Annotated in this window: 105 protein-coding genes, 2 tRNA genes and 2 pseudogenes (1 of these 109 only partly in view); 53 read left to right on the top strand and 56 right to left on the bottom strand. The window is 63.6% G+C overall.

Annotation, left to right across the window (positions count from 1 at the left end):
• The 11 genes and pseudogenes from ubiE to PST29_RS32620 form a co-directional block, all read left to right on the top strand.
• On the top strand, positions 1-64 hold the 3' end of the coding sequence (gene ubiE / locus PST29_RS02120; protein ID WP_011058802.1) for a bifunctional demethylmenaquinone methyltransferase/2-methoxy-6-polyprenyl-1,4-benzoquinol methylase UbiE. It extends 707 nt beyond the left edge of the window; the window shows 64 of its 771 coding nt (coding positions 708-771); the start codon falls outside the window, past its left edge; its stop codon occupies positions 62-64.
• Complete coding sequence (locus PST29_RS02115) at positions 64-687, top strand: ubiquinone biosynthesis accessory factor UbiJ (protein WP_060842245.1); 624 nt, start codon at positions 64-66, stop codon at positions 685-687. The genes ubiE and PST29_RS02115 overlap by 1 nt, the downstream gene beginning before the upstream one ends.
• Positions 684-2,288 (top strand): ubiquinone biosynthesis regulatory protein kinase UbiB, encoded by a 1,605-nt coding sequence (ubiB, locus tag PST29_RS02110; RefSeq protein WP_060837144.1) that lies wholly within the window; start codon positions 684-686, stop codon positions 2,286-2,288. The genes PST29_RS02115 and ubiB overlap by 4 nt, the downstream gene beginning before the upstream one ends.
• A gap of 80 nt (positions 2,289-2,368) precedes the next feature.
• Positions 2,369-2,761: a phosphoribosyl-AMP cyclohydrolase gene (gene hisI, locus PST29_RS02105; protein ID WP_060837143.1), complete on the top strand. Its 393-nt coding sequence runs from the start codon at positions 2,369-2,371 to the stop codon at positions 2,759-2,761.
• A 1-nt stretch (position 2,762) separates the two neighbouring features.
• Positions 2,763-3,095 carry a phosphoribosyl-ATP diphosphatase gene (locus PST29_RS02100; RefSeq protein WP_060837142.1) on the top strand — a complete coding sequence of 111 codons (333 nt, stop codon included), beginning with the start codon at positions 2,763-2,765 and terminating at the stop codon, positions 3,093-3,095.
• Positions 3,096-3,120: 25 nt separating this feature from the next.
• The gene (locus tag PST29_RS02095; protein WP_011058797.1) at positions 3,121-3,402 is read left to right on the top strand and encodes a twin-arginine translocase TatA/TatE family subunit; all 282 of its coding nucleotides are present in this window, start codon (positions 3,121-3,123) and stop codon (positions 3,400-3,402) included.
• 10 nt (positions 3,403-3,412) lie between these two features.
• Positions 3,413-3,865, top strand: a complete 453-nt coding sequence (tatB, locus tag PST29_RS02090; RefSeq protein ID WP_060842244.1) for a Sec-independent protein translocase protein TatB — start codon at positions 3,413-3,415, stop codon at positions 3,863-3,865.
• Positions 3,862-4,656 carry a twin-arginine translocase subunit TatC gene (gene tatC, locus PST29_RS02085; protein ID WP_060837140.1) on the top strand — a complete coding sequence of 265 codons (795 nt, stop codon included), beginning with the start codon at positions 3,862-3,864 and terminating at the stop codon, positions 4,654-4,656. The genes tatB and tatC overlap by 4 nt, the downstream gene beginning before the upstream one ends.
• Positions 4,653-5,360: a 16S rRNA (uracil(1498)-N(3))-methyltransferase gene (locus PST29_RS02080; RefSeq protein WP_060837139.1), complete on the top strand. Its 708-nt coding sequence runs from the start codon at positions 4,653-4,655 to the stop codon at positions 5,358-5,360. The genes tatC and PST29_RS02080 overlap by 4 nt, the downstream gene beginning before the upstream one ends.
• Before the next feature lie 123 nt (positions 5,361-5,483).
• Positions 5,484-6,494 (top strand): annotated as a pseudogene (locus PST29_RS32625) (methyl-accepting chemotaxis protein); the annotation flags it as partial.
• 33 nt (positions 6,495-6,527) lie between these two features.
• Positions 6,528-7,400: a methyl-accepting chemotaxis protein gene (locus tag PST29_RS32620; RefSeq protein ID WP_371920256.1), complete on the top strand. Its 873-nt coding sequence runs from the start codon at positions 6,528-6,530 to the stop codon at positions 7,398-7,400.
• A gap of 63 nt (positions 7,401-7,463) precedes the next feature.
• Here the strand turns inward: PST29_RS32620 and PST29_RS02070 are convergent, their stop codons facing one another.
• The 19 genes from PST29_RS02070 to hutC all read right to left on the bottom strand — a co-directional run bounded on the left by PST29_RS02070 (position 7,464) and on the right by hutC (position 31,275).
• On the bottom strand, positions 7,464-8,198 hold the full coding sequence (locus PST29_RS02070) for an amino acid ABC transporter ATP-binding protein (RefSeq protein WP_060842242.1): 735 nt from the start codon (positions 8,196-8,198) through the stop codon (positions 7,464-7,466).
• Positions 8,191-9,153, bottom strand: a complete 963-nt coding sequence (locus tag PST29_RS02065; protein WP_060837136.1) for an amino acid ABC transporter permease — start codon at positions 9,151-9,153, stop codon at positions 8,191-8,193. The genes PST29_RS02070 and PST29_RS02065 overlap by 8 nt, the downstream gene beginning before the upstream one ends.
• A gap of 145 nt (positions 9,154-9,298) precedes the next feature.
• Positions 9,299-10,096 (bottom strand): transporter substrate-binding domain-containing protein, encoded by a 798-nt coding sequence (locus tag PST29_RS02060; RefSeq protein WP_060837135.1) that lies wholly within the window; start codon positions 10,094-10,096, stop codon positions 9,299-9,301.
• Positions 10,097-10,320: 224 nt separating this feature from the next.
• A complete protein-coding gene (gene mdoH, locus PST29_RS02055) occupies positions 10,321-12,891 on the bottom strand; it encodes a glucans biosynthesis glucosyltransferase MdoH (RefSeq protein ID WP_060837134.1) in 2,571 nt (856 codons plus the stop codon).
• The gene (locus PST29_RS02050) at positions 12,884-14,707 is read right to left on the bottom strand and encodes a glucan biosynthesis protein G (protein WP_060841865.1); all 1,824 of its coding nucleotides are present in this window, start codon (positions 14,705-14,707) and stop codon (positions 12,884-12,886) included. The genes mdoH and PST29_RS02050 overlap by 8 nt, the downstream gene beginning before the upstream one ends.
• Positions 14,708-14,983: 276 nt before the next feature.
• Complete coding sequence (gene dtd, locus PST29_RS02045) at positions 14,984-15,421, bottom strand: D-aminoacyl-tRNA deacylase (RefSeq protein WP_060837133.1); 438 nt, start codon at positions 15,419-15,421, stop codon at positions 14,984-14,986.
• The gene (gene pip, locus PST29_RS02040; RefSeq protein WP_060837132.1) at positions 15,418-16,389 is read right to left on the bottom strand and encodes a prolyl aminopeptidase; all 972 of its coding nucleotides are present in this window, start codon (positions 16,387-16,389) and stop codon (positions 15,418-15,420) included. The genes dtd and pip overlap by 4 nt, the downstream gene beginning before the upstream one ends.
• A gap of 215 nt (positions 16,390-16,604) precedes the next feature.
• A complete protein-coding gene (gene hutG / locus PST29_RS02035) occupies positions 16,605-17,405 on the bottom strand; it encodes an N-formylglutamate deformylase (protein ID WP_060842241.1) in 801 nt (266 codons plus the stop codon).
• 10 nt (positions 17,406-17,415) lie between these two features.
• Positions 17,416-18,621 (bottom strand): imidazolonepropionase, encoded by a 1,206-nt coding sequence (gene hutI, locus PST29_RS02030; RefSeq protein ID WP_060842240.1) that lies wholly within the window; start codon positions 18,619-18,621, stop codon positions 17,416-17,418.
• Positions 18,622-18,633: 12 nt separating this feature from the next.
• Entirely contained in the window at positions 18,634-20,046 is a 1,413-nt protein-coding gene (locus PST29_RS02025; protein WP_060842239.1) for an amino acid permease, read from the bottom strand.
• 156 nt (positions 20,047-20,202) lie between these two features.
• Positions 20,203-21,741 (bottom strand): histidine ammonia-lyase, encoded by a 1,539-nt coding sequence (hutH, locus tag PST29_RS02020; protein WP_102862768.1) that lies wholly within the window; start codon positions 21,739-21,741, stop codon positions 20,203-20,205.
• Positions 21,742-21,857: 116 nt separating this feature from the next.
• Complete coding sequence (locus PST29_RS02015; RefSeq protein WP_060842238.1) at positions 21,858-23,381, bottom strand: HAL/PAL/TAL family ammonia-lyase; 1,524 nt, start codon at positions 23,379-23,381, stop codon at positions 21,858-21,860.
• A gap of 69 nt (positions 23,382-23,450) precedes the next feature.
• Positions 23,451-24,281, bottom strand: coding sequence for a quaternary amine ABC transporter ATP-binding protein (locus tag PST29_RS02010; RefSeq protein WP_060842237.1), 831 nt, complete (start codon positions 24,279-24,281; stop codon positions 23,451-23,453).
• Complete coding sequence (locus PST29_RS02005; RefSeq protein ID WP_016968647.1) at positions 24,278-25,129, bottom strand: ABC transporter permease; 852 nt, start codon at positions 25,127-25,129, stop codon at positions 24,278-24,280. The genes PST29_RS02010 and PST29_RS02005 overlap by 4 nt, the downstream gene beginning before the upstream one ends.
• A 72-nt stretch (positions 25,130-25,201) precedes the next feature.
• The gene (locus PST29_RS02000) at positions 25,202-26,167 is read right to left on the bottom strand and encodes an ABC transporter substrate-binding protein (RefSeq protein ID WP_060837127.1); all 966 of its coding nucleotides are present in this window, start codon (positions 26,165-26,167) and stop codon (positions 25,202-25,204) included.
• Positions 26,168-26,242: 75 nt separating this feature from the next.
• Positions 26,243-27,712 (bottom strand): purine-cytosine permease family protein, encoded by a 1,470-nt coding sequence (locus tag PST29_RS01995; RefSeq protein WP_060842236.1) that lies wholly within the window; start codon positions 27,710-27,712, stop codon positions 26,243-26,245.
• 144 nt (positions 27,713-27,856) lie between these two features.
• Entirely contained in the window at positions 27,857-29,539 is a 1,683-nt protein-coding gene (gene hutU / locus PST29_RS01990; RefSeq protein ID WP_047301154.1) for a urocanate hydratase, read from the bottom strand.
• Between the two features lie 417 nt (positions 29,540-29,956).
• Complete coding sequence (locus tag PST29_RS01985) at positions 29,957-30,529, bottom strand: HutD/Ves family protein (RefSeq protein WP_060842235.1); 573 nt, start codon at positions 30,527-30,529, stop codon at positions 29,957-29,959.
• The gene (hutC, locus tag PST29_RS01980) at positions 30,526-31,275 is read right to left on the bottom strand and encodes a histidine utilization repressor (protein ID WP_016968643.1); all 750 of its coding nucleotides are present in this window, start codon (positions 31,273-31,275) and stop codon (positions 30,526-30,528) included. Before hutC ends, PST29_RS01985 begins: the two co-directional genes overlap by 4 nt.
• A 107-nt stretch (positions 31,276-31,382) precedes the next feature.
• On the opposite strand from hutC, the gene PST29_RS01975 reads away from it, so the two are divergent.
• Positions 31,383-32,747 carry a formimidoylglutamate deiminase gene (locus PST29_RS01975; RefSeq protein WP_060842234.1) on the top strand — a complete coding sequence of 455 codons (1,365 nt, stop codon included), beginning with the start codon at positions 31,383-31,385 and terminating at the stop codon, positions 32,745-32,747.
• Positions 32,748-32,824: 77 nt separating this feature from the next.
• On the opposite strand, the gene PST29_RS01970 is transcribed toward PST29_RS01975, so the two are convergent.
• Positions 32,825-33,394 (bottom strand): lipocalin family protein, encoded by a 570-nt coding sequence (locus tag PST29_RS01970; protein ID WP_060837123.1) that lies wholly within the window; start codon positions 33,392-33,394, stop codon positions 32,825-32,827.
• 33 nt (positions 33,395-33,427) lie between these two features.
• Positions 33,428-33,682: a hypothetical protein gene (locus PST29_RS01965; RefSeq protein WP_011058771.1), complete on the bottom strand. Its 255-nt coding sequence runs from the start codon at positions 33,680-33,682 to the stop codon at positions 33,428-33,430.
• 282 nt (positions 33,683-33,964) lie between these two features.
• On the opposite strand from PST29_RS01965, the pseudogene PST29_RS32615 reads away from it, so the two are divergent.
• Positions 33,965-34,999, top strand: a pseudogene (locus PST29_RS32615) (HAMP domain-containing protein); the annotation flags it as partial.
• 93 nt (positions 35,000-35,092) lie between these two features.
• Complete coding sequence (locus PST29_RS32610) at positions 35,093-35,857, top strand: methyl-accepting chemotaxis protein (RefSeq protein WP_371826192.1); 765 nt, start codon at positions 35,093-35,095, stop codon at positions 35,855-35,857.
• Positions 35,858-35,926: 69 nt separating this feature from the next.
• Here PST29_RS32610 and PST29_RS01955 read toward each other — a convergent pair whose 3' ends face one another.
• The 5 genes from PST29_RS01955 to PST29_RS01935 all read right to left on the bottom strand — a co-directional run bounded on the left by PST29_RS01955 (position 35,927) and on the right by PST29_RS01935 (position 45,399).
• A complete protein-coding gene (locus tag PST29_RS01955; RefSeq protein WP_060842232.1) occupies positions 35,927-36,529 on the bottom strand; it encodes a DUF924 family protein in 603 nt (200 codons plus the stop codon).
• 3 nt (positions 36,530-36,532) lie between these two features.
• A complete protein-coding gene (locus tag PST29_RS01950) occupies positions 36,533-37,543 on the bottom strand; it encodes a class 1 fructose-bisphosphatase (protein ID WP_060837119.1) in 1,011 nt (336 codons plus the stop codon).
• Between the two features lie 161 nt (positions 37,544-37,704).
• Positions 37,705-39,084 carry a DUF3999 domain-containing protein gene (locus PST29_RS01945; protein ID WP_060842231.1) on the bottom strand — a complete coding sequence of 460 codons (1,380 nt, stop codon included), beginning with the start codon at positions 39,082-39,084 and terminating at the stop codon, positions 37,705-37,707.
• Complete coding sequence (locus tag PST29_RS01940) at positions 39,081-42,710, bottom strand: DUF2339 domain-containing protein (protein WP_060842230.1); 3,630 nt, start codon at positions 42,708-42,710, stop codon at positions 39,081-39,083. Before PST29_RS01940 ends, PST29_RS01945 begins: the two co-directional genes overlap by 4 nt.
• Positions 42,711-42,948: 238 nt before the next feature.
• A complete protein-coding gene (locus tag PST29_RS01935; protein WP_060837116.1) occupies positions 42,949-45,399 on the bottom strand; it encodes a glycogen/starch/alpha-glucan phosphorylase in 2,451 nt (816 codons plus the stop codon).
• Between the two features lie 266 nt (positions 45,400-45,665).
• Here PST29_RS01935 and PST29_RS01930 point away from each other — a divergent pair, with 266 nt between their 5' ends.
• Complete coding sequence (locus tag PST29_RS01930; RefSeq protein WP_173655882.1) at positions 45,666-46,109, top strand: YkgJ family cysteine cluster protein; 444 nt, start codon at positions 45,666-45,668, stop codon at positions 46,107-46,109.
• Between the two features lie 257 nt (positions 46,110-46,366).
• Here the strand turns inward: PST29_RS01930 and typA are convergent, their stop codons facing one another.
• Together typA and thiI are read right to left on the bottom strand one after the other, a co-directional pair.
• Complete coding sequence (gene typA / locus PST29_RS01925) at positions 46,367-48,187, bottom strand: translational GTPase TypA (protein WP_060837115.1); 1,821 nt, start codon at positions 48,185-48,187, stop codon at positions 46,367-46,369.
• 139 nt (positions 48,188-48,326) lie between these two features.
• The gene (gene thiI / locus PST29_RS01920; protein WP_060837114.1) at positions 48,327-49,781 is read right to left on the bottom strand and encodes a tRNA uracil 4-sulfurtransferase ThiI; all 1,455 of its coding nucleotides are present in this window, start codon (positions 49,779-49,781) and stop codon (positions 48,327-48,329) included.
• A gap of 332 nt (positions 49,782-50,113) precedes the next feature.
• On the opposite strand from thiI, the gene glnA reads away from it, so the two are divergent.
• The 3 genes from glnA to PST29_RS01905 all read left to right on the top strand — a co-directional run bounded on the left by glnA (position 50,114) and on the right by PST29_RS01905 (position 52,637).
• Positions 50,114-51,520: a glutamate--ammonia ligase gene (gene glnA / locus PST29_RS01915; protein WP_016965623.1), complete on the top strand. Its 1,407-nt coding sequence runs from the start codon at positions 50,114-50,116 to the stop codon at positions 51,518-51,520.
• Between the two features lie 136 nt (positions 51,521-51,656).
• Positions 51,657-52,211 (top strand): chorismate mutase, encoded by a 555-nt coding sequence (locus PST29_RS01910; protein WP_060842229.1) that lies wholly within the window; start codon positions 51,657-51,659, stop codon positions 52,209-52,211.
• Between the two features lie 75 nt (positions 52,212-52,286).
• Positions 52,287-52,637 carry a hypothetical protein gene (locus tag PST29_RS01905; RefSeq protein WP_231978996.1) on the top strand — a complete coding sequence of 117 codons (351 nt, stop codon included), beginning with the start codon at positions 52,287-52,289 and terminating at the stop codon, positions 52,635-52,637.
• 19 nt (positions 52,638-52,656) lie between these two features.
• On the opposite strand, the gene PST29_RS01900 is transcribed toward PST29_RS01905, so the two are convergent.
• Positions 52,657-53,751 (bottom strand): bifunctional transcriptional activator/DNA repair enzyme AdaA, encoded by a 1,095-nt coding sequence (locus PST29_RS01900; protein ID WP_060842228.1) that lies wholly within the window; start codon positions 53,749-53,751, stop codon positions 52,657-52,659.
• 363 nt (positions 53,752-54,114) lie between these two features.
• Between PST29_RS01900 and glnL the strand changes: the two genes are divergently transcribed.
• Together glnL and ntrC are read left to right on the top strand one after the other, a co-directional pair.
• The gene (glnL, locus tag PST29_RS01895; RefSeq protein ID WP_060837111.1) at positions 54,115-55,200 is read left to right on the top strand and encodes a nitrogen regulation protein NR(II); all 1,086 of its coding nucleotides are present in this window, start codon (positions 54,115-54,117) and stop codon (positions 55,198-55,200) included.
• Positions 55,197-56,633 (top strand): nitrogen regulation protein NR(I), encoded by a 1,437-nt coding sequence (ntrC, locus tag PST29_RS01890; RefSeq protein ID WP_060842227.1) that lies wholly within the window; start codon positions 55,197-55,199, stop codon positions 56,631-56,633. The genes glnL and ntrC overlap by 4 nt, the downstream gene beginning before the upstream one ends.
• A 695-nt stretch (positions 56,634-57,328) precedes the next feature.
• Here ntrC and PST29_RS01885 read toward each other — a convergent pair.
• Positions 57,329-57,769, bottom strand: coding sequence for a hypothetical protein (locus PST29_RS01885; protein ID WP_060842226.1), 441 nt, complete (start codon positions 57,767-57,769; stop codon positions 57,329-57,331).
• Between PST29_RS01885 and trmL the strand changes: the two genes are divergently transcribed.
• Positions 57,768-58,223 (top strand): tRNA (uridine(34)/cytosine(34)/5-carboxymethylaminomethyluridine(34)-2'-O)-methyltransferase TrmL, encoded by a 456-nt coding sequence (gene trmL / locus PST29_RS01880; RefSeq protein ID WP_016963309.1) that lies wholly within the window; start codon positions 57,768-57,770, stop codon positions 58,221-58,223. The two genes, PST29_RS01885 and trmL, sit on opposite strands and share 2 nt — an antisense overlap.
• A 183-nt stretch (positions 58,224-58,406) precedes the next feature.
• Here trmL and secB read toward each other — a convergent pair whose 3' ends face one another.
• The 3 genes from secB to PST29_RS01865 are packed head-to-tail and all read right to left on the bottom strand — an operon-like array spanning position 58,407 to position 59,599.
• Positions 58,407-58,889, bottom strand: a complete 483-nt coding sequence (gene secB / locus PST29_RS01875) for a protein-export chaperone SecB (RefSeq protein WP_016963308.1) — start codon at positions 58,887-58,889, stop codon at positions 58,407-58,409.
• Positions 58,890-58,931: 42 nt separating this feature from the next.
• Positions 58,932-59,186 carry a glutaredoxin 3 gene (gene grxC / locus PST29_RS01870; RefSeq protein WP_060837109.1) on the bottom strand — a complete coding sequence of 85 codons (255 nt, stop codon included), beginning with the start codon at positions 59,184-59,186 and terminating at the stop codon, positions 58,932-58,934.
• Entirely contained in the window at positions 59,186-59,599 is a 414-nt protein-coding gene (locus tag PST29_RS01865) for a rhodanese-like domain-containing protein (protein WP_060837108.1), read from the bottom strand. Before PST29_RS01865 ends, grxC begins: the two co-directional genes overlap by 1 nt.
• A gap of 165 nt (positions 59,600-59,764) precedes the next feature.
• On the opposite strand from PST29_RS01865, the gene gpmI reads away from it, so the two are divergent.
• From gpmI to PST29_RS01840, 5 genes are all read left to right on the top strand, one after another.
• Positions 59,765-61,306, top strand: coding sequence for a 2,3-bisphosphoglycerate-independent phosphoglycerate mutase (gene gpmI / locus PST29_RS01860; protein WP_060842225.1), 1,542 nt, complete (start codon positions 59,765-59,767; stop codon positions 61,304-61,306).
• Positions 61,307-61,489: 183 nt separating this feature from the next.
• A complete protein-coding gene (locus tag PST29_RS01855) occupies positions 61,490-62,395 on the top strand; it encodes a DUF1460 domain-containing protein (RefSeq protein WP_060842224.1) in 906 nt (301 codons plus the stop codon).
• A 162-nt stretch (positions 62,396-62,557) separates the two neighbouring features.
• Entirely contained in the window at positions 62,558-63,844 is a 1,287-nt protein-coding gene (locus PST29_RS01850) for a murein hydrolase activator EnvC family protein (RefSeq protein ID WP_060837105.1), read from the top strand.
• A 31-nt stretch (positions 63,845-63,875) separates the two neighbouring features.
• Positions 63,876-65,186, top strand: coding sequence for a S41 family peptidase (locus PST29_RS01845; RefSeq protein ID WP_060842223.1), 1,311 nt, complete (start codon positions 63,876-63,878; stop codon positions 65,184-65,186).
• Positions 65,187-65,302: 116 nt separating this feature from the next.
• Positions 65,303-66,109 carry a divergent polysaccharide deacetylase family protein gene (locus PST29_RS01840; protein WP_060837104.1) on the top strand — a complete coding sequence of 269 codons (807 nt, stop codon included), beginning with the start codon at positions 65,303-65,305 and terminating at the stop codon, positions 66,107-66,109.
• Between the two features lie 78 nt (positions 66,110-66,187).
• Here PST29_RS01840 and PST29_RS01835 read toward each other — a convergent pair whose 3' ends face one another.
• The 7 genes from PST29_RS01835 to PST29_RS01805 form a co-directional block, all read right to left on the bottom strand.
• Positions 66,188-66,943 (bottom strand): substrate-binding periplasmic protein, encoded by a 756-nt coding sequence (locus PST29_RS01835; protein ID WP_060842222.1) that lies wholly within the window; start codon positions 66,941-66,943, stop codon positions 66,188-66,190.
• A gap of 63 nt (positions 66,944-67,006) precedes the next feature.
• Positions 67,007-67,777, bottom strand: coding sequence for an imidazole glycerol phosphate synthase subunit HisF (gene hisF / locus PST29_RS01830; protein ID WP_015633827.1), 771 nt, complete (start codon positions 67,775-67,777; stop codon positions 67,007-67,009).
• A gap of 92 nt (positions 67,778-67,869) precedes the next feature.
• On the bottom strand, positions 67,870-68,619 hold the full coding sequence (gene hisA, locus PST29_RS01825; protein WP_060842221.1) for a 1-(5-phosphoribosyl)-5-[(5-phosphoribosylamino)methylideneamino]imidazole-4-carboxamide isomerase: 750 nt from the start codon (positions 68,617-68,619) through the stop codon (positions 67,870-67,872).
• Positions 68,620-68,710: 91 nt separating this feature from the next.
• Positions 68,711-68,974, bottom strand: a complete 264-nt coding sequence (locus tag PST29_RS01820; RefSeq protein ID WP_060837100.1) for a DUF2164 domain-containing protein — start codon at positions 68,972-68,974, stop codon at positions 68,711-68,713.
• Complete coding sequence (gene hisH / locus PST29_RS01815) at positions 68,975-69,613, bottom strand: imidazole glycerol phosphate synthase subunit HisH (RefSeq protein ID WP_060842220.1); 639 nt, start codon at positions 69,611-69,613, stop codon at positions 68,975-68,977.
• Entirely contained in the window at positions 69,613-70,206 is a 594-nt protein-coding gene (hisB, locus tag PST29_RS01810; protein WP_060842219.1) for an imidazoleglycerol-phosphate dehydratase HisB, read from the bottom strand. The genes hisH and hisB overlap by 1 nt, the downstream gene beginning before the upstream one ends.
• 236 nt (positions 70,207-70,442) lie before the next feature.
• Positions 70,443-72,104 carry an OFA family MFS transporter gene (locus PST29_RS01805; protein ID WP_060842218.1) on the bottom strand — a complete coding sequence of 554 codons (1,662 nt, stop codon included), beginning with the start codon at positions 72,102-72,104 and terminating at the stop codon, positions 70,443-70,445.
• Positions 72,105-72,446: 342 nt separating this feature from the next.
• On the opposite strand from PST29_RS01805, the gene PST29_RS01800 reads away from it, so the two are divergent.
• The 5 genes from PST29_RS01800 (at position 72,447) to PST29_RS01780 (ending at position 77,662) form a co-directional block, all read left to right on the top strand.
• Positions 72,447-74,672: an AsmA family protein gene (locus PST29_RS01800; protein ID WP_060842217.1), complete on the top strand. Its 2,226-nt coding sequence runs from the start codon at positions 72,447-72,449 to the stop codon at positions 74,670-74,672.
• Positions 74,669-75,736: an A/G-specific adenine glycosylase gene (gene mutY, locus PST29_RS01795; protein WP_047301098.1), complete on the top strand. Its 1,068-nt coding sequence runs from the start codon at positions 74,669-74,671 to the stop codon at positions 75,734-75,736. Before PST29_RS01800 ends, mutY begins: the two co-directional genes overlap by 4 nt.
• A complete protein-coding gene (locus PST29_RS01790) occupies positions 75,733-76,005 on the top strand; it encodes an oxidative damage protection protein (RefSeq protein ID WP_047301095.1) in 273 nt (90 codons plus the stop codon). The genes mutY and PST29_RS01790 overlap by 4 nt, the downstream gene beginning before the upstream one ends.
• A gap of 105 nt (positions 76,006-76,110) precedes the next feature.
• Positions 76,111-76,186, top strand: a tRNA-Phe gene (locus PST29_RS01785).
• A 321-nt stretch (positions 76,187-76,507) separates the two neighbouring features.
• Entirely contained in the window at positions 76,508-77,662 is a 1,155-nt protein-coding gene (locus tag PST29_RS01780) for a Fic family protein (RefSeq protein WP_060842216.1), read from the top strand.
• Between the two features lie 73 nt (positions 77,663-77,735).
• On the opposite strand, the gene PST29_RS01775 is transcribed toward PST29_RS01780, so the two are convergent.
• The 6 genes from PST29_RS01775 to PST29_RS01750 all read right to left on the bottom strand — a co-directional run bounded on the left by PST29_RS01775 (position 77,736) and on the right by PST29_RS01750 (position 81,359).
• Positions 77,736-78,014: a hypothetical protein gene (locus PST29_RS01775; protein ID WP_060842215.1), complete on the bottom strand. Its 279-nt coding sequence runs from the start codon at positions 78,012-78,014 to the stop codon at positions 77,736-77,738.
• Between the two features lie 295 nt (positions 78,015-78,309).
• Positions 78,310-79,350: a DMT family transporter gene (locus PST29_RS01770; RefSeq protein ID WP_060845059.1), complete on the bottom strand. Its 1,041-nt coding sequence runs from the start codon at positions 79,348-79,350 to the stop codon at positions 78,310-78,312.
• A 224-nt stretch (positions 79,351-79,574) separates the two neighbouring features.
• Positions 79,575-79,880 (bottom strand): addiction module antidote protein, encoded by a 306-nt coding sequence (locus PST29_RS01765; RefSeq protein ID WP_060842214.1) that lies wholly within the window; start codon positions 79,878-79,880, stop codon positions 79,575-79,577.
• A 9-nt stretch (positions 79,881-79,889) separates the two neighbouring features.
• Entirely contained in the window at positions 79,890-80,180 is a 291-nt protein-coding gene (locus PST29_RS01760; RefSeq protein WP_060842213.1) for a type II toxin-antitoxin system RelE/ParE family toxin, read from the bottom strand.
• 172 nt (positions 80,181-80,352) lie between these two features.
• The gene (locus PST29_RS01755) at positions 80,353-80,934 is read right to left on the bottom strand and encodes a hypothetical protein (protein WP_060842212.1); all 582 of its coding nucleotides are present in this window, start codon (positions 80,932-80,934) and stop codon (positions 80,353-80,355) included.
• A 104-nt stretch (positions 80,935-81,038) separates the two neighbouring features.
• Entirely contained in the window at positions 81,039-81,359 is a 321-nt protein-coding gene (locus tag PST29_RS01750; RefSeq protein ID WP_047301081.1) for an isochorismate lyase, read from the bottom strand.
• A 122-nt stretch (positions 81,360-81,481) separates the two neighbouring features.
• On the opposite strand from PST29_RS01750, the gene PST29_RS01745 reads away from it, so the two are divergent.
• The 3 genes from PST29_RS01745 (at position 81,482) to PST29_RS01735 (ending at position 83,364) form a co-directional block, all read left to right on the top strand.
• Positions 81,482-81,811 (top strand): hypothetical protein, encoded by a 330-nt coding sequence (locus PST29_RS01745; RefSeq protein WP_060837090.1) that lies wholly within the window; start codon positions 81,482-81,484, stop codon positions 81,809-81,811.
• 48 nt (positions 81,812-81,859) lie between these two features.
• Complete coding sequence (locus PST29_RS01740; protein ID WP_060842211.1) at positions 81,860-82,828, top strand: alpha/beta hydrolase family protein; 969 nt, start codon at positions 81,860-81,862, stop codon at positions 82,826-82,828.
• Between the two features lie 125 nt (positions 82,829-82,953).
• Positions 82,954-83,364: a hypothetical protein gene (locus tag PST29_RS01735; RefSeq protein ID WP_060837088.1), complete on the top strand. Its 411-nt coding sequence runs from the start codon at positions 82,954-82,956 to the stop codon at positions 83,362-83,364.
• A gap of 81 nt (positions 83,365-83,445) precedes the next feature.
• Here PST29_RS01735 and PST29_RS01730 read toward each other — a convergent pair whose 3' ends face one another.
• Together PST29_RS01730 and gabP are read right to left on the bottom strand one after the other, a co-directional pair.
• Positions 83,446-83,766, bottom strand: coding sequence for a hypothetical protein (locus PST29_RS01730; protein ID WP_060837087.1), 321 nt, complete (start codon positions 83,764-83,766; stop codon positions 83,446-83,448).
• A 386-nt stretch (positions 83,767-84,152) separates the two neighbouring features.
• Positions 84,153-85,544, bottom strand: coding sequence for a GABA permease (gene gabP, locus PST29_RS01725; RefSeq protein WP_060842210.1), 1,392 nt, complete (start codon positions 85,542-85,544; stop codon positions 84,153-84,155).
• Between the two features lie 565 nt (positions 85,545-86,109).
• On the opposite strand from gabP, the gene PST29_RS01720 reads away from it, so the two are divergent.
• From PST29_RS01720 to PST29_RS01695, 6 genes are all read left to right on the top strand, one after another.
• Positions 86,110-86,883 (top strand): ABC transporter ATP-binding protein, encoded by a 774-nt coding sequence (locus PST29_RS01720; protein WP_016964770.1) that lies wholly within the window; start codon positions 86,110-86,112, stop codon positions 86,881-86,883.
• A 13-nt stretch (positions 86,884-86,896) separates the two neighbouring features.
• Complete coding sequence (locus PST29_RS01715; protein ID WP_011058718.1) at positions 86,897-87,649, top strand: ABC transporter substrate-binding protein; 753 nt, start codon at positions 86,897-86,899, stop codon at positions 87,647-87,649.
• Positions 87,650-87,714: 65 nt separating this feature from the next.
• Positions 87,715-88,407: an ABC transporter permease gene (locus tag PST29_RS01710; protein WP_060837085.1), complete on the top strand. Its 693-nt coding sequence runs from the start codon at positions 87,715-87,717 to the stop codon at positions 88,405-88,407.
• Positions 88,407-89,096: an ABC transporter permease gene (locus PST29_RS01705; protein WP_060837084.1), complete on the top strand. Its 690-nt coding sequence runs from the start codon at positions 88,407-88,409 to the stop codon at positions 89,094-89,096. The genes PST29_RS01710 and PST29_RS01705 overlap by 1 nt, the downstream gene beginning before the upstream one ends.
• A gap of 49 nt (positions 89,097-89,145) precedes the next feature.
• The gene (locus PST29_RS01700; protein WP_060842209.1) at positions 89,146-90,357 is read left to right on the top strand and encodes a methyltransferase; all 1,212 of its coding nucleotides are present in this window, start codon (positions 89,146-89,148) and stop codon (positions 90,355-90,357) included.
• Positions 90,358-90,651: 294 nt separating this feature from the next.
• Positions 90,652-92,283 carry a BBE domain-containing protein gene (locus PST29_RS01695; RefSeq protein WP_060842208.1) on the top strand — a complete coding sequence of 544 codons (1,632 nt, stop codon included), beginning with the start codon at positions 90,652-90,654 and terminating at the stop codon, positions 92,281-92,283.
• Positions 92,284-92,664: 381 nt separating this feature from the next.
• Here the strand turns inward: PST29_RS01695 and PST29_RS01690 are convergent, their stop codons facing one another.
• Positions 92,665-94,248, bottom strand: a complete 1,584-nt coding sequence (locus PST29_RS01690) for a peptidase M20 (RefSeq protein ID WP_060842207.1) — start codon at positions 94,246-94,248, stop codon at positions 92,665-92,667.
• A gap of 293 nt (positions 94,249-94,541) precedes the next feature.
• Between PST29_RS01690 and PST29_RS01685 the strand changes: the two genes are divergently transcribed.
• The 9 genes from PST29_RS01685 to PST29_RS01645 all read left to right on the top strand — a co-directional run bounded on the left by PST29_RS01685 (position 94,542) and on the right by PST29_RS01645 (position 105,247).
• The gene (locus PST29_RS01685; RefSeq protein ID WP_060842206.1) at positions 94,542-95,459 is read left to right on the top strand and encodes a LysR substrate-binding domain-containing protein; all 918 of its coding nucleotides are present in this window, start codon (positions 94,542-94,544) and stop codon (positions 95,457-95,459) included.
• A gap of 149 nt (positions 95,460-95,608) precedes the next feature.
• The gene (locus PST29_RS01680) at positions 95,609-96,700 is read left to right on the top strand and encodes an ABC transporter ATP-binding protein (RefSeq protein WP_060842205.1); all 1,092 of its coding nucleotides are present in this window, start codon (positions 95,609-95,611) and stop codon (positions 96,698-96,700) included.
• Between the two features lie 92 nt (positions 96,701-96,792).
• Complete coding sequence (locus PST29_RS01675) at positions 96,793-97,905, top strand: ABC transporter substrate-binding protein (protein WP_060842204.1); 1,113 nt, start codon at positions 96,793-96,795, stop codon at positions 97,903-97,905.
• Positions 97,906-97,915: 10 nt separating this feature from the next.
• Positions 97,916-98,752 (top strand): ABC transporter permease, encoded by an 837-nt coding sequence (locus PST29_RS01670; protein WP_060842203.1) that lies wholly within the window; start codon positions 97,916-97,918, stop codon positions 98,750-98,752.
• 7 nt (positions 98,753-98,759) lie between these two features.
• Entirely contained in the window at positions 98,760-99,575 is an 816-nt protein-coding gene (locus PST29_RS01665; protein ID WP_060842202.1) for an ABC transporter permease, read from the top strand.
• Positions 99,576-100,099: 524 nt separating this feature from the next.
• A complete protein-coding gene (locus tag PST29_RS01660; protein WP_060842201.1) occupies positions 100,100-100,576 on the top strand; it encodes a formate dehydrogenase subunit gamma in 477 nt (158 codons plus the stop codon).
• A complete protein-coding gene (locus PST29_RS01655) occupies positions 100,576-102,135 on the top strand; it encodes a formate dehydrogenase beta subunit (RefSeq protein WP_060842200.1) in 1,560 nt (519 codons plus the stop codon). The genes PST29_RS01660 and PST29_RS01655 overlap by 1 nt, the downstream gene beginning before the upstream one ends.
• Positions 102,132-105,029, top strand: coding sequence for a formate dehydrogenase subunit alpha (gene fdhF, locus PST29_RS01650; RefSeq protein ID WP_060842199.1), 2,898 nt, complete (start codon positions 102,132-102,134; stop codon positions 105,027-105,029). Before PST29_RS01655 ends, fdhF begins: the two co-directional genes overlap by 4 nt.
• Positions 105,026-105,247 carry a formate dehydrogenase subunit delta gene (locus PST29_RS01645; protein ID WP_060842198.1) on the top strand — a complete coding sequence of 74 codons (222 nt, stop codon included), beginning with the start codon at positions 105,026-105,028 and terminating at the stop codon, positions 105,245-105,247. Before fdhF ends, PST29_RS01645 begins: the two co-directional genes overlap by 4 nt.
• 49 nt (positions 105,248-105,296) lie before the next feature.
• On the opposite strand, the gene PST29_RS01640 is transcribed toward PST29_RS01645, so the two are convergent.
• Positions 105,297-105,941, bottom strand: coding sequence for a hypothetical protein (locus PST29_RS01640; protein WP_060837072.1), 645 nt, complete (start codon positions 105,939-105,941; stop codon positions 105,297-105,299).
• Positions 105,942-106,173: 232 nt separating this feature from the next.
• On the opposite strand from PST29_RS01640, the gene PST29_RS01635 reads away from it, so the two are divergent.
• Positions 106,174-106,249: transfer RNA gene (locus tag PST29_RS01635), tRNA-Thr, on the top strand.
• Between the two features lie 336 nt (positions 106,250-106,585).
• Here the strand turns inward: PST29_RS01635 and PST29_RS01630 are convergent.
• Together PST29_RS01630 and PST29_RS01625 are read right to left on the bottom strand one after the other, a co-directional pair.
• Positions 106,586-106,870 (bottom strand): type II toxin-antitoxin system RelE family toxin, encoded by a 285-nt coding sequence (locus tag PST29_RS01630; RefSeq protein ID WP_047301036.1) that lies wholly within the window; start codon positions 106,868-106,870, stop codon positions 106,586-106,588.
• A gap of 10 nt (positions 106,871-106,880) precedes the next feature.
• Positions 106,881-107,114, bottom strand: coding sequence for a type II toxin-antitoxin system Phd/YefM family antitoxin (locus tag PST29_RS01625; RefSeq protein WP_221178206.1), 234 nt, complete (start codon positions 107,112-107,114; stop codon positions 106,881-106,883).
• Between the two features lie 275 nt (positions 107,115-107,389).
• Between PST29_RS01625 and PST29_RS01620 the strand changes: the two genes are divergently transcribed.
• Positions 107,390-107,776, top strand: a complete 387-nt coding sequence (locus tag PST29_RS01620) for a c-type cytochrome (protein ID WP_060842197.1) — start codon at positions 107,390-107,392, stop codon at positions 107,774-107,776.
• Positions 107,777-107,807: 31 nt separating this feature from the next.
• Positions 107,808-108,938, top strand: coding sequence for a lysozyme inhibitor LprI family protein (locus PST29_RS01615; RefSeq protein ID WP_060842196.1), 1,131 nt, complete (start codon positions 107,808-107,810; stop codon positions 108,936-108,938).
• A 170-nt stretch (positions 108,939-109,108) separates the two neighbouring features.
• Here PST29_RS01615 and PST29_RS01610 read toward each other — a convergent pair whose 3' ends face one another.
• From PST29_RS01610 to PST29_RS01600, 3 genes are all read right to left on the bottom strand, one after another.
• Positions 109,109-110,398, bottom strand: coding sequence for an OprD family porin (locus PST29_RS01610; RefSeq protein WP_060837068.1), 1,290 nt, complete (start codon positions 110,396-110,398; stop codon positions 109,109-109,111).
• A 239-nt stretch (positions 110,399-110,637) separates the two neighbouring features.
• Positions 110,638-111,027, bottom strand: coding sequence for a nuclear transport factor 2 family protein (locus tag PST29_RS01605; protein ID WP_060842195.1), 390 nt, complete (start codon positions 111,025-111,027; stop codon positions 110,638-110,640).
• Positions 111,028-111,054: 27 nt separating this feature from the next.
• Positions 111,055-111,750 (bottom strand): DsbA family protein, encoded by a 696-nt coding sequence (locus PST29_RS01600; protein WP_060837067.1) that lies wholly within the window; start codon positions 111,748-111,750, stop codon positions 111,055-111,057.
• A gap of 262 nt (positions 111,751-112,012) precedes the next feature.
• On the opposite strand from PST29_RS01600, the gene PST29_RS01595 reads away from it, so the two are divergent.
• Entirely contained in the window at positions 112,013-114,112 is a 2,100-nt protein-coding gene (locus PST29_RS01595) for a TonB-dependent receptor (RefSeq protein WP_060842194.1), read from the top strand.
• Between the two features lie 61 nt (positions 114,113-114,173).
• Here the strand turns inward: PST29_RS01595 and PST29_RS01590 are convergent, their stop codons facing one another.
• Positions 114,174-114,374: a hypothetical protein gene (locus PST29_RS01590; protein WP_016963613.1), complete on the bottom strand. Its 201-nt coding sequence runs from the start codon at positions 114,372-114,374 to the stop codon at positions 114,174-114,176.
• Between the last annotated feature and the right edge of the window lie 218 nt (positions 114,375-114,592).

The raw sequence follows: 114,592 nt of genomic DNA, 5'->3' as shown, positions 1-114,592 counted from the left end.
CCGCGTGACCTATCACAACATGACCGCAGGCATCGTCGCCCTGCACCGCGGCATCAAGCCCTGATGTTGCTCAGCGGCCTGCTCGCCAGCGTCGAGACCGGCATCAACCGGGTGCTGCGTCTGGACAGCACGGCCCTGCCGCGCCTGCAGCACCTCAATGGCAAGGTGATCGCCGTCGACTGCCGCAGCCCGGCATTGCAGCTGTTCATCCTGCCCAGCGATGAAGGCCTGATACTGGCCAGCCAGTGGGCCGCCGACCCTGACTGCATCCTCCGCGCGCCGGCATCGAGCCTGATACGCCTGGCCCTGAGCAAGGACAAGACCGCTGTTCTGCACGCGCCGGACGTGGAGCTGGAAGGCGACAGCGGCGTGCTGCTGGACCTGGCAGCCATCCTCCAGGATCTGGAGCTGGACTGGGAATACGAACTGTCGCGCTGGCTGGGGCCGGTGGCCACCCAGCTGTTCAGTGGCCATGTGCGCAGCCGTGCACGCTGGTATCAACAGGGCTTTGCCAGCCTGAATCAGAACCTTGCCGAATTCCTTGCCGAAGAGTCGCGGACCCTGGTGGGTCAGCGCGAAGCCGAAGCGCGCTTTCGCGAGCTGGATCAGGCCAAACTCGACCTGGAACGTCTCGAGGCGCGCTTCGAGCGCCTTTCCCGCTCCCTTGACCCAAGCGATAACGCATGAAGCTGCTTGCCGTCCGCCGTCTGTTGCGCATCCAGCGCGTCGTGATCCGCTACCGCCTCGATGACCTGCTGTTCGCCCTGCCCCTGCCCTGGTTTCTCCTGGCCCTGCGCTTTGCCCTGCCCTGGCGCTGGTTCCCGCGCAAACCGCTGGACCTGAGCCGCGGAGCCCGCCTGCGCCTGGCGCTGCAGGACCTGGGCCCGATCTTCATCAAGTTCGGGCAGATCCTCTCCACCCGCCGCGACCTGCTGCCGGAAGACATCGCCGACGAGCTGATGCTGCTGCAGGATCGGGTGCCGCCCTTCGACTCGCAAAAGTCCGTGGCCCTGATCGAGGAGCAACTGGGCAAGAAGATCAGCGACGTGTTCAGCCGCTTCGACATCGAACCCCTGGCCTCGGCCTCGGTGGCCCAGGTTCACGCCGCCAAGCTCAAGACCGGTGAAGAAGTGGTGGTCAAGGTGATCCGCCCCGGGCTCAAGCCGATCATCGCCCAGGACCTGGCATGGCTGTTCATCCTCGCCCGCGCCGCGGAAAAGCTCTCCGCCGACGCGCGCCTGCTGCATCCGGTGGACGTGGTCAGCGACTACGAGAAAACCATCTACGACGAGCTTGACCTGCTGCGCGAGGCGGCCAACGCCAGCCAGCTCAAGCGCAACTTCGAAGGCTCGCCGCTGCTGTATGTGCCCCAGGTCTACTGGGACTGGTGCCGGCCTAAAGTGCTGGTGATGGAGCGCATCTACGGCATTCAGGTGACCGACCTGGCGACCCTGGCCGACCAGCGTACCGACATGAAGATGCTTGCCGAGCGCGGCGTGGAGATCTTTTTCACCCAGGTGTTCCGCGACAGTTTCTTCCACGCCGACATGCACCCGGGCAACATCTTCGTCAGCACCGTGCAGCCCTGGAGCCCGCAGTACATCGCCATCGACTGCGGCATCGTCGGCAGCCTGACCCCGGAAGACCAGGACTACCTGGCACGCAACCTGTTCGCCTTCTTCAAGCGCGACTACCGTCGCGTGGCCCAGTTGCACATCGACTCCGGCTGGGTCCCGGCAGAAACCAAGCTCAACGAATTCGAGGCGGCGATCCGCACCGTGTGCGAGCCGATCTTCGAAAAGCCGCTGAAGGATATTTCCTTCGGTCAGGTGCTGATGCGCCTGTTCCAGACCGCCCGGCGCTTCAACATGGAAGTGCAGCCACAACTGGTGCTGCTGCAGAAGACCCTGCTCAATATCGAAGGCCTGGGCCGCCAGCTGTACCCGGACCTGGACCTGTGGAACACCGCGCAACCCTTCCTCGAACGCTGGATGCGCGAGCGGGTCAGCCCCAAGGCCGTGCTCGGCAATATCCACAGCCAGATCGAGCAATTGCCGCACCTGGCCAACATGACCCGCGACCTGCTGGAACGCATGTCGCAGCCCCACGCCGCCGATCCGCCGGCCCCCTGGCACCGACGCAAGGACGACTGGTTCCTGCGCTTGCTGGGCACTGCCCATCTGGGCGGCGGCGCCGTTCTGGCCGCCGGCGGCCCGCTGCAGGAACTGGGGCACTGGCCGGCCGGCGTGATGATCGCAGTGGGTCTGTATCTGATCGTGCGCCGATAGCCAGTGGCGCGACCTGCTGGCAAACTGTCGCAATCGCCGAGGCGCCACCAGCGGGTTGCGCCCGGTTGTCGGAGTCGAACATGAAAGATTGGCTGGACCAGATCAAATGGGACGCGGACGGCTTGGTGCCGGCCATCGCCCAGGACCACAAGACCGGGCGCGTGCTGATGATGGCCTGGATGAACCGCGAGGCCCTGAGCCTGACCGCCGCCGAGCATCGCGCCATCTATTGGTCACGTTCCCGTGGCAAGCTATGGCGCAAGGGCGAAGAGTCCGGGCACGTGCAGAAACTGCATGAAATGCGCCTGGACTGCGACGCCGACGTGATCATCCTGATGGTCGAGCAGATCGGCGACATCGCCTGTCACACCGGCCGCCACAGCTGTTTCTACCGCGTCTACGAAGACGGCGAGTGGAAAACCGTCGAACCGGTCCTCAAGGACCCGCACGCGATTTATTCTGCAGGACACTGACATGAGCGATACCCTCACCCGTCTGGCCCAGGTGCTGGAAGAGCGTAAAGACGCCGCAGCCGACAGCTCCTACGTCGCCAGCCTGTATCACAAGGGCCTGAACAAGATCCTGGAAAAGGTCGGCGAAGAGTCGGTGGAAACCATCATCGCCGCCAAGGACGCCGCCATCAGCGGCGACTGCAGCGACCTGATCTACGAAACCGCGGACCTGTGGTTCCACACCATGGTCATGCTGGCGCAGCTGGGGCAGCATCCCCAGGCCGTGCTCGATGAGCTGGACCGCCGCTTCGGTCTGTCCGGACACGCCGAGAAAGCCTCGCGCCCGTCCGCCTGAACAACTTTCTAAGAGGAAACGCAGCATGGGCATTTTTGACTGGAAACACTGGATCGTCATCCTGGTGGTCGTGGTACTGGTATTCGGCACCAAGAAACTCAAGAACCTGGGCACTGACGTCGGCGAGTCGATCAAGGGCTTCCGCAAGGCCATGAACGACGACGAAAAACCGGCCGAGCCAGTGGTTCCTCCAGCGGCCCAACCGGTGCCACCGGTTCAGCCCCAGCAAAGCGCACCGCTGAACCAGCCGCACACCATCGACGTGCAGGCCCAGAAAGTCGAAGAGCCGACCCGCAAAGACTCGTGAGCACTGACTAATGTTTGGTATCAGCTTCTCTGAACTGCTGCTGGTGGGCCTGGTGGCCCTGCTGGTGCTCGGCCCCGAGCGCCTGCCCGGCGCTGCGCGCACCGCCGGCCTGTGGGTCGGGCGTCTCAAGCGCAGCTTCAACGCGATAAAACAGGAAGTTGAACGTGAAATCGGGGCCGATGAAATTCGTCGGCAACTGCACAACGAGCACATTCTGTCCCTGGAACAGGAGGCGCGGAAGATCCTCGCCCCGACCCAGCAGCAACCGACTCCGGTGGAACCGGTGGCCGAGCAGACGATCCACGCGCCAGGCACCGCGCCGCAGGCCGAAGCCTCGCCAGCCAGCGAGGTGCCCGCCCCCGCGACACCGACATCGGCACCGACCGCAGAGCCAGCGGCCCCGGTGGTAACACCCGCCACCACGACCACCCACGACTCCACCTTGCCGCCGCGAGCACCATGAGCGATATCCCAGAGAACGACCAACACATGCCGCTGGTGTCGCACCTCACCGAGCTGCGTACCCGCCTGCTGCGCTGCGTAGCGGCGATCTTCATCATCTTCGCCGGGTTGTTCGCCTTCACCCAGCAGATCTACACCATCGTCTCCACGCCACTGCGCCAGTACCTGCCGGTCGGCGCGACGATGATCGCCACCGACGTCGCCTCGCCGTTCCTGACGCCGCTGAAGCTGACCATGATGGTCTCGCTGTTCCTGGCCATTCCGGTGATCCTGCACCAGATCTGGGGCTTTATCGCACCCGGTCTGTACAAGCACGAGAAACGCATTGCCGTGCCCTTGCTGGTGTCGAGCATCCTGCTGTTCTACGTCGGCATGGCCTTCGCCTACTTCCTGGTGTTCCCGCTGATCTTCAAGTTCTTCGCTGCCGCCACCCCGGCCGGCGTGGAAATGATGACCGACATCACCAGCTACCTCGATTTCGTCATGACCCTGTTCTTCGCCTTCGGCGTGGCCTTCGAGATCCCGGTGGCCGTGGTCCTGCTGGTGTGGATCGGCGTGGTCAACGTGGCCTACCTGAAGAAGATCCGGCCTTACGTGATCATCGGCTGCTTCGTGGTGGGCATGATCCTCACGCCGCCGGACATCTTCTCCCAGACCCTGTTGGCCGTGCCCATGTGGCTGCTGTTCGAGATCGGCGTGCTGTTCGGCGGGCTGATCAGCAAGCGCGGCGAGCATCCGGACGACGCCCCGGCCGACGATCACAACGACCAGCCGCCAGCGACCCAAGCGTGAACCTGCTGCTTCTGGAGGAGGCCGACTTCATCGCGGCCGACCGCGTGGTGCTGCGCGATCGACGCCTGACCCACATGCAGGAAGTGCATCGGGTAGCCGTGGGCGACAGCCTGCGCGTGGGGCGCATCGGCGGCTTGATGGGCAGCGCCCGGGTCCTGCGCCTGGAAACAGCCGAAGCCGAACTGCAAATCAGCCTGGAGCAGGCGCCACCGGCCAAGCTGCCACTGACCCTGGTGCTGGCCCTGCCGCGGCCGAAAATGCTGCGCCGGGTGTTTCAGACCGTCGCCACCATGGGTGTGCCGCGGCTGGTGCTGGTCAATAGCTACCGGGTCGAGAAGAGCTTCTGGCAGACCCCGTTCCTTGAACCCGAAGCCATTCGCGAACAACTGATCCTTGGCCTGGAGCAGGCACGCGACAGCGTGCTGCCCGAAGTGCTGATCGAGAAACGCTTCAAGCCCTTCGTCGAGGACCGCTTGCCGACCCTCTGCGCCGGAACCCTGGGACTGGTGGGTCACCCGGGCCAGTACCCGCCCTGCCCACGCGACGTGGATCGACCGGTGACACTGGCCATCGGCCCGGAAGGCGGCTGGATTCCCTACGAGATCGACCTGCTGGGCAAGGCCGGATTGCAACCGGTACAACTGGGCGAACGCATCCTGCGGGTGGAAACCGCCGTCACCGCCCTTCTCGCCCGCCTGTTCTGAGGATGGACCCGGCCACAGCCGGGTCTGTCGCGAGCAATATCAAACCGCCATTACTGCTATAGAATCCAGGGTTCCCGCCGATAGCCTATGGTTAAGCCATATTGCTAATAGGGAGTTCGCAGCATGTACGGTTGGCTAGCCAAAAACCTGGGAAACCTGAGCGTCAGCCTCAAGCTCGGCATCGGCTTCGGCCTGGTACTGCTGCTGACCCTGTTGATCACCGCCACCGGCTGGACGGGCTTGGCGGGGGTCATCGATCGTGGCGATAAGCTGGGTAACATCTCCACCCTCTACGCCATGACCAAGGACCTGCGCATCGCTCGCCTCAACTACGAGATGCTCCATGGCGAACAAGGTCCCGATGCCGTCAACGGCATACTCCAGCAGCTCGACGAAGGCCTGCAGGCTGCCCGCCAACAGTTGCAGCAACCCGAAAGCATCGCGATGCTCGAGCAGCAGCTGGAAGCCGTTGCCGAGTATCACCGGGCCTTCAACGACATGACCCGCGCCACCGCCGCCCGCGAAGCCGCCCGCTCACAGCTCGGCGCCAGCGCGGACAACGCCGCGGCCCGGGTAGCCGAAGTCGAGAAATCGCTGCTGCAAGGCGACAGCGTGGCCCAGTTCAACAACGTCATCGAGCTTTCCAGGCTGATCCAGCAGGCACGCTTCCAGGTTCGCGGCTACACCTACAGCGCCAAGCCCGAGGCCAAGCAGCCGGCCCTGGACGCCATCGACAACGCCCTGAACAACCTCACCGGCCTGCCCTCGCGCCTGCCGGAACAGCACATCGCCAACCTGCAACAGGCCAGCGACTCGCTCAAGACCTACCGCGCCGCGGTCAGTGCCTTCAGCGACTCCGAGGAAGCCAGCGCCGCCGCCCTCAAGCGCATGGCCACCCAGGGCGACCACCTGATGACCCTGAGCAAGCAACTGACCACCGCTCAGACCGCCAAGCGTGACAGCGAGGCCGGCCAGGCCAAGAGCACCCTGCTGATCGCCACGCTACTGGCGCTGGTATTCGGCATGGTCGCTGCCTGGGCCATCACCCGGCAGATCATCCAGCCCTTGCAACAGACCCTCAAGGCCGCCGAGCGCGTGGCTTCCGGCGACCTCAGCCAGGACCTGACAGTCGATCGCCGCGACGAACTGGGCCAGCTGCAACGCGCCATGCAGCGCATGACCCTGGGCCTGCGGGAGCTGATCGGCGGTATCAGCGACGGCGTGACCCAGATCGCCAGCGCCGCCGAACAGCTGTCCGCCGTCACCGAGCAGACCAGCGCCGGGGTCAACAGCCAGAAAGTCGAGACCGACCAAGTGGCCACCGCCATGAATGAAATGGCCGCCACGGTGCAAGAAGTGGCGCGCAACGCCGAAGAGGCGTCGGAGGCCGCAGTAGCCGCCGACCAGCAGGCACGCGAAGGTGATCGGGTGGTCAACGAAGCCATCGCCCAGATCGAGCGCCTGGCCAGCGAGGTGGGCAACTCCACCGAAGCCATGGGCCACCTCAAGCAGGAAAGCGACAAGATCGGCAGCGTGCTGGACGTGATCAAATCCGTGGCCCAGCAGACCAACCTGCTGGCCCTCAACGCCGCCATCGAAGCCGCCCGCGCGGGCGAGGCCGGACGTGGTTTCGCCGTGGTTGCGGACGAGGTGCGCAGCCTGGCCCAACGCACCCAGCAATCCACCGAAGAAATCGCCGAGCTGATCGTCGGCCTGCAAAGCGGCACCCAGCAAGTGGCCAGCACCCTGGACACCAGCCGCAGCCTGAGCGACAGCAGCGTCGAGCTGACCCGCCGAGCCGGCGGTTCCCTGGAGAACATCACCCGCACCGTGTCGGCGATCCAGGCGATGAACCAGCAGATCGCCGCCGCCGCCGAGCAGCAGAGTGCCGTCGCCGAAGAGATCAATCGCAGTGTGTTGAATGTGCGGGATGTGTCCGAACAGACATCATCGGCCAGCGAGGAAACCGCGGCCTCCAGCGCCGAGCTGGCGCGGTTGGGGATTCACTTGCAGAGCCTGGTGGGGCGCTTCCGGGTCTGAGCCGCTTCGCCGGCAAGCCGGCTCCTACAGGGAAAAATAGGAGCCGGCCTGTCGGCACAGGCCTTACAGCACCTGACGCAGGAAAGCCTGGGCCCGCGGGTCTTTCGGCGCCTCGAAGAAGACATCCGGCGCCGCATCTTCCAGCAGCTTGCCGTGATCGAAGAACAGCACCCGATCCGCCACTTCCCGGGCGAAACCCATTTCGTGGGTGACGCAAACCATGGTCATGCCTTCCAGGGCCAGGGTCTTCATCACGTCCAGCACCTCGCCGACCATTTCCGGGTCCAGGGCCGAGGTCGGCTCATCGAACAGCATCACCTTGGGCTCCATCGCCAGGGCCCGGGCAATCGCCACCCGCTGCTGCTGACCGCCGGAAAGCCGTGAAGGAAACTCATGGGCCTTCTGCGCGATACCGACCTTCTCCAGCAGCGCCAGGGCCTTGGCCTCGCGCTCCTGCTTGCCTCGCTTGCGCACCACCTTCTGCGCCAGGCAGAGGTTTTCCAGCACGGTCATGTGGGGAAACAGGTTGAAATGCTGAAACACCATGCCGACTTCCCGGCGATAGGCGTTCACGTCGGTCTTGGGATCGGCCAGTTGCAGGCCGTCGATGCTCACCGAGCCCGAGTCGAACTCTTCCAGGCCGTTGAGGCAGCGCAGGAAGGTCGACTTGCCGGAACCGGAAGGACCGATCACCACCAGCACCTCGCCCTTGGCCACTCGGGTGGTGACGTTATCCACCGCGCGCACCACCTGGCCGCGGGTGTCGAAGACTTTTACCAGATCGCGGACTTCAATCACTTTGCGCGAGCCTCCGCTCAAGCCGGCTGGCCATCTTCGACAGCGGCAGGTTGATCAACAAATACAGGCCCGCCACACAGAACAGGATCTCGAACGGCGAGAACGAGGTGGTGATGACTTCCCGACCGCTCTTGAGCAGCTCGGTGATGGCGATCACCGACACCAGCGAGGTGTCCTTGACCAGACTGATGAACTGCCCGGCCAGGGGCGGCAGCACCCGCTTGAAGGCCTGGGGCAGCACCACATGACGCATCGACTGGCCGGCGCTGAGCCCCAGGGAGCGGGCGGCTTCGTTCTGCCCGCGGGCGATGGACTGCACCCCGGCACGGACGATCTCCGCCACATAGGCCCCGGTGAACAGCGACAGTGCGGCGATCCCGGCGAACTCCCGGGACAGGTTGAGCACCGTGCCGATGAAGAAATAGAAGATGAAGATCTGCACCAGCAGCGGCGTGCCGCGCACCAGTTCGACATAGATCGTCGACAGGTCGCGCAGGGTCGGGTTGTTCGACAGGCGGCACAGGCCGGTGCCCAGGCCGATGATCAACCCCAGCACCCCGGACACCACCGACAGCCACAGGGTGGTCCACAGGCCCCACAACAGCGGCCCCGCGGCCCAGTGCCGGGTTACGCCGATCACGTCGCCCTCACCCACGTCATCGCCGTTGGCCACTTGCAGGCTGCTTTCATCGACGCTCAGATGCTGCTCGGCACCCGAATCACCGCGCAGGGTGACTTGAGCCTTGCCGCCCTGGCGCACAACCTCCGCGACGGTGGAGATCTCCGCCGCCCGCTGGGACTCTTCAGCCTGATAGGCGAAGTACTGGGGGACACGGTTCCAGCGCCACTCGTAGGACATCAACGAGGTGGCGTAGTACAGCGCGCCGGCCAGACCGATCAGCACCAGCACGGTCAGCACGTGCCAGGGCCATTGGGCTTTTTTCTGTTTGTTCACTTTGCAGGTTCCAGCGGGTTGCAGCGGGGAGGTTCGGCAGAGCCTGGGTGGGCATCATCGCGAGCAAGCTCGCTCCTACAAAAACGCTGTACGCCCTGTAGGAACGAGCTTGCTCGCGATCAACCGCAAATCAGTTGCCTGACGCCTATTCCATGTCCTTGAGCCACTCGGTGCTCTTGAACCACTTGTCATGGATGCGATCGTAGGTGCCGTCTTCGTGAATCTGGTGCAGGAAGTTGTTGATGAAGTTGATGCTGTCGTAATCGCCCTTCTTCAGGCCGAAGGCCAGCGGCTCGTAGGTGAACGGCTTGTCGAGGAACACCAGCTTGCCATTGCCCACTTTGTTGACGGCCACCACGTTGTACGGGGCGTCATAGATGAAGGCGTCGGCCTTGCCGTTGACCACGTCCAGCACCGCTTCCTGCTCGTTGTCGTAGCCGTGGTACTTGGCCTTGGCGATCAGCTTCTTGGCAACCATTTCACCGGTGGTGCCCAGCTTGGAGGTGATGCGGTAATCGGCGCTGTTCAGGTCCTTGTAGGACTTGATGGTGCCTTCCAGCTCCTTGCGGATCAGCAGGGTCTGGCCGACCACGATGAAGGGTTCGCTGAAGTTCAGGCGCAGGTTGCGTTCCTGGGTCAGGGTCATGCCGCTGCCGATCATGTCGAACTTGTCGGTCAGCAGGGCCGGGATGATGCCGTCATAGCCGGTGGAAACCATCTCCAGCTTGACCCCCATGGACTTGGCCATGGCCTTGAGCAGATCGACTTCGAAGCCGATGATTTCGCCACGCTTGTTGGTCATTTCGAACGGCATGTAGGTCGGGTCCATGCCGACTTTCAGCGTGCCGCGCTTGACCGCATCATCGATGGCGCCGGCCTGGGCGGTATTGACCGCCAGCAGGGCGGCAGCGCCTGCCAGCAGCAGCGAAAGATACTTCTTCATCTCAAGTCCCCTGAAGCCATTTTATTGTGGTGTCTGCACGCGGCGGGCCCGGAAAGGAAAGTCTTCGACGATCAAGGCGTTATCGATCACGCACAGAAATTTGCGGGTGCGATGCTAACGCACTCGGCCATTTGCACAAGGATTTTTGTTGCTTGCCCAGGGGATGGAGACTATTGGCCGCATACAGCAAAACGCCCTTGAGCAGGAGCTCAAGGGCGTTGGCTTCAGGCGGGTTGCGGCGCCGCGTTCAGCGGCTGCAACGGCAGCAGGGGAGCATGGGGATCGGTATCCACCGACTGGCGCCAGGCGCTCAGCCATTCGCTGTGCCCCTCGCTCCAGACCTGCTCGTGCAGGCGTCCCAGGGCCACCGGATCGCTCAACAGCGCCAGGCGCTCGCTGTTGTTCAAGGCCGCCGGACCGGCTTTCAGGGCATGGCGCACCCGCTCCTGACGCAGCCATTCGATCGGCTCGGCCTGGGTGTGACGGGACGTCGCCAGGGCACAGGCCAGGGCGTTCTGCTGCGGATCGACCACGGCCCGGATAAAGCCGTCGTTGAGCGCGTGCCAGCGGTTCTCGTGGGTGTACTGGTCGGTGGCCAGCAGCGCCTGGGGCGGAGCGTATTCCTCGGGGATCAGGAACAGGCTCTCGTCACGGGACTTCAGGCCCAGGCCGACCCGGCTGGAAATCACCGACACCGGGATCGACAGCATCAGCGAACCGACGATCGGCACCAGCCACCAGAGGAAGCTCGGGTTCAGCCAGATCACCAGCAGTGCCCAGCAGAAGCCCAGCAGGGTCTGCGGACCATGGCGGCGCACCGCTTCGCTCCATGGCGTGGAGTCGTCGTCACGCTGCGGCGAGTTCCAGGTCGCGGCCCAGCCAAGGAACGCGGCCAGAACGAAACGGGTGTGGAAAATCATCCGCACCGGCGCCAGCAGCATGGAGAACAGCATCTCCAGGAGCATCGACAGGGTCACCTTGAACTTGCCGCCGAACTCTTTCGCGCCCTTGGCCCAGATCAGGATGATGCTCAGGAGCTTCGGCAGGAACAGCAGCACGATGGTGGTGGAGAACAGCGCGATGGCCTTGTCCGGGTGCCACTGCGGCCACAGCGGATACAGCTGCCGTGGTTCGAGGAAGTACTGCGGCTCCATCAGGGTGTTGACCGCCAGCAGGGCCGTGGACAGCACCAGGAAGAAGAACCACAGCGGCGCCGACAGGTAGGACATCACCCCGGTGAGGAACACCGCGCGGTGCACCGGGTGCATGCCCTTGACCAGGAACAGGCGGAAGTTCATCAGGTTGCCGTGGCACCAGCGACGGTCACGCTTGAGCTCGTCCAGCAGGTTCGGCGGCAGCTCTTCGTAGCTGCCCGGCAGGTCGTAGGCAATCCACACGCCCCAACCGGCACGGCGCATCAGCGCGGCTTCGACGAAGTCGTGGGACAGGATCGCACCGGCGAAGGCGCCTTTGCCGGGCAACGGCGCCAGGGCGCAGTGCTCGATGAACGGCTGCATGCGGATGATCGCGTTATGGCCCCAGTAGTGGGATTCACCCAACTGCCAGAAGTGCAGGCCGGCGGTGAACAGCGGGCCGTAGACCCGGGTGGCGAACTGCTGCATGCGCGCATACAGCGTGTCCATGCCCGAGGCCCGTGGCGCGGTCTGGATGATCCCCGCGTCCGGCGTGGCTTCCATCAGGCGTACCAGGCTGGTCAGGCATTCGCCGCTCATCACGCTGTCGGCGTCGAGCACCACCATGTATTTGTAGTCGCCGCCCCAGCGACGGCAGAAGTCGTCGAGGTTGCCGCTCTTGCGTTTCACCCGGCGCCGGCGCCGGCGATAGAAGATCTTGCCGAAGCCCTTGGCTTCGCGGCAGACATCCAGCCAGGCCTGCTGCTCGGCGACACAGATATCGCTGTCGTTACTGTCGCTCAAGACGAAGAAGTCGAAGCGGTCCAGGTCACCGGTGGCTGCCACCGACTCGAAGGTCGCCCGCAGGCCGGCAAACACCCGCGGCACGTCTTCGTTGCAGATCGGCATGACCAGGGCGGTGCGCGCATCCTTGGGGATCGGCTCGTTGCCGGCGCTGGCCCCGGAAATGCGGTACTTGTCGTGACCGGTCAAGAGTTCCAGGAAGCCCATCAGGGCGGTCCAGAAACCGGCCGACACCCAGCAGAAGAGAATCCCGAACAGAATCAGGATGCTGGTCTGCAAGGCATAGGGCAGCACTTGCTGGGCGGTCTGCATCAGCGGCTGATGCATGACCTCTTCCAGGTCGACGAACGACCAGCCCTGGTACGGCATGATGCCTTTCATGTACCAGCCGGCGACGATGGTCTGGCCAAGCATCAACAGCAGCAGGATGTAGCGACGGATCGAACCCACGGTGCGCCAGCGGGCAGCCGGCAGCACGCGTTCGTCCTTCTTCGGCGCTGGCGGGTTGCTGCGCCCGGTCAGGCGCCGCCAGCCACGCACCAGGATATTGGTGCGCCACGGCTCCGGTACCACCTTGGTACGGCGGATGGGCGGCGTGGCCTTGAGGCAGACCCGGCCTTCGGCGTCGACACCGAGCATTTCCGCTTCTTCAAGTTCGGCGGCGGTGCTCATGTTCAGGCGCTGGCCCACCGAGGCCTGGGCGGCATCGGTGGGGGCGTCGAAGGTGCTGGACGACAGGCGTTGGTGCAATTCGCTGAAGGACTGGCAGCCCGCGAGTTCCGCGCGCTGCTGGTCCGACATCGGCAGGTGCGCCAGGTACTCGGCAAGAGACTCTGGCTGTAGTTGAGAGTTACTCATCGGCAGGCAACTGATAGCTCCAGGTCTCGGTCAGGACTTGTTCAGTTTTAACCGGTTCCGGTGTGGCAGGGGCCGCTTCGGCAGCAGCAGGCTGCTTGGCGTCTTTGTGGTCCTTGTCCTTGGTGCTCTTGGCATCCTTGACCGGCTTGGCTTCAGCCTGCTTGGCGGCCGCTGCGGCGGCTTCCTTGTCCTTCTTCTCCTGCTGCTTGGCGGCGAGCTTGTCGGCCTTGGCCACAGAAGAGTTGGAGTTCGGCATCGACGCCTTGGCCGGCTCGGGCTGCGCAATGTCACGGACCAGGGCGGCGCGCATCTCGGTGGACTTGCTCGCGTCCTTGATCTTCATCCGCAGGGTCAGGCGCCAGCCCTTGGTTTCCGGGTTGTAGCGCACGCTGTTTTCCACCAGTTCGGCGTTGTCACCGACACTGACCTGGCTGCGAACTTCGGCGTTCTCCGGCAATGCCGCCAGGGACGGGCCCTGGAAGTCCACCAGGTAAGCCACGCTGCCATCGGGTTGACGGATCAGGTTGGACTGCTTGACGTCACCGGTGGAACGCAGGGTCTGCTGCACCCAGGCGCTGTCCGGGGAATGCAGGGCAGCTTCGTCGATGGTCCAGTGCAGGCGGTAGGCGTAGTCCAGCGGCTGGCCTGGCTCCGGCTGTTTTTCCGGGTTCCAGAAGGCCACGATGTTGTCGTTGGTTTCGTCCGCGGTCGGGATCTCTACCAGGTCGACGGTGCCCTTGCCCCAGTCGCCCTTCGGCTCGATCCAGGCGCTCGGACGCTTGTCGTAGCGGTCGTCGAGGTCTTCATAGTGGCTGAAGTCGCGGCCACGCTGCAGCAGGCCGAAACCACGCGGGTTTTCCACCGAGAAGTTGCTCACGGCCAGGTGTTTAGGGTTGTTCAGCGGACGCCAGATCCACTCGCCATTGCCGGCATGGATCGACAGGCCGCTGGAGTCATGCAGCTCGCGACGGTAGTTGAGGACTTTCGACGGCTGGTTGGCGCCGAACAGGTACATGCTGGTCAGCGGGGCCAGGCCCAGCTTGCCGACCTTGTCCCGCAGGAACACCCGGGCCTTGACGTCGACGATGGTGTCGGCGCCCGGACGCAGGGTCAGGCGATAGGCACCGGTGGCCCGTGGCGAGTCCAGCAGGGCGTAGATCACCAGGTGCTTGTCGGTCGGCTTGGGCTGCTGGATCCAGAACTCGCTGAAACGCGGGAACTCTTCGCCGGACGGCAAGGCGGTGTCGATTGCCAGGCCCCGGGCGGACAGGCCATAGGTGTGGCCCTTGCCAACGACGCGGAAGTAGCTGGCGCCGAGCATGGTCATGATTTCGTCTTGCTTGTCAGCCTTGTTGATCGGGTACAGCACGCGGAAACCGGCATAGCCGAGCTTCTCGGTGGCCTTGGGATCGAACTTCACGTCGCCGAAATCGAAACGGTTCGGGTCGTACTTGATCTCGGATACGGTGTTGGCGCTGATCTCGTTGATCTTCACCGGCGTGTCGAAGTGCATGCCCTGGTGATAGAACGACAGCTTGAACGGGGTCTTCTGATCGGCCCATTCGGCTTTTTCGCTGAGGAAGCGGATTTTCTGGTAGTCCGCGAACTTCATCTCACGGAACTCGTTCGGCAGGTTACTGCGCGGGGCCTCGTACTTCTGCCCGGCCAGGTCCTTGGCCTTGGCCGACACATCATCCAGATTGAATGCCATGAGTTGACCGGCACCGAACAGGCAGACCAGCGCAGAGCCCGTCACCAGTGCGTTTCGTAACCGTTTGGCAAACAAGTTTGGTGCATTACAGGGACTAACAATCACGAGCAACCCTCGCCGAAAACAGATCAAAAAACCAACGGCCAGCTATCTATATGCCAGGTTGGCGAGCATTGTTCCGACTCCGATGGGGCTAAATGATTCCCCAAGCGGCCGTGGACAAGTCTCTACTTAAGTCAAAATGGACCAACGAACGCTGATCCCCGTAGCGCGCGATTATCTAGTAGCCCGCGTTACAACGCATCAGGGGTAACAAAGTATTTATCGCGAAAAACAGCTGTTTGCGCCGCAATTCGGTGGAAAAAGCTGTTTCAGGCGTTTTCAGGTCTGTAACAGGAAGGTTACCGGGCCGTCATTGACCAGATGCACCTGCATGTCCGCGCCGAAACGCCCTGATGCCACTTTGCCATGCAACTGTTGCGCCTTCACTACCAGATAGTCAAAAAGCGCCTCGCCAAGGGCCGGCGGCGCAGCCGTGGAGAAGCTCGGGCGCAACCCGCTCTTGGTGTCCGCTGCCAGGGTGAACTGCGACACCAGCAGCAACCCGCCCTGCACATCGCTCAGGGACAGGTTCATCTTGCCTTCAGCATCGCTGAACACCCGATAGTTAAGCAGCTTATGCAGAAGTTTGTCGGCGCTGGCCCGAGTGTCCTCGGGCTCCACCGCCACCAGCACCAGCAACCCCTGGTCCACCGCACCGACGATTTCTCCGGCCACCTCGACCCGCGCGCCGGTTACGCGTTGCAACAGCCCCTTCATGCTTCTTCGGGCGGCAGATCGAGGAGGCGACGTGCCATCTGATCAGTGGCACGCACCAGAGCATCGGTGATGCCCGGTTCGGAAGCGGCGTGACCGGCGTCGCGAATCACCTGCAGCTCGCTGTTGGGCCAGGCCTGATGCAGCTCCCAGGCATTGTCCAGCGGGCAGATCACGTCGTAGCGACCATGGACGATGACCCCGGGCAGATGGGCGATCTTGCCCATGTCGCGGATCAGCTGGTCGGGTTCGAGGAACGCATTGTTGATGAAGTAATGGCATTCGATCCGGGCGATCGACAGCGCTCGCTGCGGCTCGGAGAAACGGTCCACCACCAACGGATTGGGACGCAGGGTCGCGGTGCGCCCTTCCCAGCCCGACCAGGCCTTGGCCGCATGCATCTGGGCGATCTGGTCGGTGCCGGTCAGGCGCTTGTGGAAGGCGCTGACCAGATCGTGACGCTCCTCCAGGGGAATCGGCGCCACATAGTCCTGCCAGTAGTCGGGGAACAGGCGGCTGGCGCCACACTGGTAGTACCACTGGATTTCCTGGGGACGGGCCAGGAAGATCCCGCGCACGATCAGCCCCAGCACCCGATCGGGATGGGTTTGCGCGTAGGCCAGGGCCAGGGTCGAACCCCAGGAGCCGCCAAACAGCACCCATTTGTCGATGCCCAAGTGCTGGCGAATCCGCTCAAGGTCGGCCACCAGGTCCCAGGTGGTGTTGTTTTCCAGGCTGGCGTGAGGGGTGGAGCGCCCGCAACCGCGCTGGTCGAAGGTGACGATACGGTACAGGTTCGGATCGAAGTAGCAGCGGCTGGACGCATCGCAGCCGGCCCCCGGCCCGCCATGAATGAACACCACCGGCAACCCTTCCGGTGAACCGCTTTCGTCGACATACAGCACATGGCGCTCGTCGACGGCCAGATCGTGCCGGGCATAGGGTTTGATCTGCGGGTACAAAGTCTGCATTACGCGCTCCGTGGAGGTCGGGTTCATCCCTGGTGGGACTTCATTTATTCTGCCGTTCGGCATCATAAACCCGAATCACGCAATCAGCATGTCCTTGAAGAAAACAGGGTTGTTCAGGGGATAGCGACGCGTAGCGCAGAGCGTTTCGCCAGCAAGCGCGCTCCGGCAGGAAGGCGGCATCGGCGCCAGGAGCGCGCTTGCTGGCGACAGCCCTGTCAGCGGTAACGCTCCTGGCCCCAGGTCAGCAGCCCCTGCAGCAATGCCTTGAGTACCACCTGGGTCGGCGCCGCCAGATCCTCGCGATAGCGGAACGGCTCGAACTCCTCCATGTAGGCACTCTGTGCCAGCTCCAGTTGCACCGCATGAATATGCGCGGCCGGGTTGCCGTAATGCCGGGTGATGTGCCCGCCCTTGAAGCGGCCGTTGAGCACGTGGGTGTAATCGCCGTGGGCCGCGCAAATGCTCTCCAGACGACCGGCCAGTTGCGGATCGCAACTGGCGCCATTGAAGGTGCCGAGATTGAAGTCCGGCAGCTTGCCCTCGAACAGGTGCGGAATCAGCGAGCGGATGGAATGGGCATCGAACAGCAAGGCATAGCCGAACTCGGCCTTGAGCCGCGCCAGCTCCTCCTGCAGGGTGCGGTGATAGGGCACCCAGACCTGCTGCAGGTACTGCTGCCGTTCCTCACTGGACGGCGCCTGCCCTTCGACGAACAACGGCTCGCCATCGAACAGCGTCGCCGGATACAAACCGGTGGTAGCACCGACGTACAGCGGCTTGTCATCGGAGGGCCGGTTCAAGTCGATGACGAAACGCGAGTACTCGGCGGCCAGGGTGCTGGCCCCCATCTCCTCGGCAAATTCATACAGCCGCGGGATGTGCCAGTCGGTATCCGGCAGGCTCTGCGCCTGGGGCACCAACCCGGCCGCCACTTCCGGGGTCAGGCGCGTACCGGCGTGGGGCATGCTGATCAGCAGCGGCACCCGGCCTTGTTTGAAAGTCAGAACCTTATCCACAAGCCTTCTCCTAGACAGTCACTTCAATGCCGTGTCGCACGACACGTTTTTCCAGGTCGCCGCCCAGCCAGTAGGCCAGGTCGGCGGGACGCTCGATCTGCCAGGCGACGAAGTCCGCCACCTTGCCCGCTTCCAGCGAGCCATGGGTCGTGTCCATGCCCAGGGCCTGGGCCGCGTGCAAGGTCACCCCGGCCAGCGCCTCCTCGGGGGTCATGCGCAAGCAGGTGCAGGCCATGTTCAGCATCAAGCGCAGCGACAGCGCCGGCGAGGTGCCGGGATTGAGGTCGCTGGCCACGGCGATCTTCACCCCATGCTTGCGCAGGGCGGCCAGCGGCGGCAGTTGGGTTTCCCGGAGGAAATAGAACGCCCCCGGCAACAGCACCGCGACGGTTCCCGAGGCCGCCATGGCAATGGCATCGTCCTCGGTCATGAACTCCAGGTGATCGGCGGACAGCGCCCGATAGCGCGCCGCCAGGCTCGATCCGTGCAGGGACGACAGCTGCTCGGCATGCAACTTGACCGGCAGTCCGAGCTTCTGCGCAGCGATGAACACCCGTTCCACCTGCTCAGGGGAGAACGCCAGGTATTCACAGAAGGCATCCACCGCATCCACCAGCCCTTCAGCCGCCAGGGCCGGGAGCATTTCCGCGCAGATGTGCTCGATGTAGTTGTCGCTGCGCTCGGCGTATTCCGGCGGCAGGGCATGGGCCGCCAGGCAGGTGCTGCGCACACTGACCGGCAACTCCTCGCCAAGACGGCGGATCACCCGCAGCATCTTGCGCTCGCTGGCCAGGTCCAGGCCGTAGCCGGACTTGATCTCGACGCTGGTGACGCCATCGCGCAGCAGGCTCAGCAGCCGCTTGCGGGCGCTGCTGAACAACGCCTCTTCGGTGGCCTCGCGGGTCGCCCGCACGGTGCTGGCAATACCGCCACCGGCGGCGGCGATCTGCGCGTAGCTCACGCCCTGCAGGCGCTGTTCGAACTCGCCGCTGCGGTTGCCGCCAAACACGATGTGGGTGTGGCAATCGATCAGCCCCGGGGTGACCCAGGCGCCGCCCAGGTCCTGGACCTGGTAGTCATCGGCGACCGGCGCCTGCTGGCGCCGGCCGATCCACTCGATGTGCGCCCCTGACGTCACGATGGCCGCGTCCTCGATGATCGAGTAAGTGCCCTGGGCCATGCTGGCGACGTTGCAGTGTTGCCAAAGAGTTCTCATCCAAGGCCTCCGTTAATGATCAGTAGGTAAAGAAGAATCGACGCGAATCTGCTGAGCCTGCCCCGCCGCCGGCTTGACCCACAACAGATAGGCCACCACCAGCAGAACGATCCACACCACGCCCACCATCAGCGCCGCTTGGGTTTTCGGGAAATAGCCCAGCACGCCAAAGATGAACAGCATGAAGGCAATCGCCGCCGCCGGCGCCCAAGGCCAGAACGGCACCTTGAACTGCAACCGGGCCACTTGCTCGGCGGTCATGGAGCGCCGCATGGCCACATGGGTCAGCAGAATCATCAGCCACACCCAGACCGTGGCGAAAGTGGCCAGGGAAGCGATCAGCAGGAAGATGTCTTCCGGGATCAGGTAGTTCAGCACCACGCCGCCCAACAGGGTCACCGCCATCACCACCACGGTCATCCACGGCACGCCGGCCTTGGACACCTGGGCAAAGCCCCTGGGCGCCTGCCCTTGCTGGGCCAGGCCGTACATCATGCGCCCGGCACCGAAGATGTCGCTGTTGATGGCCGACACCGCCGCCGAAATCACCACGATATTGAGGATGGTGGCCGCCGAGCTGATACCCAGGCTGTCGAAGATCTGCACGAACGGGCTGCCCTGAGTGCCAATCTGTGGCCAGGGGAAAATCGACATCAGCACGAACAGGGTCAGTACGTAGAACAGCAGGATGCGCAGAGGCACCGCGTTGATCGCCTTGGGAATGACCCGCTGTGGGTCCTTGGCCTCACCGGCGGTGACACCGATGATCTCGATGCCGCCAAAGGCGAACATCACCACCGCAAAGGAGGCGATCACCCCGCCAATGCCGTTGGGCATAAAGCCGCCATGGGCCCAGAGGTTGCTGGCGCCGGTGGCCTGCTCAGTGAGCGCGCTGCCCATGCCGAACAGCATGATGCCGAAGCCGCCGAGGATCATGGCGATAATCGCCCCGACCTTGAGCAGCGACAGCCAGAACTCCATTTCGCCGAAGACCTTGACGCTGCACAGGTTCAACCCGCCGATGAGCAGGACGATGCCCAGCACCCAGATCCAGCGCGCCACCTCGGGAAACCAGAAGCCCATATAGATGCCGAAGGCCGTGACGTCCGCCAGGCAGACGATGAGCATCTCGAAGGCGTAGGTCCAGCCCAGGATGAAGCCCGGCAAGGGCCCCAGGTACTGACTGGCGTACTGCCCGAAGGAGCCCGACACCGGGTTGTGTACCGCCATCTCCCCCAGGGCGCGCATCACCATGAACACGGCAGCGCCACCGATCAGGTAGGCCAGCAGCACCGCCGGGCCGGCCATCTGGATGGCGGAGGCCGAGCCGTAGAACAATCCGGTGCCAATGGCCGACCCCAGGGCCATGAAGCGAATATGGCGAGCCGTCAGCCCCCGACGTAATCCTGTTTCTTGCGATTGCATGTCATCGTCCCTTTTATTGTTATCGGACAAGTGCGCCCCACGCCGGAGCGCGGGGCGACATCAGCGGGCGCTCCGCGCCCGTCTTGCAGGTGAAGCGAACCCTCTCGGGCCACCGCTCTCGGCCGAGCGCGGAGTGATCGGGTGACCCGGCGTGCATTACAGACTCGGCAACAACTGGGCTGGCAACAGCCCATTCAGGCAGCGCGAAGCCAACAACTCGCTGGCCGCGTTGATATCCGGTGCAAAGAAACGGTCCTTCTCGTAGTACGCCACCTTCTCGCGCAGGGTGGCGCGGGCTTTTTCCAGGGTCGGCGAGGTTTTCAGGCCTTCGCGCAGGTCCAGGCCCTGACAGGCCGCCAGCCATTCCACGGCCAGCACACCGCGGGTGTTCTCGGCCATTTCCCACAAGCGCTTGCCGGCGGCCGGCGCCATGGAAACGTGGTCTTCCTGGTTGGCGGAAGTGGGAATGCTGTCCACCGAGTGCGGGTGGGCCAGGGCCTTGTTCTCACTGGCCAGGGCCGCAGCGGTGACCTGGGCAATCATGAAGCCGGAGTTGACCCCGCCATTGGCCACCAGGAACGGCGGCAGCTGGGACATGTGCTTGTCCATCATCAGCGAGATACGGCGCTCGCTCAGGGACGCGATCTCGGCGATGGCCAGGGCCATGTTGTCGGCCGCCATGGCCACGGGTTCGGCGTGGAAGTTGCCACCGGAAATCACATCGCCTTCGGCAGCGAACACCAGTGGGTTATCGGACACCGCGTTGGCTTCGACCACCAGCACCTCGGCAGCCTGGCGGAACTGAGTCAGGCAGGCGCCCATCACTTGCGGCTGGCAACGCAGGGAGTACGGGTCCTGGACCTTGTCGCAGTTCTGGTGCGAGGCGGACACCTCGGTGCTGTCCCCCAGCAAGGCGCGATAGGCCGCAGCGGTGTCAATCTGCCCGCGCTGACCGCGAGCGGCGTGAATCCGTGGGTCGAACGGCGAGCGCGAACCCAGCACCGCTTCCACCGTGAGGCCACCGCACACCAGGGCACCGGCGAACAGGTCTTCACCTTCGAACAGGCCACGCAGGGCGAACGCGGTGGACACCTGGGTGCCGTTGAGCAGCGCCAGGCCTTCCTTGGCGGCCAGGGTCAGCGGCTTGAGACCGGCGACTTCCAGGGCCGCGGTCGCTTCCAGCCACTGGCCCTTGTAGCGCGCCTTGCCCTCGCCCAGCAGCACCAGGGACATATGAGCCAGAGGCGCCAGGTCGCCGGAAGCGCCCACCGAGCCCTTGAGCGGGATATGCGGATAGACCTCGGCATTGATCAGGGCGATCAGGGCATCGATCACCTGACGGCGGATGCCGGAGAAACCGCGGCTCAGGCTGTTGACCTTGAGCACCATGATCAGGCGCACCAGGTCATCGCTGATGGGCTCACCGACGCCGGCGGCATGGGACAGCACCAGGGAGCGCTGGAGGTTTTCCAGGTCGGCGCTGGCGATGCGGGTCGAGGCCAGCAGGCCAAAACCGGTGTTGATCCCGTAGGCGGTGCGGTTCTCGGCGAGGATTTGCTCGACACAAGCGACGCTGGCGTCGATCTGCGCCGAGGCGCTGTCATCCAGGGTCAGGGTCAGCGGCTGCTGATAGATGGCCCGCAGTTGGGCCAGGGTCAGTTGGCCGGGAATCAGGTTAAGCGCAGTCACATTCATGCTCCTTTTGAGAGTTTTGTAATAACTACCAGTCGCTCCGGAAGCTTCCGTTATCCGTCGTCATTCGCGGTTTTGCACGAGTGACGCCTTGGCACGCTGGTGATGGAAAAAACGGTTTATTGCACCTTGGAAAAACGTTTGTGCAGCAGCTCCGGATCCCTGAGCAGAGCCGCTGCGCTGGCAATGTCCGGCGCCAGCCAACGGTCCTGGTCATAAGCCGGGACCCGCTCGCGCAACAGGCACCAGGCGATACCGGTGCCGGTGCCGAAGCGCTGCGCCTTGAGAAATTCGAAAGCCTGGGCCGCCAGCAGGTACTCGATGGCGAGGATCTGGGTGCAGTTCTCCAGTACCTGATGCAGCTTCAGGGCGGCATTGGTGCCCAGGCTCAGGTGGTCTTCCTGCAGGCCCGAGGTCACGTAGTTGTCCAGCACCGCCGGCTGTGCCAGTTGACGGTTCTGGGCACACAGCGAGGCCGCTACGTATTGCACGATCATCATTCCGGAGTTGACCCCGGGCTCGCTCACCAGGAACGCCGGCAAGCCGCTGACATGAGGGTTGATCAAGCGGTCCAGGCGACGTTCGGCAATGGCGCCGATCTCGGCCATGGCGATGGCCAGCAGGTCCGCCGCCAGCGCCACCGATTGCCCGTGGGGGTTGGCCTGGGACACCACGCGGTACTGCTGCGGGGTGCCCAGCAGCAACGGGTTGTCGGTAGCTGCATTGAGTTCGGTTTCCACCTGCCTGGCGGCGTGAGCCAGTTGATCCCGGGCTGCGCCGTGCACCTGGGGAATGGAGCGGATGCTCAAGGCGTCCTGGGTACGGATGCCGCGGCTGGCGGCGATGACTTCACTGCCGTCGAGCAAGGCCCGCAGGTTGCTGCCCACCACCTGCATGCCGGGGTGCGCCTTGAGGGCAATGATCTGGGCATCGAAGGCGTCGATCTGGCCGCGCTGAGCCTCGAAACTCATGGCACCGATCACATCGGCCCACTGCAGCAGGCGGCTGGCGTCGGCCAGGGCCAGGCAACTCAGGCCGGTCATGCACGGCGTGCCGTTGACCAGGCACAAGCCATCCTTGGCCCCCAGTTGCACCGGCTGCAGCCCCTCTTCGGCCAGGGCCTGTTCGGCGCTGACAACACGACCGCGATAGCTGACCTGACCGACGCCCAGCAAGGCGATGCCAATGTGGGCCATATGGGTCAGGTAACCCACCGAGCCCTGGGACGGTACTTGGGGGGTGATGCCGCGATTGAGCAGGGCCAGCAGCGCCTCGACCACCTGGCGGTGGATGCCGGATTTGCCATGGCTGTAGTTGATGATGGCGGCACAAAGGATCGCCCGGGTCTGCTCATCGGCCAAGGCCGGGCCCACGCCGCAGGCATGGCTGAGCAAGGTGTTGCGCGACAGCTGGCTGAGTTGCTCACCGGCCAGCACCACGTTGCACAAGGCGCCAAGCCCCGTGCTGATGCCATAGGCGCGCTCGCCACTGTCCACCACCTGGCGGACGATGGCCTGGGCATTGTCGATACGCGCCCAGGCCTGGGCCGACAGTTCAAGCTGCGCGCCATGACGGGCGACGGCGACTACATCCTGCCAACCCAGGGGGGCGTCGGCGATAACGATTTTTTCAGCCTGGGACATCGGAGACCTCTTCTTGCAAACCTTGGGTTGTCTGCCGCTTTGCCGGACCTTTGGCCGGCCAGCCGGCTCCTAGACGGTGGCGGCACGACGCTGGACGAAACGGTCGACGTACTCGTCCGCCGGCGAATGCAGGATCTCCTTCGGCGTACCCACCTGGATCAGGCGGCCGTCCTTGAGGATCGCGATGCGGTTGCCGATGCGCACGGCCTCGTCCAGATCGTGAGTGATGAAGACGATGGTCTTGTGCAGGGTCTTCTGCAGCTCCAGCAACTGGTCCTGCATCTCGGCGCGAATCAGCGGGTCCAGGGCGCTGAAGGCTTCATCCATGAGGATGATGTCGGTGTCCGCGGCCAGGGCCCGGGCCAGGCCGACCCGCTGGCGCATGCCGCCGGACAGCTGGTGCGGGTACTTCTTCTCATAGCCCTTGAGGCCCACGGTGTTGATCCAGTGCAGGGCCCGTTCGGCGCACAGTGCCTTGCTCTCGCCACGCACCTTGAGGCCATAGGCGACGTTGTCCTGCACATTGCGGTGGGGCAGCAGGCCGAAGCTCTGGAACACCATGCTGATCTTGTGCCGGCGGAATTGGCGCAGGGCCTCCATGTCGTATTGCAGGATGTCTTCGCCGTCCACCAGGATCGCGCCGCTGGTGGGGTCGATCAGACGGTTGAAGTGGCGCACCAGGGTCGACTTGCCGGAACCGGACAGGCCCATGATGACGAAGATCTCACCGGTGCCGATGCTCAGCGACAGGTCATTGACCCCCACCACGCAGCCGGTCTGGGCCAGCACCTGATCCTTGCTCTGGCCCTGGCGGATCATCGCCAAGGCATCAGAGGGGCGGTTGCCGAATATCTTGAAGACGTTCCTGACTTCGATCTTGCTCACGGCAACACTGCTCATTTGCTCACCTCATGACGTGGACGACCGTAGGCCTGGGTAATGCGGTCGATCACCACCGCCAGAATCACGATCGCCAATCCCGCTTCCAGGCCACGCCCGACGTTGAGGGTCTGGATGCCCACCAGCACGTCCTCGCCCAGGCCGCGGGCGCCGATCATCGAGGCGATCACCACCATCGACAGGGCCATCATGGTGGTCTGGTTGATCCCGGCCATGATGCTCGGCAGGGCCAGAGGCAGTTGCACACCGAACAGCTGCTGCCAGCGGTTGGCGCCAAAGGCGTTGATCGCCTCCATCACCTCGCCGTCCACCTGGCGGATCCCCAGGTCGGTGAGACGGATCAGCGGCGGCGCAGCGTAGATCACCGTGGCGAAGATCGCCGGCACCTTGCCCAGGCCGAACAGCATCAGCACCGGGATCAGGTACACGAAGCTGGGCATGGTCTGCATGATGTCCAGCAGCGGCATCAGCACCGAGCGCAAGCGGTTGCTGCGGGCCGAAAGAATCCCCAGGGGGATGCCGATCAACACCGAGATCAGCGTGGCCACCAGCATCAGGGCCAGGGTCTGCATCAGCTTGTCCCACAGGCCGACGGCGCCCACCAGGAACAGCAGGCCGACGATCACCGCCGTGGTCAGCAGCTTGCGGGTCGCATGCCAGGCGATGCCGCCGACAATCGCCAGCATCAGCCACCAGGGCGCCAGGCGCAGCAGGCCCTCCAGGTTGACGATGGCCCACAGCAGGGTGTCGGAGATATGCCGGAACACATCGCCGTAGTTGGTCACCAGGGCGTCGACCCAGCCATTGACCCAGTCGGCGATGGAAAAAGTGAAGCGGTCTGGAAACATAAGAAATTCTCGATCAAAGGAGGTTGTGGTCCGGCTTCCGGCGGTGCTTGCGAACCGCCGGAAAGGCTCGACCTACAAGGCCGCGTCGATTTTCCTGGCCGCGTCTTCGCTGACCCATGGATGCCAGACTTCAGGATGTTCCTTGAGAAAGAGTTTCGCCAGTTTCGGCGACTCGATGCGTTCGCGGGTCATCCGCGCCAGATTCTGATTGAGCAGGTCGATGGGCAGGTTGGCCTTTTCCAGCACCGCCACCAGTTCCGGGGCCTCGTCGTGGAAGGTCCTGGACAGGCCGACCTTGATGCTCACGCTCTTGTCGACGCCGGGTTTCTCCTCCAGCTTGACCAGGTCCACCTGGCCCATCAGCGGCGTCGGCGACCAGTAGTAGAAGAGGATCGGCTCGCCACGCTTGTAGCTCGACAGCACCGCCGCATCCAGGGCCGGGCCGGTGCCCGGACGGAAGTTGGTGTAGCGGCTTTCCAGGCCGTAGCTCTTGAGCATCTCGCTGTTGTCCAGCTCGCAGGTCCAGCCCGCCGGGCAGTTGTAGAAGCGGCCCTTGCCCGGTTCTTCCGGGTCCTTGAACAGGCTGGCGTACTGGCCCAGGTCGGCGATGTTTTTCAGGTTTGGCGCCTTGGCTTCGAGCTTGCGCTTGGCGTCGCCCTCGATCACATAGCGCGGCACGTACCAGCCTTCGACGGCTCCCACCACCGGCGCGCCGACGCCCACCACCTTGCCGGCCTTCTCGGCCTTGTTCCACACCTCGCTGCGGCCCACCCACTCTTCGGCGAAGACCTGGATGTCATTGCTGCCCAGGGCGTTTTCCATGGTGATGGAGTTGCCCGGCAGGCTGTCGGTCTTGCAGTCGTAGCCCTTCTCCAGGACGAACTGCAGGACGTCGGTCAGCAACATGCCGCTTTCCCAGTTCAGGCCGGCGAACTTCACCGGTTTGCCCGACTCGCACCAGCCGGCCGCCTGGGCGCCGGAAGCGGCCAGCAAGCCCATGGACAGCAACGTGGTCAGCAGGGTCTTATGCATTTTCATTGTGTGACGCTCCTAATCATAAGTTGGCTTACGGCAGTTAAGAGGCATCCAGCCCTGTCCACGTCCCGTCAAGACTCACACCGCTGCAGCGCGGCCGGTCCCACTCAGTTCTTGTTCGATCGGCGCACCCTGCTCTTGCGGCAGGATCAGGTGCTCGGGCACCGCGCCATGCCACTTCTTCGCGCACATGTAGTACAACGCCGCCGGCACCAGCAGGCCGATGATCCAGGAGATATCGGTATCGCCCAGACTCGCCACCAGGGGGCCGGTATAGAAGTGGGTGGAAATGAACGGCATCTGGATCAGCACGCCGAACACATAAATAGTGATGCCCATGACATTCCAGCGACCGTAGCGACCGTCCGGGTTGGACAGTGCCGGGATGTCATAGCGCTCCTTGGTGATGCAGTAGAAATCCACCAGGTTGATCGCGCTCCAGGGCGTGAAGAACGCCAGCAGGAACAGGATGAAAGACTTGAAGGCGCCGAGGAACGAGTGCTGGCCCAGCAGTGCGATCAGGGTCGCGGTGCCGACAATCAGCAACACCGCGATCAGCCGCTGCAAGCGCGTCACTTTCAGCTCGCCGCGAAAGCCGCTGATGATGGTGGCGATGCACATGAAGCTGCCGTAGGAGTTCAGCGTCGAGATGGTCACCTTGCCGAAAGCGATGCTGAAATAGAGCATCGCGGCAATGGCGCCGCTACCGCCCAGGCCGACGATGTAGGCCACTTCACGACCGGCGAACTGGCCCTGGGACAGGGCCGCGGCGAACACGCCGAGCACCATCGCCACCTGGGCACCGATCACCGAGCCTGCGCCAGCGGCGAAGAACGTCTTCAACGGCGACGTCTTGCTCGGCAGGTAGCGCGAATAGTCGGCCACGTAGGGGCCGAACGCGATCTGCCAGGACGCGGCCAACGACACCGCCAGGAGGAAGCTGCTCCAGCTGAAGTGCCGAATCGCCAGCAAGGCGCTGACATCGGTCTGCTCCAGCAGCCGACTGAACAGATAGAAGAAGGCGACCACGCCGATCACGCTGGCGACCCGGCCGATGTAGTGGATCACCCGATAACCGAGCACAGTGACCAGCACAATGACGCTGGCGAAGATCAGGATGCCGAGACTGTCGCTGACACCGAACATCTGGCCCAGCGCCTGGCCGGACAGCACCGTACCGGTTGCGGTGAACCCCAGGTACATCAGGCACACCAGCACCATCGGGATGGCGGCGCCATAGACGCCGAACTGCACCCGGCTGGAAATCATCTGCGGCAGGCCGAGCCTCGGCCCTTGCGCCGCATGCAGCGCCATCACTGCGCCGCCCAGCAGTTGCCCGATCAACAGACCGATCAATGACCAGAACACATCGCCGCCCAGCACCACCGCCAGAGCGCCGGTGACGATCGCCGTGATCTGCAGGTTGGCACCCAGCCACAGGGTGAACTGGCTCAGTAGACGACCGTGTCTTTCCGCTTCCGGGATGTAGTCGATCGAACGCCTTTCGATCAACGGTTTGTTGTTGGCACGATCATTCGCTAAAGCCATGGACGTCAAACCTCTATGGGCACTACTGACGATATCCACTGTAGAAGCGAGCTTGCTCGCGAGGCGGTGCATCTGATGCCGCGCGGTGCTTGCTTCGCCAGCAAGCTGGCTCCTACAGGGAGAGTGGGTGAACCGACGCTCCGGTTACTTGCCGGTGATCATCGGCAGGTTCAGGCCCTGTTCCTTGGCGCAGTCGATGGCGATCTGGTAACCGGCGTCGGCATGGCGCATGACCCCGGTGGCCGGATCGTTGTGCAGTACCCGGGCAATCCGCTCGGCCGCTTCGTCGGTGCCGTCGCAGACGATGACCATCCCCGAATGCTGGGAGAAGCCCATGCCGACACCGCCACCGTGGTGCAGGGAAACCCAGGTCGCACCGCTGGCGGTGTTCAACAGGGCGTTGAGCAGCGGCCAGTCGGACACGGCGTCGGAGCCGTCCTGCATGGATTCGGTTTCACGGTTCGGGCTGGCCACGGAGCCGGAGTCCAGGTGGTCGCGACCGATGACGATCGGCGCCGACAGCTCGCCGCTGCGGACCATCTCGTTGAACGCCAGGCCGAGCTTGGCGCGCTGGCCCAGGCCGACCCAGCAGATCCGCGCCGGCAGGCCCTGGAAGCTGATGCGCTCGCGGGCCATGTCCAGCCAGTTGTGCAGGTGGGCATCGTCAGGGATCAGTTCCTTGACCTTGGCGTCGGTCTTGTAGATGTCCTGCGGGTCGCCCGACAGCGCCGCCCAGCGGAATGGACCAACGCCACGGCAGAACAGCGGACGGATGTAGGCCGGCACGAACCCCGGGAAGTCGAAGGCATTCTCGACGCCCTCTTCCTGGGCCATCTGGCGGATGTTGTTGCCGTAGTCGAAGGTCGGGACGCCCATCTTCTGGAAGGCCAGCATGGCTTTGACGTGTTCGGCCATCGACTGCTTGGCGGCCTTGATCACGGCAGCCGGCTCGGTCTTGGCGCGGTCGCGGTACTGCTCCCAGGTCCAGCCCTTGGGCAGGTAGCCGTTGAGCGGGTCGTGGGCGCTGGTCTGGTCGGTGACCATGTCCGGACGCACGCCGCGACGCACCAGTTCCGGCAGGATTTCGGCAGCGTTACCGCACAGGGCAATGGAGATCGCGCGGCCTTCGGCGGTGTATTTCTTGATCCGTGCCAGGGCGTCGTCCAGGTCGGTGGCCTGTTCGTCGACGTAGCGGGTCTTGAGGCGGAAGTCGATGCTGGTCTGCTGGCACTCGATGTTCAGCGAGCAGGCCCCGGCCAGGGTTGCGGCCAGCGGTTGCGCGCCGCCCATGCCACCCAGGCCGGCGGTCAGGACCCAGCGGCCCTTGAGGTTGGAGTCGTAATGCTGGCGACCGGCTTCGACGAAGGTTTCATAAGTGCCCTGGACGATGCCCTGGCTACCGATGTAGATCCAGCTGCCGGCGGTCATCTGGCCGTACATGGCCAGGCCCTTGGCGTCCAGCTCGTTGAAGTGCTCCCAACTGGCCCAGTGCGGCACCAGGTTGGAGTTGGCGATCAGCACCCGTGGCGCGTTGCTGTGGGTCTTGAACACACCCACCGGCTTGCCGGACTGCACCAGCAGGGTTTCGTCGTCATTCAGCTGGGTCAGGGCGTCCACGATCTTGTCGTAGCACTCCCAGTTGCGCGCGGCGCGACCAATGCCACCATAGACCACCAGTTCCTTGGGGTTCTCGGCAACTTCCGGATCGAGGTTGTTCATCAGCATGCGCAGCGGCGCTTCGGTCAGCCAGCTCTTGGCGGTCAGCTTGTTGCCACGTGCGGCACGGATTTCGACGTTGCGGAATTTGGTGGGTTTGCTGTCAGTCACGGAAAAACTCCTCGGCGATGAGTCCAAGGTGCGAAGAGGATTCCATCGACTCTTACGCACACATATTTACTTGTACATACAAGCATATGCAATCAAGCGGCCAACTTGCATGAGACATCCCTGAAAAGCCCGTGGATAAAACCGCGGGCCTTGTGGAACAAGGCTTTCAAACAAGCGAGTTTTTTCGAGAAGAGGATTTTGCTCAGCCGCCAGGCTGTTACCCAACAGCGGTTTTGCGCTGTCCTGGGGCGTTCGGTAACAAATGGGTGCGCGGGAGACATCGCCCCGACCGGAAAAGATGCGCCGCACACACCAGTGCCGCGGACCAGCATCCGAGGGGCATCGAAGGGAAGCTATAAGGAGGGGAAACCTGTAGCCGTCGCGGTCCGTATCCCGGACTGCGACGGCCCATGGACATCAGCGGGCGGTGAGCTCGATGACGCAGCAGCGTCCGTCGGTGGCGATCTCCAGTACTCCGGCATTGCCATCCAGACGCAGGCAATCGTAACGACCCAGGGCCTGCAACGGGCTGCTGCCCGTGTCCACCCAGGCTTGCTCGGCGGCACTGAACACCAGCACGGTGTGGGCCTGGGTAAAGAAGCGCTGCTGACCATCGAGCCACTGCAAACGAGCGGCATAACGCTCAGGGCAGTAAATCAGGTTGAAGTCGCGGATCGCCCCGTCCAGCAGTGCGCAGCTCACCTGGCTGGCGCCACTGAAGGCGAAGGGGTCCAGCGGCAGCAACGGCCGCACGGCCTGACCATCCACCGTCAGTTGCATGCCCGCGCCTTGCAGCACGGTGATGATCCGCTGATAACCGGCAAAGCTGGAGAAGCCGCCGGACTCGCCAATGTCGGCAATCGACAGGCGCCAGCCAAAGCCTTCCAGGCCGGTGCCGGCGTCACGGGTGATTTCTTCGGTGCTGCCGCCGCCGTTTTTCCAGGGCATGCGCGGGTAGTCGGCGGCGCGTAACAGAGTGGACTGGATCATTTGTGAAAGCGTCCTTCCAGACGATGACGGGAGCCGGGGTGGATCAAGCGGGCAGCGGTCACCGGCTGACGTCCGGACCAGGTGCGACGGCGAATCAGCAGGCACGGCTCGCCGCGCTCGATCTGCAGCAGCCGGCACTCCTCGGGCTCGGCGAGGATCGCCTCGACCACATGCTCGCCCTCGGTCAGCGGCGCCACCTGGGACAGGTAGGCGTAAGGGGTTTGCAGGGTGAAGTCCTGCTTGAGGTACTCCGGCGCCACCAGGGCGTTGACGAAGCGATCCTCGATCTGCACCGGGATGTCGTTCTCGAAATGCACGATCAGCGAGTGGAAGACCTTCTGCCCTTCACGCATGTCCAGGGCCAGGGCACGCTCGGAGCCGGCGGCCTCTTCACCCAGGGTGATGACCTGGCAGGTGTGGCGATGACCGCGGGAAGCGATCTCGTCGGCAATGTTGTGCACTTCGAACAGGGCCGACTGGCTCTTGGGCTCGGCGACGAAAGTGCCCACGCCCTGCATGCGCACCAGCATGCCTTCGGCGGTCATCTCACGCAGCGCGCGGTTGATGGTCATGCGGCTGAAACCCAGCTGGTTGACCAGCTCGCTTTCCGAGGGAACCCGGTAATGCGGTGGCCAGTTTCCGCTCTCGATCTGCTGGGTGATCATCTGTTTGACGCGGGCATACAAGGGCGCCGGACTATCGCCCAGATGGGCAGCCAGCGGCGATTTGGCAGGCGGAGTCGGCACAGGAAATCCTTGTTGAGGAAAAAAGGTGACTAGCTTGCCGGAGTTTACCGGGCAGGCAAACGTCTGTATATGTATATACAAATAACACACGATGGGGTGCTTGAACCATGTCCGCCTTCTTCGCCGAACGCGCGCTGCTGCCTGATGGATGGGCCAACCATGTACGTCTTGAAGTCAGCCCCGATGGCCTGTTGACACAGATCCAGGCCAACGCCAGCGCCGAAGGTGCACAACGGCTCAAGGGCCCGCTGCTGCCCGGCATGCCCAACCTGCACTCCCACGCGTTCCAGCGGGCCATGGCCGGGCTGGCGGAAGTGGCCGGCAACCCCAACGACAGCTTCTGGACCTGGCGCGACCTGATGTACCGCCTGGTGGGCAAGATCAGCCCCGAACAGCTGGAGATCATCGCCCGCCAGCTGTACATCGAAATGCTCAAGGCCGGCTACACCTCGGTGGCCGAATTTCATTACGTGCACCACGACAGCGATGGCCGGCCCTACGCCGACCCTGCCGAGTTGTCCCGACGCATCAGCCAGGCGGCCGCCGCCAGCGGCATCGGCCTGACCCTGCTACCCGTGCTCTACAGCCACTCGGGCTTTGGTGGCCAAGCGCCGAATGACGGCCAGCGCCGCTTCATCAACAGCACGGAAAACTACCTCCAGCTGCAACAGCGCCTGCAACCCGTGCTGGCGCAACAGGCCAACCAGCAACTGGGCCTGTGCTTCCACTCGTTGCGCGCAGTCACGCCCCAGCAGATCAGCGAAGTGCTGGCCGCCAGCGACCGCCAGTGTCCGGTGCATATCCACATCGCCGAGCAACAGAAGGAAGTTGACGACTGCCTGGCCTGGAGCGGACGCCGTCCCCTGCAATGGCTGTACGAAAACGTCGCGGTGGACCAGCGCTGGTGCCTGGTTCACGCCACTCACGCCAACCCGGAAGAAGTCAGCCTCATGGCCAAGAGCCGGGCCATTGCCGGCCTGTGCCTGACCACCGAAGCCAACCTGGGGGACGGCATCTTCCCGGCCGTGGATTTCCTCGCGCAAGGCGGGCGCCTGGGCATCGGCTCCGACAGCCATGTTTCGCTGAGCGTGGTGGAAGAGCTGCGCTGGCTGGAATACGGCCAGCGTCTGCGGGATCAACGGCGCAACCGCCTGTACCGCGCCAACCAGCCCATGGTAGGCCGGACCTTGTACGACGCCGCGCTGGACGGCGGCGCCCAGGCCCTGGGGCAAGACATGGGCGCCCTGGCCGTGGGCAAGCGTGCCGACTGGCTGGTGCTGGATGGCAACGACCCCTACCTGGCCACGGCCGAGGGCGATGGCATTCTCAACCGCTGGCTGTTTGCCGGTGGCGACCGTCAGGTGCGGGATGTGATGGTGGGTGGCCAGTGGGTGGTGCGCGACGGACACCATGGCGCCGAAGAAGACAGCAGCCGCGCCTTCACCCAGGTCCTGCGCGACCTGCTCAACTGACCCATAGGCACAGGAGCCGGCTTGCCGGCGAAAGCGTCCATGAAAGCGCCTTCGCCGGCAAGCCGGCTCCTACAGGTCTACTTCGAGGTCTTGGCCATGGCCGAGTCCGACACCCGCCAGATCAATCGCGTGGTGTCATAACCCTGCTGACGCGCCCTGCTCAGCAACTCTTCGCGCACCGTCTCGTTGACCTCGGGCGTGCGCGACAGCAACCACAGGTAGCGCCGGTTGGGGTTGCCGACAATCGCGGTCTTGTAGTCATCGCTGACATACAGCACCCAGTAGTCGCCCTTGGTCGCTCCCGGCAGCAGCCGCGAGAACCAGTTATCGAACTCGACCCACAGCTTGTCGGTCTTGCCCGGCACCTGAGGCGTGGCGGTACCCCGGGCCTCTTCCCACTTCCACTCCGGGGTCAGGCAGCGATTGAGCACCGCCACGTTGCCCTCTGGCAACAGGGTGTAACGCGCCTCGGATTGCGCGCAGTTACGCTGGAAATACATCGGCAACCGCGCCAGCTCGTACCAGGTCCCCTGGTAACGCTTGAGATCGACATGGTTGACAGTCTTGGGCGCCAGCGAATCGTCCCGGGACGTGGCGCAGCCGGCCAAGAGCAGGCCGACCAGAAGAGTGAAAACAAAACGCATCATTATTTTTCTCCCGTGGGCCCGAGGCCCCGGTTCTTACTTCAGGCCTTGCCCGGAAAACATCAGCACCTTGTCACCGGCATACTGCACGCTGATAAAGCTGTTCTTGTCGCCCCAGGTGCAACTGGACATACCCAGCGCGCCCGAACAGTCGGTCGGCTTACCCAGGAGTTGTTCGACCTCGGCCTTGGGCATGCCCGCCGAGAGTTTGGAATAGTTTTCCTGATTGACCTTGCTGCACGCGGCCAGCAGCACGCAGAAGGACAACAGAGCGAGAGAACGCAGGGACATGGTGAACTCCTGGACGAAGGGGGGAAGGCCTGTCAGCCAACCAGAAGCTTAGAAGAGAAAACCCCCTTCTGGTTCCCCGCGCGACCGGGTATTTATTGCCCGGCGAGCGAGGCATTTTCCCGGCAAATCAAGCACCTTTTCACCCGGCCCTGCAGTTCGTCGGTTTTCCCCGCCCGCTCCTCATCTTCCTTGATGGCCAGTCGACATAACTGCAGCGCAAAACCTTCCACTGTGGCAAATTGACGCCCCCTCGTTGACCAGCCCATCGCGGTAGTTCACTTAATGACCAGAAACATGAAGTTCAGCCACAAGATCCTGCTCGCCGCCGCCCTGGTGGTGGCCGTCGCGTTCGCCTGTTTTATTCTGTTCAACGACTACCGACAGCGCGAAGCCCTGCGCAATAGCACCGAGTCAACCATGCAGGACCTGGGCAGCCTGACCACCAGCAATATCCAGACCTGGCTGGAAAGCCGCATCCAGCTCCTGCAGTCTCTGGCCCAGCAGATTGCCGTGGACGGCAGCGGCGCCGAGAGCCTGAAACGCAGCGTCGGCCTGCCCGCCTACACCGGCAACTTCCAGCTCAGCTACTTCGGCGGCCAGGACGGCGTGATGTTTTCGGTGCCGGCCGGCAATCGCGCCGCCGACTACGACCCCCGCGCCCGCGGCTGGTACAAGGCGGCCACCGGCGCGCAACGGACCATCGTCACCGAACCCTACATCGCCGCTTCGTCCGGCAAGCTGGTGATCACCGTGGCCACCCCGGTGCAGCATCAGAACCAGATGATCGGCGTTGCCGGCGCCGACATCGATCTGTCGAGCATCAGCGCCATCATCAACTCGCTGAACTTCGGCGGTCATGGCCAGGCCTTCATCGTCAGCGCCGATGGCAAGATCCTGATCCACCCCGACAGCAAGCTGGTGCTCAAGAGTCTCGCCGAGGCCTACCCCGCGGGCGCCCCGAGCATCAGCCCCGGGCTGAAAGAAGTGCAGCTCAATGGCAAGACCCAGTTGATCTCCTTCACCCATGTCAACGGCGTGCCTTCGGCCGACTGGTACGTGGCCCTGGTCCTGGACAAGGACACCGCCTTCGCCGTGCTCAGTGAATTTCGCACCTCGGCGATCATCGCCATGCTGATTGCGGTGGTGATCATCATCAGTCTGCTGGGCATGCTGATCCGCATGCTGATGCAGCCGCTGCACGTGATGGGCCGGGCCATGCACGACATCGCCGAAGGCGAAGGCGACCTGACCAAGCGCCTGGTGATCCATGGCCACGATGAATTCGGCACCCTGGGGCTGTCGTTCAACCGTTTCGTCGAACGCATCCACAGCTCGATCCGCGAAGTGTCCTCGGCCACCGGCCAGGTCAACGAAGTGGCCCTGCGCGTAGTCGCCGCCTCCAACTCGTCGATGTTCAACTCCGACCAACAGGCTTCGCGCACCAGCAGCGTAGCCGCGGCCATCAACCAGTTGGGCGCGGCCGCCCAGGAAATCGCCCAGAACGCCGCCCTCGCCTCGCAGCACTCCAGCGAGGCCCGCAGCCTGGCGCAAGACGGCCAGCAAGTGGTGGATCAGACCATCGCCGCCATGCATCAGCTGTCGGCGAAGATCAGCAGCTCCTGCGACAACATCGAGACGCTCAACAGCAATACGGTGAACATCGGGCAGATCCTTGAGGTGATCACCAGCATCTCTCAGCAGACCAATCTGCTGGCCCTCAACGCCGCCATTGAAGCGGCCCGCGCCGGTGAGGCCGGGCGCGGCTTCGCGGTGGTGGCGGACGAGGTGCGCAACCTCGCCCACCGTACCCAGGATTCGGCGCAGCAAGTGCAGAAAATGATCGAGGAGCTGCAAGTGGGCGCCCGTGAAGCGGTGGGCACCATGACCGAAAGCCAGCGCGAGAGCGAAAGCAGCGTCGGCATCGCCAACCAGGCCGGCGAACGCCTGGGCAGCGTGACCCAACGCATCGGCGAGATCGATGGCATGAACCAGTCGGTGGCCACCGCCACCGAGGAACAGACCGCGGTGGTGGAGTCGATCAATGTCGACATCACCGAAATCAACACCCTGAATCAGGAAGGGGTGGAAAACCTGCAAGCCACCCTGCGTGCCTGCGCCGACCTGGAACAACAGGCCAAGCGCCTGCAGCATCTGGTGGGCAGCTTCCGTATCTGAGGAGCAGCTTCGCCGGCAGCCGGCTCCTACCACTCTTGCGTAGGAGCCGGCTTGCCGGCGAAAGCGCGCTTAAAAACGCGAACCAGGCTCGCGCAGGAAGGCCAGTTCCTCGGCAGTGGATTCACGGCCGAGGATGGCGTTGCGATGGGGGAAGCGCCCGAAGCGGGCAATGACCTTCTGGTGCCGCTCGGCGTAGTCCAGGTGATCGGCGAATACCGGACGATCATCCTCGGGCTGTTCGTCATGCAGAGCAGCAAAGCGCGAAACCCCTTCGTTCTGCACCGCCAGGTGCTCGCAATGCTCGAACACCAGGTAGATGAAGCAGCGCTGCATGGCCGGCAGGCGCCGGTCAAAATCCGCGGCGATGCCTTGCGCCACCAGTGCCTGGGCACGGGCGTCGCCAGAGAATGCCTTGGGGGTGTCGCGGTAGATCATGCGCGGTAACTGATCGAGCAGCAGCACCAGGGCCAGCCAACCTTGGGGACTTTGCGTCCACTCGGTCAATCCGCCGGCCAGTGCCTGCTCCACCAGACCCGCAAAGCGCTGGCGCGCTTCGAGGTCCTGGCTGTCGCGCTTGCCGAACCACAGCCGGCCCTTGGCAGCGACAATCTCCGCCGGCTTTTCGGCTGAGCCGAACCACCAATCAAGCAGAGGCTGCCAGGGCGCGGCCATGTCTTACTCCTTGTGGTAGCCCGTCACGCGAGCCACTTCTTCTTTCGAGCCGAGGAATACCGCAACACGCTGGTGCAGGCCTTCAGGCTGAATGTCGAGGATGCGCTGGTGACCGTCGGTGGAAGAACCGCCGGCCTGCTCGATGAGGAAGGACATCGGATTGGCTTCGTACATCAGGCGCAGTTTGCCCGGCTTCTCCGGCTCGCGGCTGTCGCGTGGGTACATGAACAGGCCGCCACGGGTCAGGATACGGTGCACGTCGGCAACCATCGCCGCGACCCAGCGCATGTTGTAGTTCTTTTTCAGCGGACCGGTATCGCCGGCCAGCAGCTCGTCCACGTAGCGCTTGACCGGGGCTTCCCAGTGACGCTCGTTGGACATGTTGATGGCGAATTCCTGGGTGGATTCCGGAATCTTGATGTCTTCGTGGGTCAGCACGAAGCTGCCCATCTCACGATCCAGGGTGAAGCCCTTGACGCCGTGGCCCAGGGTCAGGATCAGCATGGTCTGTGGACCGTAGATGGCGTAACCGGCAGCGACCTGCTGGGTGCCCGGCTGCAGAAAGGCCTTTTCGTTCAAGGCTTCGTTCTGGCTCAGGTACTCGTTCGGGCAGCGCAGCACGGAGAAGATGGTGCCGACCGGGGCGTTGATGTCGATGTTCGACGAACCGTCCAGCGGGTCGAATACCAGCAGGTAGGCGCCTTTGGGGTATTTGCCGGGAATCTGGTAGGCATTGTCCATTTCCTCGGACGCCATGCCGGCCAGGTGACCGCCCCATTCGTTGGCTTCCAGGAGAATCTCGTTGGAGATCACATCGAGCTTCTTCTGCACTTCGCCCTGCACGTTTTCCGTGCCCATGCTGCCCAGGACACCACCCAGGGCGCCTTTGGACACGGCGTGGCTGATCTCCTTGCAAGCACGCGCCACCACTTCGATCAGGAAGCGCAGATCGGCAGGAGTGTTGTTGCTGCGGGTCTGCTCAATCAAATAGCGACTCAGGGTAACGCGGGACATGGACGGCTCCGGAGGAATGGGGGAGGTTGAAAACCCGCGCAGTTTAACGCGAGTCGGGGCGCATTTCCTCCTCTCAGACAGGGAACTGCCAGATAGAGTTCAGGCAGCGGTTTTCAGCGTAGACGGATTTGTCGCGAGGGCACTTGCCCCCGCCACAGTGATCAGGATTTGGCCGCCGGTTTGCGCAGCAGGCTCACCGCCATCCCGGCCAGGGCCAGCACCCCCAGCAGCAGCACGGCCCACAGGCCGATCTTCTTCCAGTCCGGCCCCACGGCCGCGGCGCCGGTGGGTGCCGTGGCCGCGACTGGCGTCAACGGCGCCGCGCCCTCGACCTTGGCCTGGCCCAGTTCCTTGAGGCGCTGCGGGCTGTAATCGGGAATCAGCGTGGTCAGCGGCAGGTTGGCCGCCACCGCGCTCGGGTTGCCCAGCGCCAGCGTGTAAGGCCCGGCGCCCCGGGCCAGGAACACCAGTTGCGTGCCGCGCACGGCAAACGCCAGGGTCGGCGCCTCGGCCCCCAGGCCGCCGCCACGCTCGTCCACCGTCAGTTTCAACTGTTGCACGGTCTGCCCTGGCAGTTGCAGTTCGTTCTGCTGCACGTCCTGGCCATTCTGAGTCAGGCGGTACAGCAGGCCGTTATTCAGGGTCTGCCAGGGCAGGCTGCTGTCACGGCGGCCATACAGGGTCGCCGGTGCCAGCGTGTTGGCCTCCTTGAGGTCGATGCGCACCCGCTCGACATTCAGCCCCATGGGCAGTTGCCAGGTGTATTCGCCGGCCTTGGCGGCGGTGCCGCGCAGGGGCTGGGACCACACCAGCGGCGACGGCAGGCTGGTAGTGCTGCTGCTCTGCAGTTGCGCCGAGGTCAGCACCGGCGCCGATTGCGGGGTGTTCCACAGCAGGCGCAGGTAGCGCGCCGACTGCCCGGGCAAGGCCACTTCATGCTGCTCGATCCGCTCGTCGGCAAATGACAGGCGCGCCACCTGGCCGTCCCCCCAGGATTGCCAGTGCTGCAGGTCGTCGCTGGCCTCGATGCTGAAACGCTGGAAACCGTCGCGCTCGCTGGTCCAGTCCAGCAGCAGTTGCTGCAGCGGGGCCTTGATGCCACTGGCATCGAGCAGCCAGCCGCGCAGCACTTCCTCGCCCGCCTCCAACTGCGTGGCCGGCTGCACCTCCACCAGGGTGCCGTTGGCGCTGGATTGCACCCGCACGCTGGGGGTGCTGTCGCCGGCTTGCGCCGAGCTGTACAGCGGGAACCACTTCACCTCGGTGAGGCTCTGCTGCTCGCGGGTCTGTGCCTGTTGACGGGCCAGGGCATAGGCCTGGGGCTCGCCGGCGGCATTGAACACGCGGACATCCCGCAGATCGGTCTGGCTGGCATGCAGCTGCACCTCCAGCGGCAGCTCCAGGCGATACCAGGGCCCCTCGCCACTCAGGGTCAAGGGGGCCTGGGACTTGAAGTCCCCCGGCTTGTCCTGGGCCACGGCGGACAGCGCCACACACAGGCTCACAGCGCCCCACCAGCCCAGGCTCAGCTTCGAACTCACGATGACACTCCTTCATCCAACGGTTTTCCGGGCACGGATTCGGCCTCGGCGCGCTTGGGCGGCAACGGCGCGAAATAGCCCACCACCAACAGCAGTCCCCCCACCCCGATGAACGAGACGATCCGCGCCAGCCCACCACGGTTGCTCAACTCCACCAGGAACAGCTTGGCCACCACCACGGCGATCAGCACCGCGCCGATCAGCCAGACTTCGCGCCGATGGCGCAGATGCCCACCGATCATCAGGCCCAGGGCAATCAGGGTCCAGACGATGGACAGCCCGGCCTGGACCATCATCGACTCAAGCAAGGCATCCGGCTGGAACGGCACGCCGCTCCAGTGATGGGCCGCACGCATCACCAGCACGGTGAAGAAGGCGAACAGGGAAATCCCCGCCAGCAATTGCGTGCCACGCTCGGCGTAATCGGCGCGGATCGCCAGTTCCTGCACCGCGCTGCGCGACCAGACATAGACGCCGAACAGGGCAAACAGCAGCCCCAGTTCCAGAGGGTTGAGCAGCGGCAGGTACGGCAGCGGTTCGGCGCGGCCATCGCTGAAGGTATTGGCCAGCCAGAACCAGCCCAGCATCAGCAGCGCCAGGGGCAGCGCGGCATACAGGCGATATTCACGGGAATGCGCACTGACCGGCCACGGCCAGGGGCGCGGCGCGGCCATCGCCACCAGGTACAGGCTCGGCAGGATCGCCCAACCCAGCCAGCGCCAGGCGTTGTACTGCTCGGACAACAGCAGCAAGCCATAGCGCAGCTCCAGCGCCAGCACGCCGATCAGCAACCAGCAGCCCAGCACATGGGCCGTGCTCAAGACTCGCGACGGCAGCCAGGCCTCCAGGCGCCGCAAACTGAAGAAGTGCACGACGAACAACAGGCTCCAGGCCAGCCAGCCCAGATCCGCCGCCGGGTGATAGCGCGACGTCCAGGACGCCAGCAGCACCAGAGCCCCCGCCGGTATCAGCAGGCTGCACACCAGCCCCAGGGACTTCCATTGCAGGCGCCGGGCCAACAGTGCACAGAGCAGCACGCTGAGGGCCGTGATCAGCAGCAACAGGCTCGCCTGCCAATGCGCCGGGGCGAAACGCAGCACTTCCTTGAACCAGGTAAATGCCCACCAGCAAGCGCCCCAGGCCAGCAGCAGATCGGACAGATGTCCCAGGCTCAAGGCGTCGAAGGCCGAGCCGTGATTGCCCCGCTGCAAGCGCCAGGCTCCCAGCAGCGCCGCCAGGGCCAGGACCATCGGCGTCCAGAAATCGCCATTGGCCAACGGACGCACGCCCTCGACCACGCCCCCCAAGAGCCCGTCTGCGCCGGCCAGCAGGAACGTGCTGCCGCCAATCACCTGCAACAGCAGGCCAAAGGCAAAACTGGCCCGCTGCTGCAGATACAGGCTGAGCCAGATGATCAACAGGCCACTGGCGGCCCAGACGCCGCTGGCGGTACGCCAGGGCAGCACGAACAGCACCGCCAGGTTGATCATCATCAACCCGGCCAGCAGCACCACCGACAAGCCCCGCAGCAGGCGCGGGTCATGGCGCACCATGTCGTTGCGCGCGGCCAGAAGCATGCCACCGATCAGGGTCAGGCCAATCAGCGAGGCGCTCATCAGGCCGCTCCAGCCGGCGCTCAACACCGCGCCGGCATCGCCGCCCGCGCCTTGCAGGCGCATCAAAAACAGCCCACCGCCCAACAGTTGCACGGCAAAGGCCGTGAACAGGAAGGTCCGCGATTGCAGGCGCAGGCCGACAAACAAGGTCGCCAGCCCAGCCAGGGCCCAACTGATGGCCGTGCCCTGGGTGAACAAGAACAGCGGCGCCAGCAGGTACAGGAAGCCCAGCCCGGCCACTACCAGGATCGGCGCAATGCCCTGCTCCCAGCTCGCCGAGCAGGCCTTGTCGGCCCGGCGCAACTGGTCGAAGCTGAACAGCAGCGCAGCACCGAGCAATAGCGCGCCCAACGGCGCACCGTCCAGCAGGCTGGAATCGCCGGGGCGCAGCTCACTGAGGAAGGCCAGGGCCGAGCCCAGCTGCAGCAGCAAGGCGAAGATCCGGGCCAGGGGACGCTGCTGACGCAGGCCGAGCCAGAAGACCCCCGCGCCCTCCACCGCCCAGGCCGCGGACGTCCAGCGCGCATCCAGGCCCAGGGGAATGGCCAGGGTGGCGAAAATCACCCCCAGCGCCAGGCAGGTTTCACCCAGCAACAGAGCGCGGCCGCCCATCAGCAGCCGTGCCAGGACCATGTAGATCAGACCCAGGGCCAGGGCACTGAAGGAGGCGGCGAACTCCAGGTGCTGGACCAGCGCCAGTTGCAGGCCGAAGCCCACCAGCGGCGGGCCGAACAACAGGCTGCCGTCGACGTAATCGCCCTTGCGCGCCGACCAGTGCAGCAACGCCTGGCGGCTGTCGTCCGCTGGCGCATCGCGCGTCTCCAGCAGCTTGCGCCGGGTGAACAGCAGGCCGATGGCCAGGTACATGACAAAGAACAGGATCAGGAAGGGTTCGGTGCTCCATAGCAGCTCCGGCGTGTAGGAGCGCAGGCCCCAGGCAAAGCCGATGCCGAAGGTGCCGACAAAACCGATCAGGTTGAGCAGGCGCCAGGCCTTGAACCAGGCGATGGCCAGAATGCCGGCATTGAGCAGCGCGAAGTAGCTGAACAGCGCCACATGGCTGCCGGCACCGGTGGAGGTCAGGATCGGCGCGGCGAAACCGCCGAGGGCCGCAGCGGCCGCCAGCCCCAGGGCATCCTGGGTGATGGCCAGAATCGCCGAGAACAGCGTGACCGCCACCAGCAGGCCCAGGGCCGCGGAAGGGTCGAGCAACGGGTGCAGGCGCATGGCGGCGAACACCGTCAGGTAAAGCACGGCGATGCCCGTGCCCTGCAGCATCAGGGCGTAGTTGCTGTTGCGCCGCCGCAGCCACCAGCCCAGCCCCAGCAGGCCCAGGGAGCTGGCCGCGACGCCGGCATAACGCAGTTCGATGGGCACCACCATGCCTTCGGTGGCGTAGCGCAGCAGGAAGGCCAGGCCGAGGAACAACAGCACCACGCCGACCCGCAGCACGGTGTTGCCGCCGAACAGCCAGTTGCGCGCCCCGCTGATGGCGCGCTCGATCAGGTTCGGCTCCCGCGGCTGCGCCACGGCAGGCTCAGCGGCCGGCGCCTGGGGCTGCCAGACCGACTCCGGCAGCGGCTGGCTGGCGTCGAGCGCCGCGCCGGAACGCGGCGCAGCGGGCAACTCCCAGACCAGCTCGGCAGCCGCCGGTGCCGGTTCCACGGGCCGGACTTCGTCAAGGATGAATTCAGGCAGGTCCTGCAGCTCGGGCGCGGCGCTCAAGCCGCTGCTTGCCTCGGCAGGCGGAGTGCTGTGCTGGGGTTCGGCAAGCGCCTGGGCAGCACCGCCGGGGGTTTCCAGCTGGGCCAGGCGCTGACCCAAGGTGGCGAGGGTGCTTTTCGCCTGCTCCAGCTCACGGTGCTGGTCGAGTACCTGTCGCTGCAGGGCACCGAAACGAATGGCCAGGCCAAGCACCAGGCCCAGTAGCGCGCCAATCAGGGCATCGCTGATGGACTGGTCGACGATCCAGCCCAGCAAGGCACCCAGCAGCATGAACATCCATTGCATGTGTCGATATCCCTAAGCGGTCCACTGACGAACGGGTACGGCGGTGTCGAGACTCGGCGGGCAAGCGGGCCCCACCACCCAGTGCGGGAGCCGGCCTGCCGACGCAGATATCTCCCCGATTGGAAGCCGAGCGCGGCCCAAAAGACACCATCCGGGAGATAAAATCGCCGCTCAGTATATCGATCCGGCCCAACAAACGTTGGGCCTTGTGCACAGTTCGAACATTTTCCAGGGCCCCTCAGTCCAGGGCCTTCCAGATCTCCGTGGCGTATTCGCGGATGGTCCGGTCCGAAGAGAACCAGCCCATGCGCGCAGTGTTGAGCACCGCCGAACGCCACCATTGCGCGGAGTCGTGCCAGCACGCTTCGACCCGGGCCTGGGCGTCCCAGTAGGCGTCGAAATCGGCGCAGACCAGGAACCGGTCATAGTCGATCAGCGAATCGATCAGCCCGGTGTAGCGCGACGGATCGTCCGGGGAGAACACCCCGCCGCGAATCGCCTGCAGTACATCGTTGAGCCGATGCGAGGCGGCGATGTCCGGCACCGCGCTGAATTCGCCATTGCGCTTGCGCGCCTCCACCTGCTGGGCACTGAGGCCGAAGATGAACATGTGCTCGGCACCGACCTGCTCGCACATCTCGACGTTGGCGCCGTCCAGGGTGCCGATGGTCAGGGCGCCGTTGAGGCCGAATTTCATGTTGCTGGTGCCCGAAGCCTCGAAGCCGGCGGTGGAAATCTGCTCCGACAGGTCGGCGGCGGGAATGATGCTTTCCGCCAGGCTGACGTTGTAGTTGGGCAGGAACACCACCTTGAGCAAACCGCGCACGGTCGGATCGCTGTTCACCGTGCGGGCGATGTCGTTGGTCAGCTTGATGATCAGTTTGGCCTGGTGATAGCTGGCCGCCGCCTTGCCGGCGAAGATCTTCACCCGAGGCACCCAGTCGGTTTCCGGCTCGGCGCGGATCGCCTGATACAGCGCCACGGTGTGCAGCAGGTTGAGCAACTGGCGCTTGTACTCGTGGATGCGCTTGACCTGCACATCGAACAGCGCCGCCGGGTTGATCGCGATCCCCAGGCGCTCGTGGATGAGCGCGGCCAGGGCGCGCTTGCTGTGCAGGCGCTGCTCGGCGAACTGCTTGCGAAACGCCGGCTTCTCGGCAAAGGGTTCCAGCCCCAGCAGCAACTGCTCGGGGTTGTCCAGCAGCCCGGGGCCCAGGGCGTCCACCAGCATGTCGGTGAGGGGCGGGTTGGCCTGGTACAGCCAGCGGCGAAAGGTGATGCCGTTGGTCTTGTTGTTGATCCGCTCGGGGTAGAGCTTGTGCAGCTCGGAAAACACCGTGCTGCGCATCAGCTGGGTGTGCAGGCCGGACACGCCATTGACGCTGTGGGAGCCGAGGAACGCCAGGTTGCCCATGCGCACCCGGCGGCCATTGTCCTCCTCGATCAGCGACACCGCCCGCAGCACGTCGAAATCGTGCAGGCCCTTGGCCCGCAAGGCATCGATGTGCTGGGCGTTGATCAGGTAGATGATCTGCATGTGCCGCGGCAGCATGCGCTCCATCAGCCCCACCGGCCAGGTTTCCAGGGCCTCGGGCAGCAGGGTGTGGTTGGTGTAGGCCAGGGTGTCCACGGTGATCTGCCACGCCGCGTCCCAGGCGATGCCGTGCAGGTCCACCAATTGGCGCATCAGCTCGGCCACGGCGATCGACGGGTGGGTGTCATTGAGCTGGATCGCCGCGTGCTCGCCGAGGCTGAGCACCGAGTCGTGCATGTTCTTGTGGCGCCGCAGCAGGTCCTGCAGCGACGCCGAGACAAAGAAGTACTCCTGGCGCAGGCGCAGTTCCTGGCCGGCCTCGGTGCTGTCAGCCGGGTACAGCACCCGGGAGATGCTTTCGGCCCGGGCCACTTCCGCCACCGCGCCCAAGTGGTCACCGGCGTTGAAACGCTCCAGGTGCAGGTCTTCCATGGCCCGGGCCCGCCACAGGCGCAGGGTGTTGACGCTGGCCCCGCGCCAACCCACCACCGGGGTGTCGTAGGCCACCGCACGCACCGTCTCCGCCGGCCACCAGACCTGGCGCGTGTTGCCCGTCTCGTCGGTCACGCTGTCGACGCTGCCGCCAAAGCCGATGGAGTAGATCACCTCGGGGCGCTCGAACTCCCAGGGGTTGCCGAAATCCAGCCAGTGCTCGGTCTGCTCCTGCTGCCAGCCGTCGACGATCGCCTGGCGGAACAGGCCGTGCTCGTAACGAATGCCGTAGCCGTGACCGGCCAGGCCCAGGGTCGACATGCTTTCCATGAAGCACGCCGCCAGGCGCCCCAGGCCACCATTGCCCAGGGCCGCATCGGGCTCCAGCAGGCGGATGCGCTCCAGGTCCACCCCCAGATCGGTCAGGGCCTCGCGGGCCACGTCCAGCAGGCCGAGATTGCTCAGGCTGTCGAACAGCAGCCGGCCGATCAGGAACTCCAGGGACAGGTAGTACACCCGCTTCTGGCCCTTGCGGTACATCTGTCGCGTGTGATCCATCCAGTGGTCGACCATGTGGTCCCGCGCGGCCAGGGCAATGGCCTCGAACCAGTCGTGGTCGAAGGCGTGGTCCGGATCTTTGCCGACCGCGTAGGTGAGTTTGGTCAAGACGGCTTCGCGAAAAGCGGCCACCTCAGCGTCACGAGCTAGGGGTTCCTGAGTCATCGATACGACCTCTGACGAGATACACAGTGAGCATGGAATGGTCTGAGCCTAGTCGGTCTGACACGAGGCGAAGGCTCTGGTTCGGCGCTGCTGCAAATGGCTCGGCTCAAGGGGGGAGTCTTCGGCGCCTGCGGGAAAAAAGATGCAGATGCCGTGCCGCCAGGCATAAATCCGACGACCATTAAGAAAAATCCGACCCAAAGTCGTTCAAAAATCCACCAGTCCCGGTATGATCGCGCGCCCTGGAACATGCCGGAAAAACCACCTTGATGAAGTCCAACCTGATCGCCGCCGCGGAAATCGATCGTCTCGATACCTGGGCCAAATACTCCGCGCCCATGTGCGGTTCCTGCATGTCCAGCTGCTGCACCCTGCCGGTGGAAGTGAAGATCAAGGACCTGATCCGCATCGGCATCGTCGATGAATTCGAGCGCGGCGAGCCGGCGAAGAACATCGCCAAGCGCCTGCAGAAAGAAGGCATCGTCGAGCGCTACAACCAGAAATCGGAAATCTTCACGCTGCAGCGCATGAGCAACAACGATTGCCTGTATCTGGATCGTAAAAGCCGCCTGTGCACCATTTATGACAAGCGCCCGGACACCTGCCGCAACCATCCGAAGATTGGCCCGCGTCCGGGCTATTGCGCCTACAAGCCCAAGCCCCTGGAGCGTCCGACCAACACCAGCAGTCGGACCCTGGAACGCTTCTGAGCCACCGCGCCTCACCGCTACTACCGCTGCTGTAGCCGCTGCCGAGCTTGCGAGGCTGCGACCGGCTGCGCAGCGGCCGTAAATCCAGGTGGCGCGTAATGCCTGAACGGCTGCGATGGCCGTCTTGCGGCTGCTTTGCAGCCGGTCGCAGCCTCGCGCTGCTCGGCAGCGGCTACATGAACAGGTTTTCTCCAGGCGCAAAAAAACGCCCCCGGTCTCGCGACCGGGGGCGTTTTCATTCAGCCGGAACTAAAGACTCAGTTCTTGGCTTTCTTGGCAGCGCGGGTACGCTCGCCTTCGTCCAGGATCTTCTTGCGCAGACGAATGGACTTAGGAGTCACTTCGCACAGCTCATCGTCCTGGATGAATTCCAGAGCCTGTTCCAGGGTGAAGCGAACAGGTGGAACCAGGGCGATGGTTTCGTCTTTGCCCGAAGCACGCATGTTGTCGAGCTTCTTGCCCTTGGTAGGGTTCACGCCCAGGTCGTTGTCGCGGCTGTTCAGGCCGACGATCTGACCGTTGTAGATTTCCTGGCCGTGCTCGACGAACAGCTTGCCGCGCGCCTGCAGGGTTTCCAGGGAGTAGGTCAGGGCCTTGCCGGTTTCTACCGATACCAGTACGCCGTTCTGACGGCCGGACATGCTGCCGGACTTCATCGGAGCGTAACGGTCGAAGATCGAGGTCAGGATGCCTGCACCGTTGGTCAGGGTCAGGAACTGGTTACGGAAACCGATCAGACCACGGGCTGGAATGTTGTATTCCAGGCGTACACGGCCCTTGCCATCCGGAACCATGTTGCTCAGGTCGCCCTTACGCAGACCCATCTCTTCCATGACCTTGCCCTGGGATTCTTCAGGGATGTCGATGGTGACGTTTTCGAACGGTTCCTGCTTCACGCCATCCACTTCACGGATGATCACTTCAGGACGGCCAACGCCCATCTCGAAGCCTTCGCGACGCATGGTTTCGATCAGTACCGACAGGTGCAGCTCACCACGGCCGGAGACCTTGAACTTGTCGGCCGAGTCGCCTTCTTCAACGCGCAGGGCAACGTTGTACAGCAGCTCTTTGTCCAGACGTTCCTTGATGTTACGGGACGTCACGAACTTGCCTTCCTTACCGCAGAATGGCGAGTCGTTGACCTGGAAGGTCATGGAAACGGTCGGCTCGTCGACGGTCAGCGGCTTCATCGCTTCAACAGCGGTCGGGTCGCACAGGGTGTCGGAGATGAACAGCTCGTCGAAACCGCTGATGCAGACGATGTCGCCGGCAGCCGCTTCTTCAACGTCCACGCGGTGCAGGCCGTGGTGACCCATCAGCTTGAGGATACGACCGTTGCGGCGCTTGCCGTCGACGTCGATGGCCACAACCGGGGTGTTCGGCTTAACGCGACCGCGAGCGATACGGCCAACGCCGATCACGCCCAGGAAGCTGTTGTAGTCCAGAGCGGAGATCTGCATCTGGAACGGACCGTCACGGTCAACGCTTGGCGCTGGCACGTTGTCGACGATCGACTGGTACAGCGGGGTCATGTCTTCAGCCATTTCGCTGTGGTCCAGACCGGCAATACCGTTCAGGGCCGAGGCGTAGACGACTTTGAAGTCCAGCTGTTCTTCGGTGGCGCCCAGGTTGTCGAACAGGTCGAAGATCTGGTCCAGAACCCAGTCAGGACGCGCGCCCGGACGGTCAACCTTGTTGATCACCACGATTGGACGCAGGCCGGCTTCGAACGCCTTCTTGGTCACGAAACGGGTTTGCGGCATAGGGCCGTCTTGAGCGTCGACCAGCAGCAGCACGGAGTCGACCATGGACATGACGCGCTCAACTTCGCCGCCGAAGTCGGCGTGGCCCGGGGTGTCCACGATGTTGATGTGGTAGCCGTTCCAGTTGATGGCGGTGTTTTTCGCCAGGATGGTAATGCCGCGCTCTTTTTCCTGGTCGTTGGAGTCCATCACGCGCTCGTCGTTGAGCTCGTTGCGCTCCAGGGTGCCGGATTGACGCAGGAGTTTGTCTACCAGGGTGGTCTTACCATGGTCAACGTGGGCAATGATGGCGATGTTGCGTAGATTTTCGATCACTTGTGTATCTCGATCAGAGGATTCGGTGTGCTGACAAATGCTGGCAGCGATTAACAATAGAGTCAGGCCTGGCCGTTACAGCTGGACGGCGGCGTCGGGGGGCCGGTGACGCAAGCCACAGGCGAACATCCCCGGGCACTTAGCTCGGTCTATAAACGCGCACATTGGCATGTCCCTCACTGAGCAGATGGTGAGCATGCAGGCGACTCATGACGCCTTTGTCGCAATACAGCAGGTACTGGCGCGTAGGGTCCAGTTCCTTGAAGCGGGCATTCAATGCATAGAACGGCAGCGCTTGTACTTCGATGCCAGCAAGCTCCAGCGGGTCGTCTTCCTGGGCATCCGGGTGACGGATGTCGATGACGATCTGACCGGCCAGCGCCTCGCTGACTTCTTCAATCTGCAAATCCTGGCCCAACTCGTCGATTACCCGATCGATCGGCACCAGTTTGGCCCGCTCGATCGCACGCTCGAGCACCGCCATATCGAATTCTTTCTCTTCATGCTCGACGCGATGGCGCTTGGCATGGGTCTTGGGGTTCACCGAGATGACCCCGCAGTACTCCGGCATGTGCTTGGCGAAGTCGGCGGTGCCGATCTGTTCGGCCAGGTCGATGATGTCTTGCTTGTGGCTGGCGATCAGCGGACGCAGCACCAGCTTCTCGGTCACGCAGTCGATCACCGACAGGTTCGGCAGGGTCTGGCTGGACACCTGGGAAATCGCCTCGCCGGTCACCAGTGCATCGATGTGCAGGCGGTCGGCGATGCTCGAGGCGGCACGCAACATCATACGCTTCAAAATGACGCCCATATGACTGTTGTCGACTTTGCCGAGGATTTCCCCGAGCACTTCCTCGAACGGCACGCTGACGAACAGCACGCGCTGGGAGCTGCCGTACTTCTTCCATAGGTAGTGCGCGACTTCCATCACGCCCAGTTCGTGGGCACGCCCACCCAGGTTGAAGAAGCAGAAGTGCCCCATCAGGCCGCGGCGCATGATCTGGTAGGCCGCCACCGTGGAATCGAAACCGCCGGACATCAGCACCAGGGTCTGTTCCAGGGCGCCCAGCGGGTAGCCGCCGATGCCGTTGTGCTGGCTGTGGATCACGAACAACCGTTGGTCGCGAATTTCCATCCGCACTTCGATTTCCGGCTCTTTCAGGGAGATTCCGGCGGCGCCGCACTGCCGACGCAGTTGGCTGCCGACGTACTTTTCCACGTCCATGGAGCTGAATTCATGCTTGCCGGCACGCTTGCAGCGCACGGAGAAAATCTTCCCGGGCAAGGCCTCGCCGAAGTGCTGCTTGCACTTGGCGACGATGTCGTCGAAGTCGCCCAGCGGGTATTCGTCGACCTGCAGGAAGTGCGCGATACCGGGCATGCAGCAGAGGCGGTCGGCCAGCTCCTTCAGGGCCTTGGGCTCGCTGAGGGTGGTTTCCAGCTCAAGGTTGTCCCACACACCACCGACCACCACAGCCGGGTCCAGATCGCGGAGCACGGCACGGATGTTCTTGGCCAACTGACGGATGAAACGCATCCGTACCGGGCGGCTCTTGATGGTGATTTCCGGGAAAACTTTAACGATTAGTTTCATGAAAACTGTGCGCGCTGGGCCAGCCGAAAAAGGGGGGCGCGGATTATAGCGGAAATTGCTCAAGGTTTAACCAATTAATGTGCAGAAGGTTTTCAGTGCACCAAAACAGGTCATTTATCGAGCCAGGCGCTACATTGCAGTGCGCCAGAGGCCGAAATTTAGCCGAATCCGCCGCACAAAGCCTGATTTTGGGGCAGAAAGCCCATCACAGGGCACTGGCATGCAATTTGCTCCCTTGTGAGGCAGGTTGCCATGGCAGAGTATTCGCGCCGGCATCACCCACATTCTAAGGGCACTCCAACACCAAGCCCGAAGCCACCCCGGAGGACACTATGTCGAAGTCGGTTCAACTCATCAAAGATCATGACGTCAAATGGATTGATCTGCGCTTCACTGACACCAAGGGCACTCAACATCACGTGACCATGCCGGCCCGTGATGCGCTGGATGAAGACTTCTTCGAATCCGGCAAGATGTTCGACGGCTCCTCCATCGCTGGCTGGAAAGGCATCGAAGCCTCCGACATGATCCTGATGCCGGACGACGAAACCGCTGTGCTGGACCCGTTCACCGAAGAACCGACCCTGATCCTGGTCTGCGACATCATCGAACCTTCGAGCATGCAAGGTTACGACCGCGACCCACGTGCCATCGCCAAGCGCGCTGAAGAGCACCTGAAGGCCACCGGTATCGGCGACACCGTATTCGCCGGTCCAGAGCCAGAGTTCTTCATCTTCGACCAGGTGAAATTCAAGTCCGACATCTCCGGCTCCATGTTCAAGATCTACTCCGAACAAGGTTCCTGGATGTCCGACCAGGACATCGAAGGCGGCAACAAGGGCCACCGTCCAGGCGTCAAGGGCGGCTACTTCCCGGTTCCACCGTTCGACCACGACCACGAAATCCGTACCTCCATGTGCAACGCACTGGAAGAAATGGGCCTGACCGTCGAAGTTCACCACCACGAAGTGGCGACTGCCGGCCAGAACGAAATCGGCGTCAAGTTCAACACCCTGGTGAAGAAGGCCGACGAAACCCAGACCCTGAAATACGTGGTGCACAACGTGGCCGACGCCTACGGTCGCACTGCCACCTTCATGCCTAAGCCACTGTACGGTGACAACGGCTCGGGCATGCACGTGCACATGTCGATCTGGAAAGACGGCAAGAACACCTTCGCTGGCGAAGGCTATGCTGGCCTGTCCGACACCGCCCTGTACTTCATCGGCGGCATCATCAAGCACGGTAAGGCCCTGAACGGCTTCACCAACCCGGCCACCAACTCCTACAAGCGTCTGGTTCCAGGCTTCGAAGCCCCGGTGATGCTGGCCTACTCGGCACGCAACCGTTCCGCTTCGATCCGCATTCCTTACGTGTCGAGCCCTAAAGCCCGCCGTATCGAAGCCCGCTTCCCGGACCCGGCTGCCAACCCGTACCTGGCCTTCGCTGCTCTGCTGATGGCCGGCCTGGACGGTATCCAGAACAAGATCCACCCTGGCGACGCTGCTGACAAAAACCTGTACGACCTGCCGCCTGAAGAGGCCAAAGAGATCCCACAAGTTTGCGGCAGCCTGAAGGAAGCCCTGGAAGAGCTGGACAAAGGTCGTGCGTTCCTGACCAAAGGCGGCGTTTTCAGCGACGACTTCATCGACGCTTACATCGCCCTGAAAAGCGAAGAAGAGATCAAGGTCCGTACCTTCGTACACCCACTGGAATACGAGCTGTACTACAGCTGCTGATCCGGTAGCGCCGGCGCAAGCCGCGTGATCGAGAGGCCTCCTTCGGGAGGCCTTTTTTATGCCCGCGCATTTGCCAGGCCCGGGGTGGTTGCGTGCATCATGGGCGCCGTCTTCCCCTCAGCAGCCGAGCCCGCCCATGACTTCGCGCCTCAACCTGTGCCTCGCCCTTGCCTGCAGCCTGCTCACCAGCGCAGCCTGCGCCAACGATGCCCCGCCCACCCTGGCCCCACTGCTGCAAAGCATCGGCGAGCGCCTGAGCATTGCCGATCAGGTGGCCCTGAGCAAATGGGACAGCCACAAGGCCGTGGAGGACCGTCCGCGGGAACAGCAGGTGATTGCCGGCGCCACGGCCCAGGCCGCCACCTATCACCTGAATGAAGAAACAGTCGGGCAGTTCTTCGCCGCCCAGATCGAAGCCAACAAACTGGTGCAGTACGCCCGGCTGTCCAGCTGGCACTTGCAAGGCCAGGCACCGGACACCCCGCGCCAGGACCTGGCCGGACAGATCCGCCCACAACTCGATCAGTTACAAAAACGCCTGCTGCAGCAACTGGCCGACTTCAGCCCCCATCGCGGTGATCGCCAATGCCCGCAATGGCTGGCCCAGGCCACTCAGGCCGCCAGCAGCGACCCGTTGCGGCAGCTGGCAATGATCCGCGCCACCGCCGAGTTATGTGTGTTCAAAGGTTAACCGCGCCCGCGCCCAGCCTCGCGCCGCCCTATGCTGAGCCCTTCAACCGCACACCTGTGAAGGGCTGGAATCACCGTGACGCGCATCGCTGTCTTTTGCCTGCTGTGGCTAACGGCGCTGCCTGCCAGCGCAGAGCCCTACACACAACTGCGCTTGCAGGGCGTGCCGGACCACGGCGCGCTGCGAGCCAACAACGGCAGCTTCACCGTGCAGGTGGTGCTAGCGCCGGCCTTGCAGCCGCACCACCGCCTGCGCCTCTTGCTGGACGACCAGGCTTATGGAGCCCCGAGCCGGGGCCCCGAGTTGCCGCTGGTCGCTATCGAGCGTGGCCAACATCGCCTGGCGGTGCAGATCCTCGACGGCGAGCGAGTCCTGCAGCAGAGCGCGCAGATCACCTTCACCCTGCTGCGGGCCCATCGCCGTTGAGCCCACTTCAAGCGAACCGCTACAGCCCGCTCGCTGAGTGAAACAACGCAGTGCCCATGCGGCGCTCATGCTCCAGTAGCCAGCGCTTGCGCCACAGTCCGCCACCGTAGCCGGTGAGGGCACCGTCGCTGCCGATCACCCGGTGGCAGGCAATGACGATGGCGATCTGATTGGCACCGTTGGCCCGTGCCACCGCGCGCACCGCCGACGGCGAGCCGATCCGGCTCGCCACCTCGGCATAACTGCAGGTGCTGCCCAGGGGAATGGCGCGCAGGGCCTGCCATACCGTGCGGGTGAACGGCGAGGCGTTCATCGCCAGCGGCGTGTGGAAGCCACCCGGCTCACCGGCAAAATAACGCTGCAATTCGGCCTCGATCTGGTCGATCGGGGCAAAACGCCCGAAACCTATGCTCGAACCGCTGCGCTTTTGCAGGGTCTGCAGCTCATTGGCCAGCGCCGGACGATCGAAAAACTCCAGCAGGTGCAGGACCTGGGCATCAGCCACCGCCAACATCACGCCGATAGGGGTTTGCAGCCAGTCCACCTTGAGCAGCTCGCGCCCCCGCAGGTTCGACGGTGGCTGGCCAGCCAGACGGGAAAAGGCCCGGCGAAAGCCGCTGTCGGAATCAAAGCCGGCGCTGATCTGCGCCGCGATCACCGACTCTCCGCCTGCCAGCTGCTGCATGCCCTGGCACATGCGCCGCAGCCGGGCCATTTCCAGGAAAGTCACCCCAAAGTAGCGCTTGAAGGCGCGACGCACGGTGGACGGATCCAGCCCCTGCCGGGTCAGATCATCTTCGTACCAGCGCCGCTCGGGATCACCGTGCAGTTGCTCCAGCAGGGTCTGCACCCAGGGTTCCTGCACCCCGGCCCGCTCCAGAGGGCGACACCGCAGACAGGCACGGAATCCCGCTTCGACGCAGCCCTTGATGGAGCTGAAAAACACCGTGTTCTCACGCTTGGGCTTGCGCGCGGCACAGGTCAGGCGGCAGAACACCCCCGTACTCTTGACCCCGACGAACGCAAAGCCCTCATAGGCCGGGTCGCGGTCCAGAAGGGCCTGATACAGGGTGTCGTCATCGGGGAGCTGAAACAGCAGAGTGGCGTTTTCCATGGCCGCATCCTAAACCTTGAAGCGTCGGGTTCGAGCACTCTAAACCCGCGCCCTGTGCGCTGCCGCTGAAAAACGGGCGTTGATTCTCGCCGATTCGGGCAACCGGCCAGCGCCCTGCAGATTCATGCACTATATTGGTGCAACACCGTGCACCCACAGACCATTCCCAGCCCATTTTGGTTCGAAAATACCCGGCAAAGCTGGCAAAGCGCCACGCAAGCGGGCTTCAAACGCCTGTTTCAGGCCGCGAACGCTTCTTTTCGGAGCCTTGGTTTGGTTTTTGCATTTTCTCCACATCAGCGCTTTAACCCCGCGCGCGATCCCGGACCGGCTCCGGCTCGCCCTGCTCCAAAAGAGGTCCGAATGACCATCAGCGACCCACTGCACCGTCTGCTTCTGGACAACCTGACCACCGCCACCATTCTGCTCAACGCCGACCTGCGCCTTGAGTACATGAACCCGGCGGCGGAGATGCTCCTGGCCATCAGCGGCCAGCGCAGCCATGGGCAATTCATCAGTGAGCTGTTCACCGAGTCCGCCGAAGCCCTGAGCTCACTGCGCCAGGCGGTGGAACAGGCGCACCCCTTCACCAAGCGCGAGGCCATGCTCACCGCCCTGACCGGCCAGACCCTGACCGTCGACTACGCGGTGACGCCGATCCTCAGCAATGGCGATACCTTGCTGCTGCTGGAGGTCCACCCCCGGGACCGGCTGCTGCGCATCACCAAGGAAGAGGCCCAGCTGTCCAAGCAGGAAACCAGCAAGATGCTGGTGCGCGGCCTGGCCCACGAGATCAAGAACCCCCTGGGCGGGATTCGCGGCGCCGCCCAACTGCTGGCCCGCGAGCTGCCCGAGGAAAGCCTCAAGGACTACACCAACGTCATCATCGAAGAGGCCGACCGCCTGCGAAACCTGGTGGACCGCATGCTCGGCTCGAACAAGCTGCCGTCCCTGGCGCTGACCAATATCCACGAAGTGCTGGAGCGGGTCAGTAGCCTGGTGGAAGCCGAAAGCCAGGGCTGCATCACCCTGGTGCGCGATTACGACCCGAGCATTCCCGACGTCTTGATCGACCGCGAGCAGATGATCCAGGCGGTGCTCAATATCGTGCGCAACGCCATGCAGGCCATCAGCAGCCAGAACGAAATGCGCCTGGGGCGCATCACCCTGCGCAGCCGCACCATGCGCCAGTTCACCATCGGCCATGTGCGTCATCGCCTGGTGACCAAGATCGAGATCATCGACAACGGCCCGGGCATTCCCGCCGAGCTGCAGGACACCCTCTTCTTCCCCATGGTCAGCGGCCGCCCGGACGGCACCGGGCTGGGCCTGGCCATTACCCAGAACATCATCAGCCAGCACCAGGGCCTGATCGAATGTGACAGCCATCCCGGCCACACCACCTTCTCGATCTTTCTGCCTCTGGAACAAGGAGCCCCATCGACATGAGCCGTAGTGAAACCGTGTGGATCGTCGATGACGACCGTTCTATCCGTTGGGTCCTGGAAAAAGCCCTGCAGCAGGAAGGCATGACCACCCAGAGCTTCGACAGTGCCGACGGGGTGATGAGCCGCCTGGCGCGCCAGCAGCCGGACGTGATCATTTCCGACATTCGCATGCCCGGCGCCAGCGGCCTCGACCTGCTGGCACGGATTCGCGAGCTGCACCCGCGCCTGCCGGTGATCATCATGACCGCGCATTCGGACCTGGACAGCGCTGTCGCCTCCTACCAGGGCGGGGCCTTCGAGTACCTGCCCAAGCCGTTCGACGTGGATGAGGCGGTGTCCCTGGTCAAGCGTGCCAACCAGCATGCCCAGGAGCAGCAGGGCCTGGAAGTGGCGCCGACCCTGGCCCGCACCCCGGAAATCATCGGCGAAGCGCCGGCGATGCAGGAGGTGTTCCGTGCCATCGGGCGCCTGAGCCACTCCAACATCACCGTGCTGATCAACGGCGAGTCCGGCACCGGCAAGGAACTGGTGGCCCATGCCCTGCATCGCCACAGCCCGCGGGCGGCGTCGCCGTTCATCGCCCTGAACATGGCCGCCATCCCCAAGGACCTGATGGAATCCGAGCTGTTCGGCCATGAAAAAGGCGCCTTCACCGGCGCCGCCAACCTGCGCCGCGGACGCTTCGAACAGGCCGACGGCGGCACCCTGTTCCTCGACGAGATTGGCGACATGCCGGCCGATACCCAGACCCGCCTGCTGCGGGTTCTGGCCGACGGCGAGTTCTACCGGGTCGGTGGCCACACGCCGGTCAAGGTCGATGTACGGATCATCGCCGCCACCCACCAGAACCTGGAAACCCTGGTGCACGCCGGCAAGTTCCGCGAGGACCTGTTCCACCGCCTCAACGTGATCCGCATCCATATTCCGCGCCTGTCGGACCGTCGCGAAGACATCCCGACCCTGGCCAAGCACTTCCTCAGCCGCGCCGCCCAGGAGCTGGCGGTGGAACCCAAGCTGCTGAAGAACGAAACCGAGGAATACCTGAAGAACCTGCCGTGGCCAGGCAACGTGCGCCAGCTGGAGAACACCTGCCGCTGGATCACTGTCATGGCGTCGGGGCGCGAGGTGCACATCAGCGACCTGCCGCCGGAGCTGTTGAGCCTGCCCCAGGATTCGGCGCCGGTGACCAACTGGGAACAGGCCCTGCGCCAGTGGGCCGATCAGGCCCTGGCCCGCGGCCAGTCTAGCCTTTTGGACAGCGCGGTGCCGAGTTTCGAGCGGATCATGATCGAAACCGCCCTCAAGCACACCGCCGGCCGCCGCCGCGACGCCGCCGTGCTGCTGGGCTGGGGCCGCAACACCCTGACCCGCAAGATCAAGGAGTTGGGGATGAAGGTGGACGGAGCCGACGAGGACGAAAGCGAGGAAGGCTGAGCCCTCCCCCTGTGCAGGAGCTGGCTTGCCAGCGAAAAGGCCCTTGAGCCTTGCAGAGCGCTGACCGGCGCTTCGCCGGCAAGCCGGCTCCTACGACGAGGATGGGCATGCACCAGGATGGGGTGCATGCACTGGCCGAAGGCGCGATGAACCGCAATCGAGCACAGCGCGATCATTCGAGGCCTGGCCTTCCAATCTGAATATTTGCCCTTCGAAAACGCAAAAGCCCCGGAATTCGGGGCTTTCGGCTTTTTATCCAGGCAATTCATACAGGACCGGCCAAAGTTGGCACGCCCCCTGCAATACCTCCATCACTACCCAGTTTAGGGGACCTTGGTACAGGCAGGCCGGGGATTCCCCTCTTTAACACCCGGCCCACCACGCTCACAGCGACGGGCCAAGCTTTCGGGAACCTCGGTACAGGCAGGCCGGGAATTCCCTCTTTAACACCGGGCTCATCACGCGCATCGCGACGAGCCCAAGCTTTCGGGAACCTCAGTACAGGCAGGCTGGGGCTTCCCTCTTTAACACCGGGCCCATCACGCTTTGAGCGACGCGCCCACAACCCTTTCGGGGACCCTGGTACAGGCAGGCCGGGAATCCCCCTCTTTACACCGGGACTCATCGCCCCGATAGGCGATCAGCCCCTCCCGCTTTTGGGGGCCTTGGTACAGGCAGGCCGGGGTTTCCCTCTTTTATTCCTCCCGCAGGTGGATCGCCAGGCGCCAGCGCCCGTCCACTTGGCTGGCGCTCCACTCGCCCCGCAGCGGCCGGGCCGCCACCAGGTTCAGCAGCAAGCCCTGGTCCGCCAGCCGCACCCGCCAGTTCACCGTCTTCTGATTGACCTGCAACTGACCGTTCTGCGCCCGTCCTTGCGCATCGAACAGCAAGGCGATGGTGCCATCGATATGTTCGCCGTGAACCTTGGGTTCCTGGTTGAACCAGACCACCAGGCCATCGGCCGCCACCTCGACCTGTTGCAACTCGATCGGATCGGGCTGCGTCAGTCGACCGATCATCAGCCCCACCATCATCCCGACAATCGCCAGGGAGCCGAACACCCGCAGCATAAGCTTCGGTCGCGGGTCCTCTTCAGGCGTAGAATGCAGCCCATCTTTTTCTTCGGAGCCGTGCATGTTTCACGTCATCCTCTTTCAACCAGAAATTCCGCCGAATACCGGCAACGTTATCAGGCTGTGCGCCAACAGCGGCTGCCACCTGCATTTGATCGAGCCACTGGGTTTCGAAATGGACGACAAGCGCCTGCGCCGTGCCGGCCTCGACTATCACGAATACGCCACCCTGCAACGCCATGCCGACCTCGCCAGTTGCCTGGAAAGCCTCGGCCATCCGCGCCTGTTCGCCTTCACCACCAAGGGCTCGCGGCCCTTCCATGACGCCAGCTTCAAGGAGGGCGACGCCTTCCTGTTCGGCCCCGAGAGCCGTGGCCTGCCGGCGGACGTGCTGGACGCCCTGCCGGGTGAGCAGCGCCTGCGCCTGCCCATGCGCGAAGGCTGCCGCAGCCTGAACCTGTCCAACACCGTAGCCGTGGCGGTCTATGAAGGCTGGCGACAACTGGGCTTCAAGTAACCATTCTCTGTAGCCGCTGCCGCAGGCTGCGACAAGGCCCGAAGGGCCTTCCGCAGGCGCGATCACGGTACCCACCTCGTGGTCGATCACAGCCTGCGGCAGCGGCTGCAGGGTTTGGACAGCTGACGCCCGAGCATGAAAAAAGCGCCGTGACAGGCGCTTTTTTCGTACCACAGCCAGTACTTACTGAACGGTGTTTTCGCCGGCGGACTGCAGGCGTTGCAGTTCCTGGGCGTACAGCGCGTCGAAGTTCACCGGGGCCAGCATCAGGGCCGGGAACGAACCGCGGGTCACCAGGCTGTCCAGCGCTTCGCGAGCGTAAGGGAACAGGATGTTCGGGCAGAAGGCACCCAGGGTGTGGCTCATGGAAGCCTCGTCCAGGTTCTTGATCAGGAAGATACCGGCCTGTTGCACTTCAGCGATGAACGCCACTTCGTCGCCGTTCTTCACGGTCACGGACAGGGTCAGCACCACTTCGTGGAAGTCGGCTTCCAGGGCCTTCTGACGGGTGTTGAGGTCCAGGCCGACGCTTGGCTCCCACTGCTGACGGAAGATGGCCGGGCTTTTCGGCGCTTCGAAGGACAGGTCACGCACGTAGATGCGCTGCAGGGAGAATTGCGGTGCGCTTTCGTCTTCGGCAGCAGCAGTGTTCTGTTGGTCAGTCATCTCAGATCCTTCTTGATCTTGGGTCTAATAGGGTTAGGAATTTCAGGCCGCCAGCAGCGCGTCGAGCTTGCCGGCGCGCTCCAGGGCAAACAAATCATCACAACCACCTACATGGGTGGCACCGATCCAGATCTGCGGCACGGACGTGCGTCCGGCTTTCTGGGCCATGTCGGCGCGCACCTGCGGCTTGCCATCGACCTTGATCTCTTCGAAGGCTACGCCTTTGCTCCCGAGCAGTTGCTTGGCCCGCGAGCAGTAAGGGCAGTAATCACTGGAGTAGACGATGACCTGGGGCATTACTTCACCAATGGCAGGTTGTCGGCTTTCCAGCTGGAAACACCGCCGGACAGTTTGGCGGCAGTGAAACCGGACTTCATCAGTTCACGGGCATGGGTGCCGGCGTGCTGGCCTTGAGCGTCCACCAGGATGATGGTCTTGGCCTTGTGCTTCTCCAGTTCGCCGACACGGGCGGCCAGCTTGTCCTGGGGAATGTTCAGCGCGCCGACGATATGGCCGGCGGCATAGTCCTTGGACGGACGGATATCGATCACTACGCCCTGCTCGCTGTTGACCAGCGCGGTCAGTTCACGGGTGCTGAGGCTGCGGCCACCGCGGCTCAATTCATGAGCGATCAACAGAGCCAGCAGGATGGCGAAGGCGCCGACGAGCAAGTAGTGTTCAGTGGCGAATTGAATCAGGTGAGCAACCATCTAAGGAGGTTCCAGGGCGTTAAAATGTCGGCCAGTATACACAGCCCTCAAGGTCGGCCAAACCCCGCCCGGCGGTGACGCCACCGGAACTTCGCTTTAAACTGCCACTCCGTTTTTCAACACCTCCTTTTTCAACACTTTCCTATCCAGCCACGAGTGGACGCCATGACTACCACGCCTAAACCTTTGGTCCTGATGATTCTGGATGGCTTCGGTCACAGCGAGAGCCACGAATCCAACGCCGTCTATGCGGCCAAGAAGCCGGTCCTGGACCGCTTGTGCGCCAGCATGCCCAACGGCCTGATCTCGGGCTCGGGCATGGACGTCGGCCTGCCGGATGGGCAGATGGGCAACTCCGAGGTGGGCCACATGAACCTGGGCGCCGGTCGCGTGGTGTATCAGGACTTCACCCGGGTGACCAAGGCCATTCGTGACGGCGAGTTCTTCGAGAACCCGACCCTGTGCGCCGCCGTGGACAAGGCCGTGGCCGCCGGCAAGGCCGTGCACATCCTCGGCCTGCTGTCGGACGGCGGCGTGCACAGTCACCAGGACCACCTGATCGCCATGGCCGAACTGGCCTTCAAGCGCGGTGCCGAGAAGATCTACCTGCACGCCTTCCTCGATGGTCGCGACACCCCGCCCAAGAGCGCCCAGTCGTTCATCGAACTGCTGGACGAAAGCTTCAAGACCCTGGGCAAGGGCCGCATCGCCAGCCTGATCGGCCGCTACTTCGCCATGGACCGTGACAATCGCTGGGACCGCGTGGCCCAGGCCTATAACCTGATCGTCGACGGCCAGGGGCAGTTCAACGCCGCCACCGCCCAGGAAGGCCTGCAAGCGGCCTACGCCCGTGAAGAGAGCGACGAGTTCGTCAAGGCCACCACCATCGGCGAGCCGGTCAAGGTCGAAGACGGCGATGCCGTGGTGTTCATGAACTTCCGTGCCGACCGGGCTCGCGAGCTGACCCGGGTCTTCGTCGAGGACGACTTCAAGGACTTCGAGCGCGCGCGCCAGCCAAAGCTGGCCGGCTTCGTCATGCTCACCCAGTACGCCGCCAGCATCCCCGCGCCGGCAGCCTTTGCTCCGGGCAGCCTGGAAAACGTGCTGGGCGACTATTTGGCGAAAAACGGCAAGACCCAGCTGCGCATCGCCGAAACCGAAAAGTACGCCCACGTGACCTTCTTCTTCTCCGGCGGCCGTGAAGAGCCGTTCCCGGGGGAGGAGCGCATCCTGATCCCGTCGCCGAAAGTCGCCACCTACGACCTGCAGCCGGAAATGAGCGCTCCGGAAGTCACCGACAAGATCGTCGACGCCATCGAGCACCAGCGCTACGACGTGATCATCGTCAACTACGCCAACGGCGACATGGTCGGCCACAGCGGCGTGTTCGCCGCCGCGGTCAAAGCCGTGGAATGCCTGGACCTGTGCGTCGGGCGCATCGTCGATGCCCTGGAAAAGGTCGGTGGCGAAGCCCTGATCACCGCGGACCACGGCAACGTCGAGCAGATGTCCGACGCCTCCACCGGTCAGGCCCACACCGCTCACACCACCGAGCCGGTGCCCTTCATCTATTACGGCAAGCGCGCCCTGAAAGTCCGCGAAGGCGGGGTGCTGGCGGATGTGGCACCGACCATGCTCAAGCTGCTGGACCTGCCTCAGCCTGAGGAAATGACCGGCACCTCGATCCTGGTCGATCCTGCGCACTGAAACCCTCAGGTCGCCGTTGCATGAAAAACGCCCGATGCAGTCCATCGGGCGTTTTTCATTGCGGCTCCGCCCCGCTCCAGGCGCGGCGCGAAGGCCCAAGCGCAAGACAGCGCCACCAGACAAACACCTGCCATTTGCTGAATAATGATTATCGTTATCAGAACTGACCGCAGAGAGAATCCCATGAACAAGATGGCTACGCTGTTTCTAGCCTCCCTCCTGTCAGGCTGCGCAAGCCAGGTTCCTGCCCAACAGTCGCAGGCCCCCGAACAGCCACACACCCAGGTGGCCATGGACCCGCTGACCGCCGGCAAATTGCGCACGCTGTTGAGCATCCAGCCCCAGCAGCACGCTGCCGACATCGGGCAGATGAACGACCTCATTTCACGGGAGTTCCTGCAGACGCCTTATGCGCCGAACAAGCTGCAGGGCTCTGCGACCCTGGCCGAAAAACTGGTCGTCGACTTCAGGGGCCTGGACTGCTTTACCTACCTGGATTACGTCGAGGCATTGCGCCAGTCCCGCGACGAGGCCGGCTTCATCCACAACCTGGTGCAGATTCGCTACGTCAACGGCGACGTCAATTTCCTCAACCGCCGCCACTTCTTCACCGACTGGGCCCATGCCGGACAGCCCTTGGCCGATGACGTCACCGCCCTGCTGGGTGCCGATGCGGTGACCGTCGCCAAGCACCTCAATCAAAAGGCCGATGGCGGCCATTACCTGGCGGGGCTGCCCGTGGCCGACCGCGACATCACCTACATTCCCAGCGCGCGGATTAACCGGCATGTGCTCAGCAGCCTGCGCACCGGCGACTACATCGGCATCTACACCCCGCTCTCGGGCCTGGACGTCACCCACACCGGGCTGTTCATCAGGACCGCCCAGGGGCCCGTCCTGCGCAATGCGTCCTCGAAGCAGAACCAGCGCGTGGTGATCGACTCGCCGTTCATGGAGTACGTCCGCGACGTCCCGGGCATCGTGGTCCTGCGCGCCCGGCCAACCGACCTGGCCGATCACCCTGCATCCACCTACCAGAGCAGCGCCCAGGCACACCAGCATCCGCCCCACGCGCAAACTCCTGGCTGATCGCCGCGGAAACCGCTGGCAGGCTGATAGCAAATGGCCCAATAACCGCCCGGAAAGGGCTTTTTATGACGAACGCCGCAAAGCAGTTGGCTTTGAGGCGTTTTTTTTGCCGCGATGGGCGGGCATACTAGGCCGTCCCTTTCCCTGGTGTCGCCCGCCTCTATGCTTCGCGCCCTGATTGCCCTTGCTCTGATCTGCCTGCTCCAACCGGCTTTTGCCGACGAGCGCGCGCAAACCCAACAACAGTTGGACGCCACGCGTCAGGACATTGCCGAGCTGAAGAAACTGCTGGGCAAGCTGCAGGAAGAAAAATCCGGGGTGCAGAAAGAACTGCGCGGCACCGAAACCGAGATGGGCAAGCTGGAAAAGCAGGTCGAAGCCCTGCAGAAAGAGCTGAAGAAAAGCGAAGCCGAGCTGCAGCGACTCGATGAGGAGAAAAAAAAACTCCAGAGCGCGCGCACTGAACAGCAGCGACTGATCGCCATCCAGGCCCGCGCCGCCTACCAGAACGGGCGCCAGGAATACCTCAAGCTGCTGCTCAACCAGCAGAATCCGGAAAAATTCGCCCGTACCCTGACCTACTACGACTACCTGAGCCAGGCGCGCCTGGAGCAGTTGAAGAGTTTCAACGAGACCCTGCGCCAGCTGGCCAATGTGGAAAAGGACATCTCCCTGCAACAGGCCCAGTTGCTGGTGCAGAAGAGCAGCCTCGACACCCAGCGTGAAGAACTCGACAAGGTCCGCAAGGAGCGGCAACTGGCCCTGGCCAAGCTCAACGACGACGTGAAGGCCCGGGACGACAAGCTCAAGGCCCGCGAGCAGGACCAGGCCGACCTGGCCAAGGTGCTCAAGACCATTGAAGAAACCCTGGCCCGCCAGGCCCGCGAGGCAGAAGAAGCGCGCCAGAAAGCGCTGATCGCCCAGCAGGAAGCCGAAAAAAAGCGTTTACGTGAAGCCCAGGCCGACGCCAGCGATGCCCCGCGCAAGCCCGTCAGATCAAGCCCGGGCGCCTTGGTTTCCAGCGCCGGCCCTTCCTTCGGCGGTGCATTTGCCGCCGCCCGGGGAAAACTTCCATGGCCGGTTGATGGTCGATTGCTGGCACGCTTTGGTGAAACCCGTGGCGATGACTCCCGTTCCAAGTGGGACGGGGTGATGATCAGCGCCGCCGCCGGCAGCCAGGTACACGCCGTGCATGGTGGCCGGGTGGTGTTCGCCGACTGGCTGCGCGGCGCCGGGCTGCTGGTGATCCTCGACCATGGCAACGGCTACCTGAGTCTCTACGGGCACAACCAGACCCTGCTCAAGGAAGCCGGTGATGTGGTCAAGGCCGGAGAGTCCATCTCCACCGTGGGTAATAGTGGCGGACAGGACACTCCTGCGCTGTACTTTGCAATTCGTCAGCAGGGCCGCCCCAGCGACCCGGCACAGTGGTGCCACGCGCAAGGATAAGCGCTGCATCTAAATTAGGAGTTCGTTCGACATGCTGCATTTGTCCCGCCTTACCTCGCTGGCCCTGACGATCGCCCTGGTGATCGGAGCGCCTCTGGCGTTTGCCGCCGAAACCGCTCAATCAGCGACCGCCGCGACCACCAAGGCACCTTTGCCGCTGGAAGAACTGCGCACCTTTGCCGAGGTCATGGACCGGATCAAGGCGGCCTATGTCGAACCCGTGGATGACAAGACCCTGCTGGAGAATGCCATCAAGGGCATGCTCAGCAACCTCGACCCGCACTCGGCCTACCTGGGCCCGGAAGACTTCGCCGAACTGCAGGAAAGCACCAGCGGCGAATTCGGCGGCCTGGGCATCGAAGTGGGCGCCGAAGACGGCTTTATCAAAGTGGTCTCGCCGATCGACGACACGCCAGCGTCCAAGGCCGGGATCCAGGCCGGCGACCTGATCGTCAAGATCAACGGTCAGCCGACCCGTGGCCAGACCATGACCGAAGCCGTGGACAAGATGCGCGGCAAGATCGGCCAGAAAATCACCCTGACCCTGGTGCGCGACGGCGGTACGCCGTTCGACGTGACCCTGGCCCGCGCCACCATCCAGGTGAAGAGCGTGAAGAGCCAGTTGCTGGAGTCGGGCTACGGCTACATCCGCATCACCCAGTTCCAGGTCAAGACCGGCGAGGAAGTCTCCAAGGCCCTGGCCAAGCTGCGCAAGGACAACGGCAAGAAGCTCAACGGCATCATCCTCGACCTGCGCAACAACCCGGGCGGCGTGCTGCAGGCCGCGGTGGAAGTGGTCGACCACTTCATCACCAAGGGCCTGATCGTCTACACCAAGGGTCGCATCGCCAACTCCGAGCTGCGCTTCTCTGCCACCGGCAAGGACGAAAGCGAAGCCGTGCCGATGGTGGTGCTGATCAACGGCGGCAGCGCCTCGGCTTCGGAAATCGTCGCCGGCGCCCTGCAGGACCAGAAACGCGCGGTGCTGATGGGCACCACCAGCTTCGGCAAGGGCTCGGTGCAGACCGTGCTGCCGCTGAACAACGACCGCGCGCTGAAGATCACCACCGCGCTGTACTTCACCCCCAACGGCCGCTCGATCCAGGCCCAGGGCATCGTTCCGGACATCGAAGTGCGCCGCGCCAAGATCACCAGCGAGGCCCAGGACGGCGAGTACTTCAAGGAAGCCGACCTGCAGGGTCACCTGGGCAATGGCAACGGCGGTGCCGACAAGCCGAGCGGTTCGGCCAGCAAGGCCAAACCGATGCCACAGGATGACGACTACCAGCTGGCCCAGGCCCTGAGCCTGCTCAAGGGGCTGAGCATCACCCGCGGCAAGTGATTGAACCCTTCGCCGGCAAGCCGGCTCCTACAGGAGCCGGCTTGTGTAGGAGCTGGCTCGCCAGCGAAGCGCCCGCCAGGGCGCCCATTCCCCTATAAGGCTTGATCCCGCCCCCCATGATTTCCCACCGCCCATCCCTGTTCCGCCCGCTCTGGGCCCCGCTGCTGGCCCTGCTGTGCTTCTTCACTGCTGCGACCCACGCTGCCGAACCGGCACCTGCGGCACCCAAGGCCTACCTGAGCCTGATCATCGACGACCTCGGGCAGAACCTGCCCCGCGACCGCCGCGTGCTGGCCCTGCCCGGCCCGGTGACCACGGCGATCATGCCCGACACGCCCCACGCCGCCGAGTTCGCCCGCGAAGCTCACCGGGCCGGCAAGATCGTCATCCTGCACATGCCCATGGACCCGGCCACCGGCCCCTTCGCCTGGCACCCCGAGCTGCCCATCGAGGAGCTGCAAAAGCGCCTGGAGGCTGCCTTCCAGGCCGTGCCCTACACCAGCGGCATCAACAACCACATGGGCAGCCGCATGACCGCCCAGCCCCAGGCCATGGCCTGGCTGATGGCCGACTTGCAGCGACGCCACAAATTCTTCGTCGACAGCCGCACCAGCGCCCAGACGGTCGCCGCCGCCGAAGCGCAGAAGATCGGTCTGGCCAGCGTTTCCCGGGATGTGTTCCTGGACGACGAACGGACGGAGGCGGCAATCAGCCAACAGTTGCAGACAGCCATCAAACTGGCGCGCAAACAGGGCTCGGCGGTGATGATCGGCCACCCTTATCCACAGACCCTGGCCGTACTCGAACGCGAACTGCCCACGCTCAAGGCCCAGGGCATCGAGTGGATCGATATCAAGTCGATGATCAGCCTGCGCAGCAACGAAGCCATGGCCGGGCACGGCAAGAACGGCAAGTACAGATAGGGCAGCGGCAGGCCTCAAGCTGCAAGCCAAAGCGCCGCCGACCTGCTGTGACTTGTAGCTTGCGGCTTGCGGCTGCTTCTAGAGATAACGCCCCATGATTTCCTCCACCAGCCCCTCTTCACGCATCGCGTCCAGGGCTGCCTGGAGCTTGGCCACCACGTCATCGGACACGTCCTTGTTCAGGGCCAGGTACAGCTCGGCGCTGTTGAAGCGCAGCACGGTCTTGAGGCCGGTGATGCCTTCCTGCTTGGCCAGGTAACGTCCCGCCGGATCGCCGGTGGCCCAGAGATCGATCTGCCCCGCCACCAGCTTTTTGGCGTTGTCCTGGTCCCGCAGCACCACCTGGGGCGCCAGGCCCTGCTTGGCCAGGGTCTGGGCAATGGCATCGCCCTTGTAGGCACCGATCTTGTAGCTGCGCGCCTGCTCCAGGGATTCGAGGGTGATCTTGCTGCCGGCCTTGGCCAGCATGATCCAGTCGTCCGGGCCGATGGGGCCGACCCACTTGAACAGCGGCTCGCGCTCCGGCAGCCGGGCCATGACGAACACGCCATAGCCCGGCTGTTCCAGGGCCATCTTGTAGATGCGCTCCCAGGGGAAACGCAGGGTCAGGCTGTAATTGATCCCGGCGCGCTTGAACATTTCGCGGACGATATCCACGGCGATGCCGTCGACGTTCTCGCCTTGCGCGAAGTTCTTGCCGTTCTTGGCCATGTTGTAGGGGGGGAAGTTTTCCGTCAGCAGCACCAGGGCGGTGTCGGCGGTTTCAGCGGCGCGGGCCAGAGTGCTCAGGAGCAGGGTCGCGCTGGCGACAACCACAAGAAGACGTTTGAACATGACGGGATACCAGAATCCATGGCGTGCTCAAGAGTGCCGCGAGCACGCCATGCTGTCCAGTGGCTATCGCACCACGATCCCGCGCTGCGCCATGTAGGCCTTGGCCTCGGGAACCGTGTATTCGCCGAAGTGGAAAATGCTCGCCGCCAGCACCGCGCTGGCGTGGCCTTCGATGATGCCGTCGGCCAGATGCTGGAGGTTGCCGACGCCGCCGGAGGCGATGACCGGGATTCCCAGGGCATCGCTGATGGCCCGGGTCACGCCCAGGTCAAAGCCGTTTTTCATGCCGTCCTGATCCATGCTGGTGAGCAGGATCTCGCCGGCGCCCAGGCCTTCCATCTTCTTCGCCCACTCCACCGCGTCCAGACCGGTGGGCTTGCGCCCGCCATGGGTGAAGATTTCCCAGCGCGGGGTTTCGCCCGGGCCGGAGACCTTCTTCGCGTCGATGGCGACCACGATGCATTGCGAGCCGAAATGCTGCGCCGCTTCACCGACAAACTCGGGGTTGAACACCGCCGCGGTGTTGATCGAAACCTTGTCCGCGCCGGCATTGAGCAGGTTGCGGATGTCCTGCACGGTGCGCACGCCACCGCCCACGGTCAGCGGGATGAACACCTGGCTGGCCATGCGCTCGACGGTATGCAAGGTGGTATCACGACCATCGACGCTAGCGGTGATGTCGAGGAAGGTGATTTCGTCGGCACCCTGCTCATCGTAGCGACGGGCGATTTCCACCGGGTCGCCGGCGTCGCGGATGTTCTCGAACTTGACGCCCTTGACCACCCGGCCGTTGTCCACGTCCAGGCAAGGGATGATGCGTTTGGCTAAGGCCATGGGCTTAATCTCCGATGAAGAGTTGCAAGCTGCGGGCTACAAGCGGCAAGTCAGAGCCGATCGCGGTCGGGCGTTGACAGGCCGCTTGCCGCTTATGACTTGCAGCTGGCCGCGTAGCCATCACAAAAGGCCTGGGCTTCTGCCACATCCAGCGTGCCCTCATAAATGGCGCGGCCGGTAATGGCGCCGATGATTCCCGGCGCCTTGGCACCCAGCAGGGCCTTGATGTCGCCCAGGTTGTGGATGCCGCCGGAGGCGATCACCGGAATTTTGGTGGCCGCCGCCAGGGCCGCAGTGAACGGCACATTGCAGCCCTGCATCATGCCGTCTTTGGCGATGTCGGTATAAACGATGGCGGACACGCCGTCGGCTTCGAAGCGCTTGGCCAGGTCGATCACCTGCACGCTGCTGACTTCAGCCCAGCCGTCGGTGGCGACGAAACCGTCCTTGGCGTCCAGGCCGACGATGACCTTGCCCGGGAACGCGCGGCAGGCCTCGGCAACGAACTCCGGCTCCTTGACCGCCTTGGTGCCGATGATCACGTAGCTCACGCCGGCCTTGACGTAATGCTCGATGGTTTCCAGGGAACGGATACCACCGCCGATCTGGATCGGCAGGTTCGGGTAGCGCTTGGCGATCGCGGTGACCACCTCGCCGTTGACCGGCTGGCCTTCGAAGGCGCCGTTGAGGTCCACCAGATGCAGACGACGGCAACCCCCTTCAACCCACTTGGCGGCCATGCTCACCGGGTCATCGGAGAACACCGTGGAATCTTCCATGCGGCCCTGGCGCAGACGCACACAGGCGCCGTCCTTGAGATCGATAGCGGGAATAATCAGCATGCTTTTTCCTTCGTCAAAAGAGCTGCAAGCTGCAAGCCACAAGCTGCAAGCATGCGTGTCTGTTGTTCTTGCAGCTCGAAGCTTGGAGCTTTCAGCTGCTCTTCTCTAATGCCCATAGGTCGCTTTCGATGCTTTCAAACCGCTCTTTGAGGTGGGTCTGCACATCGAAAATCGCCCGGTTGTAATAGTGCGGAGCAATTTCCCGGGTAAAGAGTTCAAGAATCTCCGCCGCCTCGAACGAGCCCAGGTCGAGCTCGAAGCGCTCGGCCATGAAGCGCTTGATCTTGTGCGTCGCCTCACTCTCCTGTTCGGCAGTGAGGCTCAGGATCGGCGGCTTGGATTTCTTGATCGCCATTTACCAGCGACCGTCCCAGGCGGCGAAATTCTGCAGCAACTGCAGGCCGTGGGTATGGCTCTTCTCCGGGTGGAACTGCACGGCGAAACGCGAGCCATCGGCCAGCGCCGCGGCGAAATCCACCCCGTAATGACCGCTGCCCACCACCTGCCGCGCGTTGCCGGCGTTGATGTAGTAGCTGTGCACGAAGTAGAAGCGCGCCCGGTCCGGAATGCTGTGCCACAGCGGATGGTCCACCGCCTGCTTCACTTCGTTCCAGCCCATGTGCGGCACCTTCAGGTGCTCGCCGTCCTCGATCAGGCCCTTGCCGAAGAACTTCACCTGGCCGGGAAACAGGCCGATGCAGTCGACGCCCTCGTTCTCTTCGCTGTGGTCGAGCAAGGCTTGCATGCCCACGCAGATCCCGAGGAACGGACGATCCTGGCTGACTTCACGCACCAGGGCGTCGAAGCCCAGGCGACGGATCTCGGCCATGCAGTCGCGAATCGCGCCCACACCGGGAAACACCACCCGGTCGGCTTCGCGAATCACGCCGGCATCGCTGGTGATCAGTACCTTGCCGGCGCCCACGTGCTCCAGGGCCTTGGCCACCGAGTGCAGGTTGCCCATGCCGTAGTCGATAACGGCGACGGTCTGCATTACAGCACGCCCTTGGTGGAGGGCATCTGGCCGGCCATGCGCTCGTCCAGCTCCACTGCCATGCGCAGTGCACGGCCGAAGGCCTTGAACACGGTCTCGATCTGGTGGTGGGTGTTGGTGCCGCGCAGGGTGTCGATGTGCAGGGTCACGTTGGCGTGGTTGACGAAGCCCTGGAAGAATTCCTGGAACAGGTCAACGTCGAAACCGCCGACGGTGGCGCGGGTGAAGGGTACGTGCATCTGCAGGCCGGGACGGCCGGAGAAGTCGATCACCACGCGGGACAGGGCTTCATCCAGCGGCACATAGGCGTGGCCGTAGCGACGGATGCCCTTCTTGTCGCCGATGGCCTTGCTGAACGCCTGGCCGAGGGTGATACCGACATCCTCCACGGTGTGGTGGTCGTCGATATGCAGGTCGCCCTTGCTTTCGATGTCCAGGTCGATCAGCCCGTGCCGGGCGATCTGGTCCAGCATGTGCTCAAGGAAGGGCACGCCGATATCGAATCGGGCCTCTCCGGTGCCATCCAGGTTGATCGAGGCTTTGATCTGGGTTTCCAGAGTGTCGCGCTCGACAGATGCCTTACGTTCGGCCATCACCAGCTCCGCAAAATCATTGGGCGAAAAAGGCGAATAGTATAGGCCCGACGGCGGCCAAACAGAAACACGCAGGACAATATCCTGACGGGCGCCAGCCAATGAATACGGGCTGTACCTGTCATGACAACTTCAGGAAATGGCTTGCCGGTGAAGGCGCCGGGGCTTGCCGACCCAGACGCCGGATTCGCCGGCAGCCCGGCCCCTACGCAGGAGCCGGGCTGCCGGCAAAGCCCTTAATTGAACAGCACCGCCGTTTTCTGCAGGGTGACCCACACGCCCCACGCCAGCGGAATGCCCACTGCCAGCCAGGCGGCGATCACCAGCGGCAGGCTGGCGGATGACGCTTTCCACTCCAGCACGACGCTGCTGTCGGCGCCCTTGTCGTGGCCCAGGGCCTGCTCGGCCGCCAGTTGCTCGTCGGTCATGAAGTACTTGTCGGCCACCGGGCGCACCAGCAGGTTGCACAGGAAGCCCAGCACCAGCAGGCCGGCGAGGATGTACAGGGTGATGTCATACGCCGCGGCGCGTTCGACGCCGATGCTCAGCTGGTACTCGCGCAGGTAGTTCACCAGCACCGGGCCCAGCACCCCCGCCGCCGCCCAGGCGGTCAGCAGGCGACCGTGGATCGCCCCCACCATCTGCGTGCCGAACAGGTCGGCCAGGTAGGCCGGCACCGTGGCGAAACCGCCGCCGTACATCGACAGGATGATGCAGAACGCCGCCACGAACAGGGCGATGTTGCCCAGGTGGCCGAGGTTCGGAATCAGCGCGTACAGGGCAAAGCCCAGGGCGAAGAACACGAAGTAGGTGTTCTTGCGTCCCAGGTAGTCGGAGAACGACGCCCAGAAGAACCGCCCGCCGATGTTGAACAGGCTCAACAGACCGGTGAAGCCGGCCGCGATGGCGGCGATCTGCGCCAGTTGCCCGGCATCCAGCTGGCTGAAGGTCAGGCCGTTGCCCAGCAGCTTGCCGGCGAACACTTCCTGCAGCAGCGGCGAAGCCATGCCGAGAATGCCGATACCGGCCGAGACGTTGAGGCACAGCACCAGCCAGACCAGGCGGAACTGCGGGGTCTTCCAGGCCACGTTCACGTGCACATGGCGGTGGGTGATCATCGAGTTGGCGGCTTTCTTCGCCGGTGCCGTCCAGCCTTCAGGCTTCCAGCCGGTAGGCGGGACCCGGTACGCCAGGGCGCCGCCGATCATGAACACGAAGTAGATCGCGGCCATCACCAGGAAGCTCTGCCACACGCCAACGCTGGTCGGGGTGGCGAAGTGGCTCATCAACGCCGCCGCCAGGGGCGCGCCCACCATGGCACCGCCGCCGAAGCCCATGATCGCCATGCCGGTGGCCATGCCGCGCTTGTCCGGGAACCACTTGATCAGGGTCGATACCGGGGAGATGTAGCCCAGGCCCAGACCGATGCCGCCGATGACCCCGGAGCCGATCCACATCAGCCAGATCTGGTGGGTATAGACCCCCAGGGCCGAGATCAGCAGGCCGCCGCACCAGCACAGCGCCGAAACCACACCGGCCTTGCGCGGCCCGGCGTGTTCCAGCCAGCCACCCCAGATCGCCGCCGAACAGCCGAGGAAGATGAAGAACAGGGTGTAGATCCAGCCGAGCATGGAGATCGGCCAGTCGCACTGGGACGAGAAGATCTGCGCGATGAAGCCCATGTCCGGTGCGCACGCCACCGGCGCGCTGATGCCCAGCGCCTTGGACAGCGGCAGCCAGAACACCGAGAAGCCGTAGGCCATGCCGATGCACAGGTGAATGGCCAAAGCGGCCGGCGGAACCAGCCAACGGTTGAAACCGGGCTTGGCAATGATGCGTTCCTTGGACAAGAACGCTGGCTGAGCGCCCGAACTGGCGGACGCGATGCTGGAGCTCATGGTTGTTTCCCCCAATTATTAGAATTGTTCATCGGCCACTCCTCTGCGACGACCTTGGCCCATGGGCACGGTCGTTTTATGAGTAAAGCTTCCTTTTGGCAGGCGCGACATTAAGTCGCGGAAGGACGGACGAACCGCGAGAGGTTACCATTTGCGACAAACTAAAAAACCAAACTGCCCCCACCTTTTTTCCGGCAACTGTATTGGCCGCAAGCCTGGCCAGTGGCCAAAAGAGCCCCGCCAAAACGAAAAAACCTCTAACTGCAATGGGTGACCAGCCGTCAGGTTCAGAGCGTTATACTCCCTCGCTAAATTTTGAATTCGACATACAAGGACTCGCCCATGAAAGCGTTCGGCAAAATCCTGGGTCTGGTAATTCTCGGGCTGTTGCTGATCATCGTGGCTCTCGGCTTTGCCCTGACCCACCTGTTTGATCCCAACGACTACAAAGAAGAGATTCGCCAGATAGCCCGCGACAAGGCCCACATCGAGCTGACGCTCAATGGCGACATCGGCTGGAGCCTGTTCCCCTGGCTTGGCCTGGAATTGCATGACGCGGGCGTGGCCACCCTGGCCAATCCGACCCAGCCTTTCGCCGACCTGCAAATGCTCGGCCTGTCGGTGCGAGTCCTGCCGCTGCTGCGCCGCGAAGTGCAGATGAGCGATGTGCGAGTCGAAGGCCTGAACCTGCGCCTGAACCGCAACAAGGAAGGCCACGGCAACTGGCAGGACATCGGCAAGGCCGCCCCGACCGACAAGCAGGCCGAAACCCCGGCCACCAGCACCGGCGAAGCGAGCCCGCCCGGCGGCGCCCCGGACAAGTCGTCACAGCCGATCCGCCTGGACATCGACAGCCTGACCGTGAACAACGCCCGGGTTGAGTACAACGATGAACAGACCGGCAAGCAGTTCACCGCCGAAAGCATCCAACTGAGCACCGGGCCGATACACGAAGCTACCAACACGCCGCTCAAGCTCACCGCGTTCCTGGCCAGCAGCCAGCCCGCCGTGCGCGTGCGCACCGAACTCAACGGCGAACTGCGCTTCGACCGCGCCCTGCAGCGCTATCAGTTCGAAGACATGCGCCTGTCCGGCGAGGCCACCGGCGATCCGCTGCAGGGCAAGACCGTGACCTTCGCCGCCCAGGGCCAGTTGCTGCTGGACAAGGCCGCCAACGTCGGCCAGTGGACCGGCCTCAAGGTCTCCTTCAACCAACTGCGGGCCCTGGGCGAACTCAAGGTCAACGACCTGGACAAGACCCCGCAGATCAGTGGCGGGATTTCCATTGCCCAGTTCGACCTGGCGAAATTCGTCGACAGCATCGGCCAGACCCTGCCGGCCATGGCCGCAGGCAGCCTGAGCAAGGTCGAACTGGTCAGCCGCCTGCAAGGCACGCCCAGCAGCCTGGCCCTGGAAGACCTGAACCTGAAGCTCGACGACAGCACCTTCAGCGGCCGCCTGGCCATCGAGGACTTCGACAAGCAGTCACTGCGCGCCCAGCTCAAGGCCGACACCTTCAATGTCGACCGCTACCTGCCGCCCAAGTCCGCCGAAGCCAACAGTGCCGCCACTGCGCGCAAGGCCGAAGTGCAGAGCAGCGAAGCCGACGCCATGGCCGGCGCCGGCACCACGCCGCTGCCCAACTCGCCGACCAAGGGCGCCTGGAGCACCGACAAACTGCTGCCGGTGGAACGCCTGAACAAGCTCGACTTCGACGCCGACCTGAGCTTCGGCCAACTGACCCTGGACAAGCTGCCGATTCAGAATGCCGCGCTCAAGGCCAGCGGCCAGGGCGGCCTGCTGAAACTGTCCAGCCTGCGCGGCGAGCTGTACAACGGCAGCTTCGAGGCCAACGGCACCCTCGATGTGCGCCAAAGCACACCGCAGTTGAACCTGCAGACCAAGATCAACCGGGTGCCGGTGGAACGCATCCTCGAAAGCCAGGGCCAGACGCCTCCAGTCAAGGGCCTGGTGACCCTCAACAGCAACCTCAGCGGCAACGGCAACAGCCAGAAAGCGCTGATCGACAGCCTCAACGGCAGCGCCAGTTTCGTCATCAACAACGGCGTGCTGCTCAACGCCAACATCGAACAGCAGTTGTGCCAGGGCATCGCCGTGCTCAACCGCAAGAACCTCACCAGCACGCCCCGGGGCAAGGACACCCCCTTCCAGGAGCTCAAGGGCAACCTGACGCTGCGCAACGGCGTGGCCAGCAACCCGGACCTGAAAGTGCGCATCCCCGGCCTGAGCGTCAACGGCAATGGCGACATCGACCTGCGGGTACTGGGCATGGACTACCGGGTCGGCATCGTCGTCGAGGGCGACCTCAGCGATAACCCGGACCCGGCCTGCCAGGTGGGTGAACGCTTCACCGGCGTTGAACTGCCGCTGCGCTGCCGCGGGCCGCTGGAGCTGGGGGCCAAGGCCTGCCGTCTGGACAAGGACGGCCTGGGCCAGGTCGCGGCCAAGCTGGCCGGTGACCGGCTGCAGCAGAAAATCGACGAAAAGCTGGGTGACAAGGTCAGCCCGGAACTGAAAAACGCGCTCAAGGGGCTGTTCAAACGATGAGAGCCGAGGCCTTTGCACCGGCGGTGCTGGACTGGTACGACCGCCACGGCCGTCATGACCTGCCCTGGCAGCAGGACATCAACCCGTATCGAGTGTGGGTGTCGGAGATCATGCTGCAACAGACCCAGGTCAGCACCGTGCTCAACTACTTCGACCGCTTCATGGCCTCGCTACCCACGGTGCAGGCCCTGGCCGAGGCCCCGGAAGACGAAGTGCTGCACCTGTGGACCGGCCTGGGCTACTACACCCGGGCGCGCAATCTGCAAAAGACCGCGAAGATCGTCATGGCCGAGTACGGCGGCGAGTTTCCCCGGGACGTGGAAAAACTCACCGAGCTGCCGGGCATCGGCCTGTCCACCGCCGGCGCCATCGCCAGCATCAGCATGGGCCTGCGGGCGCCGATCCTCGACGGCAACGTCAAGCGGGTGCTGGCACGCTTCACCGCCCAGGAGGGCTACCCGGGAGAACCCAAGGTGGCCAAGCAGTTGTGGGCCACTGCGGAGCGCTTCACGCCCCACAGCCGGGTCAACCACTACACCCAGGCGATGATGGACCTGGGGGCGACCCTATGTACCCGCAGCAAGCCCAGTTGCCTGCTGTGCCCCCTGGAGCGCGGCTGCGAAGCCCACATGCTTGGCCTGGAAACCCGCTACCCGATTCCCAAGCCGCGCAAGGAGGTGCCACAGAAGCGCACCCTGATGCCGTTGCTGGCCAACCGCGAAGGCGCCATCCTGCTTTACCGGCGGCCCTCCAGCGGCCTCTGGGGCGGCTTGTGGAGCCTGCCGGAACTGGACGGCCTGGACGACATTCCGCACCTGGCCTCGCAGCACGCCCTGGAACTGGGCCAGCAACAGCAGATGCCGGAGCTGGTCCACACCTTCAGTCACTTCCAACTGGCCATCGAGCCCTGGCTGATCCGGGTCGAAGAGTCGGCCCTGCACGTCGCCGAGGCCGATTGGCTCTGGTATAACCTCGCCACCCCGCCGCGCCTGGGCCTTGCCGCCCCGGTGAAGACACTGCTCAAACGCGCGGCCGAAGTCTTGAATGCAGGAGAGTCGTCATGACCCGCACCGTAATGTGCCGCAAATACCAGGAAGAACTGCCGGGCCTGGAACGCCCCCCGTACCCGGGCGCCAAAGGCCAGGATATTTTCGAACACGTCTCGGCCAAGGCCTGGGCTGACTGGCAGAAACACCAGACCCTGCTGATCAACGAAAAGCGCCTGAACATGATGAATGCCGAAGACCGCAAATATCTGCAGGGCGAGATGGACAAATTTTTCTCCGGCGAGGAATACGCCAAGGCCGAAGGCTACGTGCCGCCGGCTGAGTAAAACCCGCACAAAATCGGGGGCGGAACGTAAGCGGCGGTAATAATTAAACTTTTTTTCAAAACTTGCTTGACGCCCCCCTGAAAAACCCGTTTAATGCGCCCCGTTGCCCAGATAGCTCAGTCGGTAGAGCAGGGGATTGAAAATCCCCGTGTCGGCGGTTCGATTCCGTCTCTGGGCACCACCTTCAGCTTTCAGGTGGTGTTTGCATCACGTGAAAGCAACCAGAAAACCCGCCTAGTGCGGGTTTTTTGTTGCCTGCCATTCAGCCCTTCCCTTCCTCCCCGCTCGACACCCCGGCTTTCTTTCCTGCACAACCCAACCGCTGCGCGATCATCGCGCCACCCACACAGCGCATCACGCCTCGGCTTTTCTCAAGTGTTCACTTAAGTGAAGAACCATTTAGAGATAATCATCTTTTGATATTCGAGCAGAACCCATATAGAACAGGGCCTACAGCAAGAAAATCATAGATAATTTTTCCGGCCTTCGAGATGTTTGCACAATGCCTGCATTCCTCCATCAAGACCTTGAGCTGCTAAACCCATCCTTCGACTCCCCTCTGGTGGACGTGCTGAGCGAGCTTGAGCACCTTCGGCGCTTGCGCTTGGAAGGCGATACGCCTCCTGCGGTCTTCTATCAGCTGAAAACAATCTTCCACATCCTGGAAAGCCTGGGTTCGGCGCGCATCGAGGGCAACCACACCACGCTTGCCGACTACATCGAGAGCAAGGTGGAAGGCACAGCCGAGGACACGGACCAGCTACGCGAAGTGGCGAACATCGAAAAAGCCATGGACTACATCGAGCAAACCATTGGCCCGGGAACACCAATCACCGACCTCATCATCAGAGAGCTGCACGCGATGACCGTCCAGGACCTGGGCCGAGAGGGCGACAAGACGCCTGGAGCGTATCGCCAGGGCGCCGTACAGATTGCTCAGGCCGCTCACCTACCTCCTGATGCCCTGATGGTGCCCAGCTACATGCAAGAGCTGGTGGAGTTCGTCAATCGGGAGGACCTGCCCAAATACGACCTGATGAAAGTGGCCTTGACCCATCACCGGTTTGCCTGGATTCACCCATTTGGCAACGGCAATGGCCGCGTGGTGCGCCTCCTGACTTATGCACAGCTGATGAAATATGGCTTCAACGTCGATACGGGTGGCCGCGTACTCAACCCCACTGCCGTTTTCTTCAATGATCGGGAACGCTACTACGCCATGCTCGCCACCGCGGACCAAGGAACCAAGGCCGGGCTGGAGACCTGGTGCACTTATGTTCTGGAGGGCATCAGGGACGACCTGGAAAAGGTCAATCGCCTCACCGACTACCGCTACCTGAGCCGGCACATCCTCGCTCCCACCATTACCTTTGCTCGGGATCGACAATGGATCACTGCTGCGGAAGAAACGGTACTGACCACAGCGATCAAGTCAGGCGTTGTTAAGTCGAGCGACATCGCCCAGGCACTGCCCAAACTGACTGCCGGACAAAGGACCTATCAAATAAAGAAACTGGTGGACCAGGGCATGCTATTGCCCATCAGCACCAACGCCCGGCAATACACCATCGGCTTCTCCAACAGCTACCTCATCAGAGGAATGATCAAGGCACTTCGAGAGCAAGGGTTCATACCGGCACCGCTTGAGGCGCCATGACACGCCCTCGGGCTCTCCAAGGGCGACCAGAGTCAAACTAACCCTGGCCGCACTGGCGCACCGCCTGCGCCGATCAGAAGGCCTTATTCGCCCACTCCAGGGCCTGCCCCTGAGCCACATCGAGCAGGGCCACGCCATCACCGAGCAGCAGCGAGGCGATGTCGGCGATCTGGAACAGGTCGCTGGCGTCAGCCGTTTGCGCGGTCATGCCGGACAGGCTGTTCATCAGTTTGTGAAGGGCGCGTATGCGCTGATCGGCACAGGCCAGAAGATCGACCAGCGGCGCATGAGGATTGATCAGCAGGACGGGGTTGTCCGCTGGCGTGTGTTGAAGAGGGATATATCCGTTCATTGATGTAGCTCCGTGCGTTAGGGAAGCTCCCCCCAAGCTCTCCTACAAGCTGGGTGGCAGCTGTACGCGGGGTAGGAGACCGGTCGCACAACCCGGCCACGCCGAAGCGTGCCCGCGCACAGCCGCCATAAAACACAGGGCAGCAAGAAGCGCCCAAGAAAAGCTGGGCGCCTGTGCACGGTGCGACTCTCGGGCTCCTACACCCGGCCGCTGATTTGGCAGCGACCGGCGCAGAGTAAAGAGCAGGTCCGATCAGCGCAAGCCCTCACCTGGTGACTGAAAGTAACCAGTCCACTCAGTGTTTGTGCCGATGATGAACATCGGGGAAGTGTGCATGGCTATGCCGGATCGGCGCGTGCTCATGGGGATGGCTGTGGGGCTCCGAGCCGTCCCACTCAAAGTCGTGTTCATGCTGGTGGTGCTCGTCGTGCTTATGGCGATGGTTGTGCGCGAGAGGCTCGTGCTGATGCTCGTGAACGTGGTGTTCCATCAAGTGAATCCACACGCCGATGGCCATCAGTGCCGCAGCCAGCAGAAACCACAGGGAAACCGACTCGCCGAGGATCAGAATCGAGAGCGCTGCGCCAAGGAAAGGCGCCGTGGAGAAGTAGGCCCCGGTGCGCGCACTGCCCAGCCCTCGCAGGGCCAGGACGAACAGCACCAGGCTGACGCCATAACCCAAAAAGCCCACCAGCAGTATCGGCCCCAGCGTGGCAGCAGCAGGCAGTTGCGCGCCAATAAGCAGCGCCAGGCCAGCATTGACCACACCCGCCACCAACCCCTTGCTGCCTGCGATGAACAGCGCATCGGACGCCGAGACGTTACGGGTCAGGTTGTTATCGATGGCCCAGCACAGGCAGGCGCAGGCCACCGCCAGTGGCCCCAGCCAGTCATCAGCGCCGGCGTGCTGCTGCGGCCATGACAGAACGATCCCGCCCAACACGATGGCGAGCATGCCGAGCACGATCCGGCGATCGGCGTTCTCCTTGAACACCAGCCACGCCAGCACCGCGGTGAGTACCGATTCCAGGTTGAGCAGCAACGAGGCGGTGGCGCCCGCGGTCCGCGTCAGGCCGAACATCAGCGCGACCGGCGCCAGCACTCCGCCAAACAAGATCGCCCCCAGCAGCCACGGCCACTCGCGCGCCGTCAGCCCCGTCGGTTGCCAACCTCGATCGCGAACGCAACGGACAATGGCCAGGCCGACGCCACTGCCCAGGTACAACAGCCCCGCCAGGAGCATCGGCGGAACATCCAGCCCCAGCAGCTTGGCCAGCGGCGTACTGGCGCCGAACAAGGCGGCGGCCGCCAGCGCATAGAGAACACTCAAGTTCATGGTCGGATCACCCTTCAGGCTCATTGCAAGATGCTGAACAGGATGACCCTGGCGGTGTAGAAATGCCGTGAATCAACCTACAACCGATCGGCAAGCCTCAGCTTCCAGGGGACGCTGCGCGTCCCAGCGGGAGCAAGCTCCCTCGCCACAGGTACAGCGCCTGCCCTTGGCTGACTGGCATTACCGCCTAGAGCGGCTTTTTCACTGAGCATGGCTCTGCAGTTTCAGCCGCCTTGCTGCACCGTACCGACCTCAGCATGCAGCTTTATACCCAAGGCGCCCATGACCTTCATGATGGTCGCCAAACTGGGGTTGCCATCAGCTGATAGGGCCTTGTAAAGCCCCTCACGAGTCAGGCCAGTATCTCGGGCTAGCTGCGACATCCCACGCGCTCGCGCGATATCGCCCAAGGCCGCAGCCAGCAGCACGGGATCGTTCTCCTCCAGACAGGCTTCAAGGTAAAGAGCCATGTCCTGTTCAGTCTTCAAGTGATCGACTACATCCCACTTGCTCAGTTTTATCTTGGTCATCTCATCCTCCTAGAGCTCACGGGACAGCCTGATGGCAATCCTTATATCAGCGGCCTGAGTCGCCTTGTCACCACCGGCCAGCAGAACAATCACTTCATAGCCGCGCTGCACGAAATACAGTCGATAACCCGGCCCATAATCTATCCGCAACTCAGATACCCCCTCACCCACCGGCTTGCAGTCACCCAAAACCCCCAACTCCAGTCGACGAAGTCGAGCTTTGATCCGAGCCTGTGCCCGAGCGTCCCTCAGCCTGGCAAACCACTGGCTATAACGCTCTGTCTGAATAAGCGTGTGCATGCACAAAATGTAAACCACAGTTTACATTTCATCAATAATGAGCACCCCCTCTCCGACAAAGCGTCCACATCACGACTCAATAACACCAGACCCATAAAAAAGGCCTGGATCGAAATGGAGCCAGGCCTCACAGGCAAACATCAGCAAGTCACCACTTGCTCGCATAGCAGCCTCAGCCAGAAGCGGCATCCATCAGCACCTTGAGCGCCGCATCGGCCTCGGCACGCTGGGCCTTGGTGGGTTTGCCGGCAAATTGGCTGCGCTGCTTGTTGAGGGTCAGGTAGGCGTTGTCGCCATCGCCCCAGATGTAGGAGTAGATCAGCAGGAAACTGTCGGAGCCGGGCTGGCAGTAAGGGGCGACGCTGCGCAGCGGTGCCAGCAGTTGGATCATCTCGCCATAGTTGTCGGTGAACTCCAGCAGGGCGAACTGCCAGCGACCGGTCTGCGGATCATAGTGCGAAGCGCTACCCGGCCCGGCCCAGATCTGCACCACTTCCTGCAGGCTGCGCGCTCCGGAATCCTGCAACCACTCGGCATCGACCCGGGCCGAGCCGTACATGTCCTTGCTGTCGAACCACTTCTGCCAATCGCTGTAGGAAATCGCCGGGCGTGGCGCTGCCGCCATGGCCTTGGCGTACTGCTCGGGGGTCATGCTGCAGCGCAGATACACCGAGGAAGGCTCGCTCGCCTGCGCCTGCCCGGTCGCCGCCAATAGCGCTGCCAGCGCCAGCCCTGTCCATGAGCGAAATTGCATGGTTGTGGTTCCTGATCGATCGAAAAAGGTCGCCAGCATACCCGCGCCGACACAGATCAAGGACGCTGCCCAATCCGATCAACGCCGAACGCCGGCCTATAAGCTCAAGCTGGCGCCTGCGCCGCCTGCCAATGCTTCATCTCCTCAGCGATAAAGTGCTGCACCAGATCGCTGTACAGCTTCTCGATGGCATCCGCGCTCAGGCCTTCGGCCTCGGCCCATTCGCGGCGGGTGGCGAGCATCGCCTTGAAGCGCTCCTCGGCCCGCACGGTGGCCGCCGAGGTCTTGAACTTCGACGCCGCCAGCACGTACTTGAAACGCGCGCCCAGCAGGGCAATGACCGCCCGATCCAGGTGGTCGATTTCCCGACGGATGTCTTCCATGCCCTGGCATTGTTCCGGGCTCATCTGCTGCTTCACTTCCATGCTCAAGACTCCATCGACGTCTGGGGATACCCGGCTTTGGCCGGGCCCGGATTATTCCCATGACGGCGCAGGGGAGTAAAGTTGCGGGCTCGCGCCCATTCGATTGCCAAGGAACTGCTCGCGTGAACCAGAAGAGAACCCGAGTCCGCCTGCCCCACCCCAAGCCCGGCAAGACCGGTAGGGGCGCCTGGGTATTCCTGCTGATCGGTGGCGTGCTGCTGGCACTCACCGCACTGCTGGGCTGGACCCTGGTGAGCGCGCTGCAGGACGGCCTGATTGTCACCCGCAACCGCGCCGGCCCGAAGCTCGTCTACAGCCAGGCACAACAGCCGACCCAGTTCTATATCGAGCTGCTCTGGCAAAGCATCAGCACCCTGTTGCTGGGTGCACTGGCAGTTGCCGCGCTGTGGATCGGCCGGGTATTAATGGGCGCACAAAAAAAACATCGCTGATGCCGGATGCCGCTCCGGCATAGTGCAGCCGCCCAGGAACAAGCGCCCATGTCCCTGTTGTCCCCTCCCGACCTGCCTGCCACGCGCCTCGCCACGGCCGGCCCAGGCCCCAGCGAAACCTTCAGCGAACCGGCGGCGGATGGCTTTGTGCTTGGCGGTTTTGCCTGGCGCCACCCGCAAGCCGATCCGAGCAGACCGGTGGTCATCATCAACCCCGCGACCTCGGTGCGCTGCCGCTACTACGTGCGTTTCGCCGACTACCTGTTCGCCAATGGCTTCGACGTCATGACCTACGACTATCGCGGCATCGGCGAGTCGCGTCCGGCCTCGCTCAAGGGGCTCAAGGCGTCCTGGTCGGATTGGGGCGCACTGGATTTCGAAGCCATGCTGCAACGGGCCCGGCGCGAGTTTCCCGGGCAGCCGATCGATGTGGTGGGCCACAGCTTCGGCGGCTGCGCCGTGGGCCTGGCGGCCTCCGCCGGGGAGATCCGCCGCGTGGCCACCATGGGCGCGCAGTTCGCCTACTGGCGCGACTACGAGCCCCGGCTACGCTGGCGCATGCTGGGCAAATGGCATGTGCTGATGCCCCTGCTGACCCGCCTTCACGGCTACTTCCCCGGCAAACGCCTGGGCTGGATGGAGGACACGCCCGCCGGCGTGGTCCGCGACTGGGCCACCCCGCACCCACGCTACGAAGGCCGTCCCAGCGGCCGCAGGCTGGCCGCTGCGCGCAATGGCCAGCCCTTCGCCCAGGTCAGCGCCGCCGTGCTCGCCATCAGCCTCAGCGACGATCCCTTCGGCACGGTGGCGGCCATCGAGCGCCTGCTGGCGTACTTCAGTAACAGTCCGCGCACCCACTTGCGCATCGCCCCGCAGGATATCGGCGAAACCGAGGTCGGCCATTTCGCCTTTTTCCACAGCCGTTTCGACACCCGGCTCTGGCCCATCATCCTGGACTGGCTGCGCCACGGCGAACTCGACCGCAGCAGCCCGGGACGGCTGGTACCGCGCGCCTGAGCCGCCCCGCTCGCCCGGCGGCAGGTGCTCCGGCCTCGATTTGCTGGCATCCTTGGCCGCCTGAAAAGGTCGCCGCTGCCCGGCGACCCACGCGATACACCTCCCAGCATCAAGGTAAGGCGCCCATGGCATCTGCGAACAAGCAACACAAACGGGCCCAGCGGGCGAAAACCAAGGCCAAGCAAAACCGCGCCAAGCGCACCGCTCCCACCTCGGAGCTGGAACTGGACCCCAACGACAGCCGCATCGACTTCGAGTCGGTGGACCTGACCGAGCTGTTCGTGAAAATGCGCGACGCCGAGAAAACCAGCTTGCAGGCCATGTGCACCGTGTTCCTCTCGGACCCGTTGCTGGAGCTGGTGTATGAGCAGGAGGGCGACGAAGGCGCCACGGATTTCATCCTTGCGGCGCTGATCGAGTACCGCAACTGGTCCACCGAGGCCGACGAGGCGGCGGCGCTGGAGTGGATCGAGTCCGAAGCCTTCCGCAACGACTACATGGCCGCGTCCCAGGCCCTGTTCAGCACCAAGGACTGAGCCGCAAACGGGCATGAAAAAAGGGCGCATTCAGCAATGAATGCGCCCTTTTTGTTTCAGCTACAGAAGCCGGGCCTAGACTCAGGCCGCTTCCAGCCGAGGGATTTCCATGCCGATGCGCGAGCTGGCGAAGTTCAGGTCGCCGCTGGCGATGGACTGGGCCTTGAAGCCCGAGCCGATCAGGTCGCGAACATACAGCTTGTTGTACATGAACATGAACACCAGGTTGCTCAGGCCGAAAGTGAACATCGACAGCAGGAACATGATGGCCGCCCATTTCCAGTCAGCGCGGAACAGGGCCGGGATGAAACCGAAGAAGAACACGGTCCAGGAGAAACCAACTGGCGCTTCCTTGATGGCTCCGGTGTTCGGGTTTTTGAAGATGATTTTAGTGAACGCCATGCGCGTCTCCTTGCCGCCCCATTTTGAGGAACCAACGACCGGGCGATCGCCATTGGGCCCTGAATGCTCATTCTTCGAACCGGGACCGTCAGCCATGCCATGGGCAAGTGCGGACAAATCAGGAGCATGGGCCGGCGCGGATGGATCAGGGGGAGGGAAGCAGAAGACGGATTCAGAGTCCCGACAAGCGTTCAATCCCTAGCATGACAGCGCTATTCCATAGCTCCTCTCACGCAGGCACGCAAGAGCTCTTATCGAAGAGCGCGCAGGCTACTATTTCGCCAGCGGGCTGTCCACGAAACGCCAGGTAACAATTCACAAATCCGATAAAAAAGGCCGCGGTCAATGCTGACGGCGGCCTTTTTGTATGGCAAAGCGTCAAACCGTCAGTTCAGTACCAGGGCACCATTGCGCTCGGCCTTGCGCCGACGAGCCACCAACAGCCCCGCAGCGATGACGATGATACTCAGCAGGCCGGTGGCGAGGATCTCCACCCGGTGCTCTTGCTGGAACAGCATGATGCCCAGGATCGCCACGATGAACACGATCACCGCGTAGGTCAGGCCGGGGAACAGCCACATGCGGAAGGCGATCTTCTCGCCGGCGGCCATGCGCTTCTGGCGCATGCGCAGTTGCGATACGGCAATCACCAGGTACACCAGCAGGGCGATGGCGCCGGAACTGGCCAGCAGGAACTCGAACACCGCCGCCGGCGCTACATAGTTGGCGAACACCGCAAGGAAAGCTGCTGCGGTGGACAGGATCACCGCCCAGTAAGGCGTGCCGCTGGCGTTGGTGCGCTTGGCCACAGCCGGAGCGTCGCCCCGCTTGCCCAGGGAGAAGAGCATGCGCGAGGCGGTGTAGAGCGCCGAGTTCAGGCAACTGGTCACGGCCACCAGCACCACCAGGTCGACGATCAGCTTGGCGTTGGGGATGCCCATGCGATCAAGCACGGTCTGGTAGGAGCCGACCTGAGCCAGGCTTGGATCGTTCCACGGCACCAGGGCCACGACGATGAAGATCGACACCAGGTAGAACAAGCCGATGCGCCAGATCACCGAGTTGGTGGCCTTGGAGATCTGCTTGCCCGGGTTGTGGGATTCCGCCGCGGCGATGGTAACGATCTCGGTGCCCATGAAGGAGAACATGGTGGTCAGCATGGCCGCCAGCACCGCGCCCATGCCGTTGGGCATGAAGCCTTGGGTGTCCACCAGATGCGAGACGCCGCTGACCTGGCTATTGGGCAGCAAGCCGCAAATGGCCGCCAGGCCGAGGATCACGAAACCGATGATGGCCACCACCTTGATCAGGGCGAACCAGAACTCGAACTCGCCGTAGTTCTTCACGCTGAACAGGTTGGTGGCGGTCAGCAGCAGAGTGATCACCAGGGTGAAGACCCAGATCGCCACGTTGGGGAACCAGGCATGCAGGATGGTCGCGGCGGCGTTGGCCTCCAGCGGGATCACCAGCACCCAGAACCACCAGTACAGCCAGCCGATGGTGAATCCGGCCCAGTGGCCGATAGCGCGATCGGCATAGGTCGAAAACGACCCGGTATCCGGCGAGGCGACGGCCATTTCCGCCAGCATGCGCATCACCAGCACCACCAGGGTGCCGGCAGCGGCATAGGCCAGGAGAACCGCCGGGCCGGCTTCGGCGATGGCGTGGCCGGAGCCGACAAAGAGACCCGCGCCAATCACGCCGGCAATCGACAGCATGGTCACATGCCGTGGTTTGAGCCCCTGTTCGAGGTCATTGGAGAGTTGCGTACCGCTCATGAAAAGCACCTTTGCAACGAAAAAAGAGTCACTCCACCCGGTCGGCATTCGTTCTCGTAAAAAGAATTCAACGGGGCGTTCTTTATTTCGCACGCAAGATTTGCGCCAAAATGTTACAGAGTCCCGGGAAACAAGGCTTGGCGAACCGACCGGCGGAAATCTCAAGTCATTGAGTTCAATGGCATTTCGCCATTTCGTTACTGGCCGACTCACTTTGTAGGACGAAACTGCGCACCAGAAACACACCCCGAAAGTACCCGATGCACAATTAGGTGGCAGATCCATGACCTTTGGCCCGTTAACCCTTCCAACACCCGGCCAAAGCTGGCACCATCGCGCCTTTTTTTACGCGACACCTACCGGATTCCAGGCGGATTCCGGGTTCAAACGGGCGTTCGGTTGTTGATGGGGCGACAGTCTTCTGTGCTGATGCGACAACCTGCCACACGCCGTCTGTTTACCTCCGGTAGCGCTGTTGGCTGCGCTTGGAACCCTATGCTAGCTTGGCGCCTCGCCAGGAAGGCCGCCAACAGCAGGAGCACAATGAACTCTATGAGGACCGCACATGGCTGAGGCCACGCCCGCGCTTGAAATCCGCAACTTGCACAAACGCTACGGCTCTCAGGAGGTACTCAAAGGTATTTCGCTGACCGCACGCGACGGTGACGTGATATCGATCCTGGGTTCCTCCGGCTCCGGCAAGTCCACTTTCCTGCGCTGCATCAACCTGCTGGAAAACCCGCATCAGGGGCAGATCCTGGTCGCCGGCGAAGAGCTCAAGCTCAAGGCCGCGAAAAACGGCGAGCTGGTGGCCGCCGACGGCAAGCAGATCAACCGCCTGCGCAGCGAAATCGGTTTCGTCTTCCAGAATTTCAATCTCTGGCCACACATGAGCGTGCTCGACAACATCATCGAGGCGCCGCGCCGGGTGCTGGGCCAGAGCAAGGCCGAGGCCATCGAAGTGGCCGAGGCGCTGCTGGCCAAGGTCGGCATCGCCGACAAGCGCCACGCCTACCCGGCCCAGCTGTCCGGCGGCCAGCAGCAACGCGCCGCCATCGCCCGCACCCTGGCGATGCAACCCAAAGTCATCCTGTTCGACGAGCCGACCTCGGCCCTGGACCCGGAAATGGTCCAGGAAGTCCTCAACGTGATCCGCGCCCTGGCCGAAGAAGGCCGTACCATGCTGCTGGTCACCCATGAAATGAGCTTTGCCCGCCAGGTTTCCAGTGAAGTGGTGTTCCTTCACCAGGGCCTGATCGAGGAGCAGGGATCGCCACAGCAGGTCTTCGAGAACCCGCTTTCGGCACGCTGCAAACAATTCATGTCCAGCAACCGCTAACGGAGCTACACGCATGCAGAGCTATAAGAAAATCCTCCTGGCCGCTGCCGTCACTCTGGCTTTCAGCGCCAGCGCTGCCGCCGAAACCCTGAAGATGGGGATCGAGGCCGCCTACCCACCGTTCAACAACAAGGATGCCAGCGGCCAGGTGGTCGGCTTCGACAAGGACATCGGCGACGCCCTGTGCGCCAAGATGAAAGTCGAATGCACCGTGGTCACTTCCGACTGGGACGGCATCATCCCGGCCCTGAACGCGAAGAAATTCGACTTCCTGATCTCTTCGCTGTCAATCACCGACGAGCGCAAGCAGGCGGTGGACTTCACCGACCCGTACTACTCCAACAAGCTGCAGTTCATCGCCCCCAAGGCCAAGACTGACTTCAAGACCGACAAGGCCTCGCTCAAGGGCAAGATCATCGGCGCGCAGCGGGCGACCCTGGCCGGCACCTGGCTGGAAGACAACCTGGGCGACGACATCACCATCAAGCTCTACGACACCCAGGAAAACGCCTACCTGGACCTGACGTCCGGCCGCCTGGACGCGATCCTGGCCGACAAGTACGTCAACTACGAGTGGCTCAAGAGCGACGCTGGCAAGCCGTATGAGTTCAAGGGCGAGCCGATGGTGGAAAGCGACAAGATCGGGATTGCCGTGCGCAAGAAAGATCCTCTGCGCGAGAAGCTGAACGCCGCCCTGAAGGAAATCGTGGCCGACGGCACCTACAAGAAGATCAACGACAAGTACTTCCCGTTCAGCATCTATTGATACTGACTTGCCTGACCGGCGCCCGCCCCCTGGGCGCCGGTCCTTAGCAAAGCCATCCAGACCCCATGAATATCGATCTCTTCGGATTCGGCCCGGTGCTCGCCGCCGGCGCGCTGATGACCGTCAAGCTGGCCCTCTCGGCGTTATGCCTGGGACTGGTGCTCGGCCTGCTCGGCGCCTTGGCCAAGACTTCCCCGTACAAGCCACTGCGCTGGCTTGGCGAAACCTATTCGACCATCGTGCGCGGCGTCCCGGAACTGCTGTGGGTGCTGCTGATCTACCTGGGCACGGTGAACATGATGAACGCGCTGGGGGAGCAATTCGGCAACCCCGACCTGGCCCTCAGCCCGTTCGTTGCCGGGGTGATCGCCCTCGGCCTGTGCTTCGGTGCCTATGCCACGGAAGTGTTTCGTGGCGCGATCCTGGCCATCCCCAAGGGCCACCGCGAAGCCGGCATCGCGCTGGGCCTTTCCAAGTGGCGGATCTTCAGCCGCCTGATCCTGCCGCAGATGTGGCGCATCGCCCTGCCGGGCCTGGGCAACCTGTTCATGATCCTGATGAAGGACACCGCCCTGGTGTCGGTGATCGGCCTTGAAGAAATCATGCGCCAGGCGCAGAACGCCGTGACCTTCGCCCGGCATCCGTTCACCTTCTACATGGTCGCGGCCGTCATGTACCTGGGCCTGACCGTGCTGTCCATGATCGGCATGCACTTCCTGGAAAAACGCGCCGCCCGCGGCTTTGTGAGGACGACGTAATGGAATGGGAAGTCATCTACAAATGGCTGCCGAAGTTCATCCAGGGCGCGACGCTGACCCTGGAACTGGTGGGCATCGCCGTGATTCTCGGCCTGCTGCTGGCCATCCCGCTGGGCATCGCCCGCTCGTCCAAGCTCTGGTACGTGCGCGCCTTGCCCTACGCCTACATCTTCTTCTTTCGCGGCACGCCGCTGCTGGTGCAGCTGTTCCTGGTGTATTACGGCCTGGCGCAGTTCGATGCGGTGCGCGAGAGCTTCATGTGGCCCTACCTGCGCGATCCGTTCTGGTGCGCTACTGCCACCATGACCCTGCACACCGCGGCCTACATCGCCGAGATCCTGCGCGGTGCGATCCAGGCCATTCCCCCCGGTGAGATCGAAGCCGCGCGGGCCCTGGGCATGTCCCGGCCCAAGGCGCTGTTCTACATCATCCTGCCGCGGGCGGCGCGCATCGGCCTGCCGGCCTACAGCAACGAAGTGATCCTGATGCTCAAGGCCAGCTCCCTGGCCAGCACCGTGACCCTGCTGGAACTGACCGGCATGGCGCGCACCATCATTGCCCGCAACTACCTGACGGTGGACATGTTCTTCACCGCCGGGGTGTTCTACCTGCTGATGTCGTTCATCCTGGTCCAGGCCTTCCGCCAACTGGAACGCTGGCTGCGAGTCGACGCCTGCCAGGGACGCTGACCTACTCCCGCTCCCGCCCGGGAGCGGGCCTGCCCCGGACTCACCGCCCATGCCCTCGATCCTCCAAGGCCCCGCGCTGCTCGATCGTTTCCAGGCCCTGGACGGCTTCCTGCTTGAACACCAGGCGCTCTGGCGCCCGCGCCCGTTCAACCATCTGCACCTGCCGTGGGAATCCACTCATCCGCAACTGGCCCAGTGGCTACGCCAACGCTCCCTGGAAGACGCCGAAGCGGCCCACAACCATCCGCAGCAGCTCCAGGCGCCGGCGCCCTTTGCCCAGCTGGCGGAGCAGGCCCGAGCGCTCGGCACGCTGGGCGACCTCCCCATAAAGGCACTGCCCGCGCCTCAGCCGCGCCTCAAGGTCGACGTGCCCGGGCGCAAATGGCAGCAGATCGAAGCCTTCGCCGCCTGCCTGCAATTCCAGCGCACCCCCACTCACTGGCTCGACTGGTGCTCCGGCAAGGGCCACCTCGGCCGGCGCCTGCTGCAACCCGGGCAACAACTGACCTGCCTGGAATACGACCCGGCGCTGATCGACAGTGGCGAGCAACTGAGCCGGCAGCACGGCCTGCCCGCGCGCCATGTGCAACAGGACGTGCTGGCCGATGACACGCTCCAGCAGCTCTGCGCCGAGCACAGCCCGGTGGCCCTGCACGCATGCGGCGATCTGCATGTGCGCTTGATCCAGCTGGCCAGCCAGCAGGGTTGTCCACAGCTGGCGATTGCCCCTTGCTGCTACAACCGCACCCGCGCCAGCCACTACCAGGGCTTATCCACAGCGGCCCAGGCATCGCACCTGGAACTGTCCCTGGAAGACCTGGCCCTGCCCATGAGCGAAACCGTCACCGCCGGCGCCCGGGTGCGGCGCCAGCGCGACCGCTCCATGGCCCGGCGCCTGGCCTTCGACCTGCTGCAACGGCAAGTGCGCGGGGTCGACCAATACCTGCCAACGCCTTCGCTGCCCAGCCACTGGCTGGACAAACCCTTCGCCGACTACTGCCGCGACCTGGCCGCCCTCAAGGACTTATCCACAGTCGATTGCCAGGATTGGGCCGCGCTCGAAGCCGCCGGCTGGCAGCGCCTGGCCCAGGTGCGCAACCTGGAACTGCTGCGGGGCCTGTTCCGCCGCCCGCTGGAATTGTGGCTGGTGCTGGACCGTGCGCTGTTCCTGCAAGAACAGGGCTACGCCGTGCGCCTCGGAACCTTCTGCCAGGCTCCCTTGACCCCGCGCAATCTGCTCCTGCTGGCAGAGCGCCCTTAACCTGCCGCTGCACCGGCTCTAGCCGAAGTTCGTCGTGCAGGCCCCCTGCGGCCAGTGACCTTGTAAAACGGACATCGGACACCCCATGGGAAAGCCACAACCCATTGAAAGCCGCCGATCAGGCCGGGGGATGTCCGCAACTTCACAAAAGAAAAAAACCAAGCTCATGACGCCTACTAGTCTCTAAGACGTGCAGGGCATATGCCGCACTCAAGCCACAGCTCTGGCGCAACTCAAGCGGTCATGTTTCGACAGGAAGTCGCCTAGCTCACCATCACTGACAGGGAGTCAACCATGAACATCATCGACCCTCAGGCACACACCTACGAAACCCTGCAAAAGGGTTTCAACTTGCGTTGGCCCCCCAGTATCGAACAGGGCGCGAACCGAATTTATGTGTGTACGACACCTGATGAAGTTCTGACGGCAGCCAATACAGCACTGCATGATGGCTATCGCATCACGGTGCGCAGTGGCGGCCACTGCTACGAGGGCTTTGTTTCCAACAAGTTGAGCGGCGAGACACAAAACCTGGCGATTATCGACCTCGGTGAAATGAAAGGCCTGAAGTACGACGAGAGCCAAACCATCACTTCGCCCTGGGATCGCCAGAACAAGACGTATCGTTTCATGGCATTGACCGGCAATCAGAACTGGGACGGCTACCTGTCGCTGTACAAGCAGGCCGGGCGCACCCTTCCTGGCGGCTCATGTTATTCGGTCGGTTTGGGCGGGCACATCAGCGGCGGCGGTTACGGTTTGTTATCGCGCCTTCAGGGCTTGACCGTGGACTGGGTCACCGGCGTCGACATACTTGTGCCTGTGGAAAACTCACGGCAACTGGAGTTCCGGCATGTTCGCGCGGACAGCCCATCGAACAACGACAAGGCATTGTTCACCGCCTGTTGCGGCGCCGGCGGTGGCAACTTCGGCATCATCATCGGCTACTACTTCGAGCAACTGCCCCAAGCCCCGCAACAAGCCTACTGGATTCCCCTGGCCTACCCGTGGAAGGAGCTGATTCCCAACTTCTCGAACTTCCTGCGGGCCTATTGGCAATGGTTCTCGGATAACGACGCCAACGCGACCAGCCCGGTGGAAGGCGTTGGCAACGGTGGCTTGTTCACCCTGCTGAAACTCAACCATGTGGACACCTCCGACCATGTGGTGCTGGCGATCCAGTACACCGGCCCCAATGGCCGGGTCGGCGGCGCCAACGATATCCCGCTCAACGACTTCATCAGCAAGATGAACGCCGCGGCGGGCATCACGCCGACCCTGCATGACGGCTTTATCGCGCCCAACATTGCCCCGCTCAGGCACCCGCTCGCCGGCAGGAAGTTCAGAGGCGCGGTGCCTGAGCACACGGCGATGGACTGGCTGTACGTCACGCAAATGATCAACGGCTCGGGCAACAATCAGCGGGGCAAATACAAGTCTGACTATCAGGTCGAACAGTTCTCCGAACAGGCCTGCAACGCCTTGCTGACGCACTTGACCGAAGCCACGCCAGACAAACGCTTCAGCCAGTCGCTGGTACAGATCGACTCCTACGGCGGGGCGATCAATAAAAAGGGCATGGGCACCACCGCGGTTCCGCAAAGAAGCTCCCTGCTCAAAGCCCAATACCAGACGTACTGGACCCACGCTGCCGACGACGCGGTGCAAATCGCCTGGATCCGCAACATCTTCACCGCCGTGCACGGCGGCAAGCCCAAGCGCCCCGCCTACGATGGCTGCTACATCAACTACCCCGATGTGGACATGAAATACACCGCCACCGGCGCGGTGGACCCCGACTGGCTGAACTTGTACTACGGCTGGAACAGCGAACTCATCAACAGACTGTCCAACCTGAAAGCCGCCATCGACCCCAACAACCTGTTTCGTCATGAACTGTCCATCCCGGCCACAAAGACCGAGTAGGTCGCCGCCTGGCCACCCCCTGCGGCATGACCAGCGCCTGCTCGGCTGAGCCTTCGGCAACCCTGGGCCGCGGGCTCGAAGAGCAGGCTGTGGAGCCGTGCGACAGGCTGTCGCGACCTGTGGATAAGTCTGTTGATGGAATTCCGGCAAAGCCCGGGATTGCAGGGTGCTTAGCCCTCATCATCAGCTGGTCATTTTTTGTTCACAAAATAAAAGCCCGAAAAAACAGCCAGTTGCATAAAGATGAGAACGGCTCCACAAATCCGACAGTTCCCGGCCCTGGCGACCCATCCGTTGTGCATAAACACCTGAGCGAACGGGCATAACGCCCTGCGCCCAGGTGCCAGGGAGCGACCTCAGGCAAGGGCCTGATAGCGCCCCTTACTCATCGGCCCGCGCCGGGATCCACCACTCTTCGCCCCGGGCGGTGCTGATGTACTCCGGCCAGCGGAAATCATGGGGCACCTTGAAGTCCTCGGGCAGCAGCGGCGCCTGCCAGCGGCTGCCGCCGATACCGCCGCCGGTACGTTCGACGAACTCGGCCTTGGCCGCGCTGAGCAACGCCTCGTCGGTCAGCAGGTCGACCAGGGTCGCGGCGATGGTCTTGGCCGCCACCTCGATCATCGGGTCGATGGTCTGGCGAATGCCGCCCAGGGCGTTGGACACCCAGTCCGGGTAGACCGTGCCCGGCGGCGCGCTGAGCATCGGCCGGGCCACCAGCAGGCGCACGGTCGGGCAATGCCAGGTGTATTCCGGGTAGTCGTCGGAGGTCAGGTACTGCTGCCAGGCGGGCATTTGCAGGCGCATCTGGCGCTCGCATTCCTGGGGCTCGATCAGTTCTTCGGTGGCCGGCAGGAAAGGCTTGTCCATGGCTTCCAGGCCGAGGTTGCGCTGGATCTCGCGGGCAATCTCCCGCGCTTCTTCATCCCACTGCGGGGCCCCCACCGCCGCCAGGTTGTCGTAGGTGGCCTGGGCCATGACGTGGTTGGGCAGGCCGCCCCGGGACTTGCAGACCCAGGTCTTTTTCCAGCGGCAGCCGGTGGCCATGGCCGCCGCGGCGGCGTTGTTGTCCATCACCTGGGAGATGGTTTCGGCCTGCTCGATGGAGTCGCAACGCAGCAGGTACTGGATCTGCGACAGGTGCGGCGGCAGGTTGTCGGCGGTGGCCTGGCCGGCGGTGAGAATCGCCTCGTTGTAGCTCCACAGGCCGGTGAACGGCAGGGTCGAGCGACGCAGACTTTCGTTGAGGGTGTAGAAATGCACCAGGGCGTCGTTGGCCCCCGGCGCTCGGGCCGCCAGGTGGTTCTGCGGAATCGGGCTGTAACGATCGGCGGCGATCCAGTTCTGCGGGTCCTCGCAGGTGAAGCTGTAGATGTAAGCGTAGGCGATGCCGCAGTGGGTGTCCCAGGTGGTGGTGTTGTTCAGCGGCAGCATGTAGGTGGGGTGGAAGCTGATGGCCGCGTCGAGGTCGTCGTAGTAGCCCTTGGCGGCGTGGACCGGTTTGGAGGCGCGGAGTTTTTCCGCCGGCTCGCCGAAGAACCTGATGCTGCCCTGCAAGCCGAATTCCACCATGGTCGCCTTGGCCGCCAGGGCCCCGCCGAGGGCGCTGATGCCCAGGGCCGAGTGCGGATCGGTGTGCCCCGGGGCGAAGCGCGACAGGCCCTCGCGCGGCTGCTTGCGGGTGGTGGCCGCCTGGCAGTTGCCGGGCACCGCGTCGTACTCGCCGTAGGTGGCCAGCAGCGGGCCCTGGCCCTGGGTGAAGGTGGCGCAGAAGGCCGTGGGCATGCCGCCGCTGCCGCGCTCGACGGTGAAGCCTTCAGCCTCCAGCAGTTCGACATACCAGGCACAGGACTTGTACTCGCGGAACGCCGGCTCGGCGTAATGCCAGATGATCTGGTGCCAGTCCGACAGTTGCTGGCGGTGGCGCTCAACCCAATCGAGGGCGAATGCTTTGTAGCGGGACATGCGCGGCACTCCTGGTTATCCAGGTTCCGGCCGGCCGCTGCCCGGACGCCTCGGCGCCCGCGCAAGACCTGCAGGACCTCTTGTTGTTTTAGGGATGGTCCGGTCGATTGCGGCCCGGATCGAGGTCCAGTATTGGTGAAGCGGCTGCGACATCAATCGAATTTTTTCGCCAGCAATGTCAAAGAAAATTGACCAGCTCGACGCCATCGCGGCCCATACTGCGACGCGGCCAGCCGCGCCTCGGCGCCTTGCCTGGGGCCGTCGTACACAGGTTCCCCCGACTCGGAGGTTGTATGCGTTATCCCTCGATCACCGCCCTGCGCGCCCTCGACGCGGTCGCCCGGCTAGGCAGCGTGACCGCCGCCGCCCAGCAACTGAGCCTGACCCGCAGCGCCATCAGCCACCAGATCATCAGCCTGGAACAGAGCCTGGGTTTTGCCCTCACCGAACGGGTCGGGCGCGGCATCGGCCTGACCTACCAGGGCGAGTGCTACGCCCGGGAAGTGCGGCGCATCCTGGCGGACATCCAGGACGCCGGGCGGCGTTTCGACGGCCAGGCGGTGTCGGGCAAATTGCGCATCAGCTGCAATCCGGGCTTTGCCAGTTTCTGGCTGTGCAACCACATCAACGGCTTCCTGCGCCAATACCCCCAGGTGCAGCTGCAGGTGGTCAGCCCTCGGGCCCAGGACGACACCAGCGACGCCGAGGCCGATCTGTTCATTGCCTATGGCATCGGCGACTGGCCGGGGCTGCTGGTGGAGCAGATCGTCACCCTGCGCTTCTCGCCGGTGTGCAGTCCGCGCCTGATCAACGCCATCGGCGGCCTGAAGAGCCCGCTGGACCTCAAGGACTTTCCGTTGATCCACATGAGCGACACCAGCGACTGGCGGGTCTGGCTGGCGGCCGCCGGGGCCAGCCAGGTCAATCCCGACCGTGGCATTACCTTCTCCGACGCCCATTGCGCGCAGTCCGCCTGCATCGCCGCCCAGGGCGTGGCCATCGGCGACAACCTGCTCAGCGGCGATGCCCTGGCCCGGGGGCTGCTGGTGCGCCCGTTCGATATCAGCATCAGCGCCCTGCGCGGTTATTTCCTGGTGATCGATCCGGCCAAGGCCGAGCGGCCAGCGGTCCAGGCCTTCAGCGACTGGCTGAAAAACCAGCTGCAGGCCAGTGCCCAAAGCATCAGTGACAGCCCGCTGATCGAGCCTTGAAAGCCGGGTCGAATGGGAAATTTCACTCACCAATGAGGCAAAAATTATTCCATTGATGTGGCGTTGCTTTTCACAATAATGAATCCACCACCTGCTGCACTCACAATAAAAATTCAATCGTGCAGGTGGGTTTCCGGGAGATCTCTGTAGTGTCCAGCAGCCCCTCGACTCAACTCAGCGCCCAAGGAATCAGCCAGTATTACGGCAACTTCACCGCCCTGGACGGCATCGATCTGGACGTTCGCCAAGGCGAATTCCTCACCCTGCTGGGCCCCTCCGGCTCAGGCAAGACCACCCTGTTGATGATCCTCGCGGGCTTCCTCAGCCCCAGCGCCGGCAAGCTGCTGGAACGTGGCGTCGACATCAGCCGGCGCCCGGCGGAAAAACGCAACTACGGCATGGTGTTCCAGGGCTACGCCCTGTTCCCGCACATGAGCGTGGCCGACAACGTCGCCTATCCCTTGCGCATTCGTGGAGTGAAGGCCGAGGAGCGCCAGCGCCGGGTCAAGCACATCCTCGACGTGGTGGGCCTGGGGGCTCACCTGCACAAGAAACCCTCCGAGCTGTCCGGCGGCCAGCAGCAACGGGTGGCCATCGCCCGGGCCCTGGTGTTCGAGCCGGACATGCTGCTGCTGGACGAACCCCTCTCGGCCCTCGACAAGAACCTGCGCGAGCAGTTGCAGACCGAGCTGCAGCGCATTCACCGCCAGGTCGGCACCAGCTTCGTCTTCGTCACCCACGACCAGGGTGAAGCCCTGGCCCTGTCGACCCGCATCGCCATCTTCAACCAGGGACGGCTGGCGCAGATCGACACCCCGGAAACCATCTACGACCGGCCGAAAAACCGCTTCGTCGCCGAGTTCCTCGGCAAGATGAACCTGTTCCCGCTGCAGGGTCTTTCCCGCAATGGCAGCCAGGCCAGCGGCCGCTTTGGCGACAGCCCGCTGCACGCCACCACGACCGGGGACATCAGCAACCAGCCGCAGTTGCTGGCGGTGCGCCCGGAACACATGACCCTGCACACCGAGCGCCCACAAGCCGGCGAACACAACGTGCTGCCCGCCTGCCTTGGCGAGCGGGTCTACCAGGGGTCCAGCACTCATCTGGCGCTGAACATCAGCCCGGAACTGGCACCGGTCAACCTCTCGGTGCCCGGCGATCATCCCGGTGCCCGCTTGCCCAGCGGCACCCCGGTGTGGCTGAGCTGGCCGGTACGCCACAGCTTCCTGCTGGAAGCCTGAGCCGACCACGCTCGCTGTCGAGCGTTTGCGTAGAAAGCCAATCACACTATCGGCCGGCGCCTGGCGCATCGGCCTCGCGAGGACTTGCCCCCATGAGCCAGCACCACCAACGCGACTGCATCGAAATCCTCATCGAAAAAGCCCGTGGCGGGCAGGTCAGCCGCCGCACCTTCCTCCAGGCCATGGGCCTGCTGGCGGCGGTGCCCCTGGCATTGCGCAGCGGCATCAGCTGGGCGGCGGACAAGCCGCTGGTGGTGGTCAACTGGGGCGGCGACGCGCTCAACGCCTTCCGCAGCGCCTGGACCGACAGCTTCACCAAGAGCACTGGCATACCGGTGCGCATCGACGGCGCCGGCCCCACCGAAGGGGCGATCCGCTCGCAGCTGGCCAGCGGCCGGCCGAGCTGGGACGTGGTGGATGTGGACAGCTACAGCGCCATGACCCTGGGCCGCGACAAGGTCCTGCAACCCCTGGACTACAGCGTGGTGCAACGGGATCTGGTGGCCCCGGAGCTGTCCCACGAGCACGGCATCGCCGGCTACCTGTTCAGCTACGTGATCGCCTGGGACAGCCAGAAATACGGCAACCACGGCCCCAAGAACTGGGCGGATTTCTGGAACGTGGAGCAATTCCCCGGCAAGCGCACCCTCTACAAATGGATGAACGGCATGCTCGAAGCCGCGCTGCTGGCCGATGGCGTGGCCGCCGACCAGCTGTACCCGCTGGACGTGCCCCGGGCCTTGCGCAAGATCGATGAACTCAAGCCCCACGTCCTGTCGTTCTGGGGCTCGGGCGCGGAAAGCCAGCAACTGATGATCGAAGGCGAAGCCTCCATGGGCGCCATCTGGCACACCCGCGCCACCCTGCTCCACGAGGACAGCGGCGGCCGCATCCAGTGGGGCTTCGACCATGCCTTCCTCAACGCCAGCAGTTGGGGCGTGCTCAAGGACAACCCGGCAGGCGCCGCACCGGCCATGCAGTTCATCCAGCACGCCTTGCAGCCGGCCGGCCAGTTGAAGCTGTTCGAAGCCCTGGGCAACGGCCCGTCCAACGCCGCCACCCAGCAACTGATGAGCGCCGAACAGCGAGAGATCAACTGCGCCTCCGAAGCCAACATGAAGAAGCAGATCTTCCTCGACACCCAGTGGTACGCCGACCACTACTCCAGCACCCTGGAGCAGTACCTGACCCACCTGTCCAAGTGAGCCGTCGACCATGAGTGCAACCCGAACCGCGCGCCTGGAACGCAGCCTGCTGCTGTTTCCCCTGCCGTTGCTGCTGGTGGTGTTCTACCTGTTGCCGTTCTTCGGCGTGGTGAGCTGGAGCTTCACCCTGCCCGAGCCCGGGATCGAGCAGTACCAGCGCATCGCCACGGACCCGGCGATCCACGACATGCTCCTGCGCACCCTGCGCCTGTGCCTGACCGTGAGCCTCCTGGCCCTGGTGATCGGCTACCTGCTGGCCTACTGCTGGGTGTTCAGCCCGCCGTTCTGGCAGCGCATGGTGGAGATCTGCGTGTTCATCCCGTTCTGGATCTCGGTGCTGGTGCGGGCCTTCGGCTGGCTGATCGCCCTGCGCAGCAATGGCGTGGTCAATGACAGCCTGCTGTCCCTGGGCTGGATCGACCACCCGTTGCAGCTGACCCGCAACGAGCTGGGGGTGGTGATCGGCATGCTGCACTTCATGATTCCGTATGCGCTGTTCCCGCTGCTGTCGAGCATGCGCCAGCTGGATCAACGGGTGCTGCTGGCCTCCCGCGGCCTGGGCGCCGGCGCGCTGCGGACCTTCTGGCAAGTGCTGCTGCCCCAGACCCTGCCGGGGCTCTTGGGGGCCTTCATCATGGTCTTCGTGTTCTGCCTGGGCTTCTTCATCACCCCGGTGCTGCTGGGCGGCGGGCAGACGGTGATGATCGCCGAGTACGTGTTCCTGCAGATGTTCCAGACCAGCAACTGGGGCCTGGGCGCGGCCCTGAGCCTGGTGCTGCTGACCCTGGTCAGCGCGCTGATCTGGCTGCTGCTGCGCGTCACCCGTGTCAATCGACTGGTGGGTTGAGGTCACTATGAATACACATCGCACTGCATTGAGTACCCGACTGATCGCCGTGGTCGCCATGGCCTTCATGCTGTTCCCGCTGCTGACGGTGATCCCGGTGTCGTTCACCGCCAAGCGCTACCTGTCGATGCCGGACGGCAACTGGTCGCTGCGGCACTACGAGGCGCTGCTGAGCAATCCCGACTGGCTGTCGAGCATCGGCCAGAGCCTGGCGATTGCCAGCGCCACCAGCCTGATCGCCACCGTGCTGGCGGTGAGCTTCAGCCTCGGCATCTGGTACCTGCGCTCGCGCCTGGCAACCTTGCTGATCGGCCTGGTGCTGCTGCCCATGGCCATTCCGCCGGTGATCTCGGCGCTGGTGCTGTACTTCATGGAAACCAACCTGGGGCGCATCGCCCCGGGCTGGGGCTACGACACCCTGCCCGGGGTGGTGATCGCCCACGTGGTGATGGTGGTGCCCTACGGCGTGGTGACCATGCTGGTGGCCCTGAGCCAGGTGGACCGGCGCATCGAGCTGGCCTCGCGCAACCTCGGAGCAAGCCTGATGCAGACCACCTTCCTGGTGATGCTGCCGAACCTCAAGCTGGGGATCTTCTCCACCGCGCTGCTGAGCTTTGCCCTGTCCTGGGAGGAGGTGGCGGTGACCCTGTTCATCACCAGCGTCGACGTCAACACCTTGCCCCGGCGGATCTGGAGCGGCCTGCGGGACAACGTCGACCCCAGCGTGGCAGCGATCTCGGTGCTGCTGATCGGCCTGACCCTGCTGGTGCTCATGGGCCGCCTGGCCTTGCAGTACGCCGCCCAGCGCCGCGCCCGCCCCTAGCCACCGCTGTGTGGCGGGGGAGCTTGCTCCCGCTGGCTGGCGAAGCCAGCCCAATGCCTGAGTCCCGACTCCCATCGACGAGTCGCAGGCTCAGGCTTTACGGCCGCTGCGCGCCCGAGCGGGAGCAAGCTCCTTCGCCAGGGTGCCCACCCTCCTCCTGCCAACCTCCCCGGCTATAGGCGTTCAAGCTGACCGATGTCATGCCCCGGCCCCGCGTTTTATCCGATAGTGCGCAGCTCGCTCCATCCGCTTGCCCGGGCTCTTCTAGACTCAAGGGGTGGTCGCATTCGGAACCGGACACGTCGCTTTCGTGCGGTTCAATCAGAGGCAGCGTGTCAAGCTGCCCTTTATGCCCTGAACAGGTGCGGCAACGACCGCACCGGGTCCAACAAGATGCCCATTCAGGGTGCATGGCCAACGGCCTGAAACGCCGCGCTACCGTGACGTGGCAAGCAGTGCCGCAGCCGACACTTTCGGACAGCCGACAACCATCAGGTGTGTCCGTGACCGTGAGGAATTGCTGTATGCCTGATGAAACGCTGCATCTGCCGTTGATCCACACCCTGCTGGAGCGCCACAAAGGCGTCCCGGGTGCGCTGTTGCCCCTTCTCCACCAGATCCAGGAAGAGCTCGGCTACATCCCCGATCTGGCCATCCCCGAGATCGCCCACGCGCTCAATCAGAGCCAGGCGGAAGTGCGCGGGGTGATCAGCTTCTACCATGATTTTCGTACCGCGCCGCCGGCGCGGCACATCCTGCGCCTGTGCCGTGCCGAGTCCTGCCAGAGCCGTGGCTCCGAGCAGCTGGCGGCGCAATTGCGCGAGCGTCTGCACCTGGATGACCACGGCAGCAGCGCCGACGGTTCCATCAGCCTGCGACCGGTGTATTGCCTGGGGGCCTGCGCCTGTTCGCCGGCCCTGGAGCTGGACGGGCAACTGCACGCCCGGGTCAGCGCCGAACGCCTGGACGCGCTGCTGGACAGCTGCCGGGGGGACGCGTGATGCCGAGCCTCTATCTGCCCTGTGATTCCCTGGCCCGGGCCGTGGGCGCCGATGCGGTGGCCGAGGCCATCGCCGCCCAGGCCGAGCAGCGCCACCTGCCGTTGCAACTGCAACGCACCAGCTCCCGTGGCCTGTACTGGCTGGAGCCGCTTTTGGAAGTCGACACCCCGGACGGACGCCTGGGCTTTGGTCCGCTGAGCGTCGCCGACGTGCCTTCGTTGCTCGATGCCCTGCAAGGCGATCACGCCAGCCATCCCCTGGCCCTGGGCCGGGTGGAAGACCTGCCCTATCTGAAAAGTCAGCAACGCCTGCTGTTCGCCCGCGCCGGCATAACCCGGCCACTGTCCCTGGCGGACTATCGGGCCCATGGCGGCTTCGAGGGCCTGGGCCGCGCCATCGCCCTGGGCGGTGAGCAGACCGTGGCCGCGGTGCTCGATTCCGGCCTGCGTGGCCGTGGCGGCGCGGCGTTCCCCGCCGGGATCAAATGGCGCACCGTGCGCGACACGCCGCCGCAGCAGAAGTACGTGGTGTGCAACGCCGACGAAGGCGACTCCGGCACCTTCGCCGACCGCATGCTGATGGAAGGCGATCCCTTCCTGCTGATCGAAGGCATGGCCATTGCCGGCCTCGCGGTCGGCGCCAGCTACGGCTACATCTACGTGCGCTCGGAATACCCCCAGGCGGTGGCGACCCTGCGCGAGGCCCTGGACATCGCCCGGGACGCCGGTTACCTCGGGACCAATCTCGGTGGCAGCGGCCTGGCCTTCGACCTGGAGGTACGGGTCGGCGCCGGGGCCTATATCTGCGGCGAGGAAACCGCCCTGCTGGACTCCCTGGAAGGCAAGCGCGGCATCGTCCGCGCCAAGCCGCCGATCCCGGCGCTGCAAGGCCTGTTCGGCCAGCCGACCCTGGTGCACAACGTGCTGACCCTGGCCTCGGTGCCGCTGATCCTGGAAAAGGGCGCAGCCTTCTATCGCGACTACGGCATGGGCCGCTCCCTGGGCACCATGCCCTTCCAGCTGGCGGGCAACGTGCGTCACGGCGGGCTGGTGGAACGGGCCTTCGGCCTGACCCTGCGCGAGCTGGTGGAAGGCTACGGCGGCGGCACCGCCAGCGGCCGGCCGCTGAAGGCCGCGCAAGTGGGCGGCCCGCTGGGCGCCTGGGTGCCGCCGGCGCAGTTCGATACGCCGCTGGATTACGAAGCCTTCGCCGCCATGGGCGCGATGCTCGGCCACGGTGGCGTGGTGGTGGCCGATGACAGCCTGGACATGGCCCACATGGCGCGCTTCGCCCTGCAATTCTGCGCCGAGGAATCCTGCGGCAAATGCACCCCGTGCCGCATCGGTTCGACCCGCGGCGTGGAGGTCATCGACCGTCTGCTGGCGGCCCCCGATCAAGGCCGCCGCGACGAGCAGGCGCTGATCCTCAAAGACCTGTGCGACACCCTGCAATACGGCTCGCTGTGCGCCCTGGGCGGGATGACCTCCTACCCGGTGGCCAGCGCCCTGAAGCACTTCCCCGCCGACTTCGGTCTGGCGCCCTCGGAGGCCGAGCAATGATCAGTATTTTCGACCCAGCCACAGACATCGACCTCAATGCCGTGGACTTCGGCACCCCGGCCCGCGACAGCCAGGTGCAGGTCAGCCTGAACATCGACGGGCGCAGCATCAGCGTGCCCCAGGGCACTTCGGTGATGCGCGCCGCGGCGCTGCTGGGCACCACCATCCCCAAGCTCTGCGCCACCGACAGCCTGGAAGCCTTCGGCTCGTGCCGCATGTGCCTGGTGGAGATCGACGGCATGCGCGGCTACCCGGCCTCCTGCACCACCCCGGTCAGCGAAGGCATGGTGGTGCATACGCAAACGCCGAAGCTGGCGACCCTGCGGCGCAACGTGATGGAGCTGTACATCTCCGACCACCCGCTGGACTGCCTGACCTGCTCGGCCAACGGCAACTGCGAACTGCAGACCGTGGCCGGCCAGGTGGGCCTGCGGGAAGTGCGCTACGGCTATGACGGCGCCAACCACCTGGACGATCAGAAAGACACCTCCAACCCCTACTTCGACTACGACCCGAGCAAGTGCATCGTCTGCAACCGCTGCGTGCGCGCCTGCGAGGAAACCCAGGGCACCTTCGCCCTGACCATCAGCGGCCGCGGCTTCGAATCCCGGGTCGCGGCGGCCGGTGGCGACAACTTCCTGGACTCCGAATGCGTATCCTGCGGTGCCTGCGTGCAGGCCTGCCCCACCGCGACCCTGATGGAAAAAAGCGTGGTGGAAATGGGCCAGCCGGAACGGGCGGTGATCACCACCTGTGCCTACTGCGGGGTCGGCTGCTCGTTCCGCGCCGAGATGAAGGGCGATCAGCTGGTGCGCATGGTTCCGGACAAGAACGGCCAGGCCAACCACGGCCATTCCTGCGTCAAGGGCCGCTTCGCCTGGGGCTACGCCACCCACCCGGATCGCATCACCAAGCCGATGATCCGCAAGCACATCAGCGATCCGTGGCAGGAAGTCAGCTGGGACGAGGCGGTGACCTACGCCGCCAGCGAGCTGCGGCGCATCCAGCTCAAGTACGGCCGCGACTCCATCGGCGGCATCACCTCCAGCCGCTGCACCAACGAAGAAACCTACCTGGTGCAGAAACTGGTGCGGGCGGCCTTCGGCAACAACAACGTCGACACCTGCGCCCGGGTCTGCCACTCGCCCACCGGCTACGGCCTCAAGCAGACCCTGGGGGAATCCGCCGGCACCCAGAGCTTCGACTCGGTGATGCAGGCCGACGTGATCCTGGTGATGGGCGCCAACCCCAGCGACGCGCACCCGGTGTTCGGTTCCCAGCTCAAGCGGCGCCTGCGTGAAGGGGCCAAGCTGATCGTCATCGACCCACGGCGCATCGATCTGGTGGACTCGGTGCACGCCCGCGCCGAACTGCACCTGGCCCTGCGCCCGGGCACCAACGTGGCCATGCTCAATGCCCTGGCCCATGTGATCGTTACCGAGGGCCTGGTCAACCAGGCATTCGTCGAGGCCCGGTGCGAGCCGGAAGCCTTCGCCCAGTGGAGCGCCTTCGTCAGCCGCGCCGACAACTCGCCGGAAGTGCTCGGCGCCATCTGCGGCGTGCCCGCTGCCGACATCCGCGCCGCCGCGCGCCTGTACGCCACCGGCGGCAACGCGGCGATCTACTACGGCCTGGGCGTCACCGAACACAGCCAGGGCAGCACCTCGGTGATGGGCATCGCCAACCTGGCCATGGCCACCGGCAACATCGGTCGCGAAGGGGTGGGGGTGAACCCGCTGCGGGGGCAGAACAACGTCCAGGGTTCCTGCGACATGGGCTCCTTCCCCCACGAGCTGCCGGGCTACCGGCACATCTCCAACCAGGCGGTGCGCCAGGAGTTCGAGCAGGCCTGGAACGTCACCTTGCAAGCCGACCCCGGCCTGCGCATTCCCAACATGTTCGAAGCGGCCCTGGGCGGCAGCTTCAAGGGCCTGTACTGCCAGGGCGAAGACATCGCCCAGAGCGACCCCAACACCCAGCACGTGACCGCGGCCCTGTCGGCCATGGAGTGCGTGGTGGTGCAGGACATCTTCCTCAACGAAACCGCCAAGTTCGCCCACGTGTTCCTGCCGGGCAGCTCGTTCCTGGAAAAGGACGGCACCTTCACCAACGCCGAACGGCGCATCTCGCGGGTGCGCAAGGTCATGGAGCCGCTGGGCGGCAAGGCCGACTGGGAAGGCACCCTGGCCCTGGCGGCGGCCCTGGGCTACCCGATGCACTACAACCATCCTTCGGAAATCATGGATGAAATCGCCCGCCTGACCCCGACCTTCACCGGCGTCAGCTACGCCAGCCTGGATCGCCACGGCAGCCTGCAATGGCCGTGCAACGACGCCGCGCCGGACGGCACGCCGACCATGCACATCGACGAGTTCGTGCGCGGCAAGGGGCGCTTCATGCTCACCGGCTACGTGCCCACCGACGAGAAGGTCAACGGCCGCTACCCGCTGCTGCTGACCACCGGCCGGATCCTCAGCCAGTACAACGTCGGCGCCCAGACCCGACGCACCGACAACGTTGCCTGGCACGCCGAGGACCGCCTGGAAATCCACCCCACCGACGCCGAGAGCCGGGGCATCAACGAAGGCGACTGGGTGGGCATCGGCAGCCGCGCCGGGCAGACCGTGCTGCGCGCCCGGGTTACCGAGCGGGTAGCGCCGGGCGTGGTCTACACCACCTTCCACTTCCCCGAATCGGGGGCCAACGTGATCACCACCGACAACTCCGACTGGGCCACCAACTGTCCGGAGTACAAGGTCACGGCGGTGGAAGTCAGCCGCGTCTACCACCCTTCCGAATGGCAGAAGCGCTACCAGGCATTCAGCGACGAACAGCATCGCCTGCTGGATGAACGCCGGCGCTCCCGGGGCGGCAAGGCGGAGGTGCGCCGATGAGCACCGCCAACCTGATCAAGATGGCCAACCAGATCGCCGCGTACTTTGCCAACGAGCCGGATCAGACACAGGCGGTGCTGAGCGTGCGCAACCACATGCAGATGTTCTGGACCCCGGCCATGCGCAAGGACCTGCTGGCCTGGCAGACCGAGCAGCAAGGTGCCGAATTGCACCCACTGGTGCAGCAAGCGCTGCGCGACACCGGCTGGGAGGCCTGACCCCGCACACCCCGGCCTGTAGCAGCAGGCCGGGGAACCCTGCAGCGACTCAGTTACCCGGGCACCGTCTGTCCACCGGCGGCTTGGTCTGGAGCGCCAGCGGCATCACCGCTCCCGGCTTGCCCAGAGGCAACAGCTGGTACACCGCAAAGACACACATTGCGGCAGTTTCGCCACTGGCCTGGGGGATGTAGTTCAGGCCGACGTAGGCTTCGTAACTCTTGCCCGGCTCGAACATCACCACCTTCTTCACCTCGGGACAGGTGCGATAGCTGCTGCCGGATCCAGCGGCCGACACCCCGCCCCCTTCCAGCAGGAAAGGCCGACCCGCCGGCACCCGATACTCGGTGACAATCTCGTGGTACGCGCCCTCGCCCATGCGGATCGAGCCGACGTAGGCCGGCAGCTTCGGCGCGAAGCGCGGCAGCATATCGATCTGCCGCGGCTGCAACGGAAACTGCGGGTAATTGATATTGGCTTGCTGATTGCTGCCAAACCGCCCGGCCTTGGCCAGGCGCTTGCTGTCCCCCAGGCAACCGGCATAAGCCTCCCCACGCACTTCACCGTTGGTGATCACCCGCAACTGCGCGGTCGGCACGCTCAGGGGCGGTTCCGAATAGGGCAACACCGGTTTGACACTGCACGCGCCGAGCAACGACAGCAGCGCCAGCAAGGTGATGTTTCTGGGTTTCATGACTGATCTTTCCTTTGTTTGCAGCGGCATGAGCGGCTGAGCAGGCTATCGGCCGCGTGGCGGCAGTCTGCACTGGACCTTCCGCGATCCGCCACTGGCTCACCGCCTCATCGCGCCTGAGCCCCGAGTGCCGGGAAGCCCTACGACAGAGCTGGCGCAGGCCCACGCAAAAATAGTCAGATTTCAGGGGTTTACAGAACCCCGCCAATCGCTATAATCGTCGCCCTAACACGCCGGTATAGCTCAGTTGGTAGAGCAACTGACTTGTAATCAGTAGGTCCCGGGTTCGACTCCTGGTGCCGGCACCATACAAAACGAAGCCCCTGCAGCAATGCAGGGGCTTTGTTGTTTCCGTACCTCAGAAAAGCCTCACGTCATGTCGTGAGAGCGCCCACAAATTGTCCGCACCTACGCTTTCGCTTCCTGGCATGCCCATCATTTTCATCGAGACTTGGGATTTGCTCGTCGTCAACGCACGACCTATGCCTCTAGCCATTTCGAGCAGGTCATTTGCATCGAATTTGATCGACGCGCAACCAGAAGGATAAGGAGCGCCCACGTGGTAGGCACCCAGCAGAGCTCCCTCGAAGGGCCAAGGTGATGGAAGGTTGGATGAAAAACCCCGCCGAAGCGGGGCTCAAGGGTCAGACTCGCCTATTGGCGGCCTCATAGACTTCATCGTCGCGTCTGGCCCCAATGCACAGGACCAGCACGATCTCAGAACCTTGGATCCTATAGACGATGCGAACATCACCTGTCCGAATCCGGCGGTGACCGGCGAGAGCGCCGCGAAGGAGCTTGCCGATCTTGTCTGGCTCGCCTTCAACGATCCGCTCCCGGATCACCTTAAGGACTCTTTTTGCCTCAGCCCTACCTAACTGAGCGAGATCTTGCTCAACATCAGGGTGAAACCGAACGCTCCAGTTCATTGACTATTGCCTACTTGAAGCGAGCCTCCATGTCCTCAAGGCTCACTGTGTTCTGTTCGTCCAAAGTGGACAGGCGCTCAATGGCCAAACGCTCAGCGCGAAGATCTTCGAGTTCGTCCTGCAAAGCTTGGTAGGCGTCTACACCCACCAGCACAGCTGCTGGCTCGTTATCCTTGAAAATCACCAAATGAGTGACTTCACCGCTCGTAACTTCCTTCAGTTTCGCGCTAAAGCCTCGAACCATCGCTGTAGCGGACACTGCCTGCTCAGCTCGGTCTAGGAGTGCACTCATGCTCTATTGCCTCGATTCATCACTCAGTTCGTTCGTCTTTGTCAGTTCATTATCAGTCGGTGTTGCGGCACGCGCATCATCAATATACGCAATATCATGCATACGACAATACACATCAAAAAATAACGATGAACGGAACCACGTGTGAACCTAACTGTTTTGGCTATCCATCTGCACCGCACTTCATGCTCCAATACCCGCCGATCCCCGTTGTACACAGGCCGCCCATGAAGCCCATTTCCCTATCGATCCTGCCCCTGTTGCTCCACTCCCTACTGTTCAGCACTCCGACCCTGGCCGGCGATGCCGAGGCCGGTGGCAAGCTGTTCAAGCGCCTGTGCAGCGGCTGCCACAATATCGGCCCGTCGGTGCGCAGTTCGTTCGGGCCGCAGCTCAACGGCATCATCGATCGCCCGGCCGGCAGTGCCGCGGACTATCAATATTCAACCGCCATGAAGTCGTCGGGCATTGTCTGGACCCGGGACAAGCTCATCCAGTACCTGGAAGACCCCAAGGCCGTGGTGCCTGGCACCCGGATGATTTTCTGGGGGCTGAGCGATGAGGAAAAAATCGATAATCTGCTGGCCTATCTGCAGACCTTCCCTACCCCCTGATCTGCGCTCGCTTGCCTACAAGGATGTTTTGATGAAGTTTGCTCTGCCGTCGCTCGTCGTCACGGGCCTGGCCCTGGCTGCGTGCATGTCCCAGGTGCAGGCCGCCGGTTTCGACTGCGCCAAGGCCTCTACCCGGGTGGAGAAAACCGTCTGCGACACGCCGACCCTATCCGCCAAAGACGATGAGTTGAACCGCCGCTACCAGGCCCTCAAGCACCTGCAGGTGTTTCGCCTGTTGCAAACCCAGTGGCTGCGGGAAGTGCGCGACACCTGCATCGACAGCGACTGCCTGGAGTCCGCCTACCGGGCCCAGGTGAAGATGCTCGGGCTGTTGCCGATCCCTCCGGCGCCCGGCAAGGACGAGCTGCTGCCCATGGATCCCACCCGTCAGTACCGCCTGCAGGACCCTGATGACTGGCAGCGCTTCACCCTGGCCAGGTTCACCGCCGCCCCGCCCCAGGGCGATCAGCAGATCGTCGACGCCCAGGTGCTGGAGGGCGTGCTGCATGTGGTGCTGTTCGTCGGTCAGTACCAGAGAGGGCGGGAAGGCTATGTCGGCACCCTGTACGAATACGCCGATGACCAGCCCGGCCTGCATCCCATTGCCCGGGATATCGGTTTTGTCGGCTGGGCCCTGCCGGGGGGCAACGATCAGGGCCAGCGCTTCGCCGGCATCGTTGACGGGGTGTTTTACTACCGCCAGCGCAGCGGCGGCGAGCTGCAGCAGGGCATGCGCTATCGCCTGGGCTCGCGCAGTGCTCCCGAAGCCAGCCAGCAGGTGTTCCAGTCGCTCTCCAACACCCTGCACCATGCCCGAGCGCGGGTCGGCCAGGATCTGAATCAGGAGAACTACAGCCTGTCCCTGGACTACGACCGGCAGAGCAACAACACCTACTCCGAGAACGTCACCGAGCACAACGAAGTCGAGTCCGGCTGGAGCATCGTCAATCCCACCTGGAGCGAAACCCGCCCGGTGATGTACTTCGATAACGAAGGGCCGCGGGCCTGTATCTGGCGGGTCGACGTGCAGCACAAGGTGCTGTCCAAGATCGTCCCGGAGCATGAAGCGATTTCAGCCCGTCCTGTGGATATCCATGGCCGTGAGGCAGTGGTGTACCTGGAAGGCAATCAGCTGAAGTTCGCGATCAATCCGGATGACTGAAAGGCACGTCCGCGCAAGGAACCGGGTCAGCCATGGCCCGGCGGCGAGCCGTAACAGATCGATATCGAGCCACCGCTTGCGCACCGCTCCCCACTAGGCACAAAAAAACCCCGAACCAGTCGGGGTTTTTCCATTGCGTCACCTGCAATCAGGTGCTGATCAGGCGTGCATCAGAACACGTTGATCGGGTAGTCGACGAACACCCGCAGTTCGTTGCCGCTGTCGTTGTACTCGCTGGATTTCTGCGATACGCGCAGGATCGAGCTACGTACCTTGACGCTCAGGTCCTTGGCCGGGCCGCTCTGCACCACGTACTTGAGCTGGTTGAAGATTTCCCGCTCGGTGCCGCCGGTGGAGGTCGAGGTGGTGATGTTGTCGCCACGCACGTAGGCCACGTTGTAGGTCAGGCCCGGTACGCCGAAGGCGCCGAAGTCCAGACCGTAGCCCAGCTGCCAGCTGCGCTCGTCTTCAGCGTTGAAGTCGGACCAGTAGGAGTTAGCCAGGTAGATGGTGTTGCCACCGTCACCCACGCGGTTCTGACCACGCTGGTAGCCGCCGTAGGCATAGCCCAGGTGGCTGTCGCCGGTGCTGCGCTGGTGCGCCAGGGTGAACGAGTGCGGACCCATGGCGTAGGTGGCCGCCAGGCTCCAGATCTTGTTGTCCTGGCCACCGGCGCCGGCGTCTTTGGCGTAGGCCTTGTCCAGCTTGGTCTGGTAACCGTTGAAGTCCAGGGTCAGGGACCGGTCGGTGGCCAGCGGGAACACGTAGTTCAGGTTGACGTATTGCTTCTTCAGCACGTCTTCGACGTCGGAAGCGTACAGCGCGCCCTTGAACTGCTCGGTGAACTGGTAGCTACCGCCCAATACGTTGATCGACTTCAGGCCACCGCTGTCACGACCTTCGGCGCTCTTGCGCGATTCGGCAGTGAAACGACCGGCGTTCAGCTCCAGGCCCTTGATCTCCTTGGAAGTGATCAAGGTACCGGTGTAGCTTTCCGGCAGCAGACGCGAGTTGTCGTAGTTCAGTACCGGCAGCGCCGGCATCTGGTCACCGTAGGTCAGCACGGTGTTGGACACGCGGAACTTGACCGCGGCGCCGGCCTTGGCCAGGTCGCCCGCTGGGGTCTGGTTGCCGTGTTCGCTGCGCTTGAAGAAGTCGATACCCTGGCCGCCGCTGTGGCTGCCTTTGTCCAGGCGCAATGCATACAGACCGAAGGCGTCCACGCCCACGCCCACGGTGCCTTGGGTGAAGCCCGAGGAGAACGTGCCGATGGCCGCTTGGCCCCACTCGCGCTGGTCGTCGTTACCGTCTTTCTTGTCACGGTTGATGTAGGCGTTGCGCAGCAGCACTTTCAGGCTGCTGTCTTCGACAAAACCCTTGGCATCGGCCTGGCCGTCGGCCATGGCTTGTGTAGCGCTCAAAATCCCCAGTGCAATCAAGCAGATCCGCTGTTTCAACATTTTATTTTCCTTATTACGGTTAGAGACGCGCTGTGAGCACTCACGGCTATGGCGTTTAAACGCTCTTCTACCGACGAAACAAAAAGACCCGCCCGCGAAGGATCGCGGCGGGCCTTTTATTATTCTTAAATATGGCTCTTGGCCACAGGCGTTGGGGGCGAATCCTATCTGCGCCCTGAACAACGTGTCAATTTCGTGAATCGTCTTTGAATAGCTGAAAATATTCTAAGAACTGCGGGCTAGAGCATTGCCAGCTGCACGCTATGGCTGTCGACGAATTGTTCGAAGTGGGTGACTTTGCCGTTTTTGAGGGTCCACAAATGGGCCACTCGCACATCGATCGGCTTGCCCGAGGCCTTGTAGATGCCTTGGTAGTTGCCATAGGCGAAGACCTTGTCGCCCTGGGCCACGTAGTTTTCCACCTTGAAGGTGAAGTCCTGCCATTCCGAGCCCAGGCGCTTGAAGACATGCTCCAGCACCGCCTCGAAACCGACGTAGGTGCCGGCATAGGGAAAGCCCGCCGCTTCGGTCCAACGTGCGTCGGGGGCCAGGGCCGCGGCGGTGTTGCGCGCATTTTCCTGGGAGTTGGCACCTTCGTAGGTGCTCTTGATCAACGCGAGGTTATCCATGGGTGACTCCATGCAGGTCAGGTGGGATCAGAGCGCACAACCGTCCAGGCCACAGGCCTGGAACGCGCCGTCTTGCGGGCCGGAACCGGCGCCCAGTGAGGTTTTCAGCCAGTGGGCGAAAGCCTCGGGTTTGCCCAGCCAGGGGCTGATATCGAGCAACTGATAGCGGCCATCCCGCTCCAGCACCAGGGTCGGGAAACCCTGACCGCCGACTTTGGCCAGCAGCGCGCGGCTGGTCTTTATGTGTTCATCCAGCTCAGTGGCGGTAACCCGATCCAGCGCCGCGGCGAATGCCTCGACAGCCAAGCCCAGGTCCTGCGCCAGTTCCAGCAGGACTTCGCGATCGGCAATCCGCCGGCCTTCCAGGTAATGGGCGGTCTGCAGGCGTCCCAGCAATTGCAGTCCGCGTCCATCCAGGGCCTCGGCCGCCAGTACCGCGGCAATCGGCGGCGCCGAATCGAACACCGCCGAATGGTCGCGCAGCAAGCCTTCGAAATAGGCCTGGCCGAAAGGCTGCCCGGTGTACTCGGCGATACGCCGGTCATGGGGCATGACGTAATCGCGCAGCTGTGGCGACACCGGCTGGCGGTTGCGGCCGGTCATCATGCCGCCCCCATGGGCCTGCACCGGCAACACGGCCAGGGCCGCCTGCACCAGCGGCTTGGCGCCGTAGCACCAGCCGCACAACGGGTCATAGATGTAGTGAAGGGTGGCCGAGGACATGGGGAACTCCAACAGGGTCTTGAGTATTCGATGGCACGCAGACTATGCCCCGGGCGCCAGGGGAAAAACCTCGAAATGGTTTTTAGTCTGTTGCGCGAACCGGACGAATCCCTCTGTTTGGTCCGTGTATGTGGGCAGATACGGCAGCGACACAATTAGAAACAATAGAGCCGGGGAACTATTAGATAATAATTAACGTTAGTAAATAGCACGCATTACCATTTGCATCCTTCGACTCACCTTGCTTTCGGATGCGCTCCAGATGCCTGCCCATTTCCGCCTTACGCCCCTGTCCCTGGGACTCTGCACCCTGCTGACCGCCGGTTTTGCCTGCGCCGCCAGCACCGCCCTGCCAACCACCTCCATCAGCGCCGAAGCCGAGGCCGATCCCGACAATCCCCGAGTCAAGGAAGTCAGTACCGCCACCCGCACCGCCACCGCCGCGCGCTACGTGCCCCAGGCGATCAACACGCTCAAGACCGCCAACGTGCTGGACTACGGCGTCAATGACCTGGGCCGCGCCCTGAGCGGCATTCCCAACGTCAGCAGCGGCTCCGACACCCGCTTCGACAGCCTGCGGATTCGGGGTTTCGATGCCAGCAACGACTTCTACCTGGACGGCATCCGCGACGACAGCCAGTACGTGCGCGACCTGCACAACATCGAGCGCATCGAAGTGCTCAAGGGCCCGGCGGCCGTGCTCTACGGCCGTGGCAGCCAGGGTGGCATCGTCAACCGAGTGAGCAAGCTGCCGGAGTTCGGCCGCCGCTCCAGCGTCGAAGTCCAGGGCGGCAGCCAGGACCTGCGCAGCCTGTATGCCGACCTCAGTGCCGATCCGACAGAGAACCTCAGCCTGCGCCTGAACCTGGGCAACCAGGACCAGAACAGTTTCCGCGACGGCGTCAGTAGCAATCGCCAGCTGTTCGCACCGTCCATGAGCTGGCAACTCACCCCGGAGCTGAACTGGCTGGTGCAATACGAGTACAGCCGCTACAACCGCACCCCGGACCGCGGCATCACCAGCCTCAACGGGCGCCCGGCGGACGTCGGCCGCGACACCACCTACGGCGACCACCGCGACTACATCGATGACAAGTCCCAGTCCCTGCGCTCCAAACTGAGCTACGAACTGAGCGACAGCTGGCAGCTGCGCCACACCTTGGGGGTGTTCAAGCTCGACAGCGATTTCGACAACACCTACCAGTTCGACTACGACGCTGCTACCGGTAAGGTAAAGCGTCAGCGCTGGCAGCAGGATCTGAAGACCCGCAACGTCTACAACAACAGCGAGCTGGAGGGTCGTTTCGACACCTTCGGACTGGAGCACCGCCTGCTCACCGGCCTGGAATTCGGCAGCCAGCGCCGTGACCCGATCCTCTACAACGCCGCCACCTCGGGGCCCGGCAGCCAGGCAGTGCCCGCCGTGGACCTGTACAACCCCAATCCGTACCAGAGCCATACCGGGCGCATGCAGGTCTGGAGCAACAACCACACCGAGGTGCAAAGCCGGGCGCTCTATGTGCAGGACCAACTGCGCCTGAACGATCAGTGGCAACTGCTGGCCGGCCTGCGTTACGACTACTTCGAAGTGCAGACCACCAATCGCAAGAACGGCATCTCCGACAGTCGCGATAGCCACAGCGTCAGCCCGCGCCTGGGGGTGGTCTGGACGCCGCTGGAGCACCACTCGTTCTATGCCTCCTGGAGCAAGTCGTTCGCGCCGGTGGGTGGCGGCCTGATCGGCATCACCCCGAACGCCGCCGGCAACGGCAACGACCTGAGCCCGGAGCTGACCCGGCAGAAGGAAGTCGGGGTCAAGAGCGACTGGCTGGACGAGCGCCTGAGTACCACCCTCGCGGTGTACGAACTGGAGCTCTACAACCGTCGTACCCCTGACCCGCAGGACCGCAGCATCACCTTGCTCACCGGCCTGCAACGCTCCCGGGGTGTCGAGCTGACCGCCAGCGGCAAGCTCGTCGGCAACTGGTACCTGCGTGGCGGCATCGGCCTGCAGGATGCGGTAGTGGTCAAGGACAACAACGGCTTCGAAGACAAGCGGGTGAACAACGTGGCCAAGCGCAATGGCAGCCTGTTCATCACCTGGAAACCGGAACTGGGCTGGTACGCCGAAACCGGTCTGACCCTGGTGGGCGACCGTTACGCCGACAGCAGCAACACCGTGGTGCTGCCGGGCTACGGCCGCTGGGACGCCCTGGCCGGCTACCGGCACAAGGACTGGGACGTGCGCGCGGCGCTGAACAACATCGCCGACCGCGAGTACTACAGCTCGGCCACCAGCGCCTATCAGATCCAGCCGGGAGATCCGCGCAGCCTGGTGGTCACTGGCAACTACCGCTTCTAAAACGCCCAGCCAAAAAAAAAGCGCTGCCATCCCGGCAGCGCTTTTTACAATCCGTCGTTTTCTATCCTTTGACCACATCCCACAGTGCCTGCAGTTCCGCCTCGCTGAGCAATCCAGCGGGGTAACGCTCAACGATGATCCGGCGCGGATCAGGTTCCCTGATCTGACGCGTTCCATTGGACTTCAACCATTGCGCCAGAGCCTGCAGCGACTCGTTACTCATTGCCAAGGGATGGGACGTCCGCTCGCTGACCATGTTCATTCCAGCGCTCTCTCCTGGTATCTGAGCGGCCTAACTTATCCAAGGTTTATGACAGAACAACAAATGTTCCACATGTCTCAGAATCACCACAAAGCAGATACAAGAGCTATGCCAATGTGTCGGATGGGCCGATATACGGCCATGAAAAAGCCCGCAACCCATCTGGGCTGCGGGCTCGCTGAAATGCCTCAGGAGCGATGCAACGAACGGCCTTGCAC

It is taken from the genome of Pseudomonas sp. St29, from assembly GCF_001547915.1.
In the GTDB taxonomy this organism is placed as follows: Bacteria; Pseudomonadota; Gammaproteobacteria; order Pseudomonadales; family Pseudomonadaceae; genus Aquipseudomonas.
This window is presented reverse-complemented; position numbering and strand designations above follow the sequence as displayed.

Bases quoted from the DNA above. Each gene is read 5' to 3' on its own strand.
- PST29_RS01975 (WP_060842234.1), top strand. From the start codon at position 31,383: ATGTCCGCCTTCTTCGCCGAACGCGCGCTGCTGCCTGATGGATGGGCC.
- PST29_RS01955 (WP_060842232.1), bottom strand. From the start codon at position 36,529: ATGGCCGCGCCCTGGCAGCCTCTGCTTGATTGGTGGTTCGGCTCAGCC.
- PST29_RS01940 (WP_060842230.1), bottom strand. From the start codon at position 42,710: ATGCAATGGATGTTCATGCTGCTGGGTGCCTTGCTGGGCTGGATCGTC.
- PST29_RS01630 (WP_047301036.1), bottom strand. From the start codon at position 106,870: ATGAACTGGAGCGTTCGGTTTCACCCTGATGTTGAGCAAGATCTCGCT.
- PST29_RS01845 (WP_060842223.1), top strand. From the start codon at position 63,876: ATGCTGCATTTGTCCCGCCTTACCTCGCTGGCCCTGACGATCGCCCTG.
- hisB (WP_060842219.1), bottom strand. From the start codon at position 70,206: ATGGCCGAACGTAAGGCATCTGTCGAGCGCGACACTCTGGAAACCCAG.
- hisA (WP_060842221.1), bottom strand. From the start codon at position 68,619: ATGCTGATTATTCCCGCTATCGATCTCAAGGACGGCGCCTGTGTGCGT.
- PST29_RS01615 (WP_060842196.1), top strand. From the start codon at position 107,808: ATGAAGTTTGCTCTGCCGTCGCTCGTCGTCACGGGCCTGGCCCTGGCT.
- PST29_RS01655 (WP_060842200.1), top strand. From the start codon at position 100,576: ATGCCGAGCCTCTATCTGCCCTGTGATTCCCTGGCCCGGGCCGTGGGC.
- mutY (WP_047301098.1), top strand. From the start codon at position 74,669: ATGAGAGCCGAGGCCTTTGCACCGGCGGTGCTGGACTGGTACGACCGC.
- hisI (WP_060837143.1), top strand. From the start codon at position 2,369: ATGAAAGATTGGCTGGACCAGATCAAATGGGACGCGGACGGCTTGGTG.
- glnA (WP_016965623.1), top strand. From the start codon at position 50,114: ATGTCGAAGTCGGTTCAACTCATCAAAGATCATGACGTCAAATGGATT.
- PST29_RS01855 (WP_060842224.1), top strand. From the start codon at position 61,490: ATGAACAAGATGGCTACGCTGTTTCTAGCCTCCCTCCTGTCAGGCTGC.
- PST29_RS01595 (WP_060842194.1), top strand. From the start codon at position 112,013: ATGCCTGCCCATTTCCGCCTTACGCCCCTGTCCCTGGGACTCTGCACC.
- PST29_RS02015 (WP_060842238.1), bottom strand. From the start codon at position 23,381: ATGTCCCAGGCTGAAAAAATCGTTATCGCCGACGCCCCCCTGGGTTGG.
- PST29_RS01665 (WP_060842202.1), top strand. From the start codon at position 98,760: ATGAATACACATCGCACTGCATTGAGTACCCGACTGATCGCCGTGGTC.
- hutH (WP_102862768.1), bottom strand. From the start codon at position 21,741: ATGAATGTGACTGCGCTTAACCTGATTCCCGGCCAACTGACCCTGGCC.
- PST29_RS01935 (WP_060837116.1), bottom strand. From the start codon at position 45,399: ATGACTCAGGAACCCCTAGCTCGTGACGCTGAGGTGGCCGCTTTTCGC.
- PST29_RS01590 (WP_016963613.1), bottom strand. From the start codon at position 114,374: ATGAACATGGTCAGCGAGCGGACGTCCCATCCCTTGGCAATGAGTAAC.
- PST29_RS01715 (WP_011058718.1), top strand. From the start codon at position 86,897: ATGCAGAGCTATAAGAAAATCCTCCTGGCCGCTGCCGTCACTCTGGCT.
- PST29_RS01660 (WP_060842201.1), top strand. From the start codon at position 100,100: ATGCCTGATGAAACGCTGCATCTGCCGTTGATCCACACCCTGCTGGAG.
- PST29_RS02060 (WP_060837135.1), bottom strand. From the start codon at position 10,096: ATGAAGAAGTATCTTTCGCTGCTGCTGGCAGGCGCTGCCGCCCTGCTG.
- hisH (WP_060842220.1), bottom strand. From the start codon at position 69,613: ATGCAGACCGTCGCCGTTATCGACTACGGCATGGGCAACCTGCACTCG.
- PST29_RS01800 (WP_060842217.1), top strand. From the start codon at position 72,447: ATGAAAGCGTTCGGCAAAATCCTGGGTCTGGTAATTCTCGGGCTGTTG.
- PST29_RS01620 (WP_060842197.1), top strand. From the start codon at position 107,390: ATGAAGCCCATTTCCCTATCGATCCTGCCCCTGTTGCTCCACTCCCTA.
- PST29_RS01970 (WP_060837123.1), bottom strand. From the start codon at position 33,394: ATGATGCGTTTTGTTTTCACTCTTCTGGTCGGCCTGCTCTTGGCCGGC.
- hutI (WP_060842240.1), bottom strand. From the start codon at position 18,621: ATGAGAACTCTTTGGCAACACTGCAACGTCGCCAGCATGGCCCAGGGC.
- PST29_RS01760 (WP_060842213.1), bottom strand. From the start codon at position 80,180: ATGCACACGCTTATTCAGACAGAGCGTTATAGCCAGTGGTTTGCCAGG.
- PST29_RS01995 (WP_060842236.1), bottom strand. From the start codon at position 27,712: ATGGCTTTAGCGAATGATCGTGCCAACAACAAACCGTTGATCGAAAGG.
- PST29_RS01755 (WP_060842212.1), bottom strand. From the start codon at position 80,934: ATGCAATTTCGCTCATGGACAGGGCTGGCGCTGGCAGCGCTATTGGCG.
- PST29_RS02010 (WP_060842237.1), bottom strand. From the start codon at position 24,281: ATGAGCAGTGTTGCCGTGAGCAAGATCGAAGTCAGGAACGTCTTCAAG.
- PST29_RS01720 (WP_016964770.1), top strand. From the start codon at position 86,110: ATGGCTGAGGCCACGCCCGCGCTTGAAATCCGCAACTTGCACAAACGC.
- PST29_RS01640 (WP_060837072.1), bottom strand. From the start codon at position 105,941: ATGAAACCCAGAAACATCACCTTGCTGGCGCTGCTGTCGTTGCTCGGC.
- PST29_RS02115 (WP_060842245.1), top strand. From the start codon at position 64: ATGTTGCTCAGCGGCCTGCTCGCCAGCGTCGAGACCGGCATCAACCGG.
- PST29_RS01865 (WP_060837108.1), bottom strand. From the start codon at position 59,599: ATGGTTGCTCACCTGATTCAATTCGCCACTGAACACTACTTGCTCGTC.
- PST29_RS01690 (WP_060842207.1), bottom strand. From the start codon at position 94,248: ATGTCCCGCTACAAAGCATTCGCCCTCGATTGGGTTGAGCGCCACCGC.
- PST29_RS01750 (WP_047301081.1), bottom strand. From the start codon at position 81,359: ATGGAAGTGAAGCAGCAGATGAGCCCGGAACAATGCCAGGGCATGGAA.
- tatC (WP_060837140.1), top strand. From the start codon at position 3,862: ATGAGCGATATCCCAGAGAACGACCAACACATGCCGCTGGTGTCGCAC.
- PST29_RS02005 (WP_016968647.1), bottom strand. From the start codon at position 25,129: ATGTTTCCAGACCGCTTCACTTTTTCCATCGCCGACTGGGTCAATGGC.
- PST29_RS01885 (WP_060842226.1), bottom strand. From the start codon at position 57,769: ATGCACGGCTCCGAAGAAAAAGATGGGCTGCATTCTACGCCTGAAGAG.
- PST29_RS01710 (WP_060837085.1), top strand. From the start codon at position 87,715: ATGAATATCGATCTCTTCGGATTCGGCCCGGTGCTCGCCGCCGGCGCG.
- PST29_RS01730 (WP_060837087.1), bottom strand. From the start codon at position 83,766: ATGGCGTTCACTAAAATCATCTTCAAAAACCCGAACACCGGAGCCATC.
- PST29_RS01770 (WP_060845059.1), bottom strand. From the start codon at position 79,350: ATGAACTTGAGTGTTCTCTATGCGCTGGCGGCCGCCGCCTTGTTCGGC.
- trmL (WP_016963309.1), top strand. From the start codon at position 57,768: ATGTTTCACGTCATCCTCTTTCAACCAGAAATTCCGCCGAATACCGGC.
- PST29_RS02000 (WP_060837127.1), bottom strand. From the start codon at position 26,167: ATGAAAATGCATAAGACCCTGCTGACCACGTTGCTGTCCATGGGCTTG.
- PST29_RS01705 (WP_060837084.1), top strand. From the start codon at position 88,407: ATGGAATGGGAAGTCATCTACAAATGGCTGCCGAAGTTCATCCAGGGC.
- PST29_RS01805 (WP_060842218.1), bottom strand. From the start codon at position 72,104: ATGAGCTCCAGCATCGCGTCCGCCAGTTCGGGCGCTCAGCCAGCGTTC.
- PST29_RS01765 (WP_060842214.1), bottom strand. From the start codon at position 79,880: ATGACCAAGATAAAACTGAGCAAGTGGGATGTAGTCGATCACTTGAAG.
- PST29_RS01820 (WP_060837100.1), bottom strand. From the start codon at position 68,974: ATGGCGATCAAGAAATCCAAGCCGCCGATCCTGAGCCTCACTGCCGAA.
- PST29_RS01700 (WP_060842209.1), top strand. From the start codon at position 89,146: ATGCCCTCGATCCTCCAAGGCCCCGCGCTGCTCGATCGTTTCCAGGCC.
- PST29_RS01625 (WP_221178206.1), bottom strand. From the start codon at position 107,114: ATGGTTCGAGGCTTTAGCGCGAAACTGAAGGAAGTTACGAGCGGTGAA.
- PST29_RS01910 (WP_060842229.1), top strand. From the start codon at position 51,657: ATGACTTCGCGCCTCAACCTGTGCCTCGCCCTTGCCTGCAGCCTGCTC.
- PST29_RS01675 (WP_060842204.1), top strand. From the start codon at position 96,793: ATGAGCCAGCACCACCAACGCGACTGCATCGAAATCCTCATCGAAAAA.
- PST29_RS01775 (WP_060842215.1), bottom strand. From the start codon at position 78,014: ATGAACGGATATATCCCTCTTCAACACACGCCAGCGGACAACCCCGTC.
- PST29_RS01790 (WP_047301095.1), top strand. From the start codon at position 75,733: ATGACCCGCACCGTAATGTGCCGCAAATACCAGGAAGAACTGCCGGGC.
- PST29_RS01900 (WP_060842228.1), bottom strand. From the start codon at position 53,751: ATGGAAAACGCCACTCTGCTGTTTCAGCTCCCCGATGACGACACCCTG.
- PST29_RS02025 (WP_060842239.1), bottom strand. From the start codon at position 20,046: ATGCAATCGCAAGAAACAGGATTACGTCGGGGGCTGACGGCTCGCCAT.
- PST29_RS01645 (WP_060842198.1), top strand. From the start codon at position 105,026: ATGAGCACCGCCAACCTGATCAAGATGGCCAACCAGATCGCCGCGTAC.
- PST29_RS01685 (WP_060842206.1), top strand. From the start codon at position 94,542: ATGCGTTATCCCTCGATCACCGCCCTGCGCGCCCTCGACGCGGTCGCC.
- fdhF (WP_060842199.1), top strand. From the start codon at position 102,132: ATGATCAGTATTTTCGACCCAGCCACAGACATCGACCTCAATGCCGTG.
- PST29_RS01950 (WP_060837119.1), bottom strand. From the start codon at position 37,543: ATGTCCCGCGTTACCCTGAGTCGCTATTTGATTGAGCAGACCCGCAGC.
- PST29_RS01835 (WP_060842222.1), bottom strand. From the start codon at position 66,943: ATGTTCAAACGTCTTCTTGTGGTTGTCGCCAGCGCGACCCTGCTCCTG.
- PST29_RS02100 (WP_060837142.1), top strand. From the start codon at position 2,763: ATGAGCGATACCCTCACCCGTCTGGCCCAGGTGCTGGAAGAGCGTAAA.
- PST29_RS01840 (WP_060837104.1), top strand. From the start codon at position 65,303: ATGATTTCCCACCGCCCATCCCTGTTCCGCCCGCTCTGGGCCCCGCTG.
- ubiB (WP_060837144.1), top strand. From the start codon at position 684: ATGAAGCTGCTTGCCGTCCGCCGTCTGTTGCGCATCCAGCGCGTCGTG.
- gabP (WP_060842210.1), bottom strand. From the start codon at position 85,544: ATGAGCGGTACGCAACTCTCCAATGACCTCGAACAGGGGCTCAAACCA.
- PST29_RS01735 (WP_060837088.1), top strand. From the start codon at position 82,954: ATGGCATCTGCGAACAAGCAACACAAACGGGCCCAGCGGGCGAAAACC.
- mdoH (WP_060837134.1), bottom strand. From the start codon at position 12,891: ATGAGTAACTCTCAACTACAGCCAGAGTCTCTTGCCGAGTACCTGGCG.
- PST29_RS01780 (WP_060842216.1), top strand. From the start codon at position 76,508: ATGCCTGCATTCCTCCATCAAGACCTTGAGCTGCTAAACCCATCCTTC.
- PST29_RS32620 (WP_371920256.1), top strand. From the start codon at position 6,528: ATGCAGCGCATGACCCTGGGCCTGCGGGAGCTGATCGGCGGTATCAGC.
- PST29_RS01850 (WP_060837105.1), top strand. From the start codon at position 62,558: ATGCTTCGCGCCCTGATTGCCCTTGCTCTGATCTGCCTGCTCCAACCG.
- PST29_RS02095 (WP_011058797.1), top strand. From the start codon at position 3,121: ATGGGCATTTTTGACTGGAAACACTGGATCGTCATCCTGGTGGTCGTG.
- PST29_RS01985 (WP_060842235.1), bottom strand. From the start codon at position 30,529: ATGATCCAGTCCACTCTGTTACGCGCCGCCGACTACCCGCGCATGCCC.
- dtd (WP_060837133.1), bottom strand. From the start codon at position 15,421: ATGAAGGGGCTGTTGCAACGCGTAACCGGCGCGCGGGTCGAGGTGGCC.
- gpmI (WP_060842225.1), top strand. From the start codon at position 59,765: ATGACTACCACGCCTAAACCTTTGGTCCTGATGATTCTGGATGGCTTC.
- PST29_RS01965 (WP_011058771.1), bottom strand. From the start codon at position 33,682: ATGTCCCTGCGTTCTCTCGCTCTGTTGTCCTTCTGCGTGCTGCTGGCC.
- secB (WP_016963308.1), bottom strand. From the start codon at position 58,889: ATGACTGACCAACAGAACACTGCTGCTGCCGAAGACGAAAGCGCACCG.
- PST29_RS01695 (WP_060842208.1), top strand. From the start codon at position 90,652: ATGAACATCATCGACCCTCAGGCACACACCTACGAAACCCTGCAAAAG.
- thiI (WP_060837114.1), bottom strand. From the start codon at position 49,781: ATGAAACTAATCGTTAAAGTTTTCCCGGAAATCACCATCAAGAGCCGC.
- PST29_RS01610 (WP_060837068.1), bottom strand. From the start codon at position 110,398: ATGTTGAAACAGCGGATCTGCTTGATTGCACTGGGGATTTTGAGCGCT.
- pip (WP_060837132.1), bottom strand. From the start codon at position 16,389: ATGCAGACTTTGTACCCGCAGATCAAACCCTATGCCCGGCACGATCTG.
- PST29_RS01670 (WP_060842203.1), top strand. From the start codon at position 97,916: ATGAGTGCAACCCGAACCGCGCGCCTGGAACGCAGCCTGCTGCTGTTT.
- ntrC (WP_060842227.1), top strand. From the start codon at position 55,197: ATGAGCCGTAGTGAAACCGTGTGGATCGTCGATGACGACCGTTCTATC.
- hisF (WP_015633827.1), bottom strand. From the start codon at position 67,777: ATGGCCTTAGCCAAACGCATCATCCCTTGCCTGGACGTGGACAACGGC.
- glnL (WP_060837111.1), top strand. From the start codon at position 54,115: ATGACCATCAGCGACCCACTGCACCGTCTGCTTCTGGACAACCTGACC.
- PST29_RS01605 (WP_060842195.1), bottom strand. From the start codon at position 111,027: ATGGATAACCTCGCGTTGATCAAGAGCACCTACGAAGGTGCCAACTCC.
- PST29_RS01740 (WP_060842211.1), top strand. From the start codon at position 81,860: ATGTCCCTGTTGTCCCCTCCCGACCTGCCTGCCACGCGCCTCGCCACG.
- PST29_RS01600 (WP_060837067.1), bottom strand. From the start codon at position 111,750: ATGTCCTCGGCCACCCTTCACTACATCTATGACCCGTTGTGCGGCTGG.
- PST29_RS32610 (WP_371826192.1), top strand. From the start codon at position 35,093: ATGTTCAACTCCGACCAACAGGCTTCGCGCACCAGCAGCGTAGCCGCG.
- tatB (WP_060842244.1), top strand. From the start codon at position 3,413: ATGTTTGGTATCAGCTTCTCTGAACTGCTGCTGGTGGGCCTGGTGGCC.
- grxC (WP_060837109.1), bottom strand. From the start codon at position 59,186: ATGCCCCAGGTCATCGTCTACTCCAGTGATTACTGCCCTTACTGCTCG.